Source organism: Caldimonas thermodepolymerans, assembly GCF_015476235.1.
In the GTDB taxonomy this organism is placed as follows: domain Bacteria; phylum Pseudomonadota; class Gammaproteobacteria; order Burkholderiales; family Burkholderiaceae_C; genus Caldimonas; species Caldimonas thermodepolymerans.
On sequence record NZ_CP064338.1, the window covers coordinates 1 to 108,040 of the forward strand.

Sequence of the window (108,040 nt, forward strand, 5' to 3'; positions counted from 1 at the left end):
CCGGGTTTTCGAGCAGGCCCGAAGTCTGTGGATAACCTGTCGGGAAGGGGGCGTTGGGGGGTAGAATCGCCCGGCTCGAGAGAAGGTTTTCCACAATACATGAGCTCCGACCTCTGGCAACGCTGCTGCGAGCGCCTCGCGGCAGAGATGCCCGAACAGCAATTCAACACCTGGATCCGCCCCCTGCCGCCCGGCACGGTCACGACCGCAGAGGCCGGCCCGGTGGTGAGCGTGCGCGTGCCCAACCGCTTCAAGCTGGACTGGATCCGCAACCAGTACGCGCCGCGCATCGAAAGCCTGCTGGCCGACCTGGCCGGCTGCCCGGTCAAGCTGGAGCTCTCGCTGGCGCCGCGCGAGGCGCCGCCCGTGAACCACCGCCCGGTGCTGGCCACGGCCGGTGCCGGCCCGGTGCCCGCGGCCCAGGCCTACAACGGCGCGGCCCCCGCCCGAGCAGCCGCCGCGGTGGCGGCACCGGCCGCGCCTGCGGCCAGCAACCCGGCCTCGCGCAGCCGGCTCAACCCCAGCCTGACCTTCGACACCCTGGTGCCGGGCCGGGCCAACCAGATGGCGCGCACCGCCGCGCTGCACGTGGCCGGCGCCCCCGGCCAGATGTACAACCCGCTGTTCATCTACGGCGGCGTGGGCCTGGGCAAGACCCACCTGATCCACGCCGTCGGCAACGCGCTGCTGGCCGACCGGCCGGACGCGCGCGTGCTGTACCTGCACGCCGAGCAGTTCATCTCCGACGTCGTCAAGAACTACCAGCGCAAGACCTTCGACGAGCTCAAGGCCAAGTACCACTCGCTGGACCTGCTGCTGATCGACGACGTGCAGTTCTTCGCCGGCAAGGACCGCACCCAGGAAGAGTTCTTCAACGCCTTCGAGGCGCTGCTGGCCAAGCGGGCGCACATCATCATGACCAGCGACACCTACCCCAAGGGGCTGGCCGACATCGACGAGCGCCTGACCTCGCGCTTCGACTCGGGCCTGACGGTGGCCATCGAGCCGCCCGAGCTGGAGATGCGCGTGGCCATCCTGATCAAGAAGGCCGAAGCCGAGGGCGCGGTGATGCCCGAGGACGTGGCCTTCTTCGTCGCCAAGAACGTGCGCGCCAACGTGCGCGAGCTCGAAGGCGCGCTGCGCAAGATCCTGGCTTATTCACGGTTTTCCCACAAGGAAATCAACATCCAGCTGGCGCGCGAGGCGCTCAAGGACCTGCTGTCGATCCAGAACCGGCAGATCTCGGTGGAGAACATCCAGAAGACGGTGGCCGACTTCTACAAGATCAAGGTCGCCGACATGTACTCCAAGAAACGCCCCGCCAGCATCGCCCGCCCGCGCCAGATCGCCATGTACCTGGCCAAGGAGCTGACGCAGAAGAGCCTGCCCGAGATCGGCGAGCTGTTCGGCGGGCGCGACCACACCACGGTGCTGCATGCCGTGCGCAAGATCGGCAGCGAGCGCACCAAGAACACCGAACTCAACCAGCAGCTGCACGTGCTGGAACAGACCTTGAAGGGCTGAAGACGGTGCTGTGCCCCTTCATGCCCCAAAGGGACTCGTGCGGTCAAGTGACAACCCTGGGGACAACTTTCGAACAAGCGCCAGGATGTCCACAGCGCGGCCGCCGAAGGCGAAGTTGTTGTACGCCGCCGCGAAAGTTTCCGGCGTCGCGCTGCACATGGTTGTCATGGAGCTAAAGCGTTGACGCGACAAGACAAAATAACGTTTTCCACAAGAAACCTGCCGCTCTACTACGGCTACCACCTCAAGAGGCTCAAATGATTGTGTTGAAAGCACCCCAGGACAAAGTGCTCGGCGCCCTGCAGGCCGTCTCCGGCATCGTGGAGCGACGCCACACTTTGCCGATCCTGGCGAACGTGTTGATCCGCAAGACTGGTAGCCAGGTCGAGTTCACCACCAGCGACCTCGAGATCCAGGTGCGCACCACCGCCGAATTCGAGGGCGACGCGGGCAGCTTCAACACCTCCGTCGGCGCGCGCAAGCTGATCGACATCCTGCGCGCCCTGCCTTCGGACCAGACCGTCTCGCTGTCGGCCAGCCAGAACAAGCTGACCCTGCAGGGCGGCAAGAGCCGCTTCACGCTGCAGACCCTGCCGGCGGAAGACTTCCCGCTGGTGCAGGAAGCCGCCGACTTCGGCCCCACCTTCAGCGTCCCGCAGAAGACCCTCAAGGGCCTGATCGGCCAGGTGCACTTCGCGATGGCGGTGCACGACATCCGCTACTACCTCAACGGCATCCTGTTCGTCGCCGAAGGCAAGCAGCTGACGCTGGTGGCCACCGACGGCCACCGCCTGGCGCTGGCCCAGGCCACGCTGGAAGTCGAGATACCGCGCCAGGAAGTGATCCTGCCGCGCAAGACCGTGCTGGAGCTGCAGCGCCTGCTCAAGGACGAGGACACGCCGATCGAGATGCGCTTTGCCGGCAACCAGGCCAAGTTCAGCTTCAGCGGCATGGAGTTCGTCACCAAGCTGGTCGAGGGCAAGTTCCCCGACTACAACCGGGTCATCCCCAAGAACCACAAGAACAGCGTCATCCTCGGCCGTGCGCCGCTGCTGGCCAGCCTGCAGCGCGCCGCCATCCTGACCAGCGAGAAGTTCAAGGGCGTGCGCCTGAGCTTCGAGCCCGGCGTGCTGCGCATCGCCTCCAGCAACGCCGAGCAGGAAGAGGCCAAGGAAGAACTCGAAATCGACTACGGCGGCGACAGCATCGAGATCGGCTTCAACGTCACCTACCTGGTCGACGTGCTGGCCAACATGGGCCAGGACATGGTCAAGATCGAGCTGCAGGACGCCAACAGCTCGGCCCTGATCACCATCCCCGATCACGCCGGCTTCAAGTACGTGGTGATGCCGATGCGGATCTGAGCCGGGCCGCGGGCGCGCCTCCCGTGACCGACACCGAGCGGGCTTGCGGCCCGCTCCAGCGTTTTTGACGGGGCTGGACCGGCAGCCGGCCACAGCCCCCAGCGACAGGAATCGAGACCTTCATGACCGACGCAAGCAACGAGCAACCGAGCCAACCCGCCCAGAACCCGGCCGAAGCCGGCTACGGCGAAAGCAGCATCCAGATCCTCGAAGGGCTGGAAGCGGTGCGCAAGCGCCCCGGCATGTACATCGGCGACACCTCCGATGGCACCGGTCTGCATCACCTGGTCTTCGAGGTCGTCGACAACTCGATCGACGAGGCGCTGGCCGGCTACTGCGACGACATCGTCGTCACCATCCACACCGACAACTCCATCTCCGTCATCGACAACGGCCGCGGCATCCCGACCGGCGTCAAGATGGACGACAAGCACGAGCCCAAGCGTTCGGCGGCGGAGATCGCCCTGACCGAGCTGCACGCCGGCGGCAAGTTCAACCAGAACAGCTACAAGGTCTCGGGCGGCCTGCACGGCGTGGGCGTGTCGTGCGTCAACGCGCTGTCCAAGTGGCTGCGCCTGACCGTGCGCCGCGACGGCAAGGTGCACTACCTCGAGTTCAAGAAGGGCGTGCCGCAGGACCGCATCATCGAGGAGCGTGACGGCGTCGAGGTCAGCCCGATGAAGATCCTCGGCAACACCGACAAGCGCGGCACCGAGGTGCACTTCCTGCCCGACGACGAGATCTTCTCCAACGTCGACTTCCACTACGACGTGCTGGCCAAGCGCCTGCGCGAGCTCTCGTTCCTGAACAACGGCGTCAAGATCCGCCTGGTCGACGAGCGCAACGGCAAGGAAGACAACTTCGCCTTCGCCGGCGGGGTCAAGGGCTTCGTCGAGTTCATCAACCAGGGCAAGAAGGTCCTGCATCCGAACATCTTCCACGCCGTCGGCGAGCGCGTCAGCGAGCAGAACACCACCATCGGCGTCGAGGTGGCGATGCAGTGGAACGACGGCTACAGCGAGAGCGTCCTCTGCTTCACCAACAACATCCCGCAGCGCGACGGTGGCACCCACCTGACCGGCCTGCGCGCGGCGATGACCCGCGTCATCAACAAGTACATCGAGGACAACGAGCTGGCCAAGAAGGCCAAGGTCGAGATCTCCGGCGACGACATGCGCGAGGGCCTGGCCTGCGTGGTCAGCGTCAAGGTGCCCGAGCCCAAGTTCTCCAGCCAGACCAAGGACAAGCTGGTCTCCAGCGAGGTGCGCGGCCCGGTCGAGGAGGTCGTGAGCCAGAAGCTCACCGACTGGCTGCTCGAGAACCCCAACGACGCCAAGATCATCTGCGGCAAGATCGTCGAGGCCGCACGCGCCCGCGAGGCCGCGCGCAAGGCGCGCGAGATGACCCGCCGCAAGGGCGTGCTCGACGGCCTGGGGCTGCCCGGCAAGCTGGCCGACTGCCAGGAGAAGGACCCGGCCCTGTGCGAGATCTACATCGTCGAGGGCGACTCCGCCGGCGGCTCGGCCAAGCAGGGCCGCGACCGCAAGTTCCAGGCGATCCTTCCGCTGCGCGGCAAGATCCTGAACGTCGAGAAGGCGCGCTACGAGAAGCTGCTGTCGTCCAACGAGATCGTCACGCTGATCACCGCGCTGGGCACCGGCATCGGCAAGGACGACTTCAACCCCGACAAGCTGCGCTACCACCGCATCATCATCATGACCGACGCGGACGTGGACGGCGCGCACATCCGCACCCTGCTGCTGACCTTCTTCTACCGACAGATGCCCGAGCTGGTCGAGCGCGGCCACATCTACATCGCGCAGCCGCCGCTGTACAAGGTCAAGCAGGGCAAGCACGAGCAGTACCTGAAGGACGCCCACGAGCTGGACGCCTTCATGCTCAAGGTGGCGCTGACCGACGCCGAGCTGCACACCGGCATCGGCAACACCGTGCTCAAGGGCGAGGCCTTCGAGCAGCTGGCACGCCAGTACGTGCTGGCCGAGAACGTCATCGGCCGCCTGTCCAACTGGATGGACGCCGAGGCCCTGCGCGCGCTGGCCAACGGCGTCGAGATCAACATGGACACCAAGGAACAGGCCGAGGCCAGCGCCGCGGCGCTGCAGGCCGCGCTGCACGGGGCCAAGGTCGAGGCCACCTATGACGAGCGCACCGACAAGCACGCACTGCGCATCAGCCGCCGCCACCACGGCAACGTCAAGACCAGCGTCATCAGTGCCGAGTTCGTGCACGGCGCCGACTACGACGTGCTGAGCAGCGCCGGCCGGACCTTCAAGGGCCTGCTCGGCCCCGACGCCGTGATCCGCCGCGGCGAAGGCGACCGGCAGAAGGAACAGAAGGTCGGCGACTTCCGCCAGGCCATGCAATGGCTGATGGCGCAGGCCGAAGCCAGCGTCGGCCGCCAGCGCTACAAGGGCCTGGGCGAGATGAACCCCGAGCAGCTGTGGGAGACCACGATGGACCCGAACGTGCGCCGCCTGCTGCGCGTGCAGATCGAGGACGCCATCGAGGCCGACCGCGTGTTCACGATGCTGATGGGCGACGAGGTCGAGCCGCGCCGCAACTTCATCGAGGCGAACGCGTTGAGGGCGGCGAACATCGACGTGTGACGCATCCGTGTAGAGAGCTACATATGGTGAGAAAGTGAACCTCAATAGCTGAGACAGCCTGAGGTTCCCCTCCCTCCTAACCGGAGGTGCATGCTTCGTCCGTCAAGAGCTGCAACTTCTGGCCAGCTTTCATTGTGAGGTCGTAAGCTTCCCCGTCAAGCAGGCATTTCAAAAGTAGAACTTCCGGCGACGCGTTGGCGGTACTCGGCCGGGGTCAGATCGCCGAGCGAATCGTGGGGACGCTCCTCGTTGTACTCGAGCATCCACCAGTACGCGGCCTCGCGCACGTCGTCGAGGCGGGTGAACAGGTGCTGGTCCAGGACCTCCTCGCGGAAGGTCCGATTGAAGCGTTCGATGTAGGCGTTCTGGTTGGGCTTGCCGGGCTGGATGTACCGGATGGCCATGCCGTTGAGCTTGGCCCACTGCACGAAGGCCTCGCCCAGGAACTCCGGGCCGTTGTTGGTACGCAGGACCTGCGGCAGGCCGTGGTCGCGCTTGAGCTGCTCGAAGATGCGGACCAGGCGCGTGGACGAGATCGAGGTGTCGACCTCGATGTGCAGCGCCTCGCGGTTGAAGTCGTCGACCACGTTGAAGGTCCGGAAGCGGCGGCCACACGCCAGCGCGTCGGCCATGAAATCCGCTGACCAGACGGCATCGGGCAGCAGGGGAACGTAGAGCGGTACGCGTTCGCGCTTGGGCAGCCGCTGCTTGGCCTTGCGGCGCAGATTGAGCTTCATCGCCTTGTACACTCGGTAGATTCGCTTGTGGTTCCAGTCCGGACGCGCACGGCGCAGGACCTTGCAACACTTCCAGAAGCCGCGGCTCGGGCGATTCTCGACCACCTCGGCCAGGGCCGCGATGATCTCGGCATCCCGTACCGTCCAGTGCACCGGCGGCTGGTACCACGCTGCCCGCGACAACCCAACGCAATCACAGGACCGGCTCAGGGGCCGCGTGCGCACCTCGACCAGGTACCGCACGGCCTCGCGCTTCTGCTCCGGCCCTACAGTTTTTTTGCGATCAGATCCTTCATCGCGGCGTTGTCGAGCGCCAGCTCGGCGTACATCCGCTTGAGCCTGGCGTTCTCCGCTTCCAGGTCCTTGACACGCCGCAGCTCGGAGGCCTCCAGGCCGCCGTACTTCGACTTCCACTTGTAGTAGGTCGGAACGCTGATGCCGGCCTGCCGGCAGATGTCCTTGACCGGCACGCCGGCGTCGGCCTGCTTGAGGATCGAGACGATCTGGGTCTCGGTGAAACGGGACTTCTTCATGGAACCTCCTGGCTGGGGAAAACATGCCAGAAAGTTCTACTTATGGGGTGTCTGCGGATCGGGGAAGCTTACGCTTGAGCGGGCTGTCGCGAATTTCGGTACTTCCAAAGTTGGTCGTAGCGCGGCTGTCGCTTTTTTCTGACTTAGCGGTCGCGTTTGTCGCGTTTTTCTGGCTAAGACGAGGTCGCGAGCGCACGGCCATGGGACGGACCATTGCAAGGCAGCCCTCCGTTCACAGTTGCTCGCCGCTGATGTCCAGCAAACTAGGAGATTCGCAAAAAATCCTAGTTCTCTAGACAGGTAATGCACCGGTCTCTTCAGTCTCTCCAAACGGTTAGCTCATTACTTCTTGCAAGCTCCGGGCACTGCTAAGCTAATGCGGCTACGGCACCGGGAGACGGTAAAGGCACGCACGCGTTCGCACGCCTGAGGCGGAGTCGACTAGGGCGGTCGGGCTACGCGAGCGCAGCCCGTCCCGAAGTCCAGGAGCCCCGCGCGAGGTATCGCGTCACGCAGGGAACGCCCTTGCTGAACTCGTCGCAAACGCCCCTGTGGGTAGCTACGACGTCGGTAGTCCGTTTGCAGTTCAGGAGGGCCAGCGTATCGCTGGTTGTCCACCTCAGGGCAACCGGTTCCTGCCGCGGCTTGGAAGATGTGCCCGACCGACGAATCGCCACGGAGCGGCCAACAGAGTGAGCTTCCCCGACCACCGGCCTGCGGAGACTATTGAAGATGAGAACCCTCTCCGACATTGCCTCGCGACTGCGGCAGCAAGCCAAGCAGATGAAGGTCACCCAGGAGGAGCTGAGGCGACGTTCTGGCATTTCCAGGCAGACCCTGACCAACATGCTGAACGGCCACACCGACTACCGGGTTAACACGCTGCTTGCAGTGGCCGACCGCCTCGGACTCGAGCTCGTCTTGGTGCCGAAGGTATCAGCGCCAGCCCTGGAGGCGGGGCCACCGCGTCCGTCGGTCGTCAAAACCCGTGTGCGGGCGGCACTAGAAGGTCAGCGCACCCTTCACGCCCCGCGGCCCAGGACCGTGACAGGTGCCCCGGGGCCGGAAGACGCCATGTCACCCAAGGCGCCCAAGAAGCGTTGAACTCTCCGGGCAGCACCCTGGTCTTGAACGCACAATCCTGCAAACCTGCCGGGGTCTCGCAGCGCTGAGTATTGCCGGGCATGACGTGTCTCCCTAGAGTGAGACGCACCATGGTCGAGCAAGTCCGTCATCCCTGCACCATCGTTACTGTGCCGGTGTGCCCGCCGGTACAGATGCATGGTTGCCCCCCGGGTCAAGCGGCTGCGAGCCCATGCGCACCCCTCAAGCAACCTCCTTCCCGGGTTGACTTCCGCTGGCTCGCAACTGCGGGGCCAGCAGGACAAGCAGCCAGGCAGATTCCTGAGCGTTGCACCTTCGCCGCGCCGCGCATTTCCGCTGAGTTCTTCTCCCGGTTCCTGTGTTTCGTGAACGACCTAAAACGCAACGCGCCTCGCGGCGCATCTGTTTTAGGTGTCACGTGCGTGCCTACACGTTGCACGTTCAAAGAACACAGAGGACATGGCTATGGCTTACGGCACCAGAGGCGGTCTGGCAACGCTCGACCGCGGTATCCGCAAGATTGCACGCACCTTTGGCAGGACCGCAACGCTTACGCATTCACCTCGGGTGCGTACCTCGTCAATTTGTTGCTCATGGCTCCATCCTCTCAAGGTTTGGAGCCTCCGGGAAAGGCGGGGCGATTCAGTTGATTTACATAGACTCGAGTTCGCAGGTTATGGGGCTATCTACATCCGGCCTGCCCCGCCCAGGGGCGTGGCCCTCGACACGCCATGGAAGGCCCGATCGCGTCGGGCCTTCCTTCGTTCGTGGGAGGATTCGGGTCCGCCACCAGACGGCATTCATGGAACCCATGCACCAGATCCGCATCGCGACGGCCTGCTTCGTCAACGACCGCAACGAGCTGCTCGTCGTGCGCAAGAGGAACACCACCCGCTGGATGCTCCCCGGCGGCAAGCTCGACGGGGACGAGTCGGCGGTCGAGGCGGTGCGGCGGGAGCTGAAGGAGGAACTGCAGCTCGACGTGCCGGCGGCTGCCCTGACGCCCTTGGGCCGCTTCGAGGAGATGGCGGCGAACGAGCCGGACACCCGCGTGCGGGCCGAGGTGTTCGTCGCGCAGGTGCCCGAGGGCCAGGTGCCGCGGCCGGCGGCGGAGATCGCCGAGATGCAGTGGCTGCCGATGCAGCCGCCGGCACCGCCCGGGGTGGCGCCGCTGCTGGCAGGGCACATCCTGCCGGCCTTGCGGCGGCGCCATGGCGAGGCAGGCTGACCGGGTCACGGGGATCGGGAACGCGCCTGAAGCGCCTGTGCCCGTCCCAGCCACAGCCCCAGCAGCGCCCACACCAGCGCCAGCGGCACGACCACGCCGACCAGCCCGCCCAGCGCCAGGCCCAGCCGCCCCAGCATCCCCTCGGTCTGCGCGCCGACCACGTCGCCGGCGCGGTAGACGAAGGTGTCGATGAAGGCCTTGGCCTTGTACTTGTCCTCGCGGCTGACGACGGGAAACAGCGTCTCGCGCGCGGGCCGCGTGATGCCGCGCTGCACCGCGCGGTTGGCCGCTTCCAGCAGCACCAGCACGGTAAACGAACCGTAGAGCGCCAGGCCGACGAAGCCGAGCGCGGTGACCGCCGGCAGCAGGGCGAGCGCCACGCCCAGCCCGAAGCGCTGGATGATGCGGCCGGTCAGGGCCAGCTGCAGCGCCAGCACCGCGATCTGCGTCCACATGTCGATCTGGCCCAGCGTCGCGGTGCGCACGTCGGTGTGTTCGGAGGTGGCGGCCACCATCTGCAGGCGCGTGAAGTAGATGAAGGTGGCGACCACCGTCATCAGCAGCACGTAGGCGGCAATGCCGGCCAGGTAATGCGAGCGGCACACGGCCCACAGCCCGGCCCAGGCGCTGCCGCCGATGCGTTCGGGCCCGGTGGCCCTGGCCGGCGTGGACGGTGCATCGGCCGGCGGCCCTGCCCGGTCCGGGGCCAGGCGCACCAGCCACCAGGCACACGACAGGGCGAGCAGCAGGAAGCCGCCTGCGACCAGCAGCAGGTTCGGCGTGCCCAGCGGCCGGGCCAGCTGCGACGCCAGCCACGGCCCGAAGATCGCGCCCAGCGTGCCGCCGACCGAGACCGGGGCGAAGCAGCGCCGGGCCTGCTCGCTGGTGAAGCGGTCGGCCATCAGCGCCCAGAACACCATGGTCGCGAACAGGTTGAACACGCTGAACCAGACGTAGAACACCTGCCCGCTGGTCTGGCCGACCGCCTCGGGCGTGAACCGCAGCAAGGCCCAGAAGCCCGCCAGGCACAGCACGAAGAAGCCGTAGGTGGCGCCGATGAACTGCAGGCGCTTGAAGCGCGCCACCAGCCAGCCGAACAGCGGGTTGACGGCCAAGGTCACCACCGCGGTGCCGATGAACAGCCAGCGGATGCCCTCGATGCCGCGCTGCATGCCGAGCGCGTCCCGTGCCGGCCGCAGCAGCATCAGCGCGGTAAGCACGCAGAAGAAGAACAGCGCGGCGACCAGGACCGGCCCCAGCTCCTCGCGGCGCACGCCGGACAGGGCGATCCGCGCGCGGCCCATCGCGTCACGCGAGCGGGGTGCCGGTCGCGCGCTCGAGCGCGGCGAGCAGCTGGTCCTGGAAGCGCACGTCGTGGACGGCGGGGTGCGGTTCCTCGCGCTGCAGGTGGTACCAGTAGCCGCCGCTGGTCAGCGCCTCGGGATCGTCGCTGACGGCAAGCCACTCCTGCGTCGCATGGCCCTGGCGCAGGTCGTCCGGCGCGGCGGGGCCGCCCATGCGGGTGGGCACCCAGCCCGGGTTCACGGCGTTGCTGCAGACGTCCGGCCACCGGCGCGCGACCGCCGCGGCCAGGGTGGTGACGTAGAGCTTGCTGTCGGCATAGCTGCCGGTGGCGCGCCGGCCGGTCCAGTCCATGCCGGCAAGGTCGGTGCTGCCGCTGCGGTGCAGGGCGCTGCTGAGGTAGATCAGCCGCTGCGGGCGCCGGACCAGCGCGGTCAGCAGGTACGGCGCGACGGTGTTGACCACCAGCACCTGCGGCCCGGACAGCACGCCGGCGTTGTGGATCACGGCATCCATGCGACCGAGCTCGTTGACCTGCCGGGCCAGGTCGCGCGCCTGCCGCAGGTCGGACAGGTCGCCGACGGTGACGGCCGCGCCGCGCTCCAGCAGCGGCTGCACCGCCGACATCCGTTCCCGGGAGCGCACGTGCACGACGACCTCGTGTCCCTGGGACAACAGCGTCTCGGCGGCGAGGTATCCCAGCCCGGTCGACGAGCCGGTGATGAACACCCGCTTGCGGGCCGGGCGTTCCGGGCGTGGATTGGTGGCTCCCATCGGCGTGCTCCGGGAAGCGGGCGACTGCGCGCGGGCGGCGCCGGCCGGCCACAGCGATCCGGCGCCCAGCGTCGCGCTCGCGAAAAGGAAGCTCCGGCGGTCCATGCGCATGACCTCCTCTCGCATGTTCGCCGCCGGCCCGGGGGCGGGCCGTTGCGGTCCTGGTCAGAGCCTGCCGGTGCCGGGCAAGTTCCGGCGCGAGCCCGGGCGGGCCATGGCCGCAGGCCGAAGGCGGGCCTGCGAAGGATATACAGAGGCCGGGATCCTGTATGCATCATTTTGGAAGTCGGCCGCCCCTGGCCGCACCAAAGGTATGCGCGCATGACCCAACGCCGAGCGCCAGGCGGCCCGGATGTATGGCACACATCCTGCGTGGATGGGCCGGCAACCCGACCCACCACCATGCGCCCCTTCGAACAACGTAACCGGTACTTCGACCAGCTCTGCAACACGCCCGGCCTGATGTGGCTGGGGCAGAACACCAACCACTTCGATCCGCACCCGAGCGTGATCCAGGCGGTGCAGGACGCGCTCGCCGACGGCAGCTACCACGCCTACGCGCCGCCGTGCGGCTTCGAGGAGCTGCGCGAGCTGGTCCTGCAGGACGTCGGGTTGCCCGATGCCTGCTGCTTCGTCACCGACGGCGGCGTGGAAGGCCTCTACAACGTCTGCAGCAACCTCTGCCGGCCGGGCCAGGACTTCGTGACCACCGACCCGAGCTGGGCCTGGCCGATCCACTTCGCGCGCAAGGCGGGGGCCCGCATCGTCGAGCTGCCGATCTTCGACGAGAGGCAGGGCTACAAGCTCGCCGCCGAGCAGCTGCGCGCGGCCGTGGGCCCGGACACCGGCGTGATCTACCTGGTGGACCCGAACAACCCGCTGGGCACCTGCCACACGGCCGAGGAGATCCAGGCGTTCACCGACATCGCGCGTTCGGTCGGCGCCTACTTCATCCACGATGCGACCTACTCGCAGTTCGCCGACGGCTTCACGCCCGCCTACCGCTACTACCCCGAGAAGAGCATCGTGATGTACAGCTTCTCGAAGTGGGCCGGGCTCGCCGGCCTGCGCCTGGGCGCGGCGATCGCCTGCACCGACATCATCGAGAGGCTGGCCACCGCGCCGCCCAACAACCTGGGCTGCAACGTGCTGTCGCAGCGCGCGGCGATCGCGGCCCTGAAGAGCAAGGCCGAGTGGTTCCCGCAGGTCAAGGCGCGCCTGCGCCGCAACCAGGCGGCCGTGCACGAGGCGGTGCAGCAGGTGCCGGGCTTGCGCGTGCTGGTCTATCCCTCGCATGCCAACCTGCTGGTGATCGACACCTCCGAAGCGGGCGTGACGCCCGAGGCGCTGGTGGCGGCCTACGGCGAGGCCGGGATCATGATCCGCCAGGGCACCTACCACACGAAGCGCTTCGGCGACCGCTTCATCAAGGTCAGCCTGTCGGTGCCCGAGGCATGGGCCGACCGCTTCTGCGCGCTGCTGCCCGGGATGGTCGAGCAAGCCCGCCACACCACCGCCCCCGCCCTGTTCTGAAGGAGAGCCTGCGATGCCTTACATCACCGCGCGCGACGGCGTGCGCCTGTACTACGAAGAGGCAGGCAGCGGCACGCCGATCGTCTTCGTGCACGAGTTCGGCGGCGACAGCCGCAGCTGGGAACCGCAGATGCGTTACTTCACGCGGCGCTACCGCTGCATCACCTATGCGGCACGCGGCTACCTGCCCTCGGACGTGCCGGAGGACGTGGAGCGCTACTCGCAGCAGATCGCGGTCGACGACATCGCCGACGTGATGGATGGCCTGGGCATCGACTCGGCCCACGTCGTCGGCCTGTCGATGGGCGGCTTCGCGACGCTGCACTTCGGCCTGCGCTACGCGGCGCGGGCGCGCTCGCTGGTGGTGGCCGGCGCGGGCTACGGTGCCGAGAAGCAGTACGAGGAGTACTTCCGCAACGTCTCGCTGGAAGTGGCGCGCAAGTTCGAGGAGCTGGGCGCGCCGGAATTTTCGAAGACCTACGCGCAGGCCGCCTCGCGCATCATCTTCCAGGTCAAGGACCCGCGCGGCTGGCAGGAGTTTGCCGACATGCTGGCCGAGCATTCCTCGATCGGCTCGGCGCGCACGATGCAGGGCGTGCAGGCACGCCGCCCGTCGATCTACGACCTCGAGGCCGAGCTGCGCCGGATGCAGGTGCCCACGTTGGTGATCGTCGGTGACGAGGACGACCACTGCCTGCAGCCCGGCATCTTCCTGAAGAAGACCGTGCCTGCCAGCGGCCTGCTGGTGCTGCCCAAGGCCGGGCACACGATCAACCTCGAGGAGCCGGCGCTGTTCAACCAGTTCGTCGGGGACTTCCTCGCCACCGTCGAGCAGGGCAAGTGGCTGCCGCGCGACCCGCGCAGCCAGCCGGCCGAGATCATGAAGACCTCATGAGGGCCGCCGACAACGTCAGCGAGCAGCGCCTGAACCAGCGCCTGGCCGCGCTGGCCCGCCTGGGGGCCACGCCCGCCGGCGGGGTGAACCGCCCGGCGCTGTCGCTGGCCGATGCGCAGGCCCAGGAGCTGATGGCGCGCTGGGGCCAGGACATCGGCCTCGAGCCGAGCCGGGATGCGGCGGGCAACTTCTTCCTGCGCCTGCCGGGCGGCCCCGAGGGCGCCGCGCCGGTGCTGAGCGGCTCGCACCTGGACAGCCAGCCCACCGGCGGGCGCTACGACGGCGTCTATGGCGTGGTGGCCGCGCTGGAGGCTGCACAGGCGCTGCTGGAGGCCGGCGTGCCGCGCCGGCGGCCGCTGGACGTGGTGGCGTGGATGAACGAGGAAGGCTCGCGCTTTGCGCCCGGCATGATGGGCTCGTCGGTGTTCGCCGGCGCGCGCACGCTGGACGAGATCGGCGCGGTGTGCGACAGCCAGGGCCTCAGCGTGGCCGAGGCGCTGCGTGCCACCGCGCTGCGCCTGGCCCACATCCCCGGGCGTCCGCTGGGCGGCGCGGTGCATGCCTACGTGGAGGCCCACATCGAGCAAGGCCCGGTGCTGGACCGCGCGGGCGTTCCCGTCGGCATCGTGACCGGGATCCAGGGCAAGCACACCTTCCGCGTCGAGGTCGACGGCGAGGCGGCCCACGCCGGCACCTCCTGCCGCGCCGAGCGCCGCGACGCGCTGCTCGCGGCGCTGGCGATGGTGCGTGCGCTGACCGAGGTGATGCACGACGCCGAGGACATCGTGAAGTTCACCGTGGGCCGCTTCGAGGTGATGCCCAATGCGCCTTCGGTGGTGCCGGCGCGGGTGGTGTTCTCGATCGACCTGCGCCACCCGGACACCGGGACGCTGCGGCGCCTGAGTGCCCAGGTCCAGCCGCTGTGCGAGGCCCATGCGGGGCCGTGCACGGTGCAGGTCACGCGCCTGTCGGCGGCGGACTCGCTGGTGTTCCCGCCCGAGATGCAGCAGCGCGTGAAGCAGGCCGCCGAGGCGCTGGGCATCCCGGCCATCGCGCTGCCTTCGGCCGCCGGGCACGATGCGCGCTACCTGCACGGGATCGCGCCCTCGGCGATGGTGTTCGTGCCCAGCCGCGACGGCATCACGCACAACGAGGCGGAGTACACCGACTCCGCCGACCTGGCCGCGGGTGCCCGCGTGCTGACCGAGGTGCTGCAGGGGCTGCTGGCCTGAGCGCGGGCCGCGCCCGCCGCCCCCCGGCCTTTCCGGTTGACTCTCCGTCCCCGACACCCCGGTGTCGGTTCCCCGGCCCATGGCGCTGTGCGCGTCGTGGGCCGTCTTTTTGCCGCTCAGCCCGGCAGCTGGCTGGAGACCGCCGAGATCAGGTCGACCATGTCGTCCTGCAGCAGCGTGACGTGGTTGGCCGCGGCGGAGAACGCGGCTTCCGGGTCGTGCCGCTCGATGGCGTCGAGGATGGCCTGATGCTCGCCGATGGTCGAACGCATGCGGCCCGGGTGGTAGGTGACGTGGCGGCGGTAGAAGGCCACGCGCTTGCGCAGCAGCCGCGTCTGTGCGGCGAGGTAGTGGGTGTTGGACGCGTCGTACAGCGCGTCGTGGAAGTGCTGGTTGACTTCGTAGAACAGGTCGCGGTTGTCGCTGTCGACCAGCCCCCTGAGCTGTTCCTGCAGCTCCTGCAGGCGACGGCGCTGCGCGGGCGTGGCGCGCCGTGCTGCATAGCGTGCGCACAGGCCTTCGAGCACCGACATCATCTGGAACATCTCCAGGATCACGGGCATCGACAGGCTGGTGACGTACACGCCGTTGGTGCCCTTCATCTCGACCAGGCCGGTGCCGGCCAGCGCGCGCAGCGCCTCGCGCACCGGCGTGCGCGAGACCTTGTAGCGCTCGACCAGCTCGGCCTCGTCCAGCCGCGTGCCCGGGCGCAGCGTGCCGTTGAGGATCTGTTCTTCGAGGTTCTCGCGCAGCTCCTCGCTCAGCGTGGGGGCGCGCTCGCGCGTGCGCTCCCGGCCGGGCGGGACGTCGCGGGTGGCAAGGGTCTGCTCCATGCAGTCTCCGATGGGTCTTGGGTTCCGTGAGGAAGGCGGTGGCCTCGCGCGGCCGCCGTGGTGGAGCCGTCCTCAGCAGTATTCGCGCCACCTTGCAGGCAGGCCTGCACGGGCCGCGGCGAGCTATCTCGGTGCGGGTGCACCTGCACCGTGAATCCAGAACGGGCATTTCCGTATGCACGTGCATCGATATGAGGCGCGTTGCACGGGGACTCGCGCATCCGCAAGCAGCGAAGGCTGTGTTCCGGCTGGCACGGTTAGTGCGTAAGGGAAGCCCATCGCGAGGGCCGCCCGAGGGCGCCCCGCCTTCCCTGAACCCCAGACCACGCACCGACATGACCTCTCTGACGCTGACCGGCAAGACCGCTCTCATCACTGGCGCCTCCAAGGGCATCGGACTGGCGACCGCCTGGACCTTTGCCGAAGCCGGGGCCCGGCACCTGCACCTGGCCGCGCGCGACGGCGCCGCGCTGGAGGCCGCAAAGCGGGAAATCGAGGCCCGGCACCCGGGCACGCAGGTCAGCACGCACGCGCTGGACCTGTCGGCGCCCGGCGCGATGAAGGCGCTGGCCGACGCGGCCGGCGACGTGGACATCCTGATCAACAACGCGGGCGACATGCCCTCCGGCCCGCTGGAATCGCTCGACTGGGACCTGCTGCGCCGCGCGCTGTCGCTGAAGCTGGTCGGCTACATGGAGCTCAGCTGCTACGTCTACGAAGGCATGAAGCGCCGCGGCAGCGGCGTAATCATCAACGACATCGGCAACTCCGGCGAGAACTACGACGCCAACTACATCGCGGGCTCGGCGTGCAACGCCGGCGTGATGGCCTTCACCCGCGCGCTGGGCGGCGTGAGCCTGGACCACGGCGTGCGCGTGGTCGGCGTGAACCCCGGCCCGGTCGCCACCGACCGCATGGTCAAGATCATGAGGCGCCGCGCGATCGACAACTTCGGCGACGAAAGCCGCTGGCAGGAACTGTTCGACGCCTACCCCGGCGGCCGTCCGGCCGAGGCGCGAGAGATCGCCGAGCTGATGCTGTTCCTCGCCTCCGACCACGCGCAGTACATCACCGGCACGGTGGTGACGATCGACGGCGGCATCGCCGCGCGCGGCTCGGTCATCAAGACCAGCAACTACGCCGCCAACCGCGCGGCGCGCCTGGCTGCCCAGGCCTCCGCCCAGGCGGCCTGAGTCCGACGCAGCAGGACTTCGCCATGGCCACGCCCCTTCCATTGCCTGCCACGCCCGCCGCCCGGCCCGCGGAGGGCGGGGCCTCCCGACCGCCGCGCCGGCGCCTGCCGCCCGAGGTGCTGATGAGCACGCTGTCGGTGCTGTCCATCGTCGCCCTGTGGTACCTCGCGACGCTCGCGCTGCCGCCCTCGGTGCTGCCGCCGCCGCACACGGTGGTGAAGTCGATGGCCGAGCTCGCCGGCACGGACGAGTTGTGGAGCGACATCCGCATCTCGCTGACGCGCATCGCGTTCGCCTTTGCGCTGGGCATGGGCATCTCGCTGCTGCTCGGCTTCGCGATGGCGACCTCCGAGCGCGCCGGCATGTTCTTCCGCGTCTGGGTGGTGTGCGGCATCACGGTGCCGGCCATCGTGACCATCCTGACGATCTACATGGTCATGGGCATGAACGACCGCGCCGCGGTCGTCGGCGCGGCGCTCACCGTGGTGCCCTTCCTCGCGATCAACATCCGCGAGGGCATCAAGAGCATCGACATGCGCCTGATCCACATGGGGCGCATCTTCCGCGCCAGCCGGCGCCAGCTGATCGGCTCGGTGATGCTGCCGCAGGTCGCGCCGATGCTGCTGGCCTCGGCCCGCTTCGGCCTGGGCCTGGTCTGGAAGATGGTGCTGTTCGTCGAGCTGCTGGGCCGCAGCGACGGCGTGGGCTACCGCATCGAGCACTACTTCCAGATGTTCGACATGACGCAGGTGCTGGCCTACGCGCTGAGCTTCCTGATCGTGATGATGTTCATCGAGGTGTTCGTCTTCGGGCTCATCGAGAAGCACATCTTCCGCTGGCGCCATGGCTGACGCGGCCGTGTCGACTTCCTCCCGCAACGCTTCCACAGGACGCCCCATGTCGCAGATCGCCCTCGTCAACGTCGGCAAGACCTACCGCGCGGCCCGTCGCGAGCCGCTGCACGTGCTGCGCGGCATCGACCTGTCCATCGAGGCCGGCGAGGTGGTCGGCCTGGTGGGCCCGTCGGGCTGCGGCAAGTCGACCATCCTGAACATCGTCGCCGGCCTGGATGCGGACTACACCGGCCGCGTGACGATCCAGGGCCGCCCGATGTCCGAGCAGCTGGATGCGGGCTTCCGCGTCTCCTACGTGTTCCAGGAATCGCGCCTGCTGCCCTGGTACACGATCGCGCAGAACATCGAGTTCGCGCTGCGTGCGGCGAACTTCCCGCGCAGCGAGTGGAAGGAACGCACCCTCGCGGTGCTGGACCTGGTGGGCCTGTCCCGCTTCAAGGACTTCTACCCGGGACAGCTCTCGGGCGGCATGCAGCAGCGGGCCTCGATCGCGCGCGCCTTCTCGGTGGACCCGGACATCCTGCTGATGGACGAACCCTTCAGCGCGCTGGACGAGCTCACCGCGCGCAAGCTGCGCCAGAGCCTGCTCGACATCTGGGAGAAGTTCCGCTCGACCATCCTGTTCGTCAGCCACAACGCCTACGAGTCCACCTTCCTCGCGGACCGGATCATCGTGATGAGCAGCAACCCCGGCGGAAAGATCGCCGAGGAGATCGACCTTCGGGACGTGCCCCGTCCGCGCTCCTACGACGACCCGGCCCTGTTCGAGAAGAGCAAGGAGGTCATCCGCGTGCTCGACCGCCGCCCGGTCGAGGCCTGAACCCACGAGAGGCACGCACCGCCACCCCGCCCCACCGTTTCCTGACCGTCCCCGCCCCTGCACTGGAGCAACGCCCCATGAAGCCCACCACCAACCTCAAAGCCCTGCTCGGCGGCGTCGCTGCCGCGCTGACCCTGCACTTCGCACCCCTGGCCCAGGCCCAGACCGCCGCGCCCAAGGGCGACGGCGGCACCATCCGCATGCTGATCAACCCGGCGGGCACGATGTCGATCCCGCCGCTGGTGATCAAGCAGTACAACCTCGACAGGAAGTACAACATCAACGTCGAGACCGTCCCGTACAGCAACAACAACTCGGCCGCGGTCGCGCTGCAGAGCAAGAGCACCGACGTCGTGATCCTCGACTGGCTGGCCACCGCGCGCCTGAAGGCCGGCGGCATCAACGTGGTCGGCGTCGCGCCCTTCCTCACCTACGTCAACAGCATCATCGTGCCGGTCGACTCGCCGGCCAGGACGATCGCCGACCTGAAGGGCATGAAGGTCGGCGCGCACAACAAGACCGGCTTCGACTGGGTCATCACCGTGGCGGCCGCGAAGAAGAAGTACGGCATCGACCTGAACAAGCAGGTCACGCTGCACGAAGGCGCGGTGCCGCTGTTGCGCGGCCTGATGGAACAGGGCGAGCTGCAGGCCACCGGCATGTGGAACTCGCTGGCGCCCGAGATGCTGGCCACCGGCAAGTTCCGCACGCTGGCCACCATCCGCGAGATCTCCGACAGCATGGGCCTGCCCACCGTGCCGTTCCTGTTCTTCGGCATGCGCGAGGAGTACGCCAAAGCCAACCCGGCCAACGTGCGCGCCTTCGTCGCCGCCTACCAGGACGCCGTCAGGATCATGAAGACCGACGACAAGCTGTGGGAGGACACCGGCAAGCGCATGAAGCTGTCGCCGCAGGCCACCGAGTTCTTCAAGCAGCAGGTGCGCAACGACCTGCTGACCGCCTTCACGCCCGAGATGGCCCAGGGCCTGTCCGACACGCTCGACGCGATGGTCGAGGTCGCCGGTCCCGAGGTCATCGGCATGAGCAAGCTGCCCGAAGGCCTGATCACCCTCGAATACCAGTAAGCCCTGACGGTCGATTCGTCACCGCGACGCCGCGCGGGTCCGCGCGGTGTCCCCCGTTCCCTGTGGAGATGCATCGTGAACAGCCCCTTTGAAGCCCGGACCATATCGACCGCCAGCCTGCCGATGATCGACATCAGCGGCCTGTCGTCGTCGAAGCACGAGGACCGCAAGGCGGTCGGCGCGCAGATCCGCGCCGCCTGCATCGAGTACGGCTTCTTCTACGTGTCCGGCCACGGCGTGCCGCAAGGCCTGATGGATGCGGCCCTGGAACAGACCCGCGCCTTCTTCGCGCAGCCCGACGAGCAAAAGGCCAAGGTGGCGCGCACCAAGTCGTTCTGCAACCGCGGCTGGGACCCGCTGAAGGCCGAGTCGCTGGGCCTGGACGTGCCGGACAACAAGGAAACCCTGTTCCTGGGCCTGGACCTGCCGCTGGACCACCCGGCGGTCGTCGCGCGCCGCTTCAACCACGGCCCGAACCAGTGGCCCGAGGGCCTGCCCGGCTTCAAGACCACGATGCGCGCCTACCACGCCGCCCTGCGCGACGTGAGCGAACGCATGATGGTCGGCCTCGCGCTGGCGCTGGACCTGCCCGAGGACTACTTCGAGGACTTCAACGACACCCCGCTGTCGACGATGCGCCTGCTGCACTACCCGCCGCAGCCGGTCAACGCCGGCAGGGAGCAGGTCGGCGCCGGCGCGCACACCGACTTCGGCGCGCTCACCTTCCTGCTGCAGGACGAGAACGGCGGCCTGCAGGTGCAGGGCCTGGACGGCGAGTGGATCAGCGCCCCGCCGATCCCCGGCACCTATGTCTTCAACATCGGCGACGCGATCGCGCGCTGGACCAACGACCTGTTCCGCTCGACGCTGCACCGCGTGATCAACGTCTCGGGCAAGGAGCGCTACTCGGTGCCGTTCTTCTACTCCGGCAACCCCGACCACGTGCTCGAGTGCCTGCCCGGCTGCCTGAAGGCCGGCGAGTCGCCCAGGTACCCGGCCGTGACCGTCGAGAAGCACATGCAGGAGTGCTACCGCCGCGCCCGCGAGGCCGCCTCCAGCTACGTCGGTTGAGGACGCGCGAGATGCCGACGCTGCTCAAGCGCTTCGACTTCCTGGCCGCGCTGGCCGGTGTGGCGCGCGACGACCTGGTCGTCACCAACCTGGCCAACACCGCCACCGAGTGGCATGCGGCCCGGCCCTCGCACGCCAACCTGTATGCGGTGGGCATGGGCCTGGTCACGTCCTATGCGCTGGGCGTGGCGCTGGCGCGGCCCGAGCAGTCGGTCATCGCGCTCGACGGCGACGGCGGCATCTTCTTCGACACCTCCATCCTGGGCACGATCGCCGCCGCGGGCGCGGCCAACCTCACGGTGGTGGTGTTCGACAACGGCGGCTACGTCTCCACCGGCCGGCTGCCCGACGTGGCCTCGCTGGCCGCGCGCGTGGACATCGCGACGCTGGCGCGTGCCTACGGCCTCGCGCACGTGCACACGGTCGAGCAGCCCGAGGCGCTGGTGGCCTGCGTGCGCGAGGCACGCGAGACGGCCGCGCCGACGCTGGTCGTCGTGAAGGTCAATGCCGAGCAGGCGTTCGTCGGCCCGTTGCCGATGGACCTGAAGGAAAACAAGTACCAGTTCGTGCGCCACGTCGAGCAGGCTGCGGGCATCCGCATCCTCAAGCCCTCGGCCAAGGAACACGGCGCACGCCCGGCCGCCGACCCGGCCAGCCACGCCGACGCCCAGGCGGGCTTCGCGCACACGCTCCATGCCGCCCTGAAGGACAACGGCATCGACTTCGTGATCGGCCTGCCCTGCTCGGGCTTCAGCGGCGCGCAGTCGCTGCTGATGCAGGACCGCGAGATCCGCTACCTGCCGGTCGCCCACGAAGGCACCGGCGTGGGCATCTGCGCCGGCGCGTGGCTCGGCGGCAAGCGCCCGGCCGCGCTGATCGAGAACTTCGGCCTGTTCGCCTCGGTGTACCACCTGCTGCGCGGCCACTTCAGCCACGGCATCCCGACATTGCTGATGACGGAATACCGCGGCGACACCGGCGACCAGGAGTTCTTCGCCGAGACCGGCGAGGTCACGCCCGACCTGCTCAGGGCCATGCGCGTGAACCACCGCGTCATCGCCGATGCCGCGCAGCTGATGCCCGCGGTGCGCGACGCCTGGCGCTGGATGGACGCCTGCCTGCGTCCCTTCGCGATCCTGCCCACCTTCGAGCTCACGCGCCTGAAGCGCTGAGCCGCCCTGCCGGAACACCCATGCGCACGCTGCTTTCCCACATCGGCCGGCTCTACACCTGCGACCGCCACGACCGCGTGCTTGCCGATGCGTACGTGGTGGTCGAAGGCGAGCGCATCGTCGAGGTCGGCCAGGGCCGGCCCGAGGGCCACTTCGACCAGCGCATCGACCTGCGCGGCCAGGTCGTCATCCCCGGCCTCGTCAACCTGCACCATCACTTCTTCCAGACGCTCACCCGCGCGATCCCGCGTGCGTTGTCGGGCCACCTGATCGACTGGCTGCGCGCGATGTACCCGCTGTGGGCCGGCTTCACGCCCGAGGACCTGAACGCCGCGACGCAGGCGACGATGGCCGAGCTGATGCTCACCGGCGCCACCATCAGCGTCGACCACGCCTACCTGATGCCCGGCGGCCGCGCGGCATACACCGACGCGATCGTCGAGGGTGCATGCACGGCCGGCATGCGCCTGCACCTGGTGCGGGGCTGCATGACGGTGATGGAGGACCGCCTCGAACAGGAACTTACCCCGCTGATCGGACCGCGCGCCGGCGGCCTGGTGGACGACGAGGACGAGGTGCTGGCCGACATGGCGCGCGCGATCGACACCTACCACGACACCGGCTGGGGCGCGCGCGTGACGATCGCGCTCGGCCCCACCACCGCCACCTACCCGCGCCTGGACTTCATGCGCCGCATCGCCGGGCTGGCGAACGAGCATGGTTGCGGCCTGCACATGCACTTCCACCCGCGCCCCGACGAGCGCGCCTGGTGCCGCGAGCAGTACGGCAAGCGCCCGATCGAGCTGCTGGACGAAGCCGGTTGGCTGCGCCCGGGCACCTGGTTCGCGCACAGCACGCGCGTCGACGCCGACGACATGCGCCAGATGGCCGAGGCCGGCGTCGCGGTCGCGCATTGCCCGCGCATGATCGTGCGCCTGGGCGCGCGCGTCACGCCCGTGCACGAGATGCTCGCCGCCGGCGTGCGCGTGGGCTTCGGCGTCGATGGCGGCGCCAGCAACGACAGCAGCTCCATGCTCGGCGAGCTGCGCCTGGCGTTGCTGCTGCACCGCGTGGCCGGCGGCGAAGGCACGGTGCCCTGGCAGCAGTGGCTCTCGCCCTACCGGGCGCTGACGATGGCCACGCGCGATGCGGCCGCCGTCCTCGGCCGCAGCGACATCGGCCGCATCGAGCTCGGCTGCTGCGCCGACATCGCCGCCTTCGACATGTCGCCGGTCGCCTTCGCCGGCGCCCGCACCGACTGGCTCTCGGGCCTGCTGGTCGCCGGCGACGACAGCCGGGCGTCGCTGACCATGATCGGCGGCGCGATCCGCGTGCTGCACGGCCGCCTGGTCTGGGACGACGAGCAGCAGCTGCGCGCGCGCGTCGACGCCGCCACCCAGCGCCTGATCGAGCGCGCCCAGCGCCTCACCGGCCTGGACTACCTGCAGATGGCCTGAGCGCGGCGCGCACCGGCCCACCTTCATCCGCTGAACGGACCGATTCCATGAGCACGACCTCCCCCCTGCACGGCGTCGACCTGCTGATCGACAACGAGTGGCGCCCGGCCCTGTCGGGCCGTCGCCTCGACGTGCCCAACCCGGCCACCGGCGAGGCCTTCGTCACCGTGGCCCACGCCGGCATCGAGGACCTCGACATCGCGCTGGCCGCTGCGCAGCGCGGCTTTGCCACCTGGCGCGCGATGTCGCCGTACGACCGCAGCGCGATCATGCGCCGGGCGGCCGCGATCCTGCGCGAGCGCACCCCCGGGATCGCCAGCCTGCTGACGCAGGAACAGGGCAAGCCGGTCGCCGAATCGGTGGTCGAGCTGCGCGCCGCCGCCGACATCATCGAGTGGTTCGCCGAGGAAGGCCGCCGCACCTACGGGCGCCTGATCCCGGGCCGGTCGCCGCAGGTCACGCAGAAGGTCATCAAGGAGCCGGTCGGCCCGGTGGCCGCCTTCACGCCCTGGAACTTCCCGGTCAACCAGGCCGTGCGCAAGATCTCGGCCGCGCTGGCTGCCGGCTGCTCCATCCTGCTCAAGGGCCCCGAGGAAACGCCGGCCTCCTGTGCCGAGTTGGTGCGCGCGTACGTCGATGCCGGCCTGCCGCCGGGCGTGGTCGGCCTGGTCTACGGCACGCCGGCCGAGATCTCGGGCTACCTGATCCCGCACCCGGTGATCCGCAAGATCTCCTTCACCGGCTCCACCGCGGTGGGCAAGCAGCTCGCGGCGCTGGCCGGCAGCGCGATGAAGCGCGTGACGATGGAGCTCGGTGGCCACGCACCGGCGATCATCTTTGCCGATGCCGACCTCGACGCCGCGGCCGGGCAGCTCGTCCTGATGAAGTTCCGCAACGCGGGCCAGACCTGCATCGCCGCGACCCGCTTCCTCGTGCACGAGTCGGTGCACGACGCCTTCCTCGAGCGCTTCCTCGCCAAGGTCGCGCAGATCAAGGTCGGCAACGGCCTCGACGAAGGCGTGACGATGGGCCCGCTGGCCAACGTGCGGCGCGTGCAGGCGATGGAGGTGCTGATCGGAGACGCCCTGGCCAAGGGCGCGCAGCTCGCCTGCGGCGGGCACCGCATCGGCAGCGCCGGCAACTTCTTCGCGCCGACCGTGCTGACCGGCGTGACCCCCGACATGCGCGCGATGAACGAGGAACCCTTCGGCCCGCTCGCACTGGTGCGCCGCTTCAGCTGCTTCGAGGAGGTCGAACAGGAGATCAACCGCCTGCCGTACGGCCTGGCCACCTACGCCTACACGCGCGACGCCGCGACGATCGCGAGCCTGACCCACGTCGTCGAAAGCGGCATGCTGTCGATCAACCACCTGGGCCTGGCGCTGCCCGAGACCCCGTTCGGCGGCGTCAAGGACTCGGGCTACGGCTCCGAAGGCGGGCTGGAAGCGGTCGAGACCTACCTCGTCACCAAGTTCGTGTCGGAGTACCAGCCGCCGTCGGGATGAGGCCAGCCAGGGTCGGACTACGACGCCTGGCGTTCCACCAGCGCGGCGATGGTGCCGTTGAGCGGCAGCGTCGTGCGGCACGCCGGATACCGCGTGCAGCCCCAGAAGGGCTTGCCCCCCTGGCGCGGGCGGCGCAGCACCAGCTTGATCCCGCAGTTCACGCAGGTCGGGCGCCAGTACTCGCCCTGCAGCGCGACGTCGAGCAGGGCCTGCTGCTGCTCGGCCGAGCGCGAGCGGATCAGCTTCAGCAGCGCGTCGACGTCCAGCAGGTTGATGCCGTTTTCCTTCGCGAACGCGACGGCCTCGTCGGTGAAGCGCGAGGTGGTCGCGAACTGGCCGCGTACCACGCCGTGGGCTGCCATCACGCCGCGCAGCTCGCGCACCTTGTCGACGCCCACGCGCTTGCCGTGCCAGTGCTTGCACTGCACGATGGTCACCGGCTTGTCGGGCTGGTAGCGCGTGTAGACCCAGAGGTCGACGCCGCCGTCGGCACCGTGCGACTGGCTGCGCGTGCGAAACCCTGCCTGCGTGAAGAGCGCCTCGACCACGGCCTCGAAGCGGCGCCATTCGATCAGGTCGAACACCTCGGCGCTCCAAGCCGTCGGCCGGGGGGGCTCGGCGGGCGTGGCGACGGCCTCGGCCTCCTGGGCGGTCGCCTCATGCCCGGCAGGACGCGATGCGGCAGGCGTGCGCGAGGCCGTGGACGCCGGCGCATCGTTCGATGCGGTGGCGCTGCGGGCGCGTTCGCGGGCCTGCCACCACAGCAGCAGCGCGCCCGCGATGGCCATCAGCCAGCCCAGCGGCGCGACGGCCTTGAACATCGATGCGACATGCCCGCCGCGGGCAAACAGCGGCACCAGTGCGATGGCGCCGCCGACGACCAGCAATTGCAGCGCGGCCCCTTCCCTGCGCCGGCTGCGGCGCCCGTTGCGGGCGTGCCTTGGTTTCACGGACTCCTCCCTTTCCTGGTCCCTGGCTGGACCAGCGGGATTTGTAACCAAACGCAATGGCGGTTGCATCCCCACTCAGGGGGAACCCCGCGGTTACATGTGACGTATTGCGCAGATCGGCGCTGGCCGGCCTGGATCGCCCGCGTGGCAGCGGGCTGCCGGTGCAGCGAGGCCCCGCGCCACGGACGCACACGACGACCGGCCCGCGCCGGCCGCGGGGGATTGCCGCGGCCTGCCCCGGTCCGGACAATCCGTCGGCCGCCGGGCCGGCGCCCGGCCTTCGTCGGACGCCTTCCTGACCCATGTCCACCCCGATCGCGATCCTGGCCACCGGCCACACCTTCGATGCCCTGCGTGCCCGCCACGGCGACTTCCACGACTGGATCGCCGCGGGGCTGGGGCCCGACGTCGCGAGCGTCACGCTCGACGTGCGCGCCGGCGCGCCCTTGCCGGAACCACGTTCGCTGCCCGGCGTGGCTGCGCAAGGCGGTCGCAGGCGGGCTGCCAGTGCTCGGCATCTGCTACGGCCACCAGCTGCTGGCACATGCCTTCGGCGGGCAGGTGGCCGACCATCCGGACGGCCTCGAACTCGGCACGCATGCCGTGCACCTGAGCGCGGCGGCCGCGGACGACCCGCTGTTCTCGGCCCTGCCCCCGAGCTTCGACGCGCACCTGGTGCACCGCCAGTCGGTGCGCACGTTGCCGGCGGGCGCGCAGCTGCTGGCCGGCAACGCGCACGAGCCGCACCAGGCGTTCCGCCTCGGGCGCTGCGCCTGGGGCGTGCAGTTCCACCCCGAGTTCGGCGAAACCGCCATGCAGGCCTACGTCGACGCGCTGGCACCGGCGCACGGCATCATCCCGGGCCCGGTGCGGGCCACGCCGCAGGCGGCGGCGTTGTTGCGGCGGTTTGCACAGGTCGTGCGCAGGTTGGACGGCGGGGCGTCAGGCTGAGCGGATCCTGCCGACGCCTTGCGCAGCTTTCAGGCAAGGCTTGAGGCGCATCCCCCGCGACGGCGGGCATGACGTCGAGATCGGACAAGGGGGGCCACCGACTGTGCGCTATGCGTCACGATTCGTGGCCCGCTTGGGGGGAGGAGCGTTGACGGCGCCAGGCGCTGCCCTGGACGATTGCAGTCGTACCATCATCGCAGCAATCGGTCTCCCTTGCAGTACGCATCATGGCCGTCCTGATCCCTGCCCGTGGCAGCTGCGTGTCGCGCATGACCACCGGCGAGCGCCGGCTGTCGGAACGACTCGAAGACAAACTCGATGACGACTACCTCGTGTGGTACGACGTGCCGGTCGGACCGCGCCAGGTGCATCCCGATTTCATCGTCCTGCACCCGAGCCGTGGACTGTTGATTCTCGAGGTGAAGGATTGGCGGCTGGACACCATCCGTCAGGCCGACCGGGAAACCTGGGTCATCGCGCCGGGTGGCGAGCTCAAGTCCGTTCCCAACCCGTTTGCGCAGGCGAGGCACCATGCGCACGAAGTGATCGACGCCCTCTCGCGCGATCGTCAGCTCGTCCATCCCGATGGCCCCTACCGGGGCAAGCCGGCATTTCCGTGGAGCTATGGCGTGGTGTTCACGCACATCACGCGCAAGCAGTTCATGGCTGCGGAACTGCACCATGCGATCGAGCCGCATCGCGTGATCTGTGCCGACGAGATGACGGAGTCGATCGACCCCGAAGCGTTCCAGAGCCGGTTGTGGGAGATGTTCCCGTACCTGATGGGCCGTCCGCTTTCCCTGCCGCAGATCGACCGGATCCGCTGGATCCTGTTCCCGCAGCTGCGCATTCCCGAGCAGGCCAGCTTGTTCGACGAGCGGGATGCGCAAGCTGAAGTGCCCGACATCGTGCGCGTCATGGACCTGCAGCAGGAGCAGCTGGCCCGCAGCCTGGGCGAGGGGCACCGCGTCGTGCACGGGGTGGCCGGCTCGGGCAAGACCATGATTCTCACCTACCGCGCCGAGCTGCTGGCACGCAGCAATGCTGCGGGCAAGCCCATCCTGGTGCTTTGCTACAACGAACCGCTCGCCGTCCGGCTGGCGGCGATGATGCGCGCCAAGGGGCTGAACGAACGCGTCGTGGCGGTGCATTTCCACAAGTGGTGCCGCGACCAGCTGGTCACCTACGGACAGGAGTTGCCGTCCCCGAACCTGCCGGTGGACGCCAAGATGGCCGAGATGGTCGATCGCGTGATCCGGGGTGTCGAGCGCGGGCACATCCCGTCCGGGCAGTACCACGCGGTGATGATCGACGAGGGACACGATTTCGAGCCTGCGTGGTTCAAGCTGGTGGTGCAGATGGTGGACCCGGGCACGCACAGCCTGCTCGTGCTGTACGACGACGCACAGAGCATCTACGGCCGTTCGCGCTCAGGGCGGCGCTTCAGCTTCAAGAGCGTGGGCATCCAGGCGCAGGGTCGCACGACCATCCTCAAGGTGAACTACCGCAACACGCGCCAGATTCTTGAGACCGCGAGTGCTGCTGCGGCCGAGCTGCTGGCTCCTGACCAGACGGAGGCGGCGGCTGGCGGAGATGATGACGACCATGTGCCGCGGCTGCAGCCCGTGAGTTGTGGCCGCGAAGGGCCGCAGCCGCTGATCGTCGACCTGCCGACACTGCCGCAACGAGCCGAGCGACTGGCCGAGTGGTTGGCCAGCATGCACCAATCCGGACACGCTTGGGGCGACATGGCGGTGCTATGCCGCGACTGGCGCACCATGGACGTTTGCGAGGCGGCGCTGCGTCGCCGCCAGCTGCCGCACCTGGTGCGCCGCAAGACCGGTCAGTTCGATCCGCTGGCGGATCACATCCACGTCATGACCATGCACGCCAGCAAGGGCCTGGAGTTTCCGGTGGTGGCCTTGCTGGGTGAACGCCGGGAGGCGCATGCGCAGGACCGTGAAGCAGCTCTGGAAGAAGGCCGCCTGCTCTACGTGGCCGCAACACGGGCGACGCAGCGGCTGGCGATGGCGACCGGGTAGGTGCGCCACCTCCTGCTACGGGTCGCGGATCCGTTCTGCGGCGGTGTGCCCTGAAGGTGACGTGCGGCAAGAAAAAGCCGGGCACGCGGCCCGGCTCGCATGGGGTCAGGCTCAGCCCGGCTGGGGGCCGGCGGCATTGCAGCGCCGCACCAGCTCGCCCAGCGTCGTGGCCTGCACCAGCAGGCTGAAGATCACCACCACGTAAGTCACGCCGATCACCATGTCGCGGCCCTCGAAGGCGGGCAGCGACAGCGCCAGCGCGATCGAGATGCCGCCGCGCAGGCCGCCCCAGGTCATGATCTTCACGGCGTGCGGCGAGGACTGGCGGAAGTTGCGCAGCGCAGCCAGCGGGATGCCGACGCTGGCCAGGCGCGCGACCAGCACCACCGGCACCGCGGCGATGCCCAGCCAGATGTCGCTCCAGTGGAAGGCCAACGCGATCACCTCCAGGCCGATCAGGCCGAACAGCACCAGGTTGAGCAGCTCGTCCAGCAGATGCCAGAAGTTGTCGAGGTGCTCGCGCGTCTTCTCGCTCATGTGCTTCGCCGCGCCGTGGTTGCCCAGCACCAGGCCCATGATGACCACCGCCAGCGGCGCCGAGACGTGCAGCAGCTCCGCCAGGCTGTAGCCGGCCGTCGCCATCGCCAGCGTGATGAGGATCTCGATCCCGTAGCTGTCCAGGTCGCGCAGCAGGAACGAGGCGCCGTAGCCGACCGCCAGTCCCACCACCAGCGCACCGATCACTTCGCGCGCCAGCGCCGAGGCGATCGACGAGGCCGACAGCTCGGCGGTGCCCGAGGCCAGGCCCACCAGGGTCAGGAAGGCCACCACCGCGGTGCCGTCGTTGAACAGCGACTCGCCGGTGATCTTGGCCTCGACGGCAGGCGACGCCCCGGCGTTCTTGAGCACCGCCAGCACCGCGATCGGGTCGGTGGGCGAGATCAGCGCGCCGAAGGCCAGGCACCACAGCAGGCTGATGTTGAAGCCGAAGGCCTGCGCCACGTAGTAGAAGCCCAGGCCGACGACGGCGGTGGAGATCAACACGCCGACCGTGGCCAGCAGGAACACCGGCAGCCGGTGCTCGCGCAGCTTGCCCAGGTCCACGTGCAGCGCGCCGGCGAACAGCAGCAGGCTCAGCAGGCCGTGGAAGACGACGTCCGTGAAGTCGATCTGCGAGGCCAGCTCCTGCGCCTTGCGTGCCAGGTGCGCGTCCGGGAACAGGGTTGCGATACCGGCGACCACGGCCGACACCAGCAGGCCCACCGCGGTGATGCCCAGCGTGTCGGGCAGGCGCACGAAGCGATGGTTGAGATAGCCGAAGATGGCCACCAGGGTGAACAGGACACCGACACCTTGGAATACGGTCATGGCGCGAGGAAGAAGAAATGGGGTCTGCGATTTTGCCGCAGGCGATCCGCAGGAGCAGAGCACGGTTGGCGCCATGGCCACCATCCAGCGCAGCGGGAGTGAGGGTGATGCATACGCCGGGTGCCCTCATGGCGTGGACGGACCGCGGTTGAAGGGGTCGTTTGCTACGGATTTCCTGGACTGGTTTGCTAGCGCGCTCTGACGGGTTGAGCTAATGTAAGCGTCACCCAGTTGCGGCGCCGATGGGATTGCCGCATCAAGCTTGCAGGCGTTTTGTCAAAGATGGATCGGGCGGATTATTCAGCGAGTCTTAGCGAGTTCTTAACGAGTCTTCCCGATTCCATCATTGGCCGGCTCACCCAGCGTTCGCGTTTTCCGGTCGAAAACGCACAAGTCCGCGCCTGGGCAGAACAAGTCGCCCTCCTGAAGGATGTTCTTCGGCCCTATGCCGGCGAGGGCAGGATCTACTTTGAGTACGCCGTCCCTCGCTTAGGCAAGCGGATTGACACGGTGCTGGTCCTGCGCGGCTTGGTGTTTGTGATCGAGTTCAAAGTGGGCGAAAGGCGGTTCGCCCGCTACGCGTGCGACCAAGTTTGGGACTATGCGCTCGATCTGAAGAACTTTCACGAGACGTCCCACGACAAGGTATTGGTTCCTGTGCTGGTGGTGACCGAAGCGCCGCCCACTGCAGCATCGCCACGCGTGCGCAAAGCGCGGGACGGCGTTGTCGAGCCGCTGTTGTGCAACAAGCACACACTGGCTCCCGCCATCGAGAACATGCTGACAACACAGGCGGCAACGCCTTGGGACGTGGATGCGTGGGAAGCTGGCCGTTACCGACCGACGCCGACAATCGTGGAAGCCGCCATGGCCCTCTACGCCGGGCATGGTGTGGCCGAAATTGCACGAAGTGATGCAGGTGCCAAGAACCTCGGCCAAACCACCCAAGCGGTGGAATCGATCATTGCAGAGTGCCGAGCTCGGCAGAAGAAGGCCATTTGCTTCGTGACCGGCGTTCCGGGGGCTGGCAAAACGCTGGTAGGGCTCAACATTGCGACCCGGCACGCCGACGCGGGCGAGTTGCACAGCGTGTTTCTTTCGGGCAATGGACCGCTGGTTCGCGTCCTACAGGAGGCGCTGGCGCGCGATCAGGTGCAACGCGAACGACAGCGCGGCCGCTCGGTTACAAAAAGCCAAGTGACGCAACGCGTGAAAGCCTTCGTGCAGAACGTCCACCATTTCCGGGACGAGTATCTGCGCGATGCACGTCCGCCTTCTGACCACATTGCCGTCTTCGACGAGGCGCAACGCGCCTGGAATGCTGAGCAGACCGCGGCGTTCATGGAGCGCAAGAAGAACAAACCCGGCTTCACGATGTCGGAGCCAGAGTTCTTGATCTCATGCCTGGATCGACACCCGGGTTGGGCGGTCATCGTTTGCTTGGTGGGTGGCGGACAAGAGATCAACACGGGCGAGGCTGGTATCTCCGAATGGCTGGCAGCCGTGCTGCGGTCGTTCCCGCATTGGGAAGTGCACATCTCTGCGGAACTACATGACAGCGAATACGCGGCTGAAACCGCCTTGGTGGCGCTGCAGTCGAATGGCAGGGTGCAGACGAACCCGGATTTGCACCTGAGCGTTTCGATGCGCTCCTTCCGTGCGGAGAACGTCTCCACCCTGGTCAAGCGCGTGTTGGACCTGGATATGCGGGGGGCGCGGGAAGCGTGGATGACGCTTCGCGATCGCTATCCCATCGTGCTTTGTCGCAGCGTCCCTCGTGCCAAAGCCTGGCTGCGCGAGCAAGCGCGTGGCAGCGAACGCTATGGGCTGGTGGTGTCTTCACAAGCACAGCGGCTGCGGCCCCACGCGATTCACGTCAAGTCGCCTGTGGACCCCGTCCACTGGTTCTTGCACGGCAAGGACGATGTGCGCTCTTCCTACTACATGGAAGACGTCGCCACAGAGTTTCAGGTGCAAGGTCTGGAACTCGATTGGGCCGGCGTGGTGTGGGATGGCGATTTTCGGAAGTCATCCCACGGCTGGGAGCATTACTCCTTCGTTGGCACTCGCTGGCAACGCATCCGTGCCGCGGATCGCCAAGCGTTTCAGAAGAACGCTTACCGGGTACTTCTCACACGTGCGCGCCAAGGCATGGTGATCGTGGTCCCGGAAGGCGACGAGGCCGATCCGACGCGCGATCCTCGGTACTACGACGAGACGTTCCATTACCTCCAGGACATCGGCTTTCCCGTTCTGTAAGTGCTATTTCGCAGCGGCATCGCCTGCGACGCCCCCTGCCCGCCGCACCGCAAACCGCTCCCGCCACTGCCCCGGCGTCATTCCGAACTCCGCCTTGAACGCGCGGCTGAAGGACGACTCGCTGTCGTAGCCCACGGCGCCGGCGACCTGGGCGAGGTGCAGGTGCTCCTGGCACAGCAGCCGCGAGGCCACCGTCAGGCGCAGTTTCTTGAGGTAGGCGATGGGCGTCTGGCCGGTCAGTTGCGCGAAGCGCTCGGCAAGCGCGCTGCGGCCCAGGTGCACCTGGCTGGCAAGCCGTGCCACGGTCCAGTCGTGCGCGGGGCGTTCGTGCATGAGGGCCAGGCAGCGGGCCACCTGCGGGTCGCGCAGGCCGGCCAGCCAGCCGCTGCCGGCCATGGGCAGGTCTTCGACGTAGCTGCGCAGCGCTTCCAGGAACAGGGATTCCGCCACGCGCGCCGAGACGGCGGCGGCGCCCGCCTCGTCGCGTTGCGCTTGCGCGAGCGCGTAGCCCACCGATGCGCGCAGCCAGCCCCGCTGTCGCGCGTGCCCAGCCGCGCGCGGAAGAACCTGGGCAGGGCCGCGAGCAGCGGGTCCGGCGCATCGCCTTCGTAGGACAGCCAGCTGCACGCCAGCACGCAGGCCTCGCCGTCGCCGCCGTACCTGAGTCCCTGGAGGCTGGGCAGCTTCGGGTCGACCATGTGCCCGAGGTCCACGGTCGCGTGCCGGACCTCGCTGCACAGCGCGTGCAGGTCGCCGTGGGCGAACACGGCCAGGTCGCCCGCCTCCAGCGCCACGGGCACGTCGCCTTCCAGGCAGACCCAGCAGCGGCCTTCCAGCACCATGTGCATGATCGCGAGGTGGCGTGCGTCCGGGCGCAGGGCCGGCGCCATCATCAGCGACTGTGGCACGGCCACGCCCCAGGGACGGTGGAAGCGGCCGTGCAGGAACAGCGCGCCTTCCAGGCGCAGCAGGCGCAGCAGCTGGGAAAGGGTGTCCATGGCGGGGCTCCGGCGGTGTGGGCGGCGGATGGTGCGCTGCGCCAGCCCCCGCTGGGCCGCATGGTGCGGCAAGCCGGACGCCTGGACAAGAGAGGCGGAGCCGCCGCAAGGCACAAGGGCCGGCGGGCGGCCGATCATGCGGCTTCCCGTATCCGCAACACCGAGGAGACCACCATGTCCCAGGACCCCCGCGAACTCGTCGTGCTCGTCACCCGCGGCACCGACCACGAACTGTCGTCCGTCGCCTTCACCATCGCCTGCGGCGGGATCACCGCCGGCCTGAAGGTGACGGCCTTCCTCACCAGCGCCGCCGTGGACCTGGTGCGCCGCAACGCGGCGGACATGGCGCACGTGCCGCCGCTCGATCCGCTGCGCCAGCTCATGACGGACTTCATGGCGCGCGGCGGCACCATCATCGCCTGCCCGCCCTGCGTGAAGGCGAGCGGCTACACGCAGGCGGACTTCATCGACGGCGTGGAAGTGGCCGGCGCCAGCGTGATCCACGAGAAGTTCAGGAACGGGGCGGCCAGCCTTTCGTTCTGAATATCGCAACGCCCGAGGCGCGGCATGCTGCCTCGGGCGGCCCTGCGGGCGCCGTGCCGGAACGCGCCGCTCAGGCGGGCAGCACGGCGGTCGCCTCGACCTCGAACAGCATGCCGTCCAGCGCCAGCCGTGGCACCGGGATCAGCGTGCAGGCCGGTTTCATCGCCGGGCCGAAGGCGCGCTCCAGCTCCTCGCCGAAGATGCGCAGGCGCTCCTCGGTGTGGTCGACCACCAGCACCGTGAGCCGGGCGACGTCCTGCGTGCCGGCGCCGGCCGCCTCCAGCGCGATGCGGAGGTTCCCGAAGGCCTGGCGCACCTGGGCGCGGAAGTCCGCTGGCAGCCGGCCCTGGGCGTCTTCGCCGCCCTGCCCCGACAGCAGCACGAGGCGCGCCCCGGGGTGGACGGCAGCCAGGTGCGAGTAGCCGTTCGGCGCGGGGTCGTACAGGCCGGCCGGGTTGACGAGGGTGAAGGCGCGCCGGGTGGAGGCGGCGCGCAACGCAGCGTTGGACATGGTCGGTTCTCCTTGCAAAGTCTGCGGCGCTGCGGACCAGCGCCAGCCCTGCCAGGACGACGCGGCGGGTCCGGGTGTGACATGCCGGCGACCGCTTCAACTGCCCAGCAGCCGTGCCACGCGCGCCTGCAGCCGCGGCACGACCTCGGCCTCGAACCACGGGTGCCGGGCCAGCCAGACGTTGTTGCGCGGACTGGGGTGCGGCAGCACCACCACGTCGGCATCGTCGGCAGAGGCGGTGCTGCGCACGGCCTGTGCCAGGTCGCCGCGCCATCCGGGCAGGTGCCAGGCGAGCGCGTGGTGGCCGATCACCAGCGTCAGCTCCAGGTGCGGCAGCCCCGCCAGCAACCGGGTACGCCAGCGCGGGGCGCATTCGGGGCGTGGCGGCAGGTCGCCCGAGCGGCCGCGGCCGGGGTAGCAGAAGCCCATCGGCAGGATGGCCACGCGCCGCGCGTCATGGAACTCGGCGGAGGACAGGCCCAGCCAGCGGCGCAGGCGCTCGCCGCTCGCGTCATGGAACGGGATGCCCGTCTCGTGCACGCGTCGCCCCGGCGCCTGCGCGGCGATCAGCAGGCGCGCGTCGGGATGCGCCTGCAGCACCGGCCGCGGGCCGGCCGGCAGCTGCGGGCCGCAGCAGGTGCAGGCGCGCACCTCGGCGAGCAGCCGGTCGAAGGCGGCGGCATGGGGCGGCGCGGCGGGCAGCGTGGTCATGCGGGGCATCGGCAGGTCGCGGCCATCTTAGAGCGGCTAACAAAACGCTGTCATCGCGCGGGTCGGCTGAGCCGTTTGACGCACCATGGGACAAAGCAAGAACAAGCAGATCAGCGCGGTGCTATGGAAGAAGATCAAGCCGCTGCTGCCGCAGGTCAAGCCTTCGCCGAAGGGCGGCCGGCCTCGACTTGACGACGAACTGGCACTCAACGGCATCCTGTTCGTGCTGCGCACTGGCATTCCTTGGGAAGATCTACCCCAGGAACTGGGCTTCGGCAGCGGCATGACGTGCTGGCGCAGGCTGCGTGAGTGGCAAAAAGCCGGTGTATGGCACCGCTTGCACATGCTGTTGCTGGCCGACCTTCGCGGCGCGGGCCGCCTGGACTTCAGCCGCGTCAGCCTGGATGGGGCCAGCGTCCCCAGCCCCCGGGGGGCCCGCATACGGGGCCCAATCCCACCGACCGCGGCAAACTCGGCAGCAAGCGCCACCTCGTCACGGATCGCAAAGGCATCCCGCTGATGTTCTGTGTCACCGGCGCCAACCGGCACGACTCGGTGGTGTTCGAGGACCTTGTCGATGCGATGCCGGCGGTGGCTGGCCGGCGTGGTCGCCCGCGTGCGCGTCCCGACAAGCTGCATGCCGACAAAGGGTACGACTTCCCACGCTGCCGGCAGCACCTGCACCAACGTGGCATCAAAGTCCGCATCGCTCGCAAGGGCCGCGAGAGCAAAGACCGGCTCGGCCGCTATCGCTGGGTGGTCGAACGCACTCATGCCTGGATCGCCTCCTTCGGCAAGCTTCGTATCCGCTTCGAGCGCAGCATCGATACCCATCTGGCTCTGCTGTCCCTGGCCTGTTGCGTCATCTGCCTGCGTAGCCTCGCACCGTTTTGTTAGCCGCTCTAAGCCTGATCGCCGCCTCCAGGTCGCCGCTGGCGAGCGCCGACCCTTGCTTGCTTTGGGCTTCGGCCAACGCATGGAGCAGCCACTTGTCATGCATCGGACCCAGATGTTGGTTCAGCAGCACGTCGGCGTACCATGACGCCGGTCAGTACCGACCTCCTCGGCGGCAACGAGCCGCAGCATCAGCGTCTCGGTCTTGTCTGTCGTGGAAGTATCGACTCTGAACCCTTCTTGGGTATGGGCAAGCCAGCCTCGCACTCACAACAGATCGATGCCTGGCAACTGCTTCTGGCACTTCTCACGCATGATGTGCACCAGTTCGGGCACGTAGGGTCGCGCGGCCATGGCCTTGGGCGCGAGCGCGTACAGCTCGCTCCACAGCCCCTTGGTGCCGATGCGCTTGGCGATCACGTAGTCGTGGTCGACGTAGCTCTTGACGCCCCAGTTGGGGAGCGCCGCGACACCCCGGCGGCTGGCCACGAGCTGCAGGATGGCGATCGTGAGCTCCGCGGTACGTCGCTGGAACGGCACGCCGGCCGGCCGCAACACCTCGCGGATCACGTCGATGCGTTCCTCAGGCACCGGATAGGTGATGAGCGTCTCCCCTGCGAAGTCTTCGGCTTGCAGCCTGCGGCGATGTCGCAGCCGGTGCTCGTTGGACAGCACCGCCTGGATCTCGTAGCGAAAGAGGGGCCAGCTCGCGATGCCTCGCGGCAGCCGGTCGGGCGCAGACCCCACGACGAGCTCGCACTTGCCCTGGGCCAGCAGGCTGATCGGTTCGCTGTGAAAGCCAGCGACGAGATCCAGCTCCACCTCGGGCCATCGCCTTCGGAACTCGTCCATCACGGGCATCAGCCAGTCGAAGCAGGTGTGGCACTCCAGCGCGATGCGCAATTCGCCGCGGGTGTCCCCTGCCAGGCGCATGAGATCGCGTTCGGCCTCCGCGACTTGGCCGAGCACCTGCCGGGCCAGCTCCAGCAGCCGCTCTCCCGCCGGGGTGAAGCGCAAGCCCTGGCTGGTGCGCCGCAGGAGTTCCAACCCGTAGTGCTCCTCCAGCGCCCGGACCTGGTGAGACAGGGCCGATTGGGTGAGATGGACGCGCTCGGCCGCCGTCGCCATCTTCCCCGTGTCGGCAATGGCGAGCAGGGAACGCAGATGGCGCAGTTCGATCATGGTACTTGAGCCAGATTCAAGTTCTGCTGAAAACATTTCGCTTGATTCAAGCAGTGTGGCAGACCAGACTGTGCAGCGTCAACACTCACGCTGTCATGTCATGCCATACACCCATGTCCTCGGATATCCGCGCATCGGCGCGCGCCGCGAGCTGAAGTTCGCTCTCGAGTCCTGCTGGAAAGGCGAAACCAACACGGAGCAGCTCGAAGAGGTCGCCGCCCGCCTGCGGCTTGCTCACTGGCAACGCCAACGCGATGCCGGCCTCGACCTGCTGACCGCAGGCGACTTCACCCTCTATGACCACGTCCTCGACCACGCACTGATGTTCGGTGCCTTACCCCGGCGCTTCCGGAGTGTGGTCGGGGAAACGGGCACCGCCACCGTCTTTGCGCTGGCCAGGGGCACGTCCACCGAGCCGGCCCTCGAGATGACCAAATGGTTCGACACCAACTACCACTACCTCGTGCCTGAGCTCGAGCGGGGGATGTCGTTCGAGCTGGACGCCCGTCGCTACCTCGAACACGTGCGCGAGGCCCAGGCGGTGCTGCCCGGCGTCAAGCCGGTGCTGCTCGGGCCGGTGACCTTCCTGTGGCTGTCGAAGACGGTCGATGGCAGCGACCGGCTGGCGCTGCTGCCCGGGTTGATCGGTGCCTACCGCGGCCTGCTGGCCGAACTGGCGGCGCACGACGTCGCGTGGGTGCAAGTGGACGAGCCCGTGCTGGGACTGGAACTGGACGAGCCGTGGAAGCGCGCCTTGCGCCAGGCGTACGAGGCGCTGCAGGGGGCGCCGCGTCCCCGGCTCCTCGCCGCCACCTACTTCACGGGCATCGACCACCAGCTGGACCTGGTACGGGAGCTGCCCGTGGATGGCTGGCACATCGACGCCGTGCGCGCGCCGCAGCAGGCGCAAACCGTGGCGCAGGCGCTGGACGGCGAGCAGGTGCTGTCCGTCGGCATCGTCGACGGGCGCAACGTGTGGCGCACCCACCTCGGCGACGCCCTCGCCCGCCTGCGGCCGCTGCACGAGCGGCTTGGTGAACGCCTGTGGCTCGCGCCATCGTGCTCGCTGTTGCACGTGCCGCACAGCGTGGCGCAGGAATCCCGGCTGGATCCGGAGGTGCGGCGCTGGCTGGCGTTCGCCGACGAGAAACTGGACGAGGTCGTCACGCTGGCCCGGGCGCTGGAGCATGGAGAGGACGCGGTGCGCGAGCGGCTGGCCGAGAGCGACGCCTCGCTGGCCAGCCGGCGGCACTGCCGACGCATCCCCCACGCCACCGTGGCGAAGCGGCTGCAACAACTCCACCCCCGAATGGCCGAGCGCGCGAAACCGTATGCCGAGCGCCAGCAGCTGCAGCGCCAGGCGCTGGACCTGCCGGTGCTGCCGACCACGACCATCGGCTCCTTTCCGCAAACGCCAGAGATTCGCCGGGCACGGGCGGCGCACAAGCAAGGGCGGCTGGGCGCCTATGACTACCTGCAAACGATGCGCGCCGAGGTGCGCCGCGCGATTGAGGAGCAGGAACGCCTGGGCCTGGACGTGCTGGTCCACGGCGAGCCCGAGCGCAACGACATGGTGGAGTACTTCGCGCAGCACCTGTTTGGCTTCGCCATCAGCGAGCACGGCTGGGTGCAAAGCTATGGCTCGCGCTGCGTCAAGCCGCCCATCCTCTACGGCGACGTGTTCCGGCCAGACCCGATCACGGTGGACACCGCTCGCTATGCGCAGCAGCTCACCGACAAGCCGGTCAAGGGCATGCTGACGGGTCCCGTGACCATGCTGCAGTGGTCCTTTGTGCGCGACGACCAGCCGCGTGAGCGCACGGCCTTGCAACTGGCCCTGGCGATCCGCGACGAGGTGCAGGACCTGGAGGCTGCCGGGATACGGATCATCCAGATCGACGAACCCGCGTTCCGGGAGGGGCTGCCGCTCAAAGCGAGCGAATGGCCCGCCTACCTCGACTGGGCGGTGCGCGCGTTCAAGCTCGCCTCGTGCGGGGTGCGCGACGACACCCAGATCCACACCCACATGTGCTACTCGGAGTTTCACGACATCCTGCCGGCGATCGCCGCGCTCGACGCCGACGTCATCACGATAGAGACGTCGCGATCGCGCATGGAGTTGCTCGATGCGTTCCGCGACTTCGCCTATCCAAACGCGATCGGTCCCGGCGTCTACGACATCCATTCGCCGCGCGTGCCGGGCGTCGACGAGATGCTCGCGCTCATCGAGCGGGCGTGCGAGGTGGTGGATCCGGCCCGGTTGTGGATCAATCCGGACTGCGGACTCAAGACCCGCGGCTGGGCGGAAACGCGCGCAGCGCTGGCCAACATGGTGCAGGCCGCCTGTGTCATGCGTGAACGTCTTAAGGCACGGAGGTCGACGGACGCAGCCGTGTAATCCGCCGCAAGTGATCGCAGCAACGGCAGCATCCCGCGTCCGACTCCACATCGGAATCCGGCGACGGGATTGGGTATGACCCACTCGCTGCTTGCATGGCGCCACAGGTCGGCACGAGGGGCCCGGGGCCGTGCGCTGCTGGCCCGAGCGCACGCGCCTGACGGACCCGCAGGCCGTGACCTTGTTGAAGAGCATCCATGCCGAGGTCAAGGCTGCCTACGGCTCTCGGCGCATGCACCGCCAACTGCAGGGTCGAGGTCATCGGATCGGCCTGCGCCGTGTGCAGCGGCTGATATCAGCAAGCATGCCGCTCAGCACGCCATGGCCGCATACGAACGGCCCGCTGGAAGACGAAATTCGACGGGCACCATCAAAGATGGCTCGCCCCAGCTGGTGGCTGTTCAGCAGGTGACGAAACTGCAGGATCGTGGTGGCGTCGGGCACCGGCTCGCGGCCCAGGTCGATGCCAACGAAAGCGCGCAGCGCCGCCGAGTCGTACAGCGCCTCCTCGCACGCCGCATCGGCCGCCGCTGCCAAGGTCATCTGCTTCATCGTCATCCTCGCATCTTGCATCGACACCTCCAACGCATGTCACTACGATGCGGTGGGCTTGATCAGCGTTTCCTTAGGGTAATTCCTAAGCAAACCGGACCAAATCTGAGAGGATTTGGTCATGAAGCGATGTCCCGGATGTGCAGGTTGTCGGCACTATCGCCTGGGGGACGGACGTCTGAAGTGCCGCGCTTGCGGGCTGCGTTTCACGTGGACGTCGGTGTGGGACTCGGTACGACTGCCCACAGCGACGAAGGCACGCCTGCTGGAGTTGTTCGTGCTGGGCGTGCCGTCGTACCGGCAGCGGTTCCTGTCCGATACCAGCGCGGTCTCGCGGGAGCGGTTCTACCGACTGGTGCGTGGCTGCTGTGCGCTGGTGGAGCAACTGCGCGAGCCGTTCGAAGGCGCCATCGAGTGCGACGAGACCACCTTCGGTGGCGCCCGCAAGGGCAAGCGGGGCTGGGGCGCGGCGGGCAAGGTGATCGTGTTCGGGCTCGTCAAGCGCAACGGCTGCGTCAAGGCGATGCCGATCCCGGCCCATGACCGGGCATCGATCATGCGTGAGATCGAGGCGCACACCCGAGAAGGCGCGCTCTACTACACCGACGAGTGGCAGGCCTATGCCACGCTGAAGCTGCGCGGCGAACACGTGATGATCCGCAAGGAGAAGGGTCGGCCTGCCGGGCGAGATCACATCAACGGCATCGAGGGCTTCTGGAGCTACGCCAAGAACTGGCTCTACATGTATCGTGGCGTGCCCCGGCAATACTTCCACCTGTACCTGGCCGAAGTTTGCTACCGGTTCAATCACCGGCACGAGAACCTGCAGGGGTTGTCTGAATTTTTGTGTGTGAGGCGGTTTTTGAATCTTTCCTCGTGCCGCTCAGCGCGGCGCGAGGGTGAAGCGGTCTCCGTACAGTATCGCGAACTGGTTCATCGCTGATTTCCACTCCCTGCTTGCCCGCTTCCAGTCGGCGGTGACGTTGCGCAGGGCCAGCCAGATCAGCTTGGTCGCAGCCTCGTCCGTCGGGAAATGCCCGCGGCTCTTGATGATCTTGCGCAGCCGCGAATGCACGCTCTCGATGGCGTTGGTCGTGTAGATGATCCGCCGCACCTCGGGCGGGAACGCGAAGAACGGGATCACCCGACTCCACGCCCGCCGCCAGGCCGCAACGACGGTCGGGAAGCGTTGGCCCCAAGGGCCTTGCTCGAACGCCCCCAGCTCGGCTTCTGCGGCCTCCGCGCTCGGCGCGGTGTAGATCGGCTTGATGGCCGCGGCCAGCGCCTTGCGGTCCTTCCAGCTCGCGTAATCGAGGCTGTTGCGGATCAGGTGCACGATGCAGGTCTGCAGCGTCGTGGCCGGGAACACCGCCTCCAGAGCCTCGGGAAGGCCCTTCAGCCCATCGGCGACGCCGATCAGAATGTCCTGCGTGCCACGGGTCTTCAGGTCGTTGAAGACCTTCATCCAGAACTTGGCGCCTTCCGTGTTCTCGATCCACAGCCCGAGGATGTCACGGGTGCCGTCCGGCAGCACGCCCAGGGCCAGGTACACCGCCTTGTTCCGCACCACGCCGTCCTCGCGGATCTTCACCCGCAGGGCGTCGAAGAACACCACCGGATACATCGGCTCCAGCGGCCGGGCCTGCCAGGCCCCCACCTCGGCCATCACCTCGTCGGTAACCGCACTGATGAACTCTGGCGACACCTCGACCGCGTACATCTCGGCCAGATGCCCTTGGATCTCGCGCACCGACATGCCGCGGGCGTACATCGAGATGATCCGGTCATCAAAGCCGGCGAAGCGTCGCTCGTGCTTCGGGATGAGTTGTGGTTCGAAGCTGCCGGCCCGGTCACGGGGTACGTCGATCCGCAGCGGCCCCTCGTCGGTCAGCACGGTCTTGCCGCTGCGGCCGTTGCGGTGGTTCCCCCGACCGCCCTCGGGGCTGGCCAGGTGCACGCCCAGCTCGGCGCCCAAGGCGCGCTCGATCACGGCCTTCTTCAACTTCTGGAACACGGCCCCGACGCCGGCGGCGTCCATCGGGCCAGGGATCAGCTTCTCAAGCAACTCGTCGGGAAGGATGGCGTCCGGCTTCGCGGCAGGGGGGTCTTCTTGCGTGGCATGGGGGCTCCTGAACATCGTCATGGTAGGCCCCTCACACAAAAATCCTGACACCCTCAACCTGCAACCCTTGCTGTACAAGCTTCTCAAGCAGATCTCCATCCAGGAACTACGTCCAATTCTGGTCCGGAAAGGTTAGGAATTACCTTCCTTAGAGCGGCTAACAAAACGCTGTCATCGCGCGGGTCGGCTGAGCCGTTTGACGCACCATGGGACAAAGCAAGAACAAGCAGATCAGCGCGGTGCTATGGAAGAAGATCAAGCCGCTGCTGCCGCAGGTCAAGCCTTCGCCGAAGGGCGGCCGGCCTCGACTTGACGACGAACTGGCACTCAACGGCATCCTGTTCGTGCTGCGCACTGGCATTCCTTGGGAAGATCTACCCCAGGAACTGGGCTTCGGCAGCGGCATGACGTGCTGGCGCAGGCTGCGTGAGTGGCAAAAAGCCGGTGTATGGCACCGCTTGCACATGCTGTTGCTGGCCGACCTTCGCGGCGCGGGCCGCCTGGACTTCAGCCGCGTCAGCCTGGATGGGGCCAGCGTCCCCAGCCCCCGGGGGGCCCGCATACGGGGCCCAATCCCACCGACCGCGGCAAACTCGGCAGCAAGCGCCACCTCGTCACGGATCGCAAAGGCATCCCGCTGATGTTCTGTGTCACCGGCGCCAACCGGCACGACTCGGTGGTGTTCGAGGACCTTGTCGATGCGATGCCGGCGGTGGCTGGCCGGCGTGGTCGCCCGCGTGCGCGTCCCGACAAGCTGCATGCCGACAAAGGGTACGACTTCCCACGCTGCCGGCAGCACCTGCACCAACGTGGCATCAAAGTCCGCATCGCTCGCAAGGGCCGCGAGAGCAAAGACCGGCTCGGCCGCTATCGCTGGGTGGTCGAACGCACTCATGCCTGGATCGCCTCCTTCGGCAAGCTTCGTATCCGCTTCGAGCGCAGCATCGATACCCATCTGGCTCTGCTGTCCCTGGCCTGTTGCGTCATCTGCCTGCGTAGCCTCGCACCGTTTTGTTAGCCGCTCTTAGGCGCGACCCCTATTCCCCACGGGCAGCGCGCGCATCGCGCGGGGCGCTCAGGCCACCGAGGCGAGGAACTGTTTCAGCTCGGGTGTCTGCGGTGCGGCAAACAGCGATTCCGGCGGGCCCATCTCGTGCACCTTGCCCTGGTGCATGAAGATCACGCGGTCGCTGACCTTGCGCGCGAAGTTCATCTCGTGCGTGACCATCAGCAGCGTCATGCCGTCGGCAGCCAGCGATTCCACTACGCCGAGCACCTCGCCGACCAGTTCCGGGTCCAGCGCCGAGGTGATCTCGTCGCACAGCAGGATGCCCGGGTCCATCGCCAGCGCGCGGGCGATCGCGACGCGCTGCTGCTGGCCGCCCGAGAGCTGGTCGGGGTAAGCATCGAACTTCTCGCCCAGGCCGACGCGATCGAGCAGCTTGCGCGCCTTGCGTTCCAGCGCCGCGTCGGACTCCTTCTTCACCAGGCGCGGCGCCAGCATCACGTTGCGGCCCACGGTCAGGTGCGGGAACAGGTTGAATTGCTGGAAGATCATGCCGACCTGCTGGCGCAGCGCGCGCATCGCGGCGGCATCGCCATGCACCAGCGGGCGGCCCTGCACTTCCAGCTCGCCGTGGTCGAAGGTCTCCAGCCCGTTGACGCAGCGCAGCAGCGTGCTCTTGCCCGAGCCGCTCCTGCCGATGATGGCGATCACCTCGCCCGGCGCGACCGTCAGGTCGATGCCCTTGAGCACCTCGTTGGTGCCGTACGACTTGCGCAGCCCCCGGATGCGGACGGCGGCAGCGCCCTTCGGATCAGTGTCTGTGGACATGCAGTTTGCTCTCGAGTACGCGCGAGTAGTGGCTGATCGGGAAGCACAGCGTGAAGTACATCAGCGCCACGCAGCCGTAGACCAGGAAGGGCTGGAAGGTCGCGTTGGTGATCATCGTGCCGGCCTTGGTCAGCTCGACGAAGCCGATGACCGAGGCCAGCGCCGTGCCCTTGATGACCTGCACCAAAAAGCCCACGGTGGGCGCGACCGCCAGGCGCATGGCCTGCGGCAGCACCACGTGGCGCATCTGCTCCATGTAGCCGAGCGCCAGGCTCTGCGCCGCTTCCCACTGGCCGCGCGGCACCGCGCGCACGCAGCCGTGCCAGATCTCGCACAGGAAGGCGCTGGTGTAGAGCGTCAGCGCCAGCGACGCGGCGAACCAGGAGGAGGTCTCCACGCCGAACAGCGCCAGCCCGAAGTAGGCCAGGAACAGCTGCATCAGCAGCGGCGTGCCCTGGAACAGCTGCACGTAGGCAGCGATGGCCCGCTGCAGCCAGGGCCGCTCCAGCGTGCGCAGCAGCAGGAGCACCAGGCCCACCAGGCCGCCGCCGACGAAGGCGATCAGCGACAGCACCACCGTCCAGCGCGCGGCCAGCAGCAGGTTGCGCAGGATGTCCCACAGGGTGAACTCAACCACGGCGGCCTCCGTACAGCAGCCGGCCGCCCAGCCAGTTCAGCGCGTGGCGCACGGCCACGGCCAGCACCAGGTACATCGCGGTGGCGACGATGAAGGCCTCGAAGGCGCGGAAGTTGCGGCTCTGGATCAGGTTGGCCGCGTAGCTCAGTTCCTCGGTGGCGATCTGGCCGCACACTGCCGAGCCCAGCATCACGATGATGATCTGCGACACCAGCGCCGGCCACACGCGCCGCAGCGCGGGTGGCAGCACCACGTGCAGGAAGGTCTGCGCGCGCGTGAGCGCCAGGCTCGCGGCCGCCTCGAACTGCCCGCGCGGCGTGGCCTGCACGCCGGCGCGCACGATCTCGGCGGCGTAGGCGCCCAGGTTGACCACCATCGCGATCACGCTCGAGCTCTCGGGCGTGAGCCGGAAGCCCAGCGCCGGCAGGCCGAAGAAGATGAAGAACAGCTGCACGATGAAGGGCGTGTTGCGGATCAGCTCCACGTAGGCCGCGACCAGCCAGCGCAGCGGCGCGGCGCCTTCGGTGCGCGCCCAGGCGCAGGCGATGCCGAGCACCATGCCGAACACGGCCGACACCGCGGTCAGCGCGAGCGTCCACGCTGCGCCGGTCAGCAGCAGCGGCCATTCGGCGAGCACCGCGAGGAAATCGAGTTCGATGGACATGCGAAACACCGCTCAGGTCGGCGGCAGCGCCCGCGTGCGTGGCGCGCCGCCGTGGGGATGGCCGACGGGGCTCACTCCGGCAGGTTGCCGGCCGGACGCTTGAGCCACTTCTGCGCCAGCTGGTCGAGTTCGCCGGCGGCCTTGGCCTCGGCGATGATCGCGTTGACCTTCGCGCGCAGCGCGTCCTCGCCCTTGGCCACGCCGATGTAGTTCGGGCTGTCCTTGAGCAGCAGCTTGTATTCGGTGCGCAGGCCGGGGTTGCGCTGCATCATGTTCTCGGCCACCGACACGCCGGTGGCCACCAGCTGCGTCTGGCCCGAGACGTAGGCCGAGACGGTGGCGTTGTTGTCCTCGAAGCGGCGGATGTCGGTGCCGGCCGGGGCGACCTTGGTCAGCTCCTGGTCCTCGATCGCGCCGCGCGTGACGGCGATGGACTTGCCGGCCAGGTCCGCAGGCGACTTCACGGTGATCGAGGTCGGGCCGAACACCGCCTGGAAGAACGGCGAGTACGCGGCGGTGAAGTCGATCACCTTCTCGCGCTCGGGGTTCTTGCCCAGCGTCGAGATCACCAGGTCGGCCTTGCGGCTCTGCAGGTACGGGATGCGGTTGGCGCTGGTCACCGGCACCAGCTCGAGGCGCACGCCCATCTTCTGCGCGATGAGCGCGGCCATGTCCACGTCCAGGCCCTGAGGCTTCAGGTCCACGCCGACGAAGCCGTAGGGCGGGAAGTCGGTCGGGATCGCGATGCGGATCAGCTTGTTCTTCTCGATGGCCTGCAATGCCGACTGCGCGTGCGCGCTGCCGAAGACACAGGCCAGGGCCAGGCCGGCGGCCGTGGCGAGGAGATGACGCTTGGAAGTGTTCATGGGAGCGGCTCCTGGGTGAGTGGAAGGGGACGGAAAGGTGCCGGCGCCACCGGCGCGAGCGCGGCGCGCAGCTGGTCCAGCGGATCGGTCGCGGCGCGCTGCGGGCGCAGCGCCTGCTGCACGTGGCCGATGTGGTCGGCCATCAGCGCCTCGGCGCGGGCGATGTCGCCGGCCTCGAGCGCACTGACGATCTCCACGTGTTCCTGGCACGACTGGTGCGCGTCGTGCGTGGACTGGTAGAGCATCGCGATCAGCGTCGTGCGCGCGGTGTAGTCGCGCAGCGTCTCGGCCAGCAGGCGGTTGCCCAGGCACTCGGCGAGGCAGACGTGGAAGTCGCCCAGCAGGTAGCTGCGCAGGCCCACGTCGCCCCTGAGCGAGCGCTTTTCCTCGCGCAGGTGGCGCTTGAGCTTGTCGAGCTTGGCGCGGTCCATCGGCGCGGCGTGGCGGATCAGCCCGGTCTCGATCACGCGCCGGGCCTCGAAGGCTTCGCGCGCCTCGCTCTCGGTGGGCTGCATGACGAACCAGCCGCGGCGGGCACTGACGGTGACGATGCCGCGTGCGGCCAGCTGCATCAGCGCCTCGCGCACCAGGGTGCGGCTGCAGCCGAACAGCAGCGACAGCGCCTGCTCGCCCAGGCGGCTGCCGGGGGCGAGCTTCTGCGCCAGGATGGCCTCGACGATGCGGTTCGCGATGTCGCTGGAGTTCATGAGGTGCGATCGGACGTTCGCACCCCGTCATGCGAGAACCGTGCCGTGGTCCTTCAGCCTTGTATGCAAGCCCTGCGCATCATCGGCGTGCACGGTGGCGGTGCGCATGCGCGGCATGCAGCGGCGCGCGCGCCCCGCGATGGCGCGCGGCGCACGGTGGGCGTGCGCCAAAGGGCGCGGGCGGTCACCAGGTGAGCCGCAGGTGGGCGCGCTTGCCGGCCACGCCGGCCCATTGCTCGTGGCCGTCCATCGGGGCCTTGGCCTGCGTGAGCGGGCGCCAGCCCGGGGCGCGGGCCAGGCGCGCGTTCAGTTCGACGAACTCGGCCTGCTGCGGGCTCACCTCGGCGGCGTTGACGATCGCGTCCACCGGGCATTGCGGCACGCACACCGAGCAGTCGATGCAGCCCTCGGGGTCGATCACCACGAAGTTGGGCCCCTCGACGAAGCAGTCCATGGGGCAGACGCTCACGCAGTCGGTGTACTTGCACTGGATGCAGGCGTCGGTGACGATGAAGGGCATGGCAACTCCGGGAACGCAGCCGCCACGATAGCCGTGCGCGGCCGCCTGCGCTGCGCTGGGGCCTTGTGCGCAGGGCGCCGAAGCTGAAAGCCAGATGAAAGCCTGGCGCCCGGTCGCCCCGGAACCCAGCAGGAAGTGGCCAGAACGGTGCGCAGACCGCGTTTTCACGCCTGTTCTTGGGGCATCGCGCGCGTATCATGACGGGCGCCGCGCCCACCCACAGCGCGGCTTTTTGCGAGCCAAAGCGAGCAACTCATCATCGCCCCCCCGGTGCACGACGCCGGCGGTCGGCGTGGCTGGAAGTACGTCATGACCCTGTTCCCGACCGTCCATCCCCATGTCCCAGTCCCAACCCTCCGGGTCGGCCGCCGACGCGGCTGCGCGCGCCCCGGTGGCCGAGCCGCGCGCCCTGTTCATTGAAGACTGGCTCACGGTGATCGTGATGGCGCTGCTGGCGCTCATCACGTTCGCCAACGTGCTGGTCCGCTACTTCACCGACTCCTCGTTCGCCTGGACCGAGGAGTTCTCCATCTTCCTGATGATCCTGCTGGCCATGGTGGCGGGATCCGCCGCCGTGGCCCGCGACGCCCACATCCGCATCGAGTGGTTCGTCGAGCGCGGCTCCGAGCGTCGCCGCCGGCGCCTGGCGCAGTTCGGCGCGCTGATGGTGGCCCTGCTGTTCGCGCTGATCGCCGCACTCAGCGTGCGCGTCGTGTGGGACGACTACCGCTTCGAGGAGACGTCTCCCGGCATCGGCGTGCCGCAGTGGTGGTACTCGATCTGGCTGCCGGTGTGCTGCACGTTGATCACGCTGCGCGCCATCGGCCTGTTCCTGCGCCAGCGCCGGGCCGCGCAGGCCGCGGAGGGTGACGCATGATCGCCACCCTGCTGTTTGCGGCCTTCTTCATCATGATGTTCGTGGGCGTGCCCATCGGGGCCGCCCTGGGCCTGGCCGGCGCGGCGGCGATCGCGCTGGCCAACTCGGAGGTGCAGTGGTTCGGCCTGCTGGCCGTGCCGCAGAACTTCTACGCGGGCCTGGGCAAGTACCCGCTGCTGGCCATCCCGATGTTCGTGCTGGTCGGCTCGATCTTCGACCGCTCGGGCGTGGCCGCACGCCTGGTGAACTTCGCGGTGTCCATCGTCGGGCGCGGGCCTGGCATGCTGCCGCTGGTGGCGATCGCCGTGGCGATGTTCCTCGGCGGCATCTCGGGCTCGGGCCCGGCCAACGCGGCGGCCGTGGGCGGCGTGATGATCGCGGCGATGAGCCGCGCCGGCTATCCCGGTTCGTTCTCGGCCAGCGTGGTGGGCGCGGCGGCGTCGACCGACATCCTGATCCCGCCCTCGGTGGCCTTCATCATCTACTCGGTGCTGGTGCCGGGCGCCTCGGTGCCCGCGCTGTTCGCCGCCGGCATGGTGCCGGGCGTGCTGGCTGGCCTGGCGCTGATCGTGCCGGCGGTGTGGATGGCGCGCCGCCACGGCATGGGCGCGCTGGAAGCCGACCTGCCCAAGCCGCCGTTCTGGAAGAGCCTGCGCGAAGCCTCCTGGGGGCTGGCCGCGCCGGTGCTGATCCTGGGCGGCATGCGCGCCGGCTGGTTCACGCCCACCGAGGCCGCGGTGGTCGCGGTGTTCTACGGGCTGTTCGTCGGCATGGTGATCCACCGCACGATCGGCGTGCGCGACCTGTTCGTGATCCTGCGCGAGGCGGGGGAGCTCTCCGCGGTGATCCTGCTGGTGGTCTCGCTGGCGGGCATCTTCGCGTTCTCGCTGTCGACGCTCGGCGTGATCGACCCGATCACCCGTGCCATCGTGAACTCGGGCGTGGGCGAGTACGGCGTGCTGGCGCTGCTGATCCTGATGCTGGTGGTGCTGGGCATGTTCCTCGACGGCATCTCGATCTTCCTGATCTTCGTGCCGCTGCTGGCGCCCATCATGCAGCACTACCAGTGGGACCCGGTCTGGTTCGGCGTGCTGCTGACGCTCAACGTCGCGCTGGGCCAGTTCACCCCGCCGCTGGCGGTGAACCTGATGGTCTCGTGCCGCATCGCCGGCGTGCCGATGGAATCGACCACGCGCTGGGTGATCCCGATGATCGTCGCGATGATCATCGTGATGATCGCGGTGATCGCGTTCCCGCAGGTCGCCTTGTGGCTGCCGACCGCCCTCGGCTATTGATGACAGAGACAACCACCCCCGGGCCGCACGTCGGCCAGGATTTCATCCCAACCAGGAGACTCGTCCCATGAAGAAACGCACTTTCACCGCTTCCCTGCTCGCCGCCGTGGCGGCGGTGGCCTTCAGCGCCCCGGCGCTGGCCCAGAACTACAAGAGCGAGTACCGCATGTCGCTGGTGCTGGGCACGGCCTTCCCGTGGGGCAAGGGCGGCGAGATCTGGGCCAACAAGGTCCGCGAGCGCACCAACGGCCGCATCAACATCAAGCTCTACCCCGGCGTGTCGCTGCTGCAGGGCGACCAGACCCGCGAGTTCTCGGCGCTGCGCCAGGGCGTGATCGACATGGCCGTGGGCTCGACCATCAACTGGTCGCCGCAGGTCAAGCAGCTGAACCTGTTCTCGCTGCCGTTCCTGTTCCCCGACTACGCCGCGGTGGATGCCGTGACGCAGGGCGAGGTCGGCAAGCGCATCTTCCAGACGCTGGAGAAGTCCGGCGTGGTGCCGCTGGCCTGGGGCGAGAACGGCTACCGCGAGATCTCCAACTCCAAGCGCCCGATCCGCACGCCCGACGACCTGAAGGGCCTGAAGATCCGCGTGGTGGGCTCGCCGCTGTTCCTCGACACCTTCACCGCGCTGGGCGCCAACCCCACCCAGATGAGCTGGGCCGACGCGCAGCCCGCGTTCGCCAGCGGCGCCGTGGACGGCCAGGAGAACCCGATCTCCGTCTACCAGGCCGCCAAGCTGCACACCGTGAACCAGAAGTACATCACGATGTGGGGCTACATCAACGACCCGCTGATCTTCGTCGTCAACAAGGACGTCTGGAACTCCTGGACGCCGGAAGACCGCGAGATCGTGCGCCAGGCCGCCATCGAGGCCGGCCAGGAGGAGATCGCCATCGCGCGCAAGGGCATGGTGGAAGCCGACAAGCCGCTGCTCAAAGAGCTGGAAGCCAACGGCGTGACCGTCACGCAGCTGACCGAGCAGGAGCGCGCGGCCTTCGTGAAGGCCACGCGCAGCGTCTACGACAAGTGGAAGAAACAGATCGGCGCCGACCTGGTGGAAGCCGCCGAGAAGGCGATCGCGGCGCGCAAGAAGTGATGCGTGCCTGAGGCCCCGGGCCGAGGGGCCTCCCGCCTGACGACAACCCCGCTGCGGCGGGGTTGTCCGTTTTCACGCCGCCACCGGCTGCGCCGCGGCGATGGCGTGTTCCTTCTCCCACATGTAGTCCCCTGCCTGGATGGGCTCGAACAGCGGGCCGTCGCGGCCGACGCAGGTGGGGATGCAGGCGATCTGGGCGTCGTCGTTGGGGTGCAGGAAGTAGGCGATCGACTGGCGCGGGCGCAGCGGGCTGCCCGGCGGCGGGTTGACCACGCGGTGGAAGTTGGAGCGCCAGCGGTCGTTGGTCCAGCGCTGCATCATGTCGCCGATGTTGATCACGAAGCCGTCGCGCAGGTAGGGCACGTCCATCCATTCGCCTGTCAGGCTGCGCACCTGCAGGCCGCCCGGTGCGTCGCTCGGGGCCAGGATCGTGAGGCTGCCGTAATCGGTGTGGGCACCGGCGCGCAGCTGGCCCGGCAGCGGCTCGACCTTCTGCGCCGGGTAATGGATGGTGCTGAGCACCGAGAAGTGGCGGTCGATCTTGTCGTCGAACCAGTGCTCGGGCAGCCCCAGCGCCATCGCGAACAGGCGCATCAGCGTCGCGCCGAGCGCCTCCATCGCGCGGTAGTAGGCGGGGGCGACCGCCGCGAACCCGGCCGGCTGCGAGGGCCAGCGGTTGGCGCGGTGGAAGCGCGCGGCCGACGGCGTGGTGGCCAGGCGCTCGCCGTCCAGGTGCCCCACCATGAAGTACTCGCGCAGGTCGGGCGGCGCGGTCTCGCCTTCCTTGGCGGCCAGGCCCGAGGCGGCCATCGCGTGGTAGCCGTGGTGCGTGCCGGGGGCGGCGAGCACCGCCTGCTTGACCTCGGCGGGGGCGGCGAAGAACTCGCGCGAGACCTCGAACCAGCGGTCCAGCAGGGCCAGGTCCAGCCCGTGGCCGGTGACGACCAGGAAGCCGATCTCGCGGTTGATGCGGTCCACCTCCCCGGCCACCGCCTGGCGCTGCGCCGGGGTGCCGTGGAGGAAAGGGGCGATGTCGACCACCGGGACGTGGTCCAGCGCGGCGTGGGGTGGGGTGTGCATGATTTCCTTTGCTGATTGTGCACAATCTGTGGTTAATATAATGCACATCCTCACCCGACGCCAACCGCGATGCACAACCCCGCCTCCTCCACCTACCGCGGCATGGACCGCGCCGCCCTCGACGTGGCTTACAACAACCGTGCCGTGGTGCCGGACTGGGAGGGCTACCTGGCCCGCTGGCGCGCCCGCAGCGACGTCGTCTACGGCCAGGCCAGCGCCCGCGACCTGGCCTACGGCCCGGCGCCGCGCCAGCGCCTGGACCTGCTGCTGGCGCCCGACCCGCAGGCGCCGACCGTGCTGTTCCTGCACGGCGGCTACTGGCAGTGGAACGACAAGGAAGGCCAGGCCTTCGTGGCCGAGGGCCTGCTGCCCCGCGGGCTGTCGGTCGCGGTGGGCGAGTACACGCTGGCGCCGCAGGCCTCGATCGACGACATCTGCGCCGAGGCGCGCGCCCAGGTGGCGTTCCTCGCCGCCGAGCTGCAACGGCGCGGCCGCCGGCCGCAGCTGCTGCTGTGCGGCATCTCCACCGGCGCACACCTGATGGCCTGCGCGCTGGACCACCCGGCCGTGCGCGGCGCGCTGCTGATCAGCGGCATCTACGACCTGGAACCGATCCGGCTGTCCTCGCTCAATGACGCGATCGGCATGGACGCCGGCGCGGCGCGGCGCAACTCGCCGCTGCACGCGATTCCCCCGCAGCTGCCGCCGGTGGTGCTGGCCTTCGGCGCCGAGGAGCGCCCCGAGATCCGCCGTCAGAGCGCCGACTACGCCGCCGCGCTGCAGGCGCTGGGGCACCGGGTCGAGGTGCTGCCGGTGGCGGGCGCGGACCATTTCTCGGTGCTCGAGACCCTGGCCGATCCGGCCGGCGTGCTGGCGCAGCGCATGCGCCGGCTGGCGGAGGCCGTGGCATGACGCGCGCCGCGCCGCCCGCGCCCGTCGAGCTCGAGGCCGACCGCTTTACCGGCCTGAACGAGATCGAGTCCGGTGTGGCGCGCCAGATCATCGCGGCCATCGCCGAGCGGCGCCTGATGCCGGGCACGCGGCTGACCGAGGAGGAGATGTCGCGCCTGCTGGGCGTCAGCCGGGAGCGCATCCGGCGCGTGCTGCTGGTGCTGTCGCAGCACGGCATCCTCGACATCGCCCCGAACCGCGGCGCCTTCGTCGCGGTGCCCACGCCCGCGCAGCGGCGCGAGGCCTTCGAGCTGCGCCAGCTGCTGGAGCGCCACATCGTCACCGCGCTGTGCGCGCGGCCCCCGGCCGAGCGTCGGCAGATGGCCGCGGCACTGCACGCCCACGTGCAGGAGGAGCAGGCCGCCGGCACCGCGCGCGACCGCGCCCTGCAGATCCGCCTGTCGGGCGACTTCCACCTCAAGCTCGCGGCGCTGCACGGCAACGCGCAGATGCTGCGCACGCTGCGCGAGACCATGCGCCGCATGTCGCTGGCACTGGCCGCGCAGCCGCCGCTGCAGGCCGACCTGGACTGCTCGATCAACGAGCACCTGCCGCTGGTCGAGGCCATCGAACGCGGCGATGCCGCGCAGGCCGCGCAGCTGATGGACGGGCACCTCGCCCACGTCGAGCAGCACCTGGTCGAGCCCGGGCGCGGCGACGACAGTCCGCTGGCGCGGGCCTTCAAGCCGGCGCGCTGAACGGCCGCGTCAGGCGCGCGCGCGGCGGCCGGCCGGCACGCCCGGCGCGGCGCCGACCGGCACCTGCTGGATCGCGCGCACCAGGTCCACCTTGGGCGGGTCGACGTGCACCAGGTCCAGCGCCCCTTCGATCGCGTACAGGCAGCGCTCCATCGCCAGCGCCGCCGCGTCGCTGTTGCCTTCTTCCAGCCGGTCGACGATCTCGCGCTGGTGCTCGATCGCGCTGCCCAGCGTGCGCGGCCCGCCGTAGAGGGCCACGATCAGCGAGGTGCGCAGGATCAGCGACTCCAGCGCCGACACCAGCGCGCCGTTGTGCGCGAGCTGGGCCAGGTGGCGGTGGAACTCCCCCGAGGCGCGGATCGCGCCCTGCCGGTCGCCCTGCAGCGCGGCGGTCTCCTGGTCGTGGATGAACTGGCGCAGCTTGTGGATGGACGGGGTGAGGATGGTGCGCGCCACGATGCCGGTGGTCACGCGCTCGATCACCCGGCGCGCCTCGAACACGTCGCGGGCCTCCTTCGGCGTCGGGCTGGCGATGTAGGCGCCGCGGTTCTTGCGCAACTCGACGAGCTGTTCATAGGCCAGGCGCTGTAGCACCGGGCGCACCCGGGTGCGGCTGACGCCGAAGGTCTCGGCCAGCGTCTCCTCCGGGAGCTTGGTGCCCGGGGGCAGCAGGCCGGAGAGGATGGTCACGCGCAGCCGTTCGGCCATCGCGGCTTCGAAAGCCTGGTCATCCATGCTGGAGCTCCTCGCCTCGGTGCCTCGCCCGGCACGCCGCGCACCAGGGCGGTGCGGCACGCTGCACGGCGGGGCGGAACAATCCGTGGGCAAAGTGTACACAATCGGTCTTTGATTTGCACAAAATGACTTAAGTCATTGTTTTCACGTCAAGGCCGGTTTGTTCATCAAACTGGCACGGGCCTTGCGGTCATGGCGCTTACAACGCATCGAGAACCACGAGCGAACGAGAGCAACGCCATGAAAATGCACCAGATCCCCGTGATCGACATCGCGCCCTTCCTGCAGGGCGACCCCGAAGGCCGGCGCCAGGTGGCCCACGAGATGAACCGCGCCTGCGAGGAAATCGGCTTCTTCATGGTCAAGGGTCACGGGGTGGCCCAGGACCTGATCGACGAGACCTACCGCACGGCCGAGGCCTTCTTCCACCTGCCGCTGGAAGAAAAGCTCACCATCCGCCAGCCGGCCCCGCACATCAGCCGCGGCTACACCCCGCTGGCCGGCGAGAGCCTGTCGGCCAGCCTGGGCGAGAAGGCCCCCGGCGACCTGAAGGAAATGGTCGACATGGGCCCGATCGACGTGCCCGGCGGAGAGTACTACTCGCGCCCCGAGGCGGCCAACCACTTCGAGCCCAACCTGTGGCCGGCGCAGCCGGAGAACTTCCGTCCGGTCATGGAGCGCTACTACCGCCGCATGAACCGCCTGGCCAACGACCTGATGGCCATCTTCGCGCTTGCGCTGGACCTGCCCGAGGACTTCTTCTTCGACAAGATCGACAAGAGCCTGAGCGCGCTGCGCTTGATCTGCTACCCCGAGCAGAAGGAGCCGCCGGTGCCCGGCCAGCTGCGCAGCGGCGCCCACACCGACTACGGCACGCTGACCATCCTGACCTCCAACCGCGCGGTCGGCGGCCTGCAGGCACGCCATCGCGACGGCTACTGGGTCGACGTGATCCCCGAGCCGGGCTGCTTCGTCATCAACATCGGCGACGCGATGCAGGTCTGGACCAACGACCGCTGGGTCTCGACGCTGCACCGCGTGGTCAACCCGCCCGCGGCGCTGTCCGGCGACGCCGGCAGCGCGCGCCGCCAGTCGCTGGTGTTCTTCCACCAGCCCAACTACGACGCCGTGATCGACACGCTGGCCTCGTGCTACGGCCCGGGCCGCCCGAAGCGCTACGACCCGATCACCTTCGGCGAGCACTGGACCCGCAAGTGGATGGCCACCAAGACCACCCCGGCGGTCCAGCCGATGGCGGCCTGAGCGCGGAGACGGTCATGACCTCTGCCCTGAGCCTGGCCCTCACCGGCGACGTGATCCCCGTGCGCCGCCTGGCGCACGCCTCGCCCGAAGCGCGCGCGCACGCCGAGCCGCTGTTCGAGATGCTGCGCGCCGCCGACGTGGCGCTGGGCAACTTCGAGATCACGCTGTCGCAGCGCGGAACGCCGCTGGAGAAGCTGCTGAACATCCGCACCGATGCCGCGGTGGCGCAGGACCTCGCGCCCATGGGCTTCGACGTGCTCAACATCGCCAACAACCACACCGTCGACTACGGCTGGGAGGGGCTCGAGGACACGAAGCACGCGCTGCTGGCCGCCGGCGTGCAGCCGGTCGGCGTGGGCGCCACGCTGGCCGAGGCCTCGACGCCGGTGCAGCTCGAGGTGCAGGGCCGTCGCGTGGTGATCCTCGGCTACTCGTGCCTGCTGCCCACCGGCATGTCCGCGAGCGAGCGCCGCCCGGGCCTGGCGCCGCTGCACGTGGAGACCGGCTACGAGGTCGATCCCTACTACCAGATGGAAGAGCCGGGCGACCCGTCCTGCGTGCGCATCCGCACCCGGGTGCGCGAGGCCGACCTGGCGCGTGCCGTGGCCGACGTGCGCCGCTGGCGCGAACACGCCGACGTGCTGGTGGTCACCATCCACTGGGGCTACGGCTCGGGCGAGGAGCTCGCCGAGTACCAGCAGCCCCTGGCCCATGCGCTGATCGACGCCGGCGCCGACCTGATCCATGGCCACCACCCGCATGCGGTGCATGCGATCGGCCATCACCGCGGCAAGCCCATCCTCTACAGCCTGGGCACCTTCCTCGGCCAGCAGATCTTCCTGCCGGCCTCCGACGCGGTGCAGGCCCTGTGGGCCGGCATGTCGCCCGACGGTTACCTCGCGCAGGTCGAGGTCGGCGCGGACGGCAGCTGCGCGCTGACGCTGACCCCGCACACGCTGAACGCCGAGCGCCTGCCGGTGGTCGCCACCGGCGCCGACTTCGAGCGCATTGCCGCGCGCCTGCAACGCCTGAGCGCGCCGCACGGCACCGAGGTGGTCGTCGACGGCGGCCGCCTGCGCGCACGACCCGCGGCCGCCCCCGTGGCGCTGACCGCCTGACCGACCCGATTCATTCGCTTCCCAACCCTTACCCACACCTCACAGGAGCCCCACATGTCCCACTCGCGCCCCCTCTTCTCCCGCCGCCTCGCCCTGGGCGCCCTCGCTGCTGCCGCGCTGTCGGCCTCCGGCCTGGCACTGGCCGCCGATGCGCCCAAGACGATCGCCGTGAGCTTCCCCAACGCCTCCACCATCGGCGCCGTGCAGGTGTCGCTGGACCAGGCCAAGAAGAAGGGCGCCGAGCTGGGCTATCAGGTCGTGGTCGACGACCCGGGCTCGGACATGAACAAGCAGATCAACACGCTCAAGACCTGGATCCAGGCCAAGGTGCCGGTGATCGTCTGCGTGGTGCCGCAGCCCAAGGTGTTCGAGGCCATCGCCAAGCAGGCGCGCGCCGCCGGCATCAAGTGGATCACCTACGGCGAGCAGCTCGAGAACCAGGACGCCACCGTCGGCTACGCACAGTACGACGACGGCAAGCGCCTGGGCGAGGCCGCCGGCGAATGGATCGAGAAGAACTTCACCGCCGAGGAACCGGCCAAGGTCGCCATCCTGGGCTACGAGAAGTTCACCTGGGGCCAGCTGCGCGGCAAGGGCATCACCGACGGCCTGCAGTCCAAGACGAGCAAGTTCACCATCGTGGCCCGCCAGGACGCCATCAACCCGACCGAAGGCATGAGCGCCACGCGCGCCATCCTGCAGGCCAACCCCAAGGTCAACGTGATCCTGGGCGTGGAAGACCCGGCCACCGAAGGCGCCTACAAGGCCTGGGTCGCGGCCGGCCGTGCCAAGGACGATCCCAAGGGCTTCATCGGCGGCATGGACGGCACCGCGCCGGCGCTGCAGCTGCTCAAGGAAGGCAACAACGTCTACCGCGCCTCGATGGCCATCCCGCTGCGTGCCGTGGGGGATGCCATCGTCACCACGGCCGACCGCCTGCTCAAGGGCGAGAAGACCGGCAACACCATCGTGCCGCTGGAGCTGGTGACGCCCAAGTCGCCCAAGGCCCAGGAGTTCCTGGCCGAACAGGGCGCCCTCTGACGCCTGTCCCGCAACCCGCCTGACGGAAATCCTGCCATGCCCTTCGAGGTGATCAATCTGCGCAAGTCCTACGGCGGGGTCGAGGTCCTCAAGGGCATCGACCTCAAGATCGCCGACGGCGAGATCCACGCGCTGCTGGGTGCCAACGGCGCGGGCAAGTCCACGCTGATCAAGTGCATCGCCGGTGCCGTGCAGCCGGACGACGGCCAGATCCACGTCGGGCGCGAACGCTTCCGCAGCCTCACGCCGCGCGAGGCGCGTCAGGCGGGCATCACGGTCATCTACCAGGACCTCTCGCTGGCCGCGAGCCTGACGGTGGCCGACAACGTGTTCCTCGGCCAGGAGCTGCGCGTCGGCCCCTTCGTGCGCCGCCGTGCGCAGGAGGCCGAGACCGCGGTGTGGCTGGACAAGCTCGGCATCGACCTCGACCCCTCGACGGTGCTGACCGGCATCGGCCACGCCGAGCTGCAGGCCATCGAGATCATCAAGTCGCTGCGCACCCGCCCGCGCCTGCTGATCCTCGACGAGCCGACCGCGGCGCTCAGCGAGCGCGAGGCCGCGCGCCTGCGCCAGCACCTGCTGGCGCTCAAGGGCCAGGACCTGCCCATCCTCTACGTCACGCACCGCATGAACGAAGTGTTCGAGCTGGCCGACCGCTTCACCGTGCTGCGCGGCGGGCAGGTCGCGCTGGCCGGCGAGGTGCGCGCGCACGACCGCGAGGAGATCATCGGCGCCATCGTCGGCCGCCAGATGCAGGCAGCCACGCCGCCGGAGGCCCAGGCCGGCGTGCAGGCCGCGCCGCTGCTCGAGGCCCGCGGCCTGCTGGCCGGCGGCATCGGCCCGGTGGACCTCCAGGTGCGCCCCGGCGAGATCCTCGGCGTGTTCGGCCTGGTGGGTTCCGGCCGCACCGAGCTGCTCGAGGCGCTGTTCACCGCACGGCCCAGCTATGCCGGCGAGCTGCGCATCGAGGGCCGGCCGGTGCGCCTCAAGGGCCCGGCGCAGGCCGTGGCCGCCGGCGTCGCGCTGGTGCCGGCCGACCGGCCGCGCAACAGCGTGTTCGCCTCGCTTTCCGCGCAGGAAAACTGGAGCCTGCCGAACCTGTCGGTGCTCGGCCGCTTCGGCCTGCGTCGCCCGGGCGCCGAGCGTGCCGGCTTCGACCGCATGGCCGAGCAGCTGGACCTGCGCCCGCGCCGCGCCGACCTGGAGGCGGGGCGCTTCTCCGGCGGCAACCAGCAGAAGCTGGTGCTGGGCCGCTGGCTGGACCGCGCTGGCTGCCGCGTGCTGCTGCTCGACGAGCCGACCCAGGGCGTCGACGTCGGCGTGCGGCGCGACCTCTACGACGGGCTGGAGCGCTTCGTCGCCGGCGGCGAGCGCGCCGCGATCGTGACCTCCTCCGAACCCGATGAACTGATCCAGCTCGCGCACCGCGTGATCGTGCTCGCCCACGGCAAGGTGGCCGGCGAGCTGCGCGGCGCGCAGATCACCGAGAGCAACCTGCTCGAGCTGGCGCACCACTCTCCCGAACCGGCCCTGGCCTCCTGAACCGACCCGGCCCCCGACGAAAGCGACTTCCCATGTCCTCGACTTCCGCCCTTCCTTCCGCGTCTCCCGCGCCTGCTCCTGCGCGCCTGGGCTCCTGGTTCAAGCGCCTGGGCAACATCGACTTCGCGCTCAACAACATCCTGCTGCTGGCGCTGATCCTGCTGTGCGCCGTGTTCGCCGTGCAGTCGCCGGTGTTCTTCACCTGGTCCAACGCCGAGATCATCCTGACCAACAACGCCGCCATCGGCGTGCTGGTCGCGGCGATGACGCTGCTGGCCATCGCGGGCCACGTGGACCTGTCGGTGGGCTCCAACATCGCGCTGTCGTCGATGATCGCCGCGCTGTGCATGACCGAATGGGAATGCTCCGCGCCGGTGGCCATCGCCGCGGGCATCGGCACCGGCGCGCTGGCCGGCGCGGCCAACGGCGTGATGTGCGCGCTGCTGCGCTTCAACCCCATCATCGTGACGCTCGGGATGCTGGGCATCCTGCGCGGCGCGACGCTGCTGATCAACAACACCGAGGTCTATGGCCTGGGCGACGCCTTCAACACGCTGGGCAACGGCGCCTTCCTCGGCGTGCCGGTGCTGCTGTGGATCGTCGTGGCCTGCTTCGCCGCCTCGGCGCTGTTCATCTCGCTGACCACCTGGGGCCGCTACATCTACGCGATCGGCATCAACGCCCACGCGGCCTTCCTCGCCGCGCTGCCGGTGCGCGCGCTGCCCTTCGCGCTGTACGTGATCACCGGCGCCGCCGCGGGCCTGGCCGGCGTGATGCTGGCCGCGCGGGTCGACGGCTCCTCGCCCGGCTCGATGGGCCTGCAGATGGAGCTGCAGGCGCTGACCATCATCCTGCTGGGCGGCGTGGCCTTCGCCGGCGGCCGCGGGCGCATGACCGGCGTGATCATCGCGTGGATCTTCCTCGGCGTGCTGAGCAACGGCCTGACCCTGCTCAACGTCACGCCCTTCGTGCAGCTGGTCGCCTCCGGCCTGGCGCTGGTGTTCGCCGCCGCGCTGGACACGCTGGGCACCGTGATCGCCCCGCGCCTGGAGCAGCGCCGCCGCGCGCTGGAACAGCAGCGCGCCCAGGCCGCACGCGCATGAGCTGAGCGTCCGCCTTCCCCGTTTCACGCACGTCCGACCGCACGTCGCAGTGGCCTGGGCCGCCGCGGCGCGGGGCGGGCTGTGCCCGGCACCCGGACCGATTCCCTTTTCCCAACCCCTGCAAGAGGACTTACATGCACATGATCCGCCCCCTGATCGCTTCGGTCGCCTGCGCTGTCGCCACCTTCGGCACGGCGGCCCAGGCCGAAAGCCAGGTGAACCTCTACGGCGTCGTCAGCACCGACTTCGTCAGCGCCAGCAACGTCTACGAGAACGGCAAGTCCAGCCGCCGCACCTCGCTGGACGGCGGCCGCTGGGCGCCGTCGCGCTTCGGCCTGCGCGGCAGCGAGGACCTGGGCGGTGGCCTGAGCGCCACCTTCAACCTGGAAGCGGGCCTGTCGCCCGACACCGGCGCGGCCGCCGGCACCTTCTGGAACCGCGGCTCGCACGTGGGCCTGAAGGGTGACTTCGGCCAGGTCACGTTCGGCCGCCAGTGGAACCTGAACGACGACGTGATGTGCGGCTACTTCATCTGCGGTGGCTACGCGGCGTTCAGCTACACCGAGTTCGGCTGGCTGAGCGACACCGTCAACAACAGCGTCAAGTACTACTCGCCCAGCTTCGGCGGCGTGCAGCTCGGCGTGCTCTACGGCTTCGGCGAGCAGCCGGGCAGCACCTCGGCAGGCAGCACGCTCGAGCTGTCCGGCACCTACAGCGCCGGTCCGCTGAGCGTGGGCCTGACGCACCACCAGTCCAAGGCGCTGGTGGGCAGCGAGAAGGACAAGCTGACCTCGCTGGGCGCCAGCTACAGCTTCGGCGAGCTGCGCGCGCGCCTGGCCTACGCGGTCAGCGACTTCGAGGCCTCGGGACTGGACGAAGCGGCGACCTACGACCTGGGCATCGACTGGTTCGGCCTGCCCTCGACCCGCCTGTCGCTGGACTATGTCGCGCGCGACCTGAAGGGCTCGGGCGACGACAGCCACTTCATCCGCCTGGTCGGCGACTACTCGCTGTCCAAGCGCACCGGCTTCACGGCCAACGTGATCTACCTGAAGAACCGCGGTGACGCGGCCGAAGCCTTCTACGGCGAGGGCGCGCCGGGCCAGAGCCAGACCGTGTTCACGGTGGGCGTGCGCCACAGCTTCTGAGCGCGCAGGCTCCGCGCCCCGGCGCCTGGCGCCGGGGCGGGAGGGAACGTGCCTGAACCGGCAGGACCAGGACCCCGCCCCGGCGGGGTCCTGTCCTTTCCGGGGCTCAGGCCACGACCCCGGCGGCGCGCAGGGCCTGCACCTCGGCCTCGGTGTAGCCCAGCGTCGCCAGCACCTCGTCGGTGTGCGCGCCGACGGACGGCGGCCCTGCACGCACTGGCAGGCGGGTGCCGTCCAGCATCAGCGGCAGCAGCACGGTCTTCACCTCGCGGCCGTCGGGCAGCGGCATCGGCGCCAGCCCGCCGGTGGCGTCGAGGTGCGGGTCCTCCAGCAGCTCGTGCGGCGCGCGGATGGGCGCGTACGGCAGCCCGCGGCTTTCGAACGCCTGCGCGATGTCGACCGCCTGGCGCGTGGCCAGGCGCTCGCGCAGCAGCGGCATCAGCCATGACCGGGCCATGACGCGCTGGTTGTTGGTCGCCAGGCGCTCGTCGTCGCGCAGGTCGGCAAAACCGAGCGCATCGCAGAACGCCTGCCACTGCGTGTCCGACACCACCGCGAGGAAGATCTGCTCGCCGCCGGCCACCGTGAACACGTCGTAGATGCCCCAGGCCGAGACGCGCGCGGGCATCGGCGCGGCGGGCCGGCCCGTCAGCGCGTACTGCATCATGTGCGAGGCCACCAGCAGGACGTTGTTCTCGAACAGCGAGCTCAGCACTTCCTGGCCGCGGCCGGTGCGCTCGCGCTCGCGCAGCGCCGCCATCGCGCCGATGGCGCCGAACATGCCGCCCATGATGTCGTTGACCGACGCCCCGGCGCGCAGCGGGTCGCCGGGGCGGCCGGTCATGTAGGCGAGTCCGCCCATCATCTGCACCACCTCGTCCAGCGCGGTGCGGTGTTCGTAGGGGCCGGGCAGGAAGCCCTTGTGCGAGACATAGACGAGCCGCTCGTTGAGCTGCGACAGGCGGGCGTAGTCCAGCCCCAGCCGGGCCATCGTGCCGCTCTTGAAGTTCTCGCTGAAGATGTCGACGCGGGCCGCGAGCCGGCGCACGATCTCCAGGCCGCGCGGGTCGGACACGTCGATCGCGACGCTCTTCTTGTTGCGGTTGAAGGTCGCGAAGAAGCCCGTGCCGGAGCCCGGCAGCCGGCGCGTCGAGTCGCCCTGCAGCGGCTCGACCTTGATCACGTCCGCGCCCAGGTCGGCGAGGATCATCCCGCAGGTCGGGCCCATGACCATGTGGGTGAACTCGAGCACCTGTACCCCCGACAGGGGCAGCTCGCGGGCGTCGCTCATGCCGTCACCTCCTGTTTGGCCGCGTGCGGTTGCCGATGCCGGTACGGTAACCGATGGATCCCCGCCGGGACATCCGGGCATCGGCGAGGACGCTGCCGGGTCCGGCCGGGCGGCGCGGCCTGCGTCTAGACTGTAGGGCACGACCCACGCACGACAGGCGGCCCGGCCCGGCGTCGCCGACGACAGAGGAGACGAGCAATGACCCAGGCCTACATCGTGGCGGCGGTGCGCACGGCCGGTGGCCGGCGCGGGGGCCGGCTGTCCGGCTGGCATCCGGTGGAACTCGCGGCGCGCGTGATCGACGCGCTGGTGGACCGCACCGGCATGGACCCGGCGCTGGTGGACGACGTGCTGATGGGCTGCGTCAGCCAGGTCGGCGAGCAGTCGACCAACGTGGCGCGCAACGCGGTGCTGGCCTCGCGCCTGCCGCAGTCGGTGCCGGGCACCTCGATCGACCGCCAGTGCGGCTCCTCGCAGCAGGCGCTGCACTTCGCGGCGCAGGCCGTCATGTCCGGCACGATGGACGTGGTGATCGCCGCGGGCGTCGAGTCGATGACGCGGGTGCCGATGGGCAGCCCGAGCACCCTGGCCCAGAAGGCCGGCATGGGGCACTACCAGAGCCCCGAGATCTGCCGCCGCCATGGCGAGGCGGTGTTCAGCCAGTTCACCGGCGCCGAGATGGTGGCGCGCAAGTACGGCCTGTCGAAGGACACGCTGGACCGCTACGCGCTGCAAAGCCATCAGCGCGCCGCGGCCGCCACGCAGGCCGGGTTGTTCCGCGACGAGATCGTGCCGTTGCCCGTGCGCGATGCGGACGGGCGCGACACCGGCCAGCTGCACGAGGTGGACGAGGGCATCCGCTTCGATGCGTCGCTGGAGGCGATCGCGCAGGTCAAGCTGCTGCAGGAAGGCGGCGTGATCACCGCGGCCAATGCCAGCCAGATCTGCGACGGGGCCTCGGGCGTGCTGGTGGTCAACGAGCAGGGCCTCAGGAAGCTGGGGGTCGATCCGCTGGCGCGCATCCACCACATGTCGGTGCTGGGGCACGACCCGGTGATCATGCTGGAAGCGCCGATCCCGGCCACGCAGCGGGCCTTGCACAAGGCCGGCATGCGCCTGCAGGACATCGACCTCTACGAGGTCAACGAAGCCTTCGCGTCGGTGCCGCTGGCCTGGCTGCAGGCGCTGGATGCGGACCCCGAGCGCATGAACGCGCGCGGCGGCGCGATCGCGCTGGGCCACCCGCTCGGCGCCTCGGGCACCAAGCTGATGACGACGCTGGTGCACGCGCTGCGGCAGACCGGCAAGCGCTGGGGCCTGCAGACCATGTGCGAAGGCGGCGGCATGGCCAACGTGACCATCGTCGAGCGCCTGTAGGCGCAGGCCGCAGGCAGGGGCGCACATCGGGCGCACGAGCCGGCCGCTGCAGGCGCGGCGGGTCAGGGCCGGGCGGTGAGGCCGCCCGCGGTGCTCAGACCTCCAGCCAGCCGCGGAAGCCGCGCGCCGCATAGTAGGACGGTGCCCCGTTGTGGTAGACGAACACGCGGCCGTAGCGGCGGTCGCCGTACAGCGCGCCGCCCCGCGCCCGGATGTCCGGCGGCGTGAGCAGCCAGCTCGAGGTCTTGAGGTCGAATTCGCCGAACGTCTGCAGCGCGAGGTACTGCGCCTCGTCGAGCAGCTGCACGCCGATCTCCTCGGCCATCTCGAGCGCGCTGCGCGCGGGGGCATGCTCCCTGCGCGACCGGCGGGCCTCGGCGTCGTAGCAGAGGCTGCGGCGGCCCGCAGGGCTTTCGGCGGCGCAGTCGCAGAACACCACGCCACCCGATGGCGCGGGCAGTCCGATCACGTCCGGCTCGCCGCCGCTGGCTTCCATCCGTTGCAGCACCTCCAGCGCCTGCGGGCGGCGTTCCAGCCGCGCGGCCACGTCGGCCCAGGCCACGCCCGGGTGGCGCTGCGGGTGTTGCGCGAAACGTTGCGCGAGCGTGCGCAGCAGGCGCTCGCGGTCGGCAGCGTCCAGTGTCATGGTGTCGCTCCCTGCAGCCAGTAGCCGGCGGCCAGCGCCGGCGTGTAGGCCTCGAACGGCCCCTGCAGCGTGGGGCAGGCCGAGAGCTGCTGCGGGCGCTTGAGGTAGGCCCAGGCCGTCACGACCTCGGACGGGTCGTCGACCGCTTCCACCTCGATGCGCAGGCGCTCGTAGCCCCAGGGCAGGCCCGCTTCCTCGAAGGCGTCCAGCCCGGGCATGGCCTCGTCGGGCATCTCGTACAGTTCGCCCGGTACCTGGAAGCCCTGCCCCGGCTGGTGCACCAGCCACGGCGCGCAGGCCTCGTCGGGCAGGCCGGCGACGTACAGCGGCAGGCGCTGCCGCGTGCGGTACACGCCGCCGATGCGGCGGCCCGGGTTGCGGTGGAAGTTGGGAAAGCCCTGCTTCAGGGTGCCGTAGACGAAGACCAGTGTGGACATGGGATGTCGTGCGTGCTTGCGGCGCGCCCCGCGGCGCCTCTCGAAGGGTGGGCCGATTGTGGCCCCGCACCCCGGCCGGCACCAAGCCCGGGCCGGGGTGCCGGTGCCGCGCGAAGGGCCTGCCGTGCCGAAGGGCATGGCGCACGGGCCTACAGCGCGCGGATCGTCGTCGAGAGCAGCTCCAGCATCACCTGCACGCGCATCGGCTGGCGCCGCCGCGGCGGGTAGACCAGGTGCACGGTCTGGGTCGGCCCGCTCCACTGCGGCAGCAGGCGCACCAGCTCCTTGCGACGCAGCAGCCCGTTGACCATCCAGCAGGGCTGGAACGCGATGCCCGCGCCCTCGCGCACCGCATCGAGCAGCGCGACGGCGTTGTTGAGGCGGTAGCGCGTCTGCACCGGCACCTCGCGCGTGCCGTCGGGGCCGGTGAGGGTCACGGTGTCGTCCTCGCCGAGCGGATAGCGCAGGAAGGGATGGCGCGCCAGGTCCTCCAGCCGGCGCGGGCGGCCATGCCGGCGCACGTAGTCGGCCGAGGCGACGATGTAGCGCGGCCAGCGCGCCAGCTCGCGCGCCACCATGTCCGGCGGCAAGGCGCTGCCGATGCGCACCATCAGGTCGTAGCGCTCGGCGACCGGGTCGACGTAGCGGTCTTCCAGCATCAGGTCGATGCGCAGTTCCGGGTATTGCTGCAGCGCCTGCAGCATCAGCCGGTGCAGGTGCAGCTCGCCCAGCGCCACCGGCGCCGAGATGCGCACCAGCCCGCGCGGCTGGCGCGTGCCTTCGTCCAGCGCGGTGACGGCGTCCTCGTAGTCCTCCAGCAGCCGGCGGGCGCTCTCGAGGAAGCGTGCGCCTTCGTCGGTCGGCACCACGCGCGCCGGGCCGCGCTCGAGCAGGCGCACGCCCAGGCTCGCCTCCAGGGCGGCGATCTGCTTGCTGACCGTGGGCTGGGTGGTCGCAAGCGAGCGTGCCGCGGCCGAGAGGCTGCCCAGCTCGACGGCCCGGACGAAGCATTGCATGGCACGCAGCCGGTCCATCGGGATATTCCAGTCTGGAATGGTGAGGCTTCCATTCTGGCAGCTTCTCATCCCGAATGGAATGAAGGACAGTGGCGGCATGAGACCACGACATGCCTTCCTCCTCTGCGGCCTGGCGGCCTGTGCGTGGCTGGCCGGCGTCGCCTCGTCCGTGCGTGCCGAGGCGATGCCCCCTGCATGGCAGACCACCTGGATCGCTCCCCCGCAACCCGTGTGGGACGAGCGCTTCGTGCTGCCACCGGGCATGCCGTCGCAGCTGCGCGACGTCACCTTGCGCCAGACGCTGCGCACCAGCCTGGGCGGCGATCGCGTGCGACTGGCCATCAGCAATGCCTACGGCCGCAGTCCCTTGCGGGTCGGGCGCATGACGATCCGTCGCCCGGGCCACGCCGAGGCCGTGCCGGTGCGCTTTGGCGGCGCCGACGGCACGCTGCTGCCGCCGCGGGCGCAGCGGCTCAGCGATCCGGTGGCACTGCCCGTGCGTGCCGGCGAGCGCCTGGAAGTGGACCTGTACCTGCCCGGGGTGGCCGCGCCGGCGGGGTTCCACTGGGATGCCCGCGAGCCGGCCTGGCTGTTGCCCGGTGACGCGACCGGCCGGCCGACCCCGGCAGATGCGCCGCCGCTGTCCGCGCGCGCCTTCGTCACCGCCTTGCAGGTGCAGGCCGCGCGCCCGCCCGTCGCGGTGGTGGCGATCGGCGATTCGCTCACCGATGGCAACGGCGCGACGCCCGGCGCCGACCAGCGCTGGCCCGACCATCTCTCGCGCCGGCTCGCGCCGCTGGGGGTGGCGGTGCTCAACGCCGGCATCTCCGGCAACCGCCTGCTGCGCGACGGCATGGGCGAGCGCGCGCTGGCCCGCTTCGGGCGCGACGCGCTGGACCATCCCGGCGTGCGCGCCGTGGTCGTGCTGCTGGGCACCAACGACATCGGCTGGCCCGGCGGGCCGTTCGCGCCCGGGGAAGCGTTGCCGACCCTCGACCACCTGGCCGACGGGCTGCGGCGGCTGGCCGCGCAGGCCCGCGCCCGCGGCGTGCGCGTGGTCGGGGCGACCTTGCCGCCCTTCAAGGACGCGCTGCAGGGCACGCCGCTCGAAGGCCACTACAGCGTCGCCAAGGACGCCTTGCGCCAGGCGCTGAATGCCTGGATCCGCACGACCTCCGCGTTCGATGCGGTGGTCGACTTCGATGCCGTGCTGCGCGACCCCGCCGACCCGGCCCGCCTGCATCCGGCCTATGACTCGGGCGACCACCTGCATCCCGGCGACACCGGTTACCGCGCGATGGCCGAGGCCATCGACCTTGCCACCCTGCTCGGCGCCGCCGTGGAGGACCAACGATGAACCCTGCCACCCCGACCGCCGCTTCCCGTGCCTTTCCCTGGCCCTTGCTGGCGCTGGCCCTGGCCGCGTTCGCGATCGGCACCACCGAGTTCGTGATCGTCGGCCTGCTGCCCGCAGTGGCCGCCGACACCGGCGTCAGCCTGCCGAGTGCCGGGCTGCTGGTGACCGGCTATGCGCTCGGCGTGGCCTTCGGCGCCCCGCCGCTGGCCGCGCTGACCGCGCGCGCGACGCCGCACCGGGCGCTGTCGCTGCTGATGCTGCTGTTCATCGTCGGCAACCTGATGTGCGCGCTGGCGCCCGGCTACGGCTGGCTGATGGCCGGTCGCATCGTCGCCTCGCTGACGCATGGCGCCTTCTTCGGCCTGGGCGCCACGGTGGCCGCCGCGCTGGTGCCGCCGCAGCGCCGCTCGGCCGCGATCGCACTGATGTTCAGCGGCCTGACGCTGGCCAACGTGCTGGGCGTGCCGGCGGGGGCCTGGATCGGCCAGCACGTCGGCTGGCGCGCGACCTTCTGGTGCGTCAGCGCGCTGGGGGCCGTCGCGCTGGTCGCGCTGCAGCTGCTGGTGCCGCGCGCGCTGGACCTGCACGCAGGTGGCGCGGCCCGCAGCGCCGGCTGGCGCATCCTGCGGCGCCCGCGCCTGCTCGGCGCGCTGGGCCTCACCGCACTGGGCTTCGGCGGCATCTTCACGACGCTGACCTTCCTCTCGCCGCTGCTGCAGTCCGAAGCCGGCTTCAGCGCCGGCCAGGTCAGCGCCGTGCTGCTGCTGTTCGGCCTGGGGCTGACGGTCGGCAACATGCTGGGCGGCTGGGCCGCCGACCGCTGGCCGGGGCGTTCGATGGTCGTGATCCTCGCGGCGCTGGCCGTGCTGGAAGCGGCGCTGAGCCTGCTGCTCGCCTGGCCGCCGCTGCTGACCGCCGGCATCTTCCTCTGGGGTTTGGTGGCCTTCGCCACCGCGCCCGGGCTGCAGAGCCGCGTGCTCGAGGAAGCCGCCGATGCGCAGGCGCTCGGCTCCACGCTGAACATTGCCGCCTTCAACCTCGGCAACGCCGGCGCGGCGTGGGCAGGGTCGTGGGCGCTGGAAGCCGGGTTGCCGCTGTCCGGGCTGCCGTGGCTGTCGGCGGTGTGGGCGCTGATGGCCCTGGGGCTCGCGCTGGCGCTGGCCTCGCGCGCCCGCCGCCCCGCGGCCGAGCCGGCCTGAGTTGCCGTCAGCGGCCCCACCCGGCGGCCAAGGCCGGCAGCAGCCCCGCGTGCCAGGCCACCAGCGCCGCGACGTTCAGCACCGCCGTGATCCAGAACGTCACGACGAAGGCGGTCTTGCGGGTCTTGTGGCGCAGCCGCTGCTGCGCCACCAGCGCCCCGGGCCAGCCGCTGAGCAGGCCCAGCAGGTGCAGCGTCTGCTCGCGCGTGCGCCACCGTCCGGCCACGGCCGCGGACTTGTCGAACACGTAGGCGCCGAAGGTCACGAGGCTCAGGCCCAGCAGGGCCAGCGGCACCGCCGGCGACATGCCCCAGCGCCACGCGGTGCCGGCGAGGATCGCGACGAACGCCGGGATCGCCAGCGCGCGTGGCAGGGCCCAGGGTGCCGGTGGATCGGCGCGCCGGGCCGGCCGGGCGGCCGCACGCTGCGCCTGCGCCGGCAGGTACACGGTGCGCGCGCGCCGGCGGCTGTCCGCGGCAGTCTCCACCTCCACGCCGAGCACCTGTCCCGCGCCCGGTCTCGGGCTGCCGGGCGGAAAGGCGGTGATGTGCACGAACACGTCCGGCCCGCCTTGCGACGGGGCGAGAAAGCCGAAGCCGCGGTCGTCGTGCCAGGTGGTGAGGGTGCCGGTGATGCGCATGGCGGCGATTGTGCCGGCGCCCCCGTGCCGCGGGGGCCTCGCGGCCGCAGGCCCGTGGCCTGGTGCCGCCTCGGGCCGTCCCGGGCCGGAATGCGGTCAGAATGTGCCGCAGCTGCATCGACCGCACTCCTGACCGATGACCCGTCCGATCCCGAGCTTCACGCGCCTTGCCCTGGCCGCCTTGGTGGGCACCTTGCCCGTGGCCCTGACGCACGCCCGGCCGCCGCAGGCGCCCGCAGCCTGCGACGTCATGGGCCCGGAGGACCTGATGCCGCCCGCGGCGCGGCGCGTGCGCACCGGCATGACCCGGGCGCAGCTCGATGCCCTGCTCGGCCCGCCTGCCTATTCGCCGGTCGAGGGGCAGTACTACTACAGCACCGGTGGCGACTGCCCGGTCGAAGGCCGCGACCGCGAGGCCTCGTGCGGGCTGGTGGCGGACTTCAACGACTATGGCGGCGACGAGGCGGTGCTGAAGGCGACGCTGCAGTCCTGCTGGTGGGGGGCGATCGGCGAGTGATGCGCCGCCGCGGGCGGGCCGGTCAGCCCATGTGCACGTACGTCCCCGGCGCCTCGCACAGCGCGCGCCAGCGCCCGACACCCGTTGCCGGTGCCTTGACCGGCCGGCCGGAGCGCGCGGCAAGCCACGCCTGCCAGGCGGGCCACCAGGAGCCCTCGCGCGCTTCGGCCAGCTCCTGCCAGGTCGGCGCGTCCACGTAGGGGCCGCCGGCGGCGCGCACGTCGATGCGGTAGCGGGCTTGCGGCGAGGCGGCCGGGCCGTCGGGCGGGTTGACGATGCCCACGTTGTGCCCGCCGCTGGTCAGCACGAAGGTGATCTCGGCGTCGCTGAGCAGGTGGATCTTGTAGACCGAGGGCCAGGGCGAGACATGGTCGCGCTCGGTGCTGACGACGAACATCGGCACGCGGATGTCCTTCAGCGCGACCGGCCGGCCATGCACGGTGTAGCGGCCTTCGGCCAGGTCGTTGTCGAGGTAGAGCCGGCGCAGGTACTCGCCGTGCATGCGCTGCGGCATGCGCGTGGCGTCGGCGTTCCAGGCGCGCAGGTCGGTCAGCGGCGTGCGCGCGCCCATCAGGTACTCGTGCACGAGCTTGGACCACACCAGGTCCTTGGAGTTGATCAGCGCGAAGGCGCCGGCCATCTGCCGGCCGTCCAGGTAGCCCTGTTCGGCCATCAGGTCCTCGAGGAAGGCGATCTGGCTCTCGTCGATGAACAGGCCCAGCTCGCCCGGCTCCTCGAAGTCGGTCTGCGCGGCCAGCAGGGTCAGCGTCTTCAGCAGCGGCTTGCGGTCGCGCGCCAGCGCCGCCGCGGCGATCGCCATCAGCGTGCCGCCCAGGCAATAGCCCACGCCGTGCAACGGCACCTCGGGCTGCGCCCGGGTGATCGCGTCCAGCGCGGCGAACACGCCCAGGTCCAGGTAGTCCTCCATGCCGAGGTCGCGGTCCTCGCCGCCGGGGTTCTTCCAGGAGATCATGTACACCGTGTGGCCCCGCCCGACGAGGTACTTCACCATCGAGTTCCCGGGCGACAGGTCGAGGATGTAGTACTTCATGATCCACGACGGCACGACCAGCACCGGCTCGGGGTGCACCTTGTCGGTCGCGGGGGCGTAGCGGATCAGCTCGATCAGCCGGTTGCGGTAGACCACCTGCCCGGGCGTGACGGCCACCGTCTCGCCGGGCCGGAAGCGCTCGACGCCGGCGGGCCGGCCGTCGGTCAGCACCGCCAGCGCGTCGCGCCACCAGTTGGCGCCGCCGCGCAGCAGGTTGTAGCCCAGCGTGCGCAGGGTCTCTTCCTGCACCTGCGGGTTGGTGGCGACGAAGTTGCTCGGCGACCAGACGTCCAGCCACTGGCGCGTGACGAACTCCACCACGTGCTCGTGGTGCTTCGAGACACCGCGCACGCCGGTGGTGGCCTCGCGCCACCACTGCTGGGCGAGCAAAAAGGCCTGCGCGAGCAGGTGGTAGGGCGGGCGCTGCCACTGTGGCGGGGCGAAGCGCTTGTCCGGCGGGCCCGGTTCCTGGCAGGGCGGGCACAGCCCCATGCCCCAGGCCTGCACGTACAGCAGCCACTGCAGCTGCTGCTTCCAGGCGCTTTCGGCGAGCTGCAGCTGCTTGCCGGGCGACATCGCCAGGTGCCAGTACCAGTCGCTGAACGCATTGGCCAGCGCCGAGGGCGACAGCCCGTGCGTCATGCGGGCCAGCGCCACCTTCAGGGGCACGTCGAGGGGCTGGAAGGTGCTGCCGGAACGGCGGTCGTCGTGGTCGGGCATGGGACCTCCCGCAGGATGATGGACCATCTTGCGGCGCACGGCCGGCGTGCGGATTGAGGCCGGTCAAGGCGGGTCGCCGGCGCACGCCGGACGTGAGCTGGCGCAAAGCGGCGCGCGCGATGCGGTTCAAGATGGACGGACGTGCCGCTGCCTGCGCCGCAGGCCGGCGGGCACGCCCCGATGGAGCTGAACCATGGACACCCGGATGCGCAAGGAACGACTGACGGCCGACATGAAACTCGTGGCGCGCGACATGGAATCGCTGCTGCGCTCGGCCGCACGACAGGCCAACGGCGAGATGCAGGAACAGTACGAGCGCCTGCTCGACCGGCTTGCCGAGACCCGGCAGCAGCTGGGCGAGGTGGAAGACCGCCTGGCCGGCCGGGTGCGTGCGGCCGGCCGCGCGACCGACGGCTACGTGCACGAGCACCCCTGGCAGGTGATCGGCGTGGCCGCCGCGGTGGGTGCGCTGGTCGGCGCGGCGCTGGTGGGCCTGCGCAGGTGACGCGTGCGCGGGAGGCCCGGCCGGCGCCGGGCGCCACTGGCATCCCGTGCCTGAGCGCGCTACAACATCGACTGCCATGAAAGCCATGGTCCTGCATGCCCCCGGGCAGCCGCTGCGGCTGGAAGAGCGCCCGGACCCGGTCCCCGGATCCGGCGAGGTGCGGCTGCGCGTGCACGCCTGCGCGGTGTGCCGCACCGACCTGCACGTGGTGCACGGCGAGCTGCCGCATCCGCGCCTGCCCCTCGTCCCGGGCCACGAGATCGTCGGCGAGGTCGACGCGCTCGGCCCCGGCGTGACGGGGTGGCGGCCCGGCCAGCGGGCCGGCGTGCCCTGGCTCGGGCAGACCTGCGGCCACTGCCGCTATTGCGGCGCCGGGCGCGAGAACCTCTGCGACACGCCGGTGTTCACCGGCTACACGCGCGACGGCGGCTACGCGACCCACGTGGTTGCCGCGGCCGACTACTGCCTGCCGCTCGACGGCCTGCCCGAGCCGGATGCGGCGCGCATCGCGCCGCTGCTGTGCGCCGGGCTGATCGGGTACCGCTCGCTGCGCGCGGCCGGCGACGACGCGATGGACCTCGGGCTGTACGGCTTCGGCGCCGCCGCCCACCTGCTGGCCCAGGTGGCCAGTCACCAGGGCCGGCGCGTCCATGCCTTCACGCGCCCGGGCGACCGGGACGGCCAGGCGTTCGCGCGCTCGCTGGGCGCGGTCTGGGCCGGCGGTTCGGACGAGCGGCCGCCCTGCGAGCTCGACGCGGCCATCCTGTTCGCCCCGGTGGGCGAGCTGGTGCCGCTGGCGTTGCAGGCGGTGCGCAAGGGCGGGCGCGTCGTGTGCGGCGGCATCCACATGAGCGACATCCCGTCCTTCCCGTACCGCCTGCTGTGGGAGGAGCGCGAGCTGGTCTCGGTGGCCAACCTCACGCGCGCCGACGGTCGCGACTTCCTCGCGGCGATCGCCGGCATGCCGCTGCGCGTCGAGGTGACGCGCTACCAGCTCGAGCGCGCCAACGAGGCGCTGGCGGACCTGGCCGCCGGTGCGCTGCAGGGCGCGGCGGTGCTGATCCCCTGAGCCGGTCGCCTCGCGCGGGGCGGCTTCAGGGGCCGCTGCGACGGCGCCATGCCTGCGGCGGCACGCCATGCCGGCGCACGAAGGCGCGCTGCAGCGCATCGACCGAACCGTAGCCGCAGTGCCCGGCGATGCGCTCCTGCGGCCACTGCGTGCGGCGCAGCAGCTGCTCGGCGGCCTGCAGGCGCTGCTGCGCGACGTAGCGTGCCGGCGTGCAGCCGATCTCGGCGGCGAACGAGCGCGCGAAGTGCCGCGGGCTCATCGACACGCGTTGCGCCAGCGCCGCGACCGACAGGTCGTCCTGCAGGTGGGTCGCGATCCAGGCCGGCAGGTCGCGCAGCCGGCGGCTGGCCGCGGCCTGTGCCTGCAGCATCGGGCTCAGCTGCGCCTGCCCGCCGTCGCGCAACAGCGGCAGCGCCAGCGCGCGGGCGATGTCCATCGAGACCTCGCGGCCGAGGTCGTCCTCCACCAGGGCCAGGGCCAGCTCGATGCCGGTGGTCACGCCGGCCGAGGTCCAGACCGGGCCGTCGCGCACGTAGATGCATTCGCGCCGCACCTGGACGCGCGGGTACAGCACCTGCAGCTGCTCGCAGGCGGCCCAGTGGGTGGTGGCCTCGCGTCCGTCGAGCAGGCCGGCGGCGGCCAGCACGAAGGCCCCGGTGCACACGCTCGCGACCCGCCGGGTGCGCGGGGCCACGCCCGCCAGCCAGTCCGGCGCGAGCCGTGCATGGATCGCCGCGCGCACCCCGGCCGCGTCGCCGCCGGCCACGATCACGGTGTCGGGCGGGGTGGGCGCGTGCGACAGCGCCCCGTCCACCGCCAGGCACAGCCCGGCGTTGGACCGCACCGGGCCTCCGTCCGGCGAGGCGAGGTGCAGCCGGTAGCGGCCGGGCCGCAGGGCCTCGGCCTTGCTGAACACGCTGGCCGGACCGGCAAGGTCGATCGGCTCGACCCCGTCGAAGGCCACCAGCACGACGTCGAGGGCAGGAAGCGCGGCATTTGCGTCCTTGTGGGGCGTGGCGGACATACCTAGGCTCGGAAAGACGGATCAGGCAAAGGGAATGCAGATGTTCGGCTCGATGCGCGCATGGACGATGGCGGCCACCCTGCTGGCGGCGGGGTGGATGGCGGGCTGCGGCTCGCGCACGCCGCTGCCCCCGCCCCCGCAGCCCGAGGCGGTGCAGCGCGAGGGACAGGCCTTCGTCGAGGCCCTGCGCCCGCGCCGTCCCGGCCGCCCGGTGGTCGCGGTGCTGGCGCTGAACGACGGCACCGAGACCACCGACCTGCTGTTGCCGCACGCGGTGCTGGAACGCTCCGGCCTGTTCGACGTGCAGGTGGTGGCCGGGCATCCCGGGACGGTCCAGCTGTTTCCGGCGCTGGCGGTGCAGGCCGAGCAGGACCTCGCCGGCTTCGACCGGGCCCATCCCGGCGGCGCGGACTACGTCATCGTGCCGGCCCTGGCGCGCGACGACGATCCGGTCCTGCTGGCCTGGCTGCGCCGGCAGGCCGCCCGCGGTGCGATCGTGATCGGCGTGTGCCGGGGCACGCGCGTGGTGGGCGAGGCCGGCCTGCTCGACGGCCGGCGCTACACCGGCCACTGGTACGACCGCAGCCGGATGCAGCGCCGCCACCCCGCGGGCACCCACGTGCCGCACCTGCGCTACGTGATCGACCGCGGCGTGGCCACCACCACCGGCATCACCGCCTCGGTGCCGGCCATGCTGGCGCTGGTCGAAGCGGTCGGCGGGCACGCACGGGCCCGGGCGCTGGCCGACGAACTGGGCGTGCCCGCCTGGGGGCCGGCGCACGACAGCACGCCGTTTCGCCTCACCGGCGCGCGGGCCTGGAACTACCTGGTCAACAAGGCCGCGTTCTGGCGCGGCGAGCGCCGGGCCGTGGACGTGCGCGACGGCATGGACGACGTCGCGCTGGCCCTGGTGGCCGACGCCTGGTCGCGCACCGGCCGCATGACCGTCGAGGCCGCGGCGCCCACCCCGACGGTGCGGCTGCGCAGCGGGCTGCAGCTGGTCGCCCACCCCGCGGCGGCGCCCTGGCCGCGGCTGCCGCTGCCCGACGGGGTGCGGCCGTTGCCGCTGCTGGACCGCACGCTGTGCGAGATCGGCGCGCGCCATGGCGCGATGCGGCAGGAATGGGTGATGCTCGAGATGGAATACCCCGCCCTCGAGCACGGCTGCGGCAGCGCCTGAACCGGCGGCACGCCGGGCGCTCAGGCCTCGAGCAGGACCTCGAAGCCGCCGTAGATCATGCGCTTGCCGTCGAAGGGCATGGGCGTGGTCTCGGGATCCAGGCGCGGGTCGGCCATGACCTTCTTCATGCCCTCCTCGCGCGCGGCCCGCGACGGCCAGGTGATCCACGAGAACACCACCGTCTCGTCGGGCCGGCACTTCACGGCCATCGGGAAGGAGGTGACTTTCCCGTCGGGCACGTCGTCGCCCCAGCACTCGACGACGCTCAGGGCCCCGTGTTCCCTGAAGACGACCGCGGCCCGGGCGGCCTGCTCGCGATACAGCTCCTTGTTGGTCGTCGGCACGGCGACCACGAAACCGTCTACGTACATCGTTGCTCTCCTGGCTGCGGCGCCGCCACCGCGCGGCGCTTCCCGTGCATGACGAACGACAGGACGGGATTTCGACAGGTCCCGGGGGGCGTTTCGCGACCCTGAAAGAAAAAAGGCCTCCGCCGGTGGGCGGAGGCCGAAATTCTCGCTGGGTGAATCTTGCACCCAGGAGATAGTTGCAACTGGTGCTGTGTCCCGGGCCGCCAGGGCCCGGCGGTCATCAGAAGTTGTGCTTCAGACCGAAGTCGACACCGGTCTTGTGCTCGTTGACTTCGCCGTCGCGAGCCACGTCGACGTAGACCGTGGTGCGCTTGGACAGCGGGTAGTGGTAGCCGATGCCGAACTTGCTCGACAGATCCTCGTCCGGATCCACGGCTTCCAGCTTGCCGTAGGCGACACGCAGTTCGCCGCCGGCCAGCGGGGCGGTCGCGCCGATCAGGTAGCTGCGGTGCTTGTCGGCAGCCAGCGCGCCTTCGGGGGTGCCTTGGCCGTAGGCGGCGATGACCTTGGCGACGCCGAAGTCATAGGAGCCGCTCAGGATGTGCCACTTGTCGTCGTCCACGCCCGACTTGCTGTAGCCGTAGCCGACCCACACCGGACCGGCGGCGTAGCTGACGTTCACGCTGTAGAACGCCTTGTTGTCGTTGCCCGCCACTTCGTCCACGGTGACTTGAGCCTGGGCTTGCAGGCCGGAGAACACCGGCGAGGTGTAGGTGATGGAGTTGTCCTGACGGGTCGGCAGGATGCCGCCGAACAGGATCGGTTCCATCTTGGCGACGGTGTCGCCACCCCACGGGTCGGCCTTGTTGGCGATGTTGCGAGCCGGCACGTATTCGCGGCCCAGCACCACTTCACCGAAGCTGCCTTGCAGGCCCACGACCGAGCGGCCGGCCCAGAAGGTGTCCGCGGCTTGGCCGTTGTCGGCCGTGAAGCGGTGTTCGATGTTGAACACGGCCTTCAGGCCGCCGCCGAGGTCTTCGACGCCACGCACGCCCAGGCGGCTGCCCGAGTTCTGCTGCAGCTCGAAGAAGTCATTGCCGATGTTGCGGGTCAGGCCCAGGTCGACACGGCCGTACAGCGTGACTTGCGACTGGGCTTGGGCGGCGCCAGCCAGCGCGCCGAAAGCGGCGATCGCGATAAGCGTCTTTTTCATTGGGTTCTACCTCAGGGTTGTGTTGACGAGTCGGCTGTGACCAGCCGAGCCCTTGCTTCTTCAGCGGTAGGCATGCCGGAGTGAAGCACGCGCCTGTTACAACTCTTGGTAGAAACCCCCGGGTCAAGCTCGGATGTATCCGCCATGCCACAACCTTTTGGGCCTGTCCAGGGGACCATCCCTGGGGGCTGTATCCAAGCCCTGGCGCGGCCTGGAGCCGGGTTAACCCCTAGGGATTGATGCAAAAAGCGGCACTGTTGCGGAGACAGCAAATAACCATTGCAAAAATAGCAATGGTCGCTTTCCGCACGCACCGTGCGCATGCCGGCCGCGCCGGGTTTGCTACCGTTGCGTCCCATGACGCCCTCCCCGCTTGACCGACTCGCCGCCTATGACGGGCTGGCCTGGATCGCCGGCCACCCGGTCGCCTACCCGGTGCTGGAGACGCTGCACCTGCTCGGCATCGCACTGCTGCTGGGCAGCCTGGTGGTGTTCGAGCTGCGCGTCTGGGGCCTGGGCCGGGAGCTGCCGCCGCCGGCGCTCGCGCGCCTGGCGCTGGGCCTGAGCGTGGCCGGCTTCCTGCTCGCCGCCGCCAGCGGGCTGACGATGTTCGCGACGCAGCCCGGGGAACTGCTGGCCAACCGCGCCTTTGTCTGGAAAATGGGCCTGCTGATGCTGGCGGGCACCAACGCCGCGATGTTCCATGCGCGCGGCGGGGTGCGCCGCGTCGACGGCATCGCCCGCGCCCAGACCGCGCTGTCGCTGGCGCTGTGGCTGGCCGTGCTGGCGTGCGGGCGCTGGATCGCCTATGTCTGAACCGTGCGAACCGAGGAGCGCTGCCATGACCCGTCCCCTGTCCCGACGCACCGCGCTGGCCGCCGGCGGCGCGGTGCTGCTGTTGCCCGCCTGGGCGCGCCTGGCCTGGGCCCACCACGGCTGGAGCCGCTTCGACCAGAACCGCCCGCTCTACCTGGAGGGCCGGGCCGTCGAGGTGCGCTGGCGCAACCCGCATGCGGAGCTCGTGCTGGAGCGCCCCGAGCAGCTGCAGCTGCCGGCGGACCTGAAGCAGCGCGCCCTGCCGGCGCAGACCGCCCCGGTGGACGGGCCGGCGCTGCTGGCCGCGGCGCAGCTGCCGCGACGCGCCGACCGGCGCTGGACCATCGAGCTGGCGCCGCTGACCCGCATGAACGCCTGGCAGGTGCCCGAGATCCAGCCCGGCACCGAGGTGGGCGTGCTGGGCTACACGTATTTCGAGGAAGAGGGCGAGGCGGTGCTGCGCGCCGAATACCTGTTCCTCGGCGGCAGGACCTACGGCATGCGCTCCTCGCCGGCCTGAGGCGGCCTGCCGCCACGACGGACACACGATGACGATGGACGAACGGATCGAACAACGCCTGATCGACCTCGAGATCAAGCTCAGCTACGCCGAGGACACGATCGACCGGCTCAACGAGGTGGTCGTGCGGCAGCAGCTGCAGCTGCAGACCCTGGCCCGCGAGGTCGCGCGGCTGCGCGAGCGGGTCGACGACGGCAGCGGCGCGGTGCTGCGCAGCCTGCGCGAGGAGCTGCCGCCGCACTACTGAAGGGAAAGCGCACGGGCGCGCCGCGGGGCGGGCTCAGACGCGCCGGCTGCGCCTGGGGTGCTGCCACAGCGGCCGGCGGCTCTTGAGCTGGCGTTCGATGCCGCGGTTGAGCTCGTCGCGCAGCGCGGTCACCGCGTCGACGTGGCCGTACACGCCCTCGAAGCGCAGGTCCAGCCACAGCCACAGCGTGCACAGCCGCAGCGCCTGCTCCATGCGGTCCAGCCGGCTGTGGCCGTCGACCTCGTCGAGGAAACCGGGCGCGCCGGCGCGCCCGCTGCGCGCGTGGTTCGCGGCCCAGGCAAGGAAGTGCTCCAGCTGGTAGGTGGCGTCCGGGTCCACCGGCGCCTGCGCGTAGACGAAGCGGTCGGTCAGGTCCAGCGCGCCGGCGTTGCGGTCCAGCAGGTCGGCGAGCTCGAGCATGTTCTCCAGCGCCGCCACCTCGAAGTGCTCGTTGTCCAGCTCGAGCTGCTCCATGAACACGCCCAGCACCTGGCGCAGCCGCTGCCGGCCCAGGCGCTCCGCGATGGTCTGCACGTGCCAGGCGGTCGGCGCCACCCGGGCCTTGAAGCCGGGCGGCGCCTCGGGCTGGCGCTGCAGCAGCTGGCGCAGCACGCGCAGCGCGCCCTGCTCGGCCTCCCGCAGCACCCCGGCATGGCCTTCGTCGTGGAGGCCGTAGCGCCCGGCACGGCCGGCGATCTGGTGCGCCTCGCTTTCGGTGAGGTCGCGGTCGGCCTCGCCGTCGAACTTGGTGACGCTGCTGAACAGCACGCGTCGGATCGGCAGGTTCAGCCCCATGCCGATCGCGTCGGTGGCCACCAGCACCTGGGTCTGGCCGCTGGCGAAGCGCTCGGCCTCGCCGCGGCGCACCTCCGGCGGCAGCGCGCCGTAGATCACGCTGACGCGGTGGCCCTGCTGGGCGATGCGGTCGCGCAACATCAGCACCTCGCGCCGGCTGAACGCCACCACGGCGTCGCCGGCCCGCAGCGCCTCCAGCGGCACCGGGGCCTTGAGCAGCTGCACGTGCTGCTTGCGCTCGAACTCGCGCACCTCGGCCGCCTCGCCGCACACCGCGAGCAGGCGCCGGATCGCCTCCACCGCGTAGGCCGAGCAGATGACGATCAGCTCGCGCGCCGGCACGCCGACGATGGCCTGGGTCCAGGCCCAGCCGCGGTCGGGGTCGAACAGCATCTGCGCCTCGTCGATCACCGCGACGTCGATGGCCTGGCGCGTGTTGACCATCTCCACGGTGCTCGAGACCACGCGCGCATCGGGCACCGGCACGTGCTCCTCGCCGGTCAGCAGCGAGCACGGCACGCCGCGCGTTTCCAGCCGGTCGCGCCCTTCCAGCGCCAGCAGGCGCAGCGGCGCGAGGTAGGCGCCCGCGGTGGCCTGCGCGAGCCGCTCAAAGGCCGCGTGCGTCTTGCCGCTGTTGGGCGGGCCCACGTACAGCGTCACCTGGCGGCCCAGGCGCCGCGCGGCGGCGAAGCTGTCCGGATAGCCGTGGAAGCCCAGGTCGCGCGCCAGGTGCTCCAGGCGGGCGCGCTCGGCCTCGCGCGACAGCCGCGGCCGCGCGGGCGGGCGCGCGTCGGAGGCGGGGGCGGCGGGCACGCGCCGCGCGCGGGACGGCTCGGGGAGGGAGGCGGGGGGCAGCAGCAGGGCAGGTGTCTTCATGGGAGGGCGCGACAGCCGCGCCGCTTTCGGCATCGGGTGGGGAAGGGGCTACTGTAGGGCACGCCGGCGCGCCGTGCCGGGATGAATCGGAGTAGGCTTGGCGTCCTCGCGCATCACCGGGTGCCGCGCATGACGAACGAGACGGTCCTGCTGCAACGGTCGCTGGCCGGCCGCTTCGGCGGACGCTGGTCCGCCGAGCCGCTGCATGCAAGCAGCTTCTGTGCCACCTGGGGCGCGCGCGGGCGGGGGCAGCGGCTGTTCGTGAAGTCCGTGCCGCTGGCTGCCGCCGACGTGCTCGAAGCCGAGGCCGACGGCCTGGAGGCGCTGGCCTCGATGCGCGCGATCGCGGTGCCCGAGGTGGCCGGCTGCTGGCGCGACGGGGAACACGGCCTGGCGCTGCTGGCGCTGCAATGGCTGGAGCTGCGTCCGCCCGACGCCGGCTTCGGCGAGCGCTACGGGCGTGCGCTGGGCGAGCTGCACCGCGGCATCCCGCCGGCGGCGAAGGCCGCTACGGCTGGCGGCGCGACAACCTGCTGGGCGGCACGCCGCAGCGCAACCGCTGGAGCCGCCAGGGCGGCCGCGCCGGCTGGATCGACTTCCTCGCCGAGGCACGCCTTGGCGCGCTGAACGCCGAGCTGGCCCGCCGCGGCGGGGCCACCCCGCTGGTCGAGGCGGTCGCGCAGGTGATCGACCGGCTGCCGCAATGGTTCGACGACGGCTACCTGCCGCGCGCCAGCCTGATCCACGGCGACCTGTGGTCCGGCAACTGGGCCATGCAGGCCGACGGCACCCCGGTGATCTACGACCCGGCGGTGTCGTGCTCGGACGCCGAGGCCGAACTGGCGATGATGGAACTGTTCGGCAGCCCGCCGGCCGGCTTCTGGCATGCCTACCGCGCCACCGCCGGCCTGCACGAGGGCTACGCGCGCCGGCGCGGGCTGTACCAGCTGTACCACCTGCTCAACCACGTGCTGCTGTTCGGCGGCGGCTACGCGGCCCAGGCGCTGGCCTGCGCCCGCGCGCTGCTCGGCCGCGGCGCCCCCTGAGGCGCGCACCCGGCGCCCGTGGAAGAATCGCGGTTTCGCTGCGATCCTTTCCTGCGCCTGGCCACCATGTTCTACGGCATCACCGACCTGGGCACCTTCGTCGTCGGGACGATCTTCATCATCCTGCTGCCCGGACCCAACTCGCTGTACGTGATGTCGGTGGCCTCGCGCTGGGGCGTCAAGGCCGGCTACCAGGCAGCCTGCGGCGTGTTCATCGGCGACGCGATCCTGATGCTGCTGTCCGCCGGCGGCGCGGCCTCGCTGCTCAAGGCGATGCCGGCGCTGTTCATGGCCATCAAGTACGCCGGGGCGGCCTACCTGGCCTGGGTGGGCTTCAACCTGCTGCGCTCGGCGCTGGCCACCTGGCGCGGGCAGGACGGCCCGGCGCGCGCGATGGAGGTCGCCGACGCGCGCCGGCCGCTGCGCTCGGCGCTGCTGATCAGCCTGATGAACCCGAAGGCGATCCTGTTCTTCGTGTCCTTCTTCATCCAGTTCGTCGACCCGGCCTACGAGCACCCGGGACTGTCCTTCCTGCTGCTGGGCGCCATCGTGCAGCTGTGCAGCGCGGCCTACCTGTCGTTGCTGATCTTCGGCGGGGCCTACCTCGCGCAGCAGTTCCGCCGCCGGCGCCGGCTGGCCGCGGCCGGCACCGGCGCGGTGGGCGGCCTGTTCCTCGGCTTCGGCGCCAAGCTGGCCAGCGCGACGCTGGGCTAGCGCCGGCTGCCCGCCGGCAGGCGGGCGCGCCTTCCGTGCGCGGTCCCCGTCGCGAGGCCCTGCGCCGCCACGCTGGCCCGCTTGGCCTCGCCACTGGCCACAGACCAACACCTCGTTTCAATCCAGCGCACCGCGTTACAGCTTTTTTGGCGCGGGCTGTATAGCGTCGCGCCCGTTGCCCGGCGTGGCAGCGGTTTCACGAGAACCGAGGGAGGACGAGGTGATCAAGCACACCCTGACCTGGCGTCACGGGGTCGCCCTGCTGGTGGCCCTGGGCCTTGCCGCCTGCGGCGGCAGCGATCCATCCGGCACGACGGCCACCGGCCCGTCGGCAGGCGGCAGCGGGCCGTCCGGCCAGGCCGCCACGGAGGCCATCCCGGACGTGGCGGGCGGCACCACCGCGCCGCCCGACGTGGTGGTCCGGGACGCCCTGGACGATGACGGCCCCGCGCCGTCGGAGGCGGTGGCGCAGGACGCGCCTTCCGCCCCCACGGCGTCGCAGGCGTCGGGCACCGGCCACGGACAGCCTGCGGCGGCGGCCGTGTCGGCCGAGATGTCCTTCCAGCGCGGCGTGTCGCCATCGGCAAGCTATGCGGGCGTGGCCGACACCTGGCTGCAGCAGGCCGTGCCGTCTGCCAACGCCGGTGCCGACACCGCGCTGACCACCGACCGCGACGCCCCGGCGGGCAGCGGCCAGCGCGCCACCACCCTGCTGCGCTTCGACCTGAGCGCGATCCCGCGGGGGGCCAAGGTGCAGGCGGCCGAGCTGAGCTTCACGGTGACCAACCGGACCTCGGGCGAGCCTTTCGTCCTCTACGCCGCGCGCCGCGCCTGGAACGAGTCGCAGGCCACGTGGAACCAGGCCGCCGCGTCCACGCCCTGGGAGGCCCCCGGGGCCCGCGGCGCGGGCGACCGCGGCAGCACGGTGCTCGGCCAGCTGCTGCCCACCGCCACCGGCCGGTACGCGGTGTCGCTCAACGCCGCCGGCGTGGCCGTGGTGCAGGGCTGGGTGAACGCGCCGCAGACCAACCACGGCTTCGTGCTGGACGCGATCACGAACATGGACGGGATGGTGCTGGCCTCCTCCGAGGCGGCCGACCCCGCCCAGCGGCCGCGCCTGAGCGTGAAGTACGAGCCGGCCTTCGTGCACCCCGGGCTGCACGTCTCGGCGGCCCAGCTCGATTTCGTGCGCGCGCGCATCGCCGCCGGCGCGCAACCCTGGAGCATCGAGTTCAGCCGCGCGCAGCGCAAGGGCCACGGCAACCCGAACTGGGTGCCGCGCCCGGTGGCGCACATGCGGTGCGGCAACGGCGGCAGCAAGGTCGACGAGGGCTGCTACGACGCCCGGCAGGACGCGCTGGCCGCCTACACCCTCGCGCTGCTGTGGTACCACACGCGCGACCAGCGCTACGCGGACGGCGCGATCCGGATCCTCGACGCCTACGCGGACACGCTGCAGTCCATCGCCTTCGTCTACGGGGACTACGACACGCACAACGGGCCGCTGCAGGCGGCGTGGCTGGCCGAGCTGTTCCCGCGCTCGGCCGAGATCCTGCGCCACAGCAACTCGGGCTGGCCGCAGGAGCGCGCCGTGCGGTTCGGCGAGATGCTGCGACGCGTCATGCTGCCGCGCATCGTCGACGGCTGGACCAGCGGCGGCAGCAACTGGAACAACTCGATGACCAACGGCGTGATGAACATCGCCGTCTACACCGATGACCGCGCGCTGTTCGAGAAGGCGCTCGGCATGTGGCGCCAGCGCGTGCGCGAGACCATCTACCTGGCCAGCGACGGCGCCGAACCCGTGCCCGCGCCGAACCAGCGCGGCGCCGACGGCCGCTGGAAGTCGGGCTCGCTCGCGAAGGCCTGGTGGGGGCAGACCGAGTTCTCCTCGCGCACGAACGGCATCTCGCAGGAGGTGTGCCGCGATTTCGGCCATGCGACGATGTCCATCGCCTCGCTGTCGCAGGCGGCGGAGACGGCGCTGCTGCAGGGCGTGGACCTCTACGCCGAGGAAGAGGCGCGCCTCATCGCCGGGGCGGAGTTCATGGCGAAGTACCTCGCAGCCCATGCGCCGGCCAGCAACGGCAAGGCCACGGTCGGTGTCGATCCCTGGCTGTGCGCGCGCCGCAGCGAATTCGTGAACAAGGACAAGCAGCCGGTGCCGAACAACACGATCGAGGTGCAGATCCTGCCGACCTGGGAAATCCTCTACAACCACTACGTCAACCGCCGTGGCCGCGCCATGCCGGCCACCGCGGCGCTGCTGCCCAAGGTGCGCGCGGGAGGCTCCACGACCGACCTGCAGATGTCGTGGGAGACGCTCACGCACGCGGGCGTGGGCGCGGTCGGGCTGTAGCCTGCGGACCTGCTGCCGGCCGGCGCGCCGTGAGCCCGGCCCGCCGGCGGCGGGTCACACCGGCGGCCCGTCGGTGCGTCGCCGGGCCTTCGCGCGGTCAGAGCGGCGGGCGGCCCGACGGTTCGCCGGGCGACAGCAGGTCGTCCACCCTGCCCGCGGCGTCCTGCTGCGACGGCCACGAAGTCGCGGGGCCTGCCTGCTGGCGCTCGCGCCGTGCCTGGAGCGGGCTGTCGCGCCCGGTCATCGAGCGGTACACGAGCGCCGCACCGGCGGCCACGCACAGCAGCTGGCCGAGCATCGAGGGCCGGCGACGCGTCAGCAGCCACAGCCCGGCGCCGAGGGCGATCCAGTGTTCGCCGGGCAGGCTGTCACGCTGCGCGTCCCGCGCCTGCCAGTGGTGCAGCTGCTCCTGGGCCGTGGCGGCCAGGGCGCTGCCACGCTGCATCAGGGCCTCGGCCCGCGCATGCAACGGGTCGCCCTGGTGCGTGCCGTCGAGCGGTTCGGCGGCCGGCTGGCCGGTGAGCGGGGAGGCGGCGGGGCCGTTGGGGCGCGGGTCAAGTTCGGGCATGAGGTCATCTCCTGGTCGGGGTGGCAAGGGGGTCGCCGGGTTGCCGCGGGGCGTGCGCCGGGCGGATGGCGGCGTGGTCCAGATCGGGTTCGCACGGCTGCGAGACGTCGGCGAGCAGGACCGCGGCGGCCGCATGACCGCCCTTGGTGGCGATGTCGCCCAGCGAGACGATGCCGACCAGCAGGTGCTGTCGGTCGAGCACCGGCAGGCGTCGTACCTGGTGGCGCCGCATGGCCTCGATCGCGTCGTCGAGCGACTGGTCCTCGTAGCAGCAGCGCACGTCCGTCGTCATCACGTCCTGCACCGTGGTGACGTCGGCCGGCCGGGCCTGCGCGACGGCGCGCACGACGATGTCGCGGTCGGTGACGATGCCGACCACACGGCTGCGCCGGCACACCGGCAGTGCGCCCACGTTGAGGTCGTCCATCGCCTGGGCCGCGCGGCGCAGGCTGTCGGCCGGGGCCGTCGCCTGGGCACCGCGCGTCATCACGTCCATCACCCGGAGGGTCATCGGGGCTCCTGCTCGCAGCGTGTTCCTGTCCCGTGGGACGGGCAATCGGCGTACCGGCAGGCGCTGCAGCAGCGACCGCCGGGACGCGACGGCACGCCGTCCCGGCCCGGCCGGGCCGACGGCGGACGGGGGCCGCGGTCGGCACCTTTGACGCTGCCGCGCGCGGAGCGAGCTGAACGCGCGCATCAATGCCTGCCTGGGGCTGGACACGCCGGCAGTGCGGCGCACGCCCGGGCAGCAGCGCCAGGTATGCACCCTCATGGAAGTGATCCGCATCCCGGAAAGCGGCATCCCCGCGCACCTGGCCTGGGCCACCTGCCAGTTCCAGGACACCGTGCACCACCGCACCGGCGGGGTCAGCCCGTTCGGCCACATCGGCGTGCGCGACCGCGGCCCGGACGACGACGCGGCGCTCAAGGCCGGCGTGCCGCGCCTGCGCGCCGATCCGCGCGGTGCGCCGCCTGGCCGGGGACACCGACCTGGTCGGCCGCCTCCCGGTGGCGGTGCTGACGGTCAAGCGCATCGGGCCCCGACCGCCTTCGTCGAGCTGGACGCCCGCTTCCGGCAGACCATGGCGCGGCGGCAGCGCCGATCGCCTGGTGCAGGCCTGCACGCGCCACGACACCCACGGCGACCGGAGCGACGTGACCTGTGCGGCGCTGATGCACGCGCTGCTCGACCGGGTGGCGCATGGCCGCAAGCCCGTGCCGGCCGACATCGCCGCGTGGTGCCGCACGCTGGAGGCCGACCACGGCGCCGCCTACACCCCGTCCCCGCTGGAGACCCGCGTGCCGCCGCGCGGGCGGCCCTGAACGCGGCGGGCCTCCGTTGCGGCCAGCAACCGGCGCGCATGCCGGCGCACCGCCTGGCGCAGCCCGCGCGGCGCGAGCACGGTGAAGCGGCAGCCCAGCCGCGCCAGCTGCCGCGCGAACCAGGCCAGGCTGTCGGTGCGTGCCTGCAGCAGCACGCCGCCCTCGACCGGTGCCAGCGTGCCGAGCGACTCGCCCAGGTCGGACATCGCGTCGGCGAGGTCGGTGTGCAGCAGCACCGACACCGGGATGGCGCGCGGCAGCTCGGTGATGCTGCGCGCCAGGTGCGCGGCCGCGTCGAAATGCGCGGGACGCCCGAAGTAGGCGTCGACCAGCTGCACCTGCCGGATGCGGTCGAGGCGGAACGAACGCAGGTCGCGCCGCAGGTGGCAATGCCCGCTCACGTACCAGCGCCCGCGCCGGTACACCAGCCCGTAGGGATCGACGTCGCGCGTGGTCGCAGCGCCCGCCTCCGGCTGGTAGTCCAGCCGCACGCGTCGCGCCGAGCGGATCGCCTCGGCCAGCGTCGCGAGCGTTGCGTCGTCCACCGGTGCGGAAGGCGCGGGCAGGTCCAGTGCCACCGTCTCGCCCAGCGCGCGCAGGCGCTTCTGCAGCGGCGCGGGCATCACGCGCTCCAGCTTGGCCTGGGCGCTTTCGATCGCCGCGGCGCGGTCGCCCAGGCCGAGCCGGCGCGCCGCCACCAGGCCGAGGCCCACCGCCAGCGTTTCCTCCTGGGTGAACATCAGCGGCGGCACCTTGTAGCCGGGCATCAGCATGTAGCCGCCGTAGCGGCCGCGCTCGGCCAGGATGGGGATGCCCAGGTCCTCCAGCGCCGCGATGTAGCGGCGCAGCGTGCGGCCGTCGACCTCCAGCCGCGCGGCCAGTTCCGCACCGGTCATGCGGCGATGGGTCTGCAGCAGTTCGAGCAGCGCGAGCACGCGCGTGGTCGGGCGGGCCATGGCCTGGGCATGCGTTCGATATAGGGCGGAATCTAGCCGCTTTCCGCCCTAACGTTCCTCCCGCGGCGCTGTTGCCGTGCTTGCAACGTGGAGGAACGACCGAGATGGAACCCGTCCTGTTCTATGGCGTCCCGCAGGGATGCTCCTTTGGTTCGATCGTCGCGCTCGAATGGCTGGGGCGGCCCTACCGGCTGTGCCGCGTCGAGATGCTCGAGGCCTGGCCGGCCGGCTATGAACGGCTCAACCCCAAGATGCAGACGCCGGTGCTGCTGACCGGCGACGGCCGCATGCTGACCGAGAGCCTGGCCATCCTGCAGCACCTGGCGGCGCAGGACCTCGGCCCGCAGGGCCTGGGCCGTGCACAGGGCACGCCGGAGCACGACCGGCTCAACGAGAGGCTGGCCTTCCTCAGCACCGACTTCTTCGGAGCGTTCGGCCCGCTGTGGACGGCCTACGACCGCGACGACCTGGACGACGGCGCCAAGGGCTTGCTGCGCGAACTCGGCACGCAGGACGTGCACAGGGTGTTCAGGGTGCTCGACGGCCTGCTGGCCGGTCGCGCCTGGCTGGTCGACGACCGCCGCAGCGTGGCCGACGCCTACCTGTCGGGCGTGGCGCGCTGGGCGGACTACCTGCGCGTGTTCGACACCCGGGCCGAGTACCCGAACGTCGCGGCCCACCTGCGCAAGCTGCGCGCCGACCCGGCGGTGGCCTTTGCCGATGCGGTCGAACGCCAGGCCCCGGCCACCTCGACCGGCGCATTCCGGGGCCACGTGAGCGCGGAAGAGGCCATGTCCGCGTGGCGTTGAACCCGGGGTGCCGCGTCGGGGCGCCTCCCGCGGCGCCCTGGCGGCACGCCGCGTGCGTGGCGGTCGCTCAGGCCTTCAGCTTGTACCCCGTGCGCAGAATCCACGCCGCGATCGCGACGAAGGCCACGGCAAAGGCCAGCGTCATCGCCAGGCTCAGGCCGATGCTCACGTCGCCGGCGCCGTAGAAGCTCCAGCGGAAGCCGCTGACCAGGTAGACCACCGGGTTGAACAGCGAGAGGGTCTGCCAGACCGGCGGCAGCATGTGGATCGAGTAGAAGCTGCCGCCGAGGAAGGTCAGCGGCGTGACCACCAGCAGCGGGATCAGCTGCAGCTTCTCGAAGCCGTCGGCCCAGATGCCGATCACGAAGCCGAGCAGGCTGAAGGTCACCGCGGTGAGCACCAGGTAGAACAGCATCCACACCGGGTGCTCGATGCGCAGCGGCACGAACAGCGCGGCCGTCGCGAGGATGACGAGGCCGAGCAGGATGGACTTGCTGGCCGCCGCGCCCACGTAGCCGAGCAGGATCTCCAGGTGCGACACCGGTGCCGACAGCAGCTCGTAGATCGTGCCGGTGAACTTCGGGAAGTAGATGCCGAACGAGGCGTTGGAGATGCTCTGGGTCAGCAGCGACAGCATGATCAGGCCCGGGACGATGAAGGCGCCGTAGTTCACGCCATCGATCTCGGGGATGCGCGAGCCGATCGCCGCGCCGAAGACCACGAAGTACAGCGAGGTCGACAGCACCGGCGAGACGATGCTCTGCAGCAGCGTGCGCCGCGTGCGCGCCATCTCGAACTGGTAGATCGCGCGGACGGCATGCCAGTTCATGCTCATGCGTGGGGCTCCTTGACCAGGCTCACGAAGATGTCCTCCAGCGAGCTTTCGGTGGTGTGCAGGTCGGTGGGCACGATGCCGGCGGCGGCCAGCCGCTGCAGCACCGCGACCACGCCGGTGCCGGACGTCCTCGCGTCGTAGGTGTAGGTCAGCTCGGTGCCGCCCTTGCCGAGCGCGAGCGGCCAGTCCTCGAGGCCCGGCGGCAGGGCCGCGAGCGGCTCGGCCAGCTGCAGCGTCAGCTGCTTCTTGCCCAGCTTGCGCATCAGCTCGGCCTTGTCCTCGACCAGGATCAGCTCGCCGCGGTTGATCACGCCCACGCGGTCGGCCATCTGCTCGGCTTCCTCGATGTAGTGCGTGGTCAGGATGACGGTCACGCCGGTCTCGCGCAGCCGGCGCACCAGCGCCCACATGTCGCGGCGCAGGCTCACGTCCACGCCCGCGGTGGGCTCGTCGAGGAACAGCACCTGCGGCTCGTGCGACAGCGCCTTGGCGATCAGCACGCGGCGCTTCATGCCGCCGGACAGCGTCATCAGCCGGCTGTCCTTCTTCTCCCACAGCGACAGGTCCTTCAGCACCCGCTCGATGTGGGCCGGGTCGGGCGGCTTGCCGAACAGGCCCCGGCTGAACGAGACCGTGTTCCAGACCGTCTCGAAGGCGTCGGTGGTCAGTTCCTGCGGCACCAGCCCGATCAGCGCGCGCGCGGCGCGGAAGTCGCTGACGATGTCGTGCCCGCCCACCCGCACGCTGCCCGAGGTGGGGCGCACGATGCCGCAGATGGTGCCGATCAGCGTGGTCTTGCCGGCGCCGTTGGGGCCCAGCAGCGCGAAGATCTCGCCGCGGCGGATCTCGAGGTCGATGTGCTTCAGTGCGGCCAGGCCCGACGCATAGGTCTTGCACAGCCCGGAGACGGAGATGATGGCGGACATGGTCGGCACGCGTCGGGGGAAGCCGCCGATGATGACCCAGTTGCCGCCGTCGTGCAGTCCCGCTGCGCAAAACCTGGAAAGCGACCGGCTGTTGCAACCTGGTGCAATGCCGGGCTTGGCCCGGAGACTGTCCGGGCGGTGCCGAACGGCTTCCTACGGTCGGCCCTGTTCGGCGCGATCGCCAAGGGGCGGCGGCGGTACATCAACGGCGAGGATCTCGCCGCCGTCGATGGCGTGACGATCCGCTACAAGGGCGAACGCCTCGACCAAGGCGACCTCGATGTGTGGGAAAGCGTGCTGCACGCCGTGCGCCTTCAGGAGCTGGGCAGTCGGTGCCGCGTCACGTCCTACGCCCTACTGAAGCTCATGGGCAAGACCGACACCGGCAAGAACCGGGCGACCCTGCAAACGCGCATCGAGCGGCTTGTAGCCAATGCCGTGACCGTCAAGCAGGGCCGCTACACCTACATCGGCGGCCTGATTCGCTTCGCGGCGAAGGACGAGGAAACGCAGGAGTGGGTCATCGAGCTGGACGAGAAGCTGCGCCCGCTGTTCGCCGCCGACCAGTTCACGCAGGTGGAATGGGCCGTGCGCCATGCGCTGGACGGCCACCAGCTCGCGCAGTGGCTGCATGGCTTCTACGCCAGCCACGCCAAGCCGTTCCCGATCAAGATCGAGACGCTGCACCGGCTCTGCGGTAGCCCCCTTCGGGGGGGATTGCCCACGCCCGCGCGCACAGGCAAAGTGCGTGGTACGAACGTTGCGCCAATTTGCATGAAATTTAGTACTGTACAAACATCCAGTCAATGCCTGGAAACGCAGGCTGGGCGCGGCTTTACGCCCGATCGAGCCGCCGGTGTTAGGGAGACAGCCGTCGGTGTTATGCAGCAGTTTTGCTCCCTATAACACGTTAGGTGCAAGAAAAAGGAGCGCTGATATGACAACAATGAGAATCTTGGCGTGCGTGCTGTCCGCTGTGCTCTTATCGGGATGCGCTGGATTCATTAGGTCGGACGTGGCTGTGTTTCATCAACTCGGAGATAGTCCAACTCCGACGACATATATTTTTGTTCCGCTAAAAGGTCAGGAAAACAGTCTCGAGTACAAGACGTATGCGGCGCTCATTCGCCAAGAGCTCAATAAGCATCAGTACAGAGAAGTTACAGAAAAAGAAAAACCCGATGTTGTAATCGCTTTCGACTATGGGATCGACAGTGGGAAGCAAAAGTTGGAGTCCATCCCAATTTTTGGTCAGACAGGCGTTTCATCATCAACTACGTATGGCACGTTGAACACATACGGCAACTACGGCTCATATTCTGGTACTACAACCTATACGCCCACCTACGGAGTAGTTGGTTCTTCTACTGTATCGAGAACAGAGTATGCCCGTGGGTTATGGCTGTACATCGTTGACGCTAAAAGCGTTGGAACAGAAAAGCTCAACGTTCTGTATGAGGGCAACGTGAAGAGTACCGGCTCTTCATCGCAGCTATCGCGGGTGATGCCGGCGATGATACAAGCGTTATTCAAGTCGTTTCCAGGGAAAAGCGGTGCAACAAGAACAGAAACTACCCCGATACCGATAGAGCAATGACAGAAATGCCACCTAACAATCGCTTCGAGACGGACTCGCTACGTCGGCGCTTCGCGCCGCCTTCGCTCGCCGCTCAAGCTTGTCGTTAGACCAACATGGGAGGTGTCATGGCAACTCGATCCAAGAAGCCTACGAAGTCTGCGTCTACGTCGGGAACGACGGCGGCTCCAGCGAAAGCCAAGGGCGCGCCGAGATACCAGAAGAACTTGATCCCCGTGCAGTCGGGGCATGTTGCCGTTTACGCGAGTCCGCGAGTGTCCCGCGCCCTCCATGAGATTACGGAGGACATGACGCTTTATCACGGCGTTCGTCTCTCGCAGGTTCTTGAGGCGGTCTACACTCAGGGCAAGAAGGACGGCGCTCGCACAGCCTTTGAGGAACTAGACAAAAAGATCCGGGAGGTCCACAAGGCCGTGCCGCACAAGAACCCGGGGAAACCCAAGAAGACGAAATAGTTGGTCTAACAATTCGCCCAAGCCGACGCCGCTTCGCGGCGCGGCTTAACTCAGGTGTTAGCAGGCCGTTGAAAAAGTCCCGAGGAACGATGCACTGCCAAAGGCCGACCTTTCAGAACGACCTACAAGCGATTTTTCAAGAGTGGGTAAGGGGTGAGGCACCCCCGAAATCACCATTTTTTGAACCCGCATCGACTTTTTCAACGGCCTGTTAGGCGTCACAGGACCCACTTCTTCCGCACTCAGACCGAACGCCACGTGCTCCGCTTACCCGAGATCGTCGCATCTGCTTCCCAATCCATTGCCGAACCGAAAGCCACGATGATTCTTGATACATCTAGGCCGCCAAACAAACGCATTCTCTGATAACACCAGCATTCACTATCGTTACGACTTAACGCTCTTAGCAGCTCATCGAATAGAAGGACAAGCATGGGGTTCTATTTTGTCATTTATACATTTATTGGAATTGTTGCAGCCGCCGCCAATATATTAATCATCGAGGGACGCAAAGATGTGGGTGCTGTTCCTCTGTGGGTTCACAAGACTGGGCCGCAATTCGTTCTACTTGGAATGGCTCTCTCCATTATTGCCTTGATTACATCGCTTGTCAATCACGGCATCGTATGGGCGGCTGTTAGTCTTGCTGAGATCGCGTTGGGTGCAATGATTGCATGGATGCTTCCAATGGGGTTGCGGGCGTTCTTAGTTGTCACGAGTCCGATTTCAGCAATTGCAATACTGGGAATCCTTTGGAAATTTTGGTATATCTAAGCATTCAATTTGTCCCCGCAGTGACGCCTAACCACTCGCTCAAGCGGAGCGCCAACGGCAGGCCACCAGGCTCGGTCTGGCGGTACGCGGTACATTTTCGCCAGCCCGGGCCCGGCATCCTGCCGTCGTCGCCCGCTTAGCTCGAACGTTAGGCCTCACAAAACGGCATAGAGCCAGTGGCGGGCGTCACGCACCATGTTTCCATCCAGCTTCCGATTCCAGTAGTCTGGCCACGACTTCGGCCGGTCGGCCGCCTTGCAGCCTGGGTGCTGATGCCAGAAACACCCATGCACGAACAGCGCTATGCGGCGGCTTGGAAACACCAGATCAGGAACGCCAGGAAGGTGCCGATCATGGAGCCGGAAGCGCAGGCCAGCGGCGTGGAGAAAGCGCCGCACGATCATTTCCGGGGCGGTGTCGCGGGAACGCACAGCCCGCATAGTGCGGTTGCGCTGCTCCGGCGTCTCGCTCATTGGCGAAATTCGATTTTCAGGCTTGGATCGGTTTCGACTTCTTCCACGATCTCGTTATAGCGCGTTACCACGTCGCCCACGGCCACGCGCCGGCCTTCGCACGGCACGCCTGGGGCAGGATGCAACTTTGCCACCGAAGCGACTCCCAGGGGAGGATGCCGATGCTCAAGCTCTACTTCCACCCGCAGAGCCGGGGCCAGATCGCGCGCTGGATGCTCGACGAAGCCGGGGCCGAGTACGAACTGGTCCACGTCGACCTGCAGCAGGGCGAACACAAGCGGTCCGAGTTCCTGGCGATCAACCCGGCCGGCAAGCTGCCGGCCCTGGTCGACGGCGACGTCCGCGTCTACGAGAACCCGGCGATCTGCCTCTACGTGGCCGAGAAGCATCCCGAGGCCCGGCTGGCGCCGCCGCCCGGCGCACCCGGACGCGGGCGCTTCCTGTCGCTGATGGTCTATTCGACCGCGCAGCTGGAGCCGTCGATGGGCGAGGCGCTGCTCAAGCTGCCCCATCATCCGGCGCGCGGCTGGACCCCGTTCGACGCGGCGCAGGACGTGGTCGAGCGCGAGCTCGGCGACGGGCCGTACCTGTTCGGCGACTGGTTCACCGCGGCCGACGTGATGATCGGCTCGATGTTCATCTGGAAGCGCTGGTTCGGCGGCCCGCCCGACCGCCCGCGCATCGCGGCCTATGTCGACCGGCTGCTGCAGCGCCCGCGCTGCTCGATGCGCCGCGAGTGATCCCTGCGCGGCGCCGCTTCAGCGGTGCCCCGGCGCACTGCCGGCCGGAAAGCGCGCCTCGTTGCGGTCCATCTTGGCGTGGGCGGCCTCGATCAGGTCGATGCCCAGCGCATCGGCCAGGCGCGCCAGGTAGATGAACACGTCGGCCGCCTCGTCGCGGATGCGCTGCAGGCGCTCGGGTTCGGGCGCGCGGCTCTCGTCCTCGGTCAGCCATTGCAGTTCGGCGACCAGTTCGCCGGTCTCGCCGGCCAGGGCCATCGCAAGGTTCTTCGGCGAGTGATAGCGCTCCCACTGCTTTGCGGCGGAAAACTCGCGCAGGCGCTGCACCAGCGCCTGCAGCCGGTCGTCGGGCATCGGGCGTCTCCAGGGAGATGACGGGCCTTGCATTGTGACGCGGACGGCGACAGCGGCGTCGTCTATGCTCGACGCATCGGGTGCCGGTGCGTGCCGGCCAAGGAGCTTACCGACATGTCGCTCGACGCCATCGAAATCGAAACCGGGCCGGGGCCGACGGCCTGCCTGATCGTGCTGCACGGGCTGGGGGCCGACGGCAGTGACTTCGTGCCGGTGGTGCAGGCACTGGACCTGGACGACCTCGGCCCGGTGCGCTACGTGCTGCCGCATGCGCCGGCGCGCCCCGTCACCGTCAACGGCGGCTACGTGATGCCGGCCTGGTACGACATCCTCGGCCCCGGCGCCCCGCAGCGCGAGGACGAGACCGGCCTGCGCGAGTCGCGCCTGATGATCGATGCGCTCATCGAGGCCGAGAAGGCGCGCGGCATCCCGGCCTCGCGCATCGTGCTGGCCGGTTTCTCGCAGGGCTGCGCGATGACGCTGATGACCGGCCTGCGCCATCGCGAGCGCCTGGCCGGGCTGGCGGGGCTGTCGGGCTACCTGCCGCTGGCCGGGACCACGCCGGCCGAGGCGGCCGCGGCGAACCGCGACGTGCCGGTGTTCCTCGCGCACGGCCGCGACGACACGGTGGTCGCGATCGAGCGCGGCATCGCCTCGCGCGACGCGCTGCTGCGCTGGGACTATCCGGTCGAATGGCACGAGTACGAGATGGAGCACTCGGTTTGCCCGGAGGAGGTCGCCGACCTCAACCGCTGGCTGCTGCGGGTGCTGGCCTGAGGGCGCGCGCGGCGCGATGCAGGCGACGGACGAGCGGGCCCGGGCACTGGCGCGCATGAAGCGCGTCGCGCTCGCCTTGCTGCTGCTGGCGGCGGCCACCTACGCGGTGGCGACGCTGAACGAAGGCACGCACCCGGCCTGGGGCTACGTGGCGGCCTTCGCCGAGGCGGCGATGGTCGGCGCGATCGCCGACTGGTTCGCGGTGGTCGCGCTGTTCCGCCATCCGCTCGGGCTGCCGATCCCGCACACGGCGATCATCCCGGCCAACAAGTCGCGCATCGGCGGCAACCTCGGGCAGTTCATCGTCACGCACTTCCTCGAGACCGAGCGGGTGCTGGCCCGGCTGCGCGAGTTCGATCCCGCCGGCCGCCTGGCCGCCTGGCTGGGCGAGCCGCGCCATGCCGAACAGGTCGGCCGCCACCTGAGCGCCGCGGCGCGCTACGGCCTGGATGCCTTCGACGACGAGCGCGTGCAGCACTTCATCCGCAGCACGGTGGTCGCGCGGCTGGACCAGGTGGATGTCTCCCGCCTGGGCGGCCAGCTGCTGGACATCCTGACCGCGCGCGGGCGCCACCAGGCGCTGCTCGACGAGGTGCTGCGGCAGATCGCGGCGCTGATCCAGGACGAGGCGGTGCAGCGCAAGATCGCCGACGTGATCGCGCGCGAGGTGCGCTACCTGCGCTACCTGGGGCTGGACAACCTGGCCGGGCAGCTGGCGACCAGCAAGATCGTCGCTGGGCTGGGCCGCATCATCGGCGAGATGGGCGAGGATGCCGGGCATCCGCTGCGCCAGCGCTTCGACGCCTTCGTCCACGGCTTCGTCGAGCGCCTGAAGGACGACCCCGAATACCGCCTCAAGGGCGAGACGATCAAGCGCGAGGTGCTGTCGCACCCGGCGCTGGCCGGCTACCTGCACGAGCTGTGGCGCGAGTTGCTCGCCTGGCTGCACGACGACCTCGGGCGCGACGACTCCTCGATCCGCCAGCGCCTCGCGCAGACGGCACGCACCCTGGGCGAGAAGCTCGCGGCCGACGCGGCGATGCGGCAATGGATCAACGACCAGATCCTCGCCGCCGCGCCGGCATGGATCGAGCGCTACCGCCACGACATCCGCGACTACATCGTCGCGCGCGTCGAGGAATGGGACACGCAGGAGTTGACCGTCGAGCTGGAACGCAACATCGGCCGCGACCTGCAGTACATCCGCATCAACGGCACGCTGGTCGGCGGGCTGATCGGGCTGCTCATCCACGCGCTCACGCAGGCGCTGCTGCGCTAGGCCGGGGGCCGGGCGGCCCGGTGACGGCGGGGCGCCACCTGCGCCCGAGGGACGGGACGGCCGGCGGATGCCATCCAGGCGCTGGGGGCCGAGGCCGCCCACCCCGGGCCCGCCGGGGGCGGCCCGGCACCGGCGTGGCCGGTCGCCGCAGGCCCTGCGGGGTGTCGCGCCGCCGCGGATGCATCTGCACACCGGCCTCACGCGCGCGTAACGCCTGGAGGCCTCCGGGCAGGCCGGGCACTGCGTCAAACTCCGGCCCAGCCGGCCGGTGGCCACGCCAGCCCGGTACACTTCGAGGCTTTGTGTGACTGCCCACTCCATGGCCGCTGCTTCCCGGGGGAACGCCCCTGCCATCTTCGATCTCAAGAGCGCTTCGCTGCCGCTCGTCGCGGTGGTCCTGAAGACCGCCGACCTCGATGCCCTGGCCGCCGAGCTGGCGGCCCGCCTCGACGACACCCCCGACTTCTTCGACCAGGACCCGGTGGTGATCGACCTGTCGCCGCTGAGCCAGGACGACGCGGCGATCGACTTCGCCGCGCTGGTGGCGCTGCTGCGCCGCTATCGCATGGTGCCGATCGCGGCCAAGGGGGGCAGCGCCGCGCAGATGGAGGCCGCCCGTGCTGCGGGGCTCACCGAGGCGCCGGCCGCCGCGCCCGCGACGCCGGTGGTGATGGAGCCGCCCGCACCGCCGGTGCTGTCGGAGGTGATCCGCGAGGTGCCGGTGCCCGTGCCGGCCGCGCCGGTCAGCGCGCTGATCGTCGACCGGCCGCTGCGCTCGGGCCAGCAGGTCTACGCGCGCGGCTGCGACCTGGTCGTGATGGCGGCGGTCAACTTCGGCGCCGAAGTCATCGCCGACGGCAACATCCACGTCTATGCGCCGTTGCGCGGCCGGGCCATCGCCGGCGCGCGCGGCAACACCGAGGCGCGCATCTTCACGCTGTGCCTCGAGCCCGAACTGATCTCCATCGCGGGCACCTACCGCACCACCGAGACCGCGCTGCCGCCCGAAGTGCAGGGCAAGCCGGCGCAGGTGAGGCTGGTGGGCGAGAAGCTCGTGATGGAACCGCTCAAACCCTGACGCAGACTCAACTCAAGGATCCAGCAACAGATGGCCAAAATCATCGTGGTGACCTCCGGCAAGGGAGGGGTTGGCAAGACCACCACCAGCGCCAGCTTCGCATCCGGCATCGCCCTGCGCGGCCACAAGACGGCCGTGATCGACTTCGACGTCGGCCTGCGCAACCTCGACCTGATCATGGGTTGTGAACGGCGGGTGGTGTACGACCTGGTCAACGTGATCAACAACGAGGCCAACCTCAACCAGGCCCTGATCAAGGACAAGCACTGCGAGAACCTGTACATCCTGCCGGCCTCGCAGACGCGCGACAAGGAAGCGCTGACCAAGGACGGCGTCGAGCGCGTGCTCAACGAGCTCGCCGAGATGGGCTTCGAGTACATCGTGTGCGACTCGCCGGCCGGCATCGAGACCGGCGCGGTGCTGGCGATGCACTTCGCCGACGAGGCGCTGGTGGTCACCAACCCCGAGGTCTCGTCGGTGCGCGACTCCGACCGCATCCTCGGCATGCTGGGCTCCAAGACCAAGCGCGCCATCGAGGGCCGCGAGCCGGTCAAGGAACACCTGCTGATCACCCGCTACAACCCCAACCGCGTGCAGGACGGGCAGATGCTGTCGCTGGAGGACATCCAGGAGATCCTGCGCATCGACCTGATCGGCGTGATCCCCGAATCGGAGGCCGTGCTGCAGGCGTCCAACCAGGGCGTCCCGGCGATCCACCTCAAGGGCAGCGACGTCTCCGAGGCCTACCTGGACGTGGTCGGCCGCTTCATGGGCGAGGACCGCCCGCTGCGCTTCGTCGAGGCCGAGAAGCGCGGCTTCCTCAAACGCCTGTTCGGCGGCAGGAGGTGACGCCATGTCCTTCCTCTCCTTCTTCCTCGGGGAAAAGAAGAAGTCCGCCGTCCTGGCCAAGGAACGGCTGCAGATCATCCTGGCGCACGAGCGCTCCGGCCGCCGCGGGGCCGACTACCTGCCTGCGCTGCAGCGCGAGCTGGTCGAGGTGATCTCCAAGTACGTCTCGATCAATCCCGACGACATCAAGGTGCACCTGGAGCGCCAGGAAAACCTCGACGTGCTCGAAGTCAAGATCGAGCTGCCCGAAACGGCGCGCTGAAGCGCCCGCCGTCCCGGGCCGCGGGGACACCCGTGGCCCGGACACCGCCGTTGCTGCTCCCGCCTGCCTGCAAGAGCCCCCGCTGACGTCATGGACGGGCGTGCCCGGGGCCCTACGGGGTCGCAGAATGGACGGGTCCGTGCACGCGCCAGGCGTGCCGGTCCCTGGTCTGTGCATTCCGACAGGAGGCCCTGCATGGAGAAGAAGCTACACCTGCTCGAATCCTTCACCGCCAAGGGCAGTGACGGCGCGATCTACAAGGTCTGCGGCTACGAGCACCTGGTGCGCGACGAATCGCTCGTGGGCGAGGACCTGTGGGAACCGACCGGTCAGGCCGAGTACCGCCTCGACACGGGACAGCGCGTCGAAGTGACCCATGACGGCGTGATGCGCATCGCCACCACCGGCGTCGAGCTGCACCGGCAGCACTGATCTCCCTTCCCCTTCCTTCGTGCGACGTGCCGCCCCGCCCTGCCGCGGGGCGCGCATGGCGCCCCTACCGCCCCGTGTGTGTTCGACGTGTGAGGACGCCAGATGCCCAATGCCGCCAAAGCCGGGTCACCCGAGGAACTGCAAGAGATCTACGTGCTGCTGAAGAAAGGACTGGGACACGATCGCGTGAACGACGACAACGTCTTCGCGCTGATCGACCTGGCGGTCCGCTACGGCAACAAGCCGCTGGAAATGCTGTTGCGCGAATGGCAGGCGCCGTGCAGCGACGGCTCCGAGGGCGTGCCGAGCACGATCCCGCCCACGCGCGGGTTCAACCGCGAGAACGCCAAGCGCTGACGGCGCGGCTTGCCGCAGCCGCCGGCGGCGCGTTCAGCCGCGCGGCGCGAGCGTGAGCGTGCAGCCGTCGCCCGAGGCCTCGCGCCACACCCGCACCCAGGCCAGCTGCGGCAGCCGGGGGGCGAGTCGCTGCGCGACGTAGGCGCACAGGCCTTCGAGCGTGGGGCGCTCCAGCCCCGGCACCTCGTCGAGCAGGCGGTGGTCCAGCGCGTCGCGCAGCGGCTCGAGCGCGCGGCGCAGGTGGCCCAGGTCCATCACCATGCCGCGCTCGTCGGGTGCGCCGCGCAGGGCCACCTCGCAGTGGTAGGTGTGGCCGTGGATGCGCCGGCTGGGTTCGGCGTCCACGGTGCGTTCCAGCGTGTGCGCCGCCTCGAAGTAGAAGCGCTGGGTCAGTTCGTACTGCATCGGGAGGGTTCGGGCTATCGGATGTCCAGCACCTTGTGGGTCTGCACGCTCAGCCGCCAGCGCGGGTCCTGCAGGCAGCGTGCGATGGCCCATTGCGTGTTGCGCTGCAGGTCGGGACCGTCCATGGCCTGCAGGAAGTGGTGTTCGAAGGGCAGCGCCGCCAGCGCGTCCAGGTCCAGGCCGTCCTGTGGCACCACCACCTTGAGCTCCTGGCCGCTGCGTTGCACCAGCTCCGCGCCGGCCTTGGGGCTGACGCAGATCCAGTCGATGCCGGGCGGCGCGGCGAGGGTGCCGTTGGTCTCCAGCGCGATGCGGAAGCCGCGCGCGTGCAGCGCGTCGACCAGCGCGGTGTCGACCTGCAGCAGCGGTTCGCCGCCGGTCAGCACCGTCAGCGGCTGCCCGGGCCGGCCCGCGGGCCACTGCGCGGCGATGGTGTCGGCCAGCGCCTCGGCCTCGTAGCGGCCGCCCAGCGTGCCGTCGGTGCCGACGAAATCGGTGTCGCAGAAGCGGCAGACCGCGCGCCCGCGGTCGCGCTCCCGGCCGCTCCAGAGGTTGCAGCCCGCGAAGCGGCAGAACACCGCCGGGCGACCGGCGTTGGCGCCCTCGCCTTGCAGGGTGTAGAAGATTTCCTTGATCTGGTAGGCCACGCGCGCTGCTCCTGCCGACCCCGCCCCGGGAGCGGCGGGTGGCGGACGATCCCTCGGGAAAACCCCATATTGTCGCCGCTGTCGGCGCCGCCCGCCGGCGCGGATCAGTTCAGCAGGGCATACAGCACCTGCGGGTCGGTCGGCTTGGTGCAGTGGTGGTCGAAGCCGGCGTCGCGGGCGCGCTGCTGCTCCTCCTGGCGGCCCCAGCCGGTCAGCGCGATCAGGCGCACCGTCCGGCCCCACGGGCGGGCGTGGATCTCGCGGGCCACCTGGTAGCCGTTCAGCCCCGGCATGCCGATGTCGAGGATCGCCACCTCGGGGCGCAGCTGTTCGGCCGCCGCCAGCGCCTCGTGCCCGTCGCGCGCGACATGGACGCGGTGGCCGGCCAGCTCCAGCAGCAGGGCCAGGCTGGACAGCGCATCGGGGTTGTCGTCGGCCAGCAGCACCTCGCGCGCCTGCAGCGCCGCCGGTGCCGGGGCGTCGCGCCCGGCCCGGGGCTCGGCCTCGCCGGCCGGCAGCGCCGGCAGCCGCACGACGAACTCGGCGCCCAGGCCGAGGCCGGGGCTGGAGGCCTCGATCGTGCCCCCGTGCATCTCGACCAGCCCGCGGCTGAGCGCCAGCCCGATGCCCAGGCCGCTTTCGGCGCGCGCCAGCGCAGGCGAGACCTGCGAGAACATCCGGAAGATCTGCTCGCGCGAGGCCTCGGACAGCCCCACGCCGTTGTCGCGCACGCGGATCACGGCCGCGTCGCCCTCGCGCGCCGCGCGCAATTCAATGGCGCCGCCCGCGTCGGTGTACTTGGCCGCGTTGGACAGCAGGTTGGACAGCACCTGCGCGAGCCGCAGCGGGTCGGCGTCGACCTGCACGTCCTCGTGCGGCAGCACCACCGTGAAGCGGTGGCGGCGCGCATCCATCAGCGGGCGGGCGGTCTCCACCGCCGCGTCGACCACCGAGGCCAGGCTGACCCGCTCGCGCCGCAGCGCCAGGCGCCCGCGCGAGATGCGCGCCACGTCCAGCAGGTCGTCGAGCAGCAGCGCCATGTGGTGCGACTGGCGCTCGATGATGTTGAGCGCCCAGGCGTGCTGCACCGCCGACAGCTGGCGGGTGCGGGCGATCTGCACCGCCTGGCGGATCGGCGCCAGCGGATTGCGCAGCTCGTGCGCCAGCGTCGCGAGGAATTCGTCCTTGTGCCGGTCGGCTTCCTGCAGCGCCTGCACCGCGCGCACCTGCTCGGTCACGTCGTGCCCCTGCGCGAAGATGCCGCGGATCGTGCCGTCGGCCTGCGCGACCGGCTGGAACACCTGGTCGACGTAGCGTTCGGCCGGCGGGGCGTCGGGCCGCAGGCGCAGCCGCAGCCGCATCGCGCGGCCGACGAAGGGCTGGCCGGTGGCGTAGACGCGCTGCAGGATCTCCTCGTAGCCCTGGCCACGCAGTTCCGGCAGTGCCTCGAACGCCGGGCGTCCCTGCAGCGGCCGCTGCCCGACCAGCTGGTAGAAGGCCTGGTTGACCATCTCGAACACCAGGTCCGGCCCGCGCAGCAGCGCGATGAAGCCGGGTGCGTGGTCGAACCACGTGCGCAGCGTCGCGGCGGTGTCCTGCGTGCTGCGCATCAGCGCGTCGCGGTCGCGCTCGGCCTTCACGCGCGGGGTCTCCTCGGTGCAGGCGCAGAACAGCCCGCCGACGCGGCCCGCTTCGTCGTGGATGGGGCTGTACGACCAGGTGAAGTAGGCCTCCTCGGCGTAGTCGTTGCGCTCCGTCACGAGCAGGGTGCGCTCGTTCCAGGTGGCGCGCCCGTGCACCATCACCTCCTCGACCTGCGGCGCCAGCACGTCCCAGATGTCGGCCCAGACGCCCGGGGCGGGCTGGCCGAAGGCCTGCGGGTGGCGCTTGCCCAGCACCGGGATGTAGGCGTCGTTGTAGAGGTTGACCAGCTGCGGTCCCCACCACACGAACATCGGGAAACGCGAATGCAGGCACACGCTGACGGCGGTGCGCAGGCTGGGCGGCCACCGCTGCGGCGGGCCCATCGGCATGGCGGACCAGTCCGCGTCCCGGAAGCGGCGGCCCATCTCGCTGTCGGGCCACGGCAGCGCGGGCGGACGGGGGCTCATGCACACAGCCTAGTGCACGCCGGCGGCGGCACCTGTCACGCGGCGTTACTGCACGCGCGGGCCGCGACGGGCATGCTGGAGGCGAGACCCGCCACGCCGGCCCCAGAGAGGAGACGCACGATGGCCCTGCCCCACGCCCGACCGCTCGATGTCATCAGCGTGCGCCCGCTCGGCGAGGCGCTCGCCACCGCGGTCAGCACCAGCCTGCTCAAGACCGGGCGGCTGCAGCTGCTGCACCTGGTGCTGCACGCCGGCCAGGACATGCCCGAACACCATGTCGACGACGAGTGCACCCTGCACTGCCTGGAGGGCGAGGTGGAGGTGGTGACGCCCGGCGGCACGATGCCCCTGGGCCCCGGCGACCTGGTGGCGCTGCCTGCCAGGCAGCGCCATGCGCTGCGGGCGCGCCGCGACGCGGCGGTGCTCGTGACCCTGCTGCTGGACGACGGCGACGCCGCCCGCGGCGGCGGTTCGGGCAGCAGTGCACCGGCTGCCCGCGGCTGAGCGACCGGCGCGCTCAGTCCGGATCGAACAGCCGGGCTCCGGGCCCGTAGGCACCCAGCCGGTCACCGGGGTTGCGCAGGGGGCATTCCCGCAGCGACAGGCAGCCGCAGCCGATGCACTGGTCGAGCTGGTCGCGCAGCTTGGTCAGGCAGTCGATGCGCGCGTCGAGCTCGCGCTTCCACTGCGCCGACAGGCGCCGCCAGTCGGCCGCCGTGGGCGTGCGGTGCTCCGGCAGCCCGTGCAGCACCTTGGCGATCGTCGCCAGCGGAATGCCCAGGCGCTGCGCGACCTTGATCACCGCGACGCGGCGCAGCACCTCGCGCGGGTAGCGGCGCTGGTTGCCGGCGCTGCGGTGGCTGCGGATCAGCCCCTTGTCCTCGTAGAAGCGCAGCGCCGAGGGTGCGACGCCGCTGCGCGCCGCGACCTCGCCGACCGTCAGCAGCGAGTGCCCTTCCGTGGCGTGGGTGTTTGCCATGGCCGTCCTTGACTTCAAGTTCACTTGAATTTCTACGATGCCGCCATCTTCTCACCCATCCGCAACAAAGGAGCACGACGATGGCATTTCCCGACAGGCTCAAGCTGGCGCTCGTCCTGGGCAGCACCCGCGAGGGGCGCCTGTGCGAGCGGGTGGCGTGCTGGGCGGCCGCGCGCATCGAGGCCGACGGCCGTTTCGAACTCGAGATCGTCGACCCGGCCGTGCACGCCCCGGCGACGATCGGCCCCCGCCTGGCGCGCGCCGACGCCTTCGTCGTCGTCACGCCCGAGTACAACCACGGCTACCCCGCGCCGCTGAAGGCCCTGATCGATGCCTGGTACGACGAGTGGCAGGCCAAGCCGGTGGCCTTCGTCAGCTACGGCGGCATCTCCGGCGGGCTGCGTGCGGTCGAGCAGCTGCGCCAGGTGTTTGCCGAGCTGCACGCGATGACGGTGCGCGACGCGGTGAGCCTGTCCAACGCCCGGGAGCGTTTCGACGCCGCCGGCACCCTGCAGTCGCCCGAACGGCACGAGCGCGCGATGCGCACGATGCTCGCGCGCCTGCACTGGTGGGCCCGCGCCCTGCGCGAGGCGCGCGCGGCGCAGGCCTACGCGGAAGCGGCCTGAGGCCGGCGTTACAAAAAGCCCGCATCGCGGTGTCGAATTCGTCCGGCCTGCTTCGTCGTGGGACAGAGCACCGTACCGCTCGATCCATCCATCCCCCTGCGAGGAGCCATCCATGCGAGTGATCGTTTTCGTCAAGGCCGACCACAACACCGAAGCGGGCGTCCTGCCGAGTGAGCAATTGCTGACCGAAATGGGCCGCTACAACGAGGCGCTGGTGCAGGCCAGCATCATGAAGGGCGGCGACGGGCTGCACCCGAGCGCCAAGGGCGTGCGGGTGCTGTTCTCCGGCCCGAACCGCCGCGTGATCGACGGCCCGTTCGCCGAGACCAAGGAGCTGGTGGCCGGCTTCTGGATCTGGGAGGTGCGCTCCATGGACGAGGCGATCGAATGGGCCAAGCGCTGCCCGAATCCGACGGGCGAGGAGAGCGTGCTGGAAATCCGCCCGGTGTTCGAGGCCGACGACTTCGGCGAGGCGTTCACGCCCGAGCTGCGCGCACAGGAGGAACGGCTGCGCGCGCAGATCGAGCAGGACAACGTCGCTGGCGGCCGGCTCGAGCCGGTCCCGCCGCCGCGCGGTGCGACGCCCTACCTGATCGTGCGGGGCGCGCCGGACGCGATCGCGTTCTACCAGCAGGTGTTCGGCGCGACGGTCCGGCTGCGCCTGGACGCACCGGACGGCAGCGTGATGCACGCCGAGCTGGCGGTCGGCGGCGCGGCGTTCATGCTGAGCGAGGAGCAGCCGCAGTGGAACTCGCTGAGCCCGCTGGCCATCGGCGGCTCGGCCAGCTCGACGCTGGTCTACGTGCCCGACGTCGACGCCGTGGTCGAGCGCGCCGTGGCGGCCGGGGCCAAGGTCACGATGCCGGTGGCCGACCAGTTCTGGGGCGACCGCAGCGGCCACATCGTCGATCCGTTCGGCCACCAGTGGTTCGTCTCGACCCGCATCGAGGAGCCGACGCCCGAGGAGCTCCAGCGCCGCATCGACGCGATGTTCGCGCAGCAGGGCGCCGGCCCGGCCGGCAGCTGAGGCGGGCCCGTCGCACGCACGACAGGAGGGAGGGTTGCGCATGTCGTGGGCGCACACCATGCAGATCGTCATCGGCAGGCCTTGGGACGAGGTCTGCGCCACGCTGGCCGACCCGGCCCGCTACGCGGATTGGGCTGCCTGGCTGGGCCCGACGCTGCGCTGCCGGCGCGGCGAGTGGAGCGTGCAGCGCGGACCGCTGCGTGCCAAGGTGCGCTTCACGCCCCGCAACGGCTACGGCGTGGCCGACCACTGCGTGCTGGAGGGGCCGGACCGCGCCCGCTTCATCGCGCTGCGCGCGATGCCGCACGAGGATGCCTGCGTCGTGGTGGCGACGTTCTTTCGCCCGGCCGAGTGCAGCGAGGCGCAATGGGCCGTGCAGCTGGATGCGGCGCAGCAGTCGCTGCGGCGCCTGCAGGTCCTGCTGGAGGCGCGCAGGCCGCAGCCGGCCGAGCCGGCCTGGGCGTGAGTTCCCCGGGCACGCAGCGTGCGCGCCGCTGTCCACGGCGGCTGCGCATGACCCGGTGGATCCACGGTGGGCATCGGTCGCCGTGCCCACGCCGCGTGGGCAGGGCTGCAGGTCGACGCATCGTGCAGCAGCGGGGGTGGCGTGCCGGGCTCAGCGCGACGGCGCGGTCGCCTGCGCGCGATCGGCGTCGGCCGCCAGCTGGCGTTCCAGCTCGGCCTGCAGGGCGCCGGGCAGGGCTTCGGGCACGACCTGGCGCGACGGCCAGACCGTCACGCTCTCGTAGACCCCGGCGCTGAAGTACGGATCCTGCGCCATGTAGGCATCCAGCGCCGCGCGGTCCTCGAAGCGCAGCACGTAGAGGCTGCCGCGGGGGTGGCCGTCCTCGCCCAGCAGGGGGCCGGCGAAGATGAAGTGCTCGGCGTGCGCCATCGCGACCCGCAGGTGGGCGGCGCGCACCTGCTGCCGGGGCTGTCCGTCGCCGGGCTTGTCCAGCGCGTAGATCACGAATTCCATGCTCGCTCCTGCTGCATCGGTGGGGACCGGACGGCGTGCGGGGGGCGACGCTCCCGCACGCCCTGCAGGGATGGTAAGCCGGGCAGCTCAGCGATAGAACGGCTCGACCTTGCCTTTCAGCTTGATCATCAGCGGGTTGCCCCTGCGGTCCAGGGTCTTGCCGGCCGGCACGCGGATCCAGCCTTCGCTGATGCAGTACTCCTCGACGTCGTTGCGCTCCTTGCCGTTGAAGCGGATGCCGATGTCGTGCTCGAACACGGCCGGCACGTGGTAGGGGCTCTTCGGGTCGATCGACAGGCGGTCGGGCAGCGGGGGAAGGTCTTTCGGTTCGGACATGGCACTGAGGCACCCGGGCGGCGCCAAACGGGGTGAACGGGAACGGCCCGCATTGTCCCGCAGGTGCGCCGGCGGGGCCAGGCGCCGCCTGGCCGGCACGCCGGTTGCCGCCTTCGTGGATCGATGCCGCGGCCCCGCTGCGGCCGGCCCTGTTCCACCACACGGAGACCCTGCATGGCTGTGCACCTCAAACCCCTGCATGAACAGACCCTCGTCATCACCGGCGCGTCCAGCGGCATCGGGCTGGCGACCGCGCTGATGGCCGCGCGACGCGGCGCGACGGTGCTGCTGGTCGCGCGCGACGAGCCCGTGCTGGAACAGGTGACGCGGCAGATCGTCGCCGAGGGGGGACAGGCGATGTACGTCGTGGCGGACGTGGGGCGGCGCGAGGACCTGCAGCTGGCGGCCGACACCGCGATCGAGCACTTCGGCGGCTTCGACACCTGGGTCAACAATGCGGGTGTGGCGATCTGGGGCCGGCTGGAGGACGTGCGCGAGCGCGACCACCAGCGCCTGTTCGAGACCAACTTCTGGGGCGTCGTGAACGGCTCGCTGATCGCGGCAGCCCACCTGCGCCGGCACGGCAGCGCGATCGTCAACCTGGGCAGCCTCACCTCCGACCGCGCCCTGCCGCTGCAGGGCATGTACAGCGCGAGCAAGCACGCCGTCAAAGGCTTCACCGACGCCCTGCGCATGGAGCTGGAGGAAGAAGGCGCGCCGATCTCGGTGACGCTGGTCAAGCCGGCCGGCATCGGGACGCCCTTCACCGAGCACGCCAAGAACTACACCGAACACGAGCCGCGCCTGCCGCCACCGGTCTACCGGCCCGAAGATGTCGCACGGGCCATCCTGCATGCGGCCGGGCACCCGCTGCGCGACATCTTCGTCGGCAGCAGCAGCAAGCTGATGAGTGCCGCGGCCGCGCATGCGCCGCGCTGCCTGGACCGCTTCAGCGAGCGTACCCTGTTCGACGCCCAGCTGCGCGACGGGCCGCCGCAGCCGCCGAGCGACAACCTGTACGAGCCGGCGGGCAACGGCCGCGTGCATGGACGGCATCCCGGCCAGGTGGTGCGCCCGAGCCTGTACACCCACGTGGTGCTGCACCCGCGCGCGACGGCGCTGATGGCCACCGTGTTCGGGCTGGCCGCGGCCTGCGCGCTGGGCGGGCGCAGCCTGCGGCGCTGAGCGGCATGCGGCTCAGAGGTCGGCGGCGCGGTCGGTCTGCGTCGCCATGTCCCGGGCCGGCTCGCCCTGCGCATGCAGGTCGGCCTGGAAGCCCAGCATCTCGCGACCCAGCGCGGCGCGCTGGTCTTCGTCCAGCAGCTTGCGCACCTGCGGGAAGAGATGCTCCTCTTCTTCCTCGTGGTGGTGCTCGGTCTGTTCCTTGAGCACCTTGAACTTGGCCTCGAAGGCCGCGTCGCCCGGGCTCATCTGCATCAGGTCGGCGAGCAGGCGCTTGAGCGACAGGTGTTCCTCCAGCGATTCCAGCAGCACGTCCTCGGTGCGCCGCGCCTTCACGGCGGGATAGAACACCTGCTCCTCCGAGGCGACGTGGGCGCCCAGGTGGTCGGCCACCTCCTGGAAGCGCTTGTGCAGCGTGCGCAAGGCGGTGTCCTGCAGCACGAGCGCCATGCGCTCCTCGATCTCGCGGTGTTGTC

Annotated in this window: 110 protein-coding genes and 5 pseudogenes (1 of these 115 cut by a window edge); 70 read left to right on the plus strand and 45 right to left on the minus strand. The window is 69.9% G+C overall.

Annotated elements, in window-relative coordinates; all coding sequences use genetic code 11:
* The first annotated feature begins 99 nt into the window (after positions 1–99).
* From dnaA to gyrB, 3 genes are all read left to right on the plus strand, one after another.
* Positions 100–1,524, plus strand: coding sequence for a chromosomal replication initiator protein DnaA (gene dnaA, locus IS481_RS00005; RefSeq protein ID WP_104358588.1), 1,425 nt, complete (start codon positions 100–102; stop codon positions 1,522–1,524).
* 257 nt (positions 1,525–1,781) lie between these two features.
* Positions 1,782–2,888 (plus strand): DNA polymerase III subunit beta, encoded by a 1,107-nt coding sequence (gene dnaN / locus IS481_RS00010; RefSeq protein ID WP_104358589.1) that lies wholly within the window; start codon positions 1,782–1,784, stop codon positions 2,886–2,888.
* A gap of 122 nt (positions 2,889–3,010) precedes the next feature.
* Positions 3,011–5,515, plus strand: coding sequence for a DNA topoisomerase (ATP-hydrolyzing) subunit B (gyrB, locus tag IS481_RS00015; protein ID WP_104358590.1), 2,505 nt, complete (start codon positions 3,011–3,013; stop codon positions 5,513–5,515).
* A gap of 155 nt (positions 5,516–5,670) precedes the next feature.
* Here gyrB and IS481_RS00020 read toward each other — a convergent pair.
* Positions 5,671–6,785 (minus strand): IS3 family transposase gene (locus IS481_RS00020; protein WP_194963319.1). Its coding sequence is split into 2 segments (ribosomal slippage): positions 5,671–6,533 and positions 6,533–6,785, totalling 1,116 coding nucleotides; the frame shifts between segments, so codons are not numbered across the junction.
* 732 nt (positions 6,786–7,517) lie between these two features.
* On the opposite strand from IS481_RS00020, the gene IS481_RS00025 reads away from it, so the two are divergent.
* Positions 7,518–7,889 carry a helix-turn-helix domain-containing protein gene (locus IS481_RS00025; RefSeq protein WP_104357258.1) on the plus strand — a complete coding sequence of 124 codons (372 nt, stop codon included), beginning with the start codon at positions 7,518–7,520 and terminating at the stop codon, positions 7,887–7,889.
* A gap of 802 nt (positions 7,890–8,691) precedes the next feature.
* A complete protein-coding gene (locus IS481_RS00030; RefSeq protein WP_198425442.1) occupies positions 8,692–9,117 on the plus strand; it encodes an NUDIX hydrolase in 426 nt (141 codons plus the stop codon).
* 5 nt (positions 9,118–9,122) lie between these two features.
* On the opposite strand, the gene IS481_RS00035 is transcribed toward IS481_RS00030, so the two are convergent.
* Together IS481_RS00035 and IS481_RS00040 are read right to left on the minus strand one after the other, a co-directional pair.
* Entirely contained in the window at positions 9,123–10,421 is a 1,299-nt protein-coding gene (locus tag IS481_RS00035) for an NTP/NDP exchange transporter (protein WP_104357260.1), read from the minus strand.
* 4 nt (positions 10,422–10,425) lie between these two features.
* Complete coding sequence (locus IS481_RS00040) at positions 10,426–11,298, minus strand: SDR family NAD(P)-dependent oxidoreductase (RefSeq protein WP_104357467.1); 873 nt, start codon at positions 11,296–11,298, stop codon at positions 10,426–10,428.
* A gap of 297 nt (positions 11,299–11,595) precedes the next feature.
* Between IS481_RS00040 and IS481_RS00045 the strand changes: the two genes are divergently transcribed.
* Genes IS481_RS00045 through IS481_RS00055 form a run of 3 tightly spaced genes read left to right on the plus strand, consistent with a single transcriptional unit; the run spans position 11,596 to position 14,853 of the window.
* Positions 11,596–12,726, plus strand: a complete 1,131-nt coding sequence (locus tag IS481_RS00045) for a pyridoxal phosphate-dependent aminotransferase (protein ID WP_104357261.1) — start codon at positions 11,596–11,598, stop codon at positions 12,724–12,726.
* 13 nt (positions 12,727–12,739) lie between these two features.
* The gene (locus IS481_RS00050) at positions 12,740–13,621 is read left to right on the plus strand and encodes an alpha/beta fold hydrolase (RefSeq protein WP_104357262.1); all 882 of its coding nucleotides are present in this window, start codon (positions 12,740–12,742) and stop codon (positions 13,619–13,621) included.
* Positions 13,618–14,853 (plus strand): M20 family metallo-hydrolase, encoded by a 1,236-nt coding sequence (locus tag IS481_RS00055; RefSeq protein ID WP_104357263.1) that lies wholly within the window; start codon positions 13,618–13,620, stop codon positions 14,851–14,853. Before IS481_RS00050 ends, IS481_RS00055 begins: the two co-directional genes overlap by 4 nt.
* Positions 14,854–14,969: 116 nt before the next feature.
* On the opposite strand, the gene IS481_RS00060 is transcribed toward IS481_RS00055, so the two are convergent.
* A complete protein-coding gene (locus tag IS481_RS00060; protein ID WP_104357264.1) occupies positions 14,970–15,686 on the minus strand; it encodes a GntR family transcriptional regulator in 717 nt (238 codons plus the stop codon).
* 335 nt (positions 15,687–16,021) lie between these two features.
* Here IS481_RS00060 and IS481_RS00065 point away from each other — a divergent pair, with 335 nt between their 5' ends.
* The 8 genes from IS481_RS00065 (at position 16,022) to IS481_RS00100 (ending at position 24,843) form a co-directional block, all read left to right on the plus strand.
* Complete coding sequence (locus IS481_RS00065; protein WP_104357265.1) at positions 16,022–16,879, plus strand: SDR family oxidoreductase; 858 nt, start codon at positions 16,022–16,024, stop codon at positions 16,877–16,879.
* Positions 16,880–16,902: 23 nt separating this feature from the next.
* Positions 16,903–17,730, plus strand: coding sequence for an ABC transporter permease (locus IS481_RS00070; protein ID WP_104357266.1), 828 nt, complete (start codon positions 16,903–16,905; stop codon positions 17,728–17,730).
* Positions 17,731–17,776: 46 nt separating this feature from the next.
* Positions 17,777–18,553: an ABC transporter ATP-binding protein gene (locus tag IS481_RS00075; RefSeq protein ID WP_165908758.1), complete on the plus strand. Its 777-nt coding sequence runs from the start codon at positions 17,777–17,779 to the stop codon at positions 18,551–18,553.
* Positions 18,554–18,630: 77 nt separating this feature from the next.
* Positions 18,631–19,638 (plus strand): ABC transporter substrate-binding protein, encoded by a 1,008-nt coding sequence (locus tag IS481_RS00080; protein ID WP_104357268.1) that lies wholly within the window; start codon positions 18,631–18,633, stop codon positions 19,636–19,638.
* Positions 19,639–19,713: 75 nt separating this feature from the next.
* Positions 19,714–20,709, plus strand: a complete 996-nt coding sequence (locus tag IS481_RS00085) for an isopenicillin N synthase family dioxygenase (RefSeq protein ID WP_232529381.1) — start codon at positions 19,714–19,716, stop codon at positions 20,707–20,709.
* Between the two features lie 11 nt (positions 20,710–20,720).
* Positions 20,721–21,881, plus strand: a complete 1,161-nt coding sequence (locus IS481_RS00090) for a thiamine pyrophosphate-dependent enzyme (protein WP_104357270.1) — start codon at positions 20,721–20,723, stop codon at positions 21,879–21,881.
* A 20-nt stretch (positions 21,882–21,901) separates the two neighbouring features.
* Positions 21,902–23,338: an amidohydrolase family protein gene (locus IS481_RS00095; RefSeq protein WP_104357271.1), complete on the plus strand. Its 1,437-nt coding sequence runs from the start codon at positions 21,902–21,904 to the stop codon at positions 23,336–23,338.
* A gap of 47 nt (positions 23,339–23,385) precedes the next feature.
* Positions 23,386–24,843, plus strand: a complete 1,458-nt coding sequence (locus IS481_RS00100) for an NAD-dependent succinate-semialdehyde dehydrogenase (RefSeq protein ID WP_104357272.1) — start codon at positions 23,386–23,388, stop codon at positions 24,841–24,843.
* 17 nt (positions 24,844–24,860) lie between these two features.
* Here IS481_RS00100 and IS481_RS00105 read toward each other — a convergent pair whose 3' ends face one another.
* Entirely contained in the window at positions 24,861–25,793 is a 933-nt protein-coding gene (locus IS481_RS00105; RefSeq protein ID WP_232529383.1) for a restriction endonuclease, read from the minus strand.
* 345 nt (positions 25,794–26,138) lie between these two features.
* On the opposite strand from IS481_RS00105, the gene IS481_RS00110 reads away from it, so the two are divergent.
* Both IS481_RS00110 and IS481_RS00115 read left to right on the plus strand, forming a co-directional pair.
* Positions 26,139–26,744: a glutamine amidotransferase-related protein gene (locus tag IS481_RS00110; RefSeq protein ID WP_336470225.1), complete on the plus strand. Its 606-nt coding sequence runs from the start codon at positions 26,139–26,141 to the stop codon at positions 26,742–26,744.
* A gap of 227 nt (positions 26,745–26,971) precedes the next feature.
* Positions 26,972–28,786 carry a DEAD/DEAH box helicase gene (locus tag IS481_RS00115; RefSeq protein ID WP_194963320.1) on the plus strand — a complete coding sequence of 605 codons (1,815 nt, stop codon included), beginning with the start codon at positions 26,972–26,974 and terminating at the stop codon, positions 28,784–28,786.
* A gap of 111 nt (positions 28,787–28,897) precedes the next feature.
* Here the strand turns inward: IS481_RS00115 and IS481_RS00120 are convergent, their stop codons facing one another.
* Positions 28,898–30,154: a cation:proton antiporter gene (locus IS481_RS00120; RefSeq protein WP_104357273.1), complete on the minus strand. Its 1,257-nt coding sequence runs from the start codon at positions 30,152–30,154 to the stop codon at positions 28,898–28,900.
* 282 nt (positions 30,155–30,436) lie between these two features.
* Between IS481_RS00120 and IS481_RS00125 the strand changes: the two genes are divergently transcribed.
* Positions 30,437–32,413, plus strand: coding sequence for a DUF2075 domain-containing protein (locus tag IS481_RS00125; protein ID WP_104357274.1), 1,977 nt, complete (start codon positions 30,437–30,439; stop codon positions 32,411–32,413).
* A gap of 3 nt (positions 32,414–32,416) precedes the next feature.
* Here the strand turns inward: IS481_RS00125 and IS481_RS00130 are convergent, their stop codons facing one another.
* Both IS481_RS00130 and IS481_RS18560 read right to left on the minus strand, forming a co-directional pair.
* Entirely contained in the window at positions 32,417–32,926 is a 510-nt protein-coding gene (locus IS481_RS00130; protein WP_419186896.1) for a helix-turn-helix domain-containing protein, read from the minus strand.
* A gap of 98 nt (positions 32,927–33,024) precedes the next feature.
* Positions 33,025–33,549, minus strand: a pseudogene (locus IS481_RS18560) (cupin domain-containing protein); the annotation flags it as partial.
* Positions 33,550–33,585: 36 nt separating this feature from the next.
* Between IS481_RS18560 and IS481_RS00135 the strand changes: the two are divergent.
* Positions 33,586–33,954, plus strand: a complete 369-nt coding sequence (locus tag IS481_RS00135; protein WP_104357276.1) for a DsrE family protein — start codon at positions 33,586–33,588, stop codon at positions 33,952–33,954.
* Between the two features lie 70 nt (positions 33,955–34,024).
* On the opposite strand, the gene IS481_RS00140 is transcribed toward IS481_RS00135, so the two are convergent.
* Positions 34,025–34,465: a RidA family protein gene (locus IS481_RS00140; protein ID WP_104357277.1), complete on the minus strand. Its 441-nt coding sequence runs from the start codon at positions 34,463–34,465 to the stop codon at positions 34,025–34,027.
* Between the two features lie 96 nt (positions 34,466–34,561).
* On the minus strand, positions 34,562–35,176 hold the full coding sequence (locus tag IS481_RS00145) for a uracil-DNA glycosylase family protein (RefSeq protein ID WP_104357278.1): 615 nt from the start codon (positions 35,174–35,176) through the stop codon (positions 34,562–34,564).
* A gap of 85 nt (positions 35,177–35,261) precedes the next feature.
* Here IS481_RS00145 and IS481_RS00150 point away from each other — a divergent pair.
* Positions 35,262–36,073 (plus strand): IS5 family transposase gene (locus IS481_RS00150; protein WP_104357279.1). Its coding sequence is split into 2 segments (ribosomal slippage): positions 35,262–35,595 and positions 35,595–36,073, totalling 813 coding nucleotides; the frame shifts between segments, so codons are not numbered across the junction.
* 264 nt (positions 36,074–36,337) lie between these two features.
* Here IS481_RS00150 and IS481_RS00155 read toward each other — a convergent pair.
* Entirely contained in the window at positions 36,338–37,252 is a 915-nt protein-coding gene (locus IS481_RS00155; protein WP_104359112.1) for a LysR substrate-binding domain-containing protein, read from the minus strand.
* Between the two features lie 100 nt (positions 37,253–37,352).
* Between IS481_RS00155 and metE the strand changes: the two genes are divergently transcribed.
* Together metE and IS481_RS18565 are read left to right on the plus strand one after the other, a co-directional pair.
* Positions 37,353–39,650, plus strand: coding sequence for a 5-methyltetrahydropteroyltriglutamate--homocysteine S-methyltransferase (metE, locus tag IS481_RS00160; RefSeq protein WP_104359111.1), 2,298 nt, complete (start codon positions 37,353–37,355; stop codon positions 39,648–39,650).
* A gap of 142 nt (positions 39,651–39,792) precedes the next feature.
* A pseudogene (locus IS481_RS18565) lies at positions 39,793–40,039 on the plus strand (IS3 family transposase); the annotation flags it as partial.
* On the opposite strand, the pseudogene IS481_RS00170 reads toward IS481_RS18565, so the two are convergent.
* Positions 40,020–40,163: pseudogene (locus IS481_RS00170) on the minus strand (transposase); the annotation flags it as partial. The pseudogenes IS481_RS18565 and IS481_RS00170 overlap by 20 nt on opposite strands.
* Before the next feature lie 160 nt (positions 40,164–40,323).
* On the opposite strand from IS481_RS00170, the gene IS481_RS00175 reads away from it, so the two are divergent.
* Positions 40,324–41,145, plus strand: coding sequence for an IS1595 family transposase (locus IS481_RS00175; RefSeq protein WP_232529385.1), 822 nt, complete (start codon positions 40,324–40,326; stop codon positions 41,143–41,145).
* On the opposite strand, the pseudogene IS481_RS00180 reads toward IS481_RS00175, so the two are convergent.
* A pseudogene (locus IS481_RS00180) lies at positions 41,086–42,323 on the minus strand (IS256 family transposase). The gene IS481_RS00175 and the pseudogene IS481_RS00180 overlap by 60 nt on opposite strands.
* 207 nt (positions 42,324–42,530) lie before the next feature.
* On the opposite strand from IS481_RS00180, the gene IS481_RS00185 reads away from it, so the two are divergent.
* Positions 42,531–43,342 (plus strand): IS5 family transposase gene (locus IS481_RS00185; protein ID WP_104357279.1). Its coding sequence is split into 2 segments (ribosomal slippage): positions 42,531–42,864 and positions 42,864–43,342, totalling 813 coding nucleotides; the frame shifts between segments, so codons are not numbered across the junction.
* A gap of 57 nt (positions 43,343–43,399) precedes the next feature.
* Here the strand turns inward: IS481_RS00185 and IS481_RS00190 are convergent.
* From IS481_RS00190 to fdxA, 6 genes are all read right to left on the minus strand, one after another.
* On the minus strand, positions 43,400–44,158 hold the full coding sequence (locus IS481_RS00190) for an amino acid ABC transporter ATP-binding protein (protein ID WP_104357280.1): 759 nt from the start codon (positions 44,156–44,158) through the stop codon (positions 43,400–43,402).
* A complete protein-coding gene (locus IS481_RS00195) occupies positions 44,142–44,795 on the minus strand; it encodes an amino acid ABC transporter permease (protein ID WP_104357281.1) in 654 nt (217 codons plus the stop codon). Before IS481_RS00195 ends, IS481_RS00190 begins: the two co-directional genes overlap by 17 nt.
* Positions 44,788–45,459: an amino acid ABC transporter permease gene (locus IS481_RS00200; RefSeq protein ID WP_104357282.1), complete on the minus strand. Its 672-nt coding sequence runs from the start codon at positions 45,457–45,459 to the stop codon at positions 44,788–44,790. The genes IS481_RS00195 and IS481_RS00200 overlap by 8 nt, the downstream gene beginning before the upstream one ends.
* 71 nt (positions 45,460–45,530) lie before the next feature.
* Entirely contained in the window at positions 45,531–46,325 is a 795-nt protein-coding gene (locus IS481_RS00205; RefSeq protein ID WP_104357283.1) for a transporter substrate-binding domain-containing protein, read from the minus strand.
* Complete coding sequence (locus IS481_RS00210; protein WP_104357284.1) at positions 46,322–47,032, minus strand: GntR family transcriptional regulator; 711 nt, start codon at positions 47,030–47,032, stop codon at positions 46,322–46,324. Before IS481_RS00210 ends, IS481_RS00205 begins: the two co-directional genes overlap by 4 nt.
* Positions 47,033–47,216: 184 nt before the next feature.
* Entirely contained in the window at positions 47,217–47,552 is a 336-nt protein-coding gene (gene fdxA / locus IS481_RS00215; protein WP_104357285.1) for a ferredoxin FdxA, read from the minus strand.
* Positions 47,553–47,889: 337 nt separating this feature from the next.
* On the opposite strand from fdxA, the gene IS481_RS00220 reads away from it, so the two are divergent.
* The 3 genes from IS481_RS00220 (at position 47,890) to IS481_RS00230 (ending at position 50,823) form a co-directional block, all read left to right on the plus strand.
* Entirely contained in the window at positions 47,890–48,429 is a 540-nt protein-coding gene (locus IS481_RS00220) for a TRAP transporter small permease (protein ID WP_104357286.1), read from the plus strand.
* Entirely contained in the window at positions 48,426–49,724 is a 1,299-nt protein-coding gene (locus IS481_RS00225; protein ID WP_104357287.1) for a TRAP transporter large permease, read from the plus strand. The genes IS481_RS00220 and IS481_RS00225 overlap by 4 nt, the downstream gene beginning before the upstream one ends.
* A 67-nt stretch (positions 49,725–49,791) precedes the next feature.
* Positions 49,792–50,823 carry a DctP family TRAP transporter solute-binding subunit gene (locus IS481_RS00230; protein ID WP_104357288.1) on the plus strand — a complete coding sequence of 344 codons (1,032 nt, stop codon included), beginning with the start codon at positions 49,792–49,794 and terminating at the stop codon, positions 50,821–50,823.
* Positions 50,824–50,895: 72 nt separating this feature from the next.
* Here the strand turns inward: IS481_RS00230 and IS481_RS00235 are convergent, their stop codons facing one another.
* Positions 50,896–51,903 (minus strand): isopenicillin N synthase family dioxygenase, encoded by a 1,008-nt coding sequence (locus tag IS481_RS00235; RefSeq protein WP_170067450.1) that lies wholly within the window; start codon positions 51,901–51,903, stop codon positions 50,896–50,898.
* A gap of 69 nt (positions 51,904–51,972) precedes the next feature.
* On the opposite strand from IS481_RS00235, the gene IS481_RS00240 reads away from it, so the two are divergent.
* Together IS481_RS00240 and IS481_RS00245 are read left to right on the plus strand one after the other, a co-directional pair.
* Positions 51,973–52,815 carry an alpha/beta hydrolase gene (locus IS481_RS00240; RefSeq protein ID WP_104357290.1) on the plus strand — a complete coding sequence of 281 codons (843 nt, stop codon included), beginning with the start codon at positions 51,973–51,975 and terminating at the stop codon, positions 52,813–52,815.
* Positions 52,812–53,552, plus strand: a complete 741-nt coding sequence (locus IS481_RS00245; protein WP_104357291.1) for a GntR family transcriptional regulator — start codon at positions 52,812–52,814, stop codon at positions 53,550–53,552. Before IS481_RS00240 ends, IS481_RS00245 begins: the two co-directional genes overlap by 4 nt.
* Before the next feature lie 9 nt (positions 53,553–53,561).
* Here IS481_RS00245 and IS481_RS00250 read toward each other — a convergent pair whose 3' ends face one another.
* Positions 53,562–54,287: a GntR family transcriptional regulator gene (locus IS481_RS00250; RefSeq protein ID WP_104357292.1), complete on the minus strand. Its 726-nt coding sequence runs from the start codon at positions 54,285–54,287 to the stop codon at positions 53,562–53,564.
* Positions 54,288–54,527: 240 nt separating this feature from the next.
* On the opposite strand from IS481_RS00250, the gene IS481_RS00255 reads away from it, so the two are divergent.
* The 6 genes from IS481_RS00255 (at position 54,528) to IS481_RS00280 (ending at position 61,502) form a co-directional block, all read left to right on the plus strand.
* Positions 54,528–55,550, plus strand: coding sequence for an isopenicillin N synthase family dioxygenase (locus IS481_RS00255; RefSeq protein WP_104357293.1), 1,023 nt, complete (start codon positions 54,528–54,530; stop codon positions 55,548–55,550).
* A gap of 14 nt (positions 55,551–55,564) precedes the next feature.
* Positions 55,565–56,668, plus strand: coding sequence for a CapA family protein (locus IS481_RS00260; RefSeq protein ID WP_104357294.1), 1,104 nt, complete (start codon positions 55,565–55,567; stop codon positions 56,666–56,668).
* Positions 56,669–56,722: 54 nt separating this feature from the next.
* A complete protein-coding gene (locus tag IS481_RS00265; protein WP_104357295.1) occupies positions 56,723–57,709 on the plus strand; it encodes a sugar ABC transporter substrate-binding protein in 987 nt (328 codons plus the stop codon).
* Positions 57,710–57,745: 36 nt separating this feature from the next.
* A complete protein-coding gene (locus IS481_RS00270) occupies positions 57,746–59,251 on the plus strand; it encodes a sugar ABC transporter ATP-binding protein (protein WP_104357296.1) in 1,506 nt (501 codons plus the stop codon).
* A gap of 32 nt (positions 59,252–59,283) precedes the next feature.
* Entirely contained in the window at positions 59,284–60,354 is a 1,071-nt protein-coding gene (locus IS481_RS00275) for an ABC transporter permease (protein WP_104357297.1), read from the plus strand.
* A 140-nt stretch (positions 60,355–60,494) separates the two neighbouring features.
* Entirely contained in the window at positions 60,495–61,502 is a 1,008-nt protein-coding gene (locus IS481_RS00280) for a porin (RefSeq protein WP_170067451.1), read from the plus strand.
* 106 nt (positions 61,503–61,608) lie between these two features.
* Here the strand turns inward: IS481_RS00280 and IS481_RS00285 are convergent, their stop codons facing one another.
* Complete coding sequence (locus IS481_RS00285) at positions 61,609–62,793, minus strand: CaiB/BaiF CoA transferase family protein (RefSeq protein WP_104357299.1); 1,185 nt, start codon at positions 62,791–62,793, stop codon at positions 61,609–61,611.
* Positions 62,794–62,991: 198 nt separating this feature from the next.
* Between IS481_RS00285 and IS481_RS00290 the strand changes: the two genes are divergently transcribed.
* The gene (locus IS481_RS00290; protein ID WP_104357300.1) at positions 62,992–64,170 is read left to right on the plus strand and encodes an acetyl-CoA C-acetyltransferase; all 1,179 of its coding nucleotides are present in this window, start codon (positions 62,992–62,994) and stop codon (positions 64,168–64,170) included.
* A gap of 94 nt (positions 64,171–64,264) precedes the next feature.
* Here the strand turns inward: IS481_RS00290 and IS481_RS00295 are convergent, their stop codons facing one another.
* From IS481_RS00295 to IS481_RS00305, 3 genes are all read right to left on the minus strand, one after another.
* On the minus strand, positions 64,265–64,816 hold the full coding sequence (locus IS481_RS00295; RefSeq protein ID WP_165908754.1) for a DUF4256 domain-containing protein: 552 nt from the start codon (positions 64,814–64,816) through the stop codon (positions 64,265–64,267).
* Positions 64,813–65,253, minus strand: coding sequence for a gamma-glutamylcyclotransferase family protein (locus IS481_RS00300; RefSeq protein WP_170067452.1), 441 nt, complete (start codon positions 65,251–65,253; stop codon positions 64,813–64,815). The genes IS481_RS00295 and IS481_RS00300 overlap by 4 nt, the downstream gene beginning before the upstream one ends.
* 149 nt (positions 65,254–65,402) lie before the next feature.
* Entirely contained in the window at positions 65,403–66,287 is an 885-nt protein-coding gene (locus tag IS481_RS00305; RefSeq protein WP_104357302.1) for a LysR family transcriptional regulator, read from the minus strand.
* A 79-nt stretch (positions 66,288–66,366) separates the two neighbouring features.
* On the opposite strand from IS481_RS00305, the gene IS481_RS00310 reads away from it, so the two are divergent.
* Together IS481_RS00310 and IS481_RS00315 are read left to right on the plus strand one after the other, a co-directional pair.
* A complete protein-coding gene (locus IS481_RS00310) occupies positions 66,367–67,626 on the plus strand; it encodes an SGNH/GDSL hydrolase family protein (protein ID WP_104357303.1) in 1,260 nt (419 codons plus the stop codon).
* A complete protein-coding gene (locus IS481_RS00315; protein ID WP_104357304.1) occupies positions 67,623–68,825 on the plus strand; it encodes an MFS transporter in 1,203 nt (400 codons plus the stop codon). The genes IS481_RS00310 and IS481_RS00315 overlap by 4 nt, the downstream gene beginning before the upstream one ends.
* Positions 68,826–68,832: 7 nt before the next feature.
* Here the strand turns inward: IS481_RS00315 and IS481_RS00320 are convergent, their stop codons facing one another.
* Complete coding sequence (locus IS481_RS00320; RefSeq protein ID WP_104357305.1) at positions 68,833–69,465, minus strand: DUF1294 domain-containing protein; 633 nt, start codon at positions 69,463–69,465, stop codon at positions 68,833–68,835.
* A 136-nt stretch (positions 69,466–69,601) separates the two neighbouring features.
* Between IS481_RS00320 and IS481_RS00325 the strand changes: the two genes are divergently transcribed.
* Positions 69,602–69,982, plus strand: a complete 381-nt coding sequence (locus tag IS481_RS00325) for a hypothetical protein (protein WP_104357306.1) — start codon at positions 69,602–69,604, stop codon at positions 69,980–69,982.
* 22 nt (positions 69,983–70,004) lie between these two features.
* Here IS481_RS00325 and IS481_RS00330 read toward each other — a convergent pair whose 3' ends face one another.
* Entirely contained in the window at positions 70,005–71,753 is a 1,749-nt protein-coding gene (locus IS481_RS00330) for a PHA/PHB synthase family protein (RefSeq protein WP_104357307.1), read from the minus strand.
* Between the two features lie 193 nt (positions 71,754–71,946).
* Here IS481_RS00330 and IS481_RS00335 point away from each other — a divergent pair, with 193 nt between their 5' ends.
* Entirely contained in the window at positions 71,947–72,258 is a 312-nt protein-coding gene (locus IS481_RS00335) for an ElaB/YgaM/YqjD family protein (protein WP_104357308.1), read from the plus strand.
* Between the two features lie 76 nt (positions 72,259–72,334).
* The gene (locus IS481_RS00340) at positions 72,335–73,327 is read left to right on the plus strand and encodes a zinc-dependent alcohol dehydrogenase family protein (RefSeq protein ID WP_104357309.1); all 993 of its coding nucleotides are present in this window, start codon (positions 72,335–72,337) and stop codon (positions 73,325–73,327) included.
* Positions 73,328–73,352: 25 nt separating this feature from the next.
* Here IS481_RS00340 and IS481_RS00345 read toward each other — a convergent pair whose 3' ends face one another.
* Positions 73,353–74,351: a GlxA family transcriptional regulator gene (locus IS481_RS00345; protein ID WP_104357310.1), complete on the minus strand. Its 999-nt coding sequence runs from the start codon at positions 74,349–74,351 to the stop codon at positions 73,353–73,355.
* A 34-nt stretch (positions 74,352–74,385) separates the two neighbouring features.
* Between IS481_RS00345 and IS481_RS00350 the strand changes: the two genes are divergently transcribed.
* Positions 74,386–75,531, plus strand: a complete 1,146-nt coding sequence (locus IS481_RS00350; protein ID WP_232529387.1) for a DJ-1/PfpI family protein — start codon at positions 74,386–74,388, stop codon at positions 75,529–75,531.
* Between the two features lie 20 nt (positions 75,532–75,551).
* Here the strand turns inward: IS481_RS00350 and IS481_RS00355 are convergent, their stop codons facing one another.
* Positions 75,552–75,902, minus strand: a complete 351-nt coding sequence (locus IS481_RS00355; RefSeq protein WP_104357311.1) for a DUF1428 domain-containing protein — start codon at positions 75,900–75,902, stop codon at positions 75,552–75,554.
* 220 nt (positions 75,903–76,122) lie between these two features.
* The gene (locus IS481_RS00360) at positions 76,123–77,055 is read right to left on the minus strand and encodes a porin (protein ID WP_104357312.1); all 933 of its coding nucleotides are present in this window, start codon (positions 77,053–77,055) and stop codon (positions 76,123–76,125) included.
* A gap of 357 nt (positions 77,056–77,412) precedes the next feature.
* On the opposite strand from IS481_RS00360, the gene IS481_RS00365 reads away from it, so the two are divergent.
* The 3 genes from IS481_RS00365 to IS481_RS00375 are packed head-to-tail and all read left to right on the plus strand — an operon-like array spanning position 77,413 to position 78,638.
* Positions 77,413–77,871 carry a hypothetical protein gene (locus IS481_RS00365; protein ID WP_104357313.1) on the plus strand — a complete coding sequence of 153 codons (459 nt, stop codon included), beginning with the start codon at positions 77,413–77,415 and terminating at the stop codon, positions 77,869–77,871.
* Positions 77,872–77,896: 25 nt separating this feature from the next.
* Complete coding sequence (locus IS481_RS00370; protein WP_232529389.1) at positions 77,897–78,391, plus strand: DUF6152 family protein; 495 nt, start codon at positions 77,897–77,899, stop codon at positions 78,389–78,391.
* Positions 78,392–78,425: 34 nt separating this feature from the next.
* On the plus strand, positions 78,426–78,638 hold the full coding sequence (locus tag IS481_RS00375) for a SlyX family protein (protein ID WP_419186870.1): 213 nt from the start codon (positions 78,426–78,428) through the stop codon (positions 78,636–78,638).
* A 33-nt stretch (positions 78,639–78,671) separates the two neighbouring features.
* Here IS481_RS00375 and IS481_RS00380 read toward each other — a convergent pair whose 3' ends face one another.
* Positions 78,672–80,309, minus strand: coding sequence for a helicase-related protein (locus IS481_RS00380; protein ID WP_232529391.1), 1,638 nt, complete (start codon positions 80,307–80,309; stop codon positions 78,672–78,674).
* Positions 80,310–80,438: 129 nt separating this feature from the next.
* Here IS481_RS00380 and IS481_RS18545 point away from each other — a divergent pair, with 129 nt between their 5' ends.
* The 4 genes from IS481_RS18545 to IS481_RS00395 all read left to right on the plus strand — a co-directional run bounded on the left by IS481_RS18545 (position 80,439) and on the right by IS481_RS00395 (position 84,428).
* Positions 80,439–80,936 carry a fructosamine kinase family protein gene (locus IS481_RS18545; protein WP_336470056.1) on the plus strand — a complete coding sequence of 166 codons (498 nt, stop codon included), beginning with the start codon at positions 80,439–80,441 and terminating at the stop codon, positions 80,934–80,936.
* Positions 80,840–81,355, plus strand: coding sequence for a fructosamine kinase family protein (locus IS481_RS00385; RefSeq protein ID WP_336470057.1), 516 nt, complete (start codon positions 80,840–80,842; stop codon positions 81,353–81,355). The genes IS481_RS18545 and IS481_RS00385 overlap by 97 nt, the downstream gene beginning before the upstream one ends.
* Before the next feature lie 66 nt (positions 81,356–81,421).
* A complete protein-coding gene (gene leuE / locus IS481_RS00390) occupies positions 81,422–82,069 on the plus strand; it encodes a leucine efflux protein LeuE (protein ID WP_104357473.1) in 648 nt (215 codons plus the stop codon).
* A gap of 220 nt (positions 82,070–82,289) precedes the next feature.
* A complete protein-coding gene (locus IS481_RS00395) occupies positions 82,290–84,428 on the plus strand; it encodes a DNRLRE domain-containing protein (RefSeq protein WP_104357316.1) in 2,139 nt (712 codons plus the stop codon).
* A 97-nt stretch (positions 84,429–84,525) separates the two neighbouring features.
* On the opposite strand, the gene IS481_RS00400 is transcribed toward IS481_RS00395, so the two are convergent.
* On the minus strand, positions 84,526–84,996 hold the full coding sequence (locus IS481_RS00400) for a hypothetical protein (RefSeq protein WP_104357317.1): 471 nt from the start codon (positions 84,994–84,996) through the stop codon (positions 84,526–84,528).
* 4 nt (positions 84,997–85,000) lie between these two features.
* Positions 85,001–85,507 (minus strand): CBS domain-containing protein, encoded by a 507-nt coding sequence (locus IS481_RS00405; RefSeq protein WP_104357318.1) that lies wholly within the window; start codon positions 85,505–85,507, stop codon positions 85,001–85,003.
* 452 nt (positions 85,508–85,959) lie between these two features.
* Here IS481_RS00405 and IS481_RS00410 point away from each other — a divergent pair, with 452 nt between their 5' ends.
* Positions 85,960–86,319, plus strand: a complete 360-nt coding sequence (locus IS481_RS00410) for a hypothetical protein (protein ID WP_104357319.1) — start codon at positions 85,960–85,962, stop codon at positions 86,317–86,319.
* On the opposite strand, the gene IS481_RS00415 is transcribed toward IS481_RS00410, so the two are convergent.
* Complete coding sequence (locus tag IS481_RS00415) at positions 86,268–87,275, minus strand: helix-turn-helix transcriptional regulator (RefSeq protein WP_104357320.1); 1,008 nt, start codon at positions 87,273–87,275, stop codon at positions 86,268–86,270. The two genes, IS481_RS00410 and IS481_RS00415, sit on opposite strands and share 52 nt — an antisense overlap.
* Before the next feature lie 104 nt (positions 87,276–87,379).
* On the opposite strand from IS481_RS00415, the gene IS481_RS00420 reads away from it, so the two are divergent.
* Entirely contained in the window at positions 87,380–88,084 is a 705-nt protein-coding gene (locus tag IS481_RS00420; RefSeq protein WP_104357321.1) for a glutathione S-transferase family protein, read from the plus strand.
* Between the two features lie 67 nt (positions 88,085–88,151).
* Here the strand turns inward: IS481_RS00420 and IS481_RS00425 are convergent, their stop codons facing one another.
* Both IS481_RS00425 and IS481_RS00430 read right to left on the minus strand, forming a co-directional pair.
* A complete protein-coding gene (locus IS481_RS00425; protein WP_104357474.1) occupies positions 88,152–88,913 on the minus strand; it encodes an ABC transporter permease in 762 nt (253 codons plus the stop codon).
* A 2-nt stretch (positions 88,914–88,915) separates the two neighbouring features.
* On the minus strand, positions 88,916–89,845 hold the full coding sequence (locus IS481_RS00430) for an ABC transporter ATP-binding protein (protein WP_104357322.1): 930 nt from the start codon (positions 89,843–89,845) through the stop codon (positions 88,916–88,918).
* Between the two features lie 51 nt (positions 89,846–89,896).
* Here IS481_RS00430 and trfA point away from each other — a divergent pair, with 51 nt between their 5' ends.
* From trfA to IS481_RS00450, 4 genes are all read left to right on the plus strand, one after another.
* Positions 89,897–90,751, plus strand: coding sequence for a plasmid replication initiator TrfA (trfA, locus tag IS481_RS00435; RefSeq protein WP_194963321.1), 855 nt, complete (start codon positions 89,897–89,899; stop codon positions 90,749–90,751).
* Between the two features lie 115 nt (positions 90,752–90,866).
* Positions 90,867–91,442 (plus strand): DUF4136 domain-containing protein, encoded by a 576-nt coding sequence (locus IS481_RS00440; RefSeq protein WP_170067453.1) that lies wholly within the window; start codon positions 90,867–90,869, stop codon positions 91,440–91,442.
* Positions 91,443–91,729: 287 nt separating this feature from the next.
* Positions 91,730–91,897, plus strand: a complete 168-nt coding sequence (locus IS481_RS00445) for a hypothetical protein (RefSeq protein ID WP_170067454.1) — start codon at positions 91,730–91,732, stop codon at positions 91,895–91,897.
* A 432-nt stretch (positions 91,898–92,329) separates the two neighbouring features.
* On the plus strand, positions 92,330–92,671 hold the full coding sequence (locus IS481_RS00450; protein WP_146079528.1) for a hypothetical protein: 342 nt from the start codon (positions 92,330–92,332) through the stop codon (positions 92,669–92,671).
* A 155-nt stretch (positions 92,672–92,826) separates the two neighbouring features.
* Here the strand turns inward: IS481_RS00450 and IS481_RS00455 are convergent, their stop codons facing one another.
* Complete coding sequence (locus IS481_RS00455) at positions 92,827–93,144, minus strand: very short patch repair endonuclease (RefSeq protein ID WP_104357324.1); 318 nt, start codon at positions 93,142–93,144, stop codon at positions 92,827–92,829.
* 161 nt (positions 93,145–93,305) lie between these two features.
* Between IS481_RS00455 and IS481_RS00460 the strand changes: the two genes are divergently transcribed.
* The gene (locus IS481_RS00460; RefSeq protein WP_104357475.1) at positions 93,306–93,884 is read left to right on the plus strand and encodes a glutathione S-transferase family protein; all 579 of its coding nucleotides are present in this window, start codon (positions 93,306–93,308) and stop codon (positions 93,882–93,884) included.
* An 18-nt stretch (positions 93,885–93,902) separates the two neighbouring features.
* On the opposite strand, the gene IS481_RS00465 is transcribed toward IS481_RS00460, so the two are convergent.
* Positions 93,903–94,238 carry a nucleotide pyrophosphohydrolase gene (locus IS481_RS00465; protein WP_104357325.1) on the minus strand — a complete coding sequence of 112 codons (336 nt, stop codon included), beginning with the start codon at positions 94,236–94,238 and terminating at the stop codon, positions 93,903–93,905.
* Positions 94,239–94,352: 114 nt separating this feature from the next.
* On the opposite strand from IS481_RS00465, the gene IS481_RS00470 reads away from it, so the two are divergent.
* The 7 genes from IS481_RS00470 (at position 94,353) to IS481_RS00500 (ending at position 99,272) form a co-directional block, all read left to right on the plus strand.
* A complete protein-coding gene (locus tag IS481_RS00470) occupies positions 94,353–95,015 on the plus strand; it encodes an alpha/beta hydrolase (protein ID WP_104357326.1) in 663 nt (220 codons plus the stop codon).
* 16 nt (positions 95,016–95,031) lie between these two features.
* Positions 95,032–96,294 carry a DUF445 domain-containing protein gene (locus tag IS481_RS00475; RefSeq protein ID WP_232529395.1) on the plus strand — a complete coding sequence of 421 codons (1,263 nt, stop codon included), beginning with the start codon at positions 95,032–95,034 and terminating at the stop codon, positions 96,292–96,294.
* A gap of 319 nt (positions 96,295–96,613) precedes the next feature.
* A complete protein-coding gene (gene minC, locus IS481_RS00480; protein ID WP_104357327.1) occupies positions 96,614–97,372 on the plus strand; it encodes a septum site-determining protein MinC in 759 nt (252 codons plus the stop codon).
* A 30-nt stretch (positions 97,373–97,402) separates the two neighbouring features.
* Positions 97,403–98,221 carry a septum site-determining protein MinD gene (gene minD, locus IS481_RS00485; protein ID WP_104357328.1) on the plus strand — a complete coding sequence of 273 codons (819 nt, stop codon included), beginning with the start codon at positions 97,403–97,405 and terminating at the stop codon, positions 98,219–98,221.
* A 4-nt stretch (positions 98,222–98,225) separates the two neighbouring features.
* The gene (minE, locus tag IS481_RS00490) at positions 98,226–98,483 is read left to right on the plus strand and encodes a cell division topological specificity factor MinE (RefSeq protein WP_104357329.1); all 258 of its coding nucleotides are present in this window, start codon (positions 98,226–98,228) and stop codon (positions 98,481–98,483) included.
* A gap of 195 nt (positions 98,484–98,678) precedes the next feature.
* Positions 98,679–98,915: a hypothetical protein gene (locus IS481_RS00495; protein WP_104357330.1), complete on the plus strand. Its 237-nt coding sequence runs from the start codon at positions 98,679–98,681 to the stop codon at positions 98,913–98,915.
* Positions 98,916–99,017: 102 nt separating this feature from the next.
* Positions 99,018–99,272 carry a hypothetical protein gene (locus IS481_RS00500; RefSeq protein WP_104357331.1) on the plus strand — a complete coding sequence of 85 codons (255 nt, stop codon included), beginning with the start codon at positions 99,018–99,020 and terminating at the stop codon, positions 99,270–99,272.
* A 33-nt stretch (positions 99,273–99,305) separates the two neighbouring features.
* Here the strand turns inward: IS481_RS00500 and IS481_RS00505 are convergent, their stop codons facing one another.
* The 3 genes from IS481_RS00505 to IS481_RS00515 form a co-directional block, all read right to left on the minus strand.
* A complete protein-coding gene (locus tag IS481_RS00505; protein WP_104357332.1) occupies positions 99,306–99,677 on the minus strand; it encodes a 6-pyruvoyl trahydropterin synthase family protein in 372 nt (123 codons plus the stop codon).
* A 14-nt stretch (positions 99,678–99,691) separates the two neighbouring features.
* Positions 99,692–100,324: a 7-carboxy-7-deazaguanine synthase gene (gene queE, locus IS481_RS00510; RefSeq protein ID WP_104357333.1), complete on the minus strand. Its 633-nt coding sequence runs from the start codon at positions 100,322–100,324 to the stop codon at positions 99,692–99,694.
* A 104-nt stretch (positions 100,325–100,428) separates the two neighbouring features.
* Positions 100,429–102,435, minus strand: coding sequence for a hybrid sensor histidine kinase/response regulator (locus IS481_RS00515; RefSeq protein ID WP_104357334.1), 2,007 nt, complete (start codon positions 102,433–102,435; stop codon positions 100,429–100,431).
* 120 nt (positions 102,436–102,555) lie between these two features.
* Here IS481_RS00515 and IS481_RS00520 point away from each other — a divergent pair, with 120 nt between their 5' ends.
* Positions 102,556–102,939, plus strand: coding sequence for a cupin domain-containing protein (locus IS481_RS00520; RefSeq protein ID WP_114699312.1), 384 nt, complete (start codon positions 102,556–102,558; stop codon positions 102,937–102,939).
* Between the two features lie 13 nt (positions 102,940–102,952).
* Here the strand turns inward: IS481_RS00520 and soxR are convergent, their stop codons facing one another.
* A complete protein-coding gene (soxR, locus tag IS481_RS00525; protein WP_104357335.1) occupies positions 102,953–103,414 on the minus strand; it encodes a redox-sensitive transcriptional activator SoxR in 462 nt (153 codons plus the stop codon).
* Positions 103,415–103,494: 80 nt separating this feature from the next.
* Between soxR and IS481_RS00530 the strand changes: the two genes are divergently transcribed.
* From IS481_RS00530 to IS481_RS00540, 4 genes and pseudogenes are all read left to right on the plus strand, one after another.
* Positions 103,495–104,040 (plus strand): NADPH-dependent FMN reductase, encoded by a 546-nt coding sequence (locus IS481_RS00530; protein WP_104357336.1) that lies wholly within the window; start codon positions 103,495–103,497, stop codon positions 104,038–104,040.
* Between the two features lie 112 nt (positions 104,041–104,152).
* Positions 104,153–104,566: pseudogene (locus IS481_RS18315) on the plus strand (YciI family protein); the annotation flags it as partial.
* Between the two features lie 69 nt (positions 104,567–104,635).
* Positions 104,636–105,067 carry a VOC family protein gene (locus tag IS481_RS18320; protein ID WP_233436628.1) on the plus strand — a complete coding sequence of 144 codons (432 nt, stop codon included), beginning with the start codon at positions 104,636–104,638 and terminating at the stop codon, positions 105,065–105,067.
* 40 nt (positions 105,068–105,107) lie between these two features.
* On the plus strand, positions 105,108–105,533 hold the full coding sequence (locus tag IS481_RS00540) for a hypothetical protein (RefSeq protein WP_104357338.1): 426 nt from the start codon (positions 105,108–105,110) through the stop codon (positions 105,531–105,533).
* Between the two features lie 150 nt (positions 105,534–105,683).
* Here IS481_RS00540 and IS481_RS00545 read toward each other — a convergent pair whose 3' ends face one another.
* Complete coding sequence (locus tag IS481_RS00545) at positions 105,684–106,046, minus strand: YciI family protein (protein WP_104357339.1); 363 nt, start codon at positions 106,044–106,046, stop codon at positions 105,684–105,686.
* A gap of 87 nt (positions 106,047–106,133) precedes the next feature.
* The gene (locus IS481_RS00550) at positions 106,134–106,382 is read right to left on the minus strand and encodes a DUF3297 family protein (protein WP_104357340.1); all 249 of its coding nucleotides are present in this window, start codon (positions 106,380–106,382) and stop codon (positions 106,134–106,136) included.
* Positions 106,383–106,556: 174 nt separating this feature from the next.
* On the opposite strand from IS481_RS00550, the gene IS481_RS00555 reads away from it, so the two are divergent.
* Positions 106,557–107,567: an SDR family oxidoreductase gene (locus IS481_RS00555; protein WP_104357341.1), complete on the plus strand. Its 1,011-nt coding sequence runs from the start codon at positions 106,557–106,559 to the stop codon at positions 107,565–107,567.
* 12 nt (positions 107,568–107,579) lie between these two features.
* On the opposite strand, the gene IS481_RS00560 is transcribed toward IS481_RS00555, so the two are convergent.
* On the minus strand, positions 107,580–108,040 hold the 3' portion of the coding sequence (locus tag IS481_RS00560) for a hemerythrin domain-containing protein (protein WP_104357342.1). 25 nt of this gene lie beyond the right edge of the window; only the last 461 of its 486 coding nucleotides appear in the window; its start codon lies off the right edge, out of view; its stop codon occupies positions 107,580–107,582.

What these genes read in the sequence shown, in the direction of transcription:
- IS481_RS00065 (WP_104357265.1), top strand. Translation starts at nt 16,022, where the DNA reads ATGACCTCTCTGACGCTGACCGGCAAGACCGCTCTCATCACTGGCGCC.
- fdxA (WP_104357285.1), bottom strand. Translation starts at nt 47,552, where the DNA reads ATGCCCTTCATCGTCACCGACGCCTGCATCCAGTGCAAGTACACCGAC.
- IS481_RS00420 (WP_104357321.1), top strand. Translation starts at nt 87,380, where the DNA reads ATGGAACCCGTCCTGTTCTATGGCGTCCCGCAGGGATGCTCCTTTGGT.
- IS481_RS00255 (WP_104357293.1), top strand. Translation starts at nt 54,528, where the DNA reads ATGAAAATGCACCAGATCCCCGTGATCGACATCGCGCCCTTCCTGCAG.
- IS481_RS00275 (WP_104357297.1), top strand. Translation starts at nt 59,284, where the DNA reads ATGTCCTCGACTTCCGCCCTTCCTTCCGCGTCTCCCGCGCCTGCTCCT.
- IS481_RS00125 (WP_104357274.1), top strand. Translation starts at nt 30,437, where the DNA reads ATGGATCGGGCGGATTATTCAGCGAGTCTTAGCGAGTTCTTAACGAGT.
- IS481_RS00335 (WP_104357308.1), top strand. Translation starts at nt 71,947, where the DNA reads ATGGACACCCGGATGCGCAAGGAACGACTGACGGCCGACATGAAACTC.
- IS481_RS00360 (WP_104357312.1), bottom strand. Translation starts at nt 77,055, where the DNA reads ATGAAAAAGACGCTTATCGCGATCGCCGCTTTCGGCGCGCTGGCTGGC.
- IS481_RS00205 (WP_104357283.1), bottom strand. Translation starts at nt 46,325, where the DNA reads ATGAACACTTCCAAGCGTCATCTCCTCGCCACGGCCGCCGGCCTGGCC.
- IS481_RS00515 (WP_104357334.1), bottom strand. Translation starts at nt 102,435, where the DNA reads ATGAGCCCCCGTCCGCCCGCGCTGCCGTGGCCCGACAGCGAGATGGGC.
- IS481_RS00110 (WP_336470225.1), top strand. Translation starts at nt 26,139, where the DNA reads ATGCCCTGCGTGCCCGCCACGGCGACTTCCACGACTGGATCGCCGCGG.
- IS481_RS00375 (WP_419186870.1), top strand. Translation starts at nt 78,426, where the DNA reads ATGGACGAACGGATCGAACAACGCCTGATCGACCTCGAGATCAAGCTC.
- gyrB (WP_104358590.1), top strand. Translation starts at nt 3,011, where the DNA reads ATGACCGACGCAAGCAACGAGCAACCGAGCCAACCCGCCCAGAACCCG.
- minC (WP_104357327.1), top strand. Translation starts at nt 96,614, where the DNA reads ATGGCCGCTGCTTCCCGGGGGAACGCCCCTGCCATCTTCGATCTCAAG.
- IS481_RS00305 (WP_104357302.1), bottom strand. Translation starts at nt 66,287, where the DNA reads ATGGACCGGCTGCGTGCCATGCAATGCTTCGTCCGGGCCGTCGAGCTG.
- IS481_RS00080 (WP_104357268.1), top strand. Translation starts at nt 18,631, where the DNA reads ATGAAGCCCACCACCAACCTCAAAGCCCTGCTCGGCGGCGTCGCTGCC.
- IS481_RS00060 (WP_104357264.1), bottom strand. Translation starts at nt 15,686, where the DNA reads ATGGAGCAGACCCTTGCCACCCGCGACGTCCCGCCCGGCCGGGAGCGC.
- IS481_RS00460 (WP_104357475.1), top strand. Translation starts at nt 93,306, where the DNA reads ATGCTCAAGCTCTACTTCCACCCGCAGAGCCGGGGCCAGATCGCGCGC.
- IS481_RS00235 (WP_170067450.1), bottom strand. Translation starts at nt 51,903, where the DNA reads ATGCACACCCCACCCCACGCCGCGCTGGACCACGTCCCGGTGGTCGAC.
- minE (WP_104357329.1), top strand. Translation starts at nt 98,226, where the DNA reads ATGTCCTTCCTCTCCTTCTTCCTCGGGGAAAAGAAGAAGTCCGCCGTC.
- IS481_RS00555 (WP_104357341.1), top strand. Translation starts at nt 106,557, where the DNA reads ATGGCTGTGCACCTCAAACCCCTGCATGAACAGACCCTCGTCATCACC.
- IS481_RS00210 (WP_104357284.1), bottom strand. Translation starts at nt 47,032, where the DNA reads ATGAACTCCAGCGACATCGCGAACCGCATCGTCGAGGCCATCCTGGCG.
- IS481_RS00280 (WP_170067451.1), top strand. Translation starts at nt 60,495, where the DNA reads ATGATCCGCCCCCTGATCGCTTCGGTCGCCTGCGCTGTCGCCACCTTC.
- IS481_RS00095 (WP_104357271.1), top strand. Translation starts at nt 21,902, where the DNA reads ATGCGCACGCTGCTTTCCCACATCGGCCGGCTCTACACCTGCGACCGC.
- IS481_RS00400 (WP_104357317.1), bottom strand. Translation starts at nt 84,996, where the DNA reads ATGCCCGAACTTGACCCGCGCCCCAACGGCCCCGCCGCCTCCCCGCTC.
- IS481_RS00300 (WP_170067452.1), bottom strand. Translation starts at nt 65,253, where the DNA reads ATGTCCACACTGGTCTTCGTCTACGGCACCCTGAAGCAGGGCTTTCCC.
- IS481_RS00265 (WP_104357295.1), top strand. Translation starts at nt 56,723, where the DNA reads ATGTCCCACTCGCGCCCCCTCTTCTCCCGCCGCCTCGCCCTGGGCGCC.
- IS481_RS00260 (WP_104357294.1), top strand. Translation starts at nt 55,565, where the DNA reads ATGACCTCTGCCCTGAGCCTGGCCCTCACCGGCGACGTGATCCCCGTG.
- IS481_RS00175 (WP_232529385.1), top strand. Translation starts at nt 40,324, where the DNA reads ATGAAGCGATGTCCCGGATGTGCAGGTTGTCGGCACTATCGCCTGGGG.
- IS481_RS00190 (WP_104357280.1), bottom strand. Translation starts at nt 44,158, where the DNA reads ATGTCCACAGACACTGATCCGAAGGGCGCTGCCGCCGTCCGCATCCGG.
- dnaA (WP_104358588.1), top strand. Translation starts at nt 100, where the DNA reads ATGAGCTCCGACCTCTGGCAACGCTGCTGCGAGCGCCTCGCGGCAGAG.
- IS481_RS00075 (WP_165908758.1), top strand. Translation starts at nt 17,777, where the DNA reads ATGTCGCAGATCGCCCTCGTCAACGTCGGCAAGACCTACCGCGCGGCC.
- IS481_RS00445 (WP_170067454.1), top strand. Translation starts at nt 91,730, where the DNA reads ATGACGCTTTATCACGGCGTTCGTCTCTCGCAGGTTCTTGAGGCGGTC.
- IS481_RS00370 (WP_232529389.1), top strand. Translation starts at nt 77,897, where the DNA reads ATGACCCGTCCCCTGTCCCGACGCACCGCGCTGGCCGCCGGCGGCGCG.
- IS481_RS00220 (WP_104357286.1), top strand. Translation starts at nt 47,890, where the DNA reads ATGTCCCAGTCCCAACCCTCCGGGTCGGCCGCCGACGCGGCTGCGCGC.
- IS481_RS00230 (WP_104357288.1), top strand. Translation starts at nt 49,792, where the DNA reads ATGAAGAAACGCACTTTCACCGCTTCCCTGCTCGCCGCCGTGGCGGCG.
- IS481_RS00135 (WP_104357276.1), top strand. Translation starts at nt 33,586, where the DNA reads ATGTCCCAGGACCCCCGCGAACTCGTCGTGCTCGTCACCCGCGGCACC.
- IS481_RS00350 (WP_232529387.1), top strand. Translation starts at nt 74,386, where the DNA reads ATGCAGATGTTCGGCTCGATGCGCGCATGGACGATGGCGGCCACCCTG.
- IS481_RS00355 (WP_104357311.1), bottom strand. Translation starts at nt 75,902, where the DNA reads ATGTACGTAGACGGTTTCGTGGTCGCCGTGCCGACGACCAACAAGGAG.
- IS481_RS00155 (WP_104359112.1), bottom strand. Translation starts at nt 37,252, where the DNA reads ATGATCGAACTGCGCCATCTGCGTTCCCTGCTCGCCATTGCCGACACG.
- soxR (WP_104357335.1), bottom strand. Translation starts at nt 103,414, where the DNA reads ATGGCAAACACCCACGCCACGGAAGGGCACTCGCTGCTGACGGTCGGC.
- IS481_RS00115 (WP_194963320.1), top strand. Translation starts at nt 26,972, where the DNA reads ATGGCCGTCCTGATCCCTGCCCGTGGCAGCTGCGTGTCGCGCATGACC.
- IS481_RS00340 (WP_104357309.1), top strand. Translation starts at nt 72,335, where the DNA reads ATGAAAGCCATGGTCCTGCATGCCCCCGGGCAGCCGCTGCGGCTGGAA.
- IS481_RS00270 (WP_104357296.1), top strand. Translation starts at nt 57,746, where the DNA reads ATGCCCTTCGAGGTGATCAATCTGCGCAAGTCCTACGGCGGGGTCGAG.
- IS481_RS00070 (WP_104357266.1), top strand. Translation starts at nt 16,903, where the DNA reads ATGGCCACGCCCCTTCCATTGCCTGCCACGCCCGCCGCCCGGCCCGCG.
- IS481_RS18545 (WP_336470056.1), top strand. Translation starts at nt 80,439, where the DNA reads ATGACGAACGAGACGGTCCTGCTGCAACGGTCGCTGGCCGGCCGCTTC.
- IS481_RS00045 (WP_104357261.1), top strand. Translation starts at nt 11,596, where the DNA reads ATGCGCCCCTTCGAACAACGTAACCGGTACTTCGACCAGCTCTGCAAC.
- IS481_RS00320 (WP_104357305.1), bottom strand. Translation starts at nt 69,465, where the DNA reads ATGCGCATCACCGGCACCCTCACCACCTGGCACGACGACCGCGGCTTC.
- IS481_RS00055 (WP_104357263.1), top strand. Translation starts at nt 13,618, where the DNA reads ATGAGGGCCGCCGACAACGTCAGCGAGCAGCGCCTGAACCAGCGCCTG.
- IS481_RS00470 (WP_104357326.1), top strand. Translation starts at nt 94,353, where the DNA reads ATGTCGCTCGACGCCATCGAAATCGAAACCGGGCCGGGGCCGACGGCC.
- IS481_RS00325 (WP_104357306.1), top strand. Translation starts at nt 69,602, where the DNA reads ATGACCCGTCCGATCCCGAGCTTCACGCGCCTTGCCCTGGCCGCCTTG.
- IS481_RS00330 (WP_104357307.1), bottom strand. Translation starts at nt 71,753, where the DNA reads ATGCCCGACCACGACGACCGCCGTTCCGGCAGCACCTTCCAGCCCCTC.
- IS481_RS00040 (WP_104357467.1), bottom strand. Translation starts at nt 11,298, where the DNA reads ATGGACCGCCGGAGCTTCCTTTTCGCGAGCGCGACGCTGGGCGCCGGA.
- IS481_RS00290 (WP_104357300.1), top strand. Translation starts at nt 62,992, where the DNA reads ATGACCCAGGCCTACATCGTGGCGGCGGTGCGCACGGCCGGTGGCCGG.
- IS481_RS00345 (WP_104357310.1), bottom strand. Translation starts at nt 74,351, where the DNA reads ATGTCCGCCACGCCCCACAAGGACGCAAATGCCGCGCTTCCTGCCCTC.
- minD (WP_104357328.1), top strand. Translation starts at nt 97,403, where the DNA reads ATGGCCAAAATCATCGTGGTGACCTCCGGCAAGGGAGGGGTTGGCAAG.
- IS481_RS00140 (WP_104357277.1), bottom strand. Translation starts at nt 34,465, where the DNA reads ATGTCCAACGCTGCGTTGCGCGCCGCCTCCACCCGGCGCGCCTTCACC.
- IS481_RS00405 (WP_104357318.1), bottom strand. Translation starts at nt 85,507, where the DNA reads ATGACCCTCCGGGTGATGGACGTGATGACGCGCGGTGCCCAGGCGACG.
- IS481_RS00030 (WP_198425442.1), top strand. Translation starts at nt 8,692, where the DNA reads ATGGAACCCATGCACCAGATCCGCATCGCGACGGCCTGCTTCGTCAAC.
- IS481_RS00025 (WP_104357258.1), top strand. Translation starts at nt 7,518, where the DNA reads ATGAGAACCCTCTCCGACATTGCCTCGCGACTGCGGCAGCAAGCCAAG.
- IS481_RS00505 (WP_104357332.1), bottom strand. Translation starts at nt 99,677, where the DNA reads ATGCAGTACGAACTGACCCAGCGCTTCTACTTCGAGGCGGCGCACACG.
- IS481_RS00035 (WP_104357260.1), bottom strand. Translation starts at nt 10,421, where the DNA reads ATGGGCCGCGCGCGGATCGCCCTGTCCGGCGTGCGCCGCGAGGAGCTG.
- dnaN (WP_104358589.1), top strand. Translation starts at nt 1,782, where the DNA reads ATGATTGTGTTGAAAGCACCCCAGGACAAAGTGCTCGGCGCCCTGCAG.
- IS481_RS00425 (WP_104357474.1), bottom strand. Translation starts at nt 88,913, where the DNA reads ATGAACTGGCATGCCGTCCGCGCGATCTACCAGTTCGAGATGGCGCGC.
- IS481_RS00430 (WP_104357322.1), bottom strand. Translation starts at nt 89,845, where the DNA reads ATGTCCGCCATCATCTCCGTCTCCGGGCTGTGCAAGACCTATGCGTCG.
- IS481_RS00100 (WP_104357272.1), top strand. Translation starts at nt 23,386, where the DNA reads ATGAGCACGACCTCCCCCCTGCACGGCGTCGACCTGCTGATCGACAAC.
- IS481_RS00540 (WP_104357338.1), top strand. Translation starts at nt 105,108, where the DNA reads ATGTCGTGGGCGCACACCATGCAGATCGTCATCGGCAGGCCTTGGGAC.
- IS481_RS00200 (WP_104357282.1), bottom strand. Translation starts at nt 45,459, where the DNA reads ATGTCCATCGAACTCGATTTCCTCGCGGTGCTCGCCGAATGGCCGCTG.
- IS481_RS00495 (WP_104357330.1), top strand. Translation starts at nt 98,679, where the DNA reads ATGGAGAAGAAGCTACACCTGCTCGAATCCTTCACCGCCAAGGGCAGT.
- IS481_RS00475 (WP_232529395.1), top strand. Translation starts at nt 95,032, where the DNA reads ATGCAGGCGACGGACGAGCGGGCCCGGGCACTGGCGCGCATGAAGCGC.
- IS481_RS00240 (WP_104357290.1), top strand. Translation starts at nt 51,973, where the DNA reads ATGCACAACCCCGCCTCCTCCACCTACCGCGGCATGGACCGCGCCGCC.
- IS481_RS00545 (WP_104357339.1), bottom strand. Translation starts at nt 106,046, where the DNA reads ATGGAATTCGTGATCTACGCGCTGGACAAGCCCGGCGACGGACAGCCC.
- IS481_RS00450 (WP_146079528.1), top strand. Translation starts at nt 92,330, where the DNA reads ATGGGGTTCTATTTTGTCATTTATACATTTATTGGAATTGTTGCAGCC.
- IS481_RS00415 (WP_104357320.1), bottom strand. Translation starts at nt 87,275, where the DNA reads ATGGCCCGCCCGACCACGCGCGTGCTCGCGCTGCTCGAACTGCTGCAG.
- IS481_RS00250 (WP_104357292.1), bottom strand. Translation starts at nt 54,287, where the DNA reads ATGGATGACCAGGCTTTCGAAGCCGCGATGGCCGAACGGCTGCGCGTG.
- IS481_RS00520 (WP_114699312.1), top strand. Translation starts at nt 102,556, where the DNA reads ATGGCCCTGCCCCACGCCCGACCGCTCGATGTCATCAGCGTGCGCCCG.
- IS481_RS00380 (WP_232529391.1), bottom strand. Translation starts at nt 80,309, where the DNA reads ATGAAGACACCTGCCCTGCTGCTGCCCCCCGCCTCCCTCCCCGAGCCG.
- IS481_RS00245 (WP_104357291.1), top strand. Translation starts at nt 52,812, where the DNA reads ATGACGCGCGCCGCGCCGCCCGCGCCCGTCGAGCTCGAGGCCGACCGC.
- IS481_RS00090 (WP_104357270.1), top strand. Translation starts at nt 20,721, where the DNA reads ATGCCGACGCTGCTCAAGCGCTTCGACTTCCTGGCCGCGCTGGCCGGT.
- IS481_RS00295 (WP_165908754.1), bottom strand. Translation starts at nt 64,816, where the DNA reads ATGACACTGGACGCTGCCGACCGCGAGCGCCTGCTGCGCACGCTCGCG.
- IS481_RS00225 (WP_104357287.1), top strand. Translation starts at nt 48,426, where the DNA reads ATGATCGCCACCCTGCTGTTTGCGGCCTTCTTCATCATGATGTTCGTG.
- IS481_RS00120 (WP_104357273.1), bottom strand. Translation starts at nt 30,154, where the DNA reads ATGACCGTATTCCAAGGTGTCGGTGTCCTGTTCACCCTGGTGGCCATC.
- IS481_RS00500 (WP_104357331.1), top strand. Translation starts at nt 99,018, where the DNA reads ATGCCCAATGCCGCCAAAGCCGGGTCACCCGAGGAACTGCAAGAGATC.
- IS481_RS00550 (WP_104357340.1), bottom strand. Translation starts at nt 106,382, where the DNA reads ATGTCCGAACCGAAAGACCTTCCCCCGCTGCCCGACCGCCTGTCGATC.
- IS481_RS00455 (WP_104357324.1), bottom strand. Translation starts at nt 93,144, where the DNA reads ATGAGCGAGACGCCGGAGCAGCGCAACCGCACTATGCGGGCTGTGCGT.
- IS481_RS00285 (WP_104357299.1), bottom strand. Translation starts at nt 62,793, where the DNA reads ATGAGCGACGCCCGCGAGCTGCCCCTGTCGGGGGTACAGGTGCTCGAG.
- IS481_RS00465 (WP_104357325.1), bottom strand. Translation starts at nt 94,238, where the DNA reads ATGCCCGACGACCGGCTGCAGGCGCTGGTGCAGCGCCTGCGCGAGTTT.
- IS481_RS00365 (WP_104357313.1), top strand. Translation starts at nt 77,413, where the DNA reads ATGACGCCCTCCCCGCTTGACCGACTCGCCGCCTATGACGGGCTGGCC.
- IS481_RS00315 (WP_104357304.1), top strand. Translation starts at nt 67,623, where the DNA reads ATGAACCCTGCCACCCCGACCGCCGCTTCCCGTGCCTTTCCCTGGCCC.
- leuE (WP_104357473.1), top strand. Translation starts at nt 81,422, where the DNA reads ATGTTCTACGGCATCACCGACCTGGGCACCTTCGTCGTCGGGACGATC.
- IS481_RS00145 (WP_104357278.1), bottom strand. Translation starts at nt 35,176, where the DNA reads ATGACCACGCTGCCCGCCGCGCCGCCCCATGCCGCCGCCTTCGACCGG.
- IS481_RS00310 (WP_104357303.1), top strand. Translation starts at nt 66,367, where the DNA reads ATGAGACCACGACATGCCTTCCTCCTCTGCGGCCTGGCGGCCTGTGCG.
- IS481_RS00530 (WP_104357336.1), top strand. Translation starts at nt 103,495, where the DNA reads ATGGCATTTCCCGACAGGCTCAAGCTGGCGCTCGTCCTGGGCAGCACC.
- IS481_RS00050 (WP_104357262.1), top strand. Translation starts at nt 12,740, where the DNA reads ATGCCTTACATCACCGCGCGCGACGGCGTGCGCCTGTACTACGAAGAG.
- metE (WP_104359111.1), top strand. Translation starts at nt 37,353, where the DNA reads ATGCCATACACCCATGTCCTCGGATATCCGCGCATCGGCGCGCGCCGC.